The 99,274-nt window shown below is 54.2% G+C and carries 99 protein-coding genes and 1 other annotated feature; of the genes, 62 read left to right on the forward strand and 37 right to left on the reverse strand.

The annotated features are described in order from the left end of the window. A partial coding sequence (locus SBI19_RS16330; RefSeq protein ID WP_317970024.1) for an S-layer homology domain-containing protein occupies positions 1-1,714 on the forward strand: 1,714 nt, incomplete at its 5' end. A gap of 155 nt (positions 1,715-1,869) precedes the next feature. On the opposite strand, the gene ahpF is transcribed toward SBI19_RS16330, so the two are convergent. Both ahpF and ahpC read right to left on the reverse strand, forming a co-directional pair. After that, on the reverse strand, positions 1,870-3,402 hold the full coding sequence (gene ahpF / locus SBI19_RS16335) for an alkyl hydroperoxide reductase subunit F (RefSeq protein WP_317970026.1): 1,533 nt from the start codon (positions 3,400-3,402) through the stop codon (positions 1,870-1,872). A gap of 13 nt (positions 3,403-3,415) precedes the next feature. Next, entirely contained in the window at positions 3,416-3,979 is a 564-nt protein-coding gene (gene ahpC / locus SBI19_RS16340; protein ID WP_317970028.1) for an alkyl hydroperoxide reductase subunit C, read from the reverse strand. 596 nt (positions 3,980-4,575) lie between these two features. Here ahpC and SBI19_RS16345 point away from each other — a divergent pair. The 13 genes from SBI19_RS16345 (at position 4,576) to SBI19_RS16405 (ending at position 17,571) form a co-directional block, all read left to right on the forward strand. After that, the gene (locus SBI19_RS16345; RefSeq protein WP_317970030.1) at positions 4,576-6,543 is read left to right on the forward strand and encodes a GTP-binding protein; all 1,968 of its coding nucleotides are present in this window, start codon (positions 4,576-4,578) and stop codon (positions 6,541-6,543) included. A 307-nt stretch (positions 6,544-6,850) separates the two neighbouring features. After that, positions 6,851-8,311, forward strand: coding sequence for a patatin-like phospholipase family protein (locus tag SBI19_RS16350; protein ID WP_317970032.1), 1,461 nt, complete (start codon positions 6,851-6,853; stop codon positions 8,309-8,311). Between the two features lie 44 nt (positions 8,312-8,355). After that, on the forward strand, positions 8,356-9,492 hold the full coding sequence (locus SBI19_RS16355; RefSeq protein WP_317970034.1) for an SGNH/GDSL hydrolase family protein: 1,137 nt from the start codon (positions 8,356-8,358) through the stop codon (positions 9,490-9,492). A gap of 194 nt (positions 9,493-9,686) precedes the next feature. Next, positions 9,687-10,217 carry a TetR/AcrR family transcriptional regulator gene (locus SBI19_RS16360; protein ID WP_317970036.1) on the forward strand — a complete coding sequence of 177 codons (531 nt, stop codon included), beginning with the start codon at positions 9,687-9,689 and terminating at the stop codon, positions 10,215-10,217. Positions 10,218-10,330: 113 nt separating this feature from the next. Then, positions 10,331-11,281: an SDR family NAD(P)-dependent oxidoreductase gene (locus SBI19_RS16365; protein ID WP_317970038.1), complete on the forward strand. Its 951-nt coding sequence runs from the start codon at positions 10,331-10,333 to the stop codon at positions 11,279-11,281. A 98-nt stretch (positions 11,282-11,379) separates the two neighbouring features. Further along, complete coding sequence (locus SBI19_RS16370) at positions 11,380-12,048, forward strand: hypothetical protein (protein WP_317970040.1); 669 nt, start codon at positions 11,380-11,382, stop codon at positions 12,046-12,048. A gap of 173 nt (positions 12,049-12,221) precedes the next feature. After that, positions 12,222-13,796, forward strand: coding sequence for a tetratricopeptide repeat protein (locus SBI19_RS16375; RefSeq protein WP_317970042.1), 1,575 nt, complete (start codon positions 12,222-12,224; stop codon positions 13,794-13,796). 118 nt (positions 13,797-13,914) lie between these two features. Further along, positions 13,915-14,143, forward strand: a binding site (T-box leader). 62 nt (positions 14,144-14,205) lie between these two features. Further along, the gene (locus SBI19_RS16380) at positions 14,206-14,757 is read left to right on the forward strand and encodes a GNAT family N-acetyltransferase (RefSeq protein ID WP_317970044.1); all 552 of its coding nucleotides are present in this window, start codon (positions 14,206-14,208) and stop codon (positions 14,755-14,757) included. A 5-nt stretch (positions 14,758-14,762) separates the two neighbouring features. Then, entirely contained in the window at positions 14,763-15,269 is a 507-nt protein-coding gene (locus tag SBI19_RS16385) for a GNAT family N-acetyltransferase (protein WP_317970046.1), read from the forward strand. A gap of 238 nt (positions 15,270-15,507) precedes the next feature. Then, the gene (locus SBI19_RS16390) at positions 15,508-15,876 is read left to right on the forward strand and encodes a DUF4180 domain-containing protein (RefSeq protein WP_317970048.1); all 369 of its coding nucleotides are present in this window, start codon (positions 15,508-15,510) and stop codon (positions 15,874-15,876) included. An 83-nt stretch (positions 15,877-15,959) separates the two neighbouring features. Further along, on the forward strand, positions 15,960-16,859 hold the full coding sequence (locus SBI19_RS16395; protein WP_317970050.1) for an SDR family oxidoreductase: 900 nt from the start codon (positions 15,960-15,962) through the stop codon (positions 16,857-16,859). A 213-nt stretch (positions 16,860-17,072) separates the two neighbouring features. After that, positions 17,073-17,228: a hypothetical protein gene (locus SBI19_RS16400; protein WP_317970052.1), complete on the forward strand. Its 156-nt coding sequence runs from the start codon at positions 17,073-17,075 to the stop codon at positions 17,226-17,228. Between the two features lie 133 nt (positions 17,229-17,361). After that, a complete protein-coding gene (locus SBI19_RS16405; protein ID WP_317970054.1) occupies positions 17,362-17,571 on the forward strand; it encodes a hypothetical protein in 210 nt (69 codons plus the stop codon). A gap of 76 nt (positions 17,572-17,647) precedes the next feature. Here the strand turns inward: SBI19_RS16405 and SBI19_RS16410 are convergent, their stop codons facing one another. Next, positions 17,648-18,406, reverse strand: a complete 759-nt coding sequence (locus SBI19_RS16410) for an SDR family oxidoreductase (protein WP_317970056.1) — start codon at positions 18,404-18,406, stop codon at positions 17,648-17,650. Positions 18,407-18,574: 168 nt separating this feature from the next. On the opposite strand from SBI19_RS16410, the gene SBI19_RS16415 reads away from it, so the two are divergent. The 4 genes from SBI19_RS16415 to SBI19_RS29580 all read left to right on the forward strand — a co-directional run bounded on the left by SBI19_RS16415 (position 18,575) and on the right by SBI19_RS29580 (position 22,256). Beyond that, positions 18,575-19,180, forward strand: coding sequence for a TetR/AcrR family transcriptional regulator (locus SBI19_RS16415; protein WP_317970058.1), 606 nt, complete (start codon positions 18,575-18,577; stop codon positions 19,178-19,180). 192 nt (positions 19,181-19,372) lie between these two features. Next, positions 19,373-19,882, forward strand: coding sequence for a C40 family peptidase (locus SBI19_RS16420; protein WP_317970060.1), 510 nt, complete (start codon positions 19,373-19,375; stop codon positions 19,880-19,882). 426 nt (positions 19,883-20,308) lie between these two features. Beyond that, entirely contained in the window at positions 20,309-20,692 is a 384-nt protein-coding gene (locus SBI19_RS29575) for a DUF982 domain-containing protein (protein WP_483312303.1), read from the forward strand. A 391-nt stretch (positions 20,693-21,083) separates the two neighbouring features. After that, a complete protein-coding gene (locus SBI19_RS29580; protein WP_350340450.1) occupies positions 21,084-22,256 on the forward strand; it encodes an ATP-binding protein in 1,173 nt (390 codons plus the stop codon). Positions 22,257-22,311: 55 nt separating this feature from the next. On the opposite strand, the gene SBI19_RS16430 is transcribed toward SBI19_RS29580, so the two are convergent. Next, positions 22,312-23,091: a class I SAM-dependent methyltransferase gene (locus tag SBI19_RS16430; protein ID WP_317970064.1), complete on the reverse strand. Its 780-nt coding sequence runs from the start codon at positions 23,089-23,091 to the stop codon at positions 22,312-22,314. Positions 23,092-23,420: 329 nt separating this feature from the next. On the opposite strand from SBI19_RS16430, the gene fba reads away from it, so the two are divergent. Together fba and SBI19_RS16440 are read left to right on the forward strand one after the other, a co-directional pair. Next, the gene (fba, locus tag SBI19_RS16435; RefSeq protein ID WP_317970066.1) at positions 23,421-24,278 is read left to right on the forward strand and encodes a class II fructose-1,6-bisphosphate aldolase; all 858 of its coding nucleotides are present in this window, start codon (positions 23,421-23,423) and stop codon (positions 24,276-24,278) included. Between the two features lie 160 nt (positions 24,279-24,438). Beyond that, entirely contained in the window at positions 24,439-24,795 is a 357-nt protein-coding gene (locus SBI19_RS16440; RefSeq protein WP_317970068.1) for a nucleotide excision repair endonuclease, read from the forward strand. A gap of 50 nt (positions 24,796-24,845) precedes the next feature. On the opposite strand, the gene SBI19_RS16445 is transcribed toward SBI19_RS16440, so the two are convergent. From SBI19_RS16445 to SBI19_RS16455, 3 genes are all read right to left on the reverse strand, one after another. Then, positions 24,846-25,205: a DUF2752 domain-containing protein gene (locus SBI19_RS16445; protein WP_317970070.1), complete on the reverse strand. Its 360-nt coding sequence runs from the start codon at positions 25,203-25,205 to the stop codon at positions 24,846-24,848. 31 nt (positions 25,206-25,236) lie between these two features. Further along, positions 25,237-25,581 (reverse strand): DUF4234 domain-containing protein, encoded by a 345-nt coding sequence (locus SBI19_RS16450; RefSeq protein ID WP_317970072.1) that lies wholly within the window; start codon positions 25,579-25,581, stop codon positions 25,237-25,239. A gap of 210 nt (positions 25,582-25,791) precedes the next feature. Continuing rightward, positions 25,792-27,078 carry a TraB/GumN family protein gene (locus SBI19_RS16455; protein ID WP_317970074.1) on the reverse strand — a complete coding sequence of 429 codons (1,287 nt, stop codon included), beginning with the start codon at positions 27,076-27,078 and terminating at the stop codon, positions 25,792-25,794. Positions 27,079-27,330: 252 nt separating this feature from the next. Between SBI19_RS16455 and SBI19_RS16460 the strand changes: the two genes are divergently transcribed. Beyond that, positions 27,331-27,750, forward strand: a complete 420-nt coding sequence (locus SBI19_RS16460) for a universal stress protein (RefSeq protein ID WP_317970076.1) — start codon at positions 27,331-27,333, stop codon at positions 27,748-27,750. A gap of 97 nt (positions 27,751-27,847) precedes the next feature. Here the strand turns inward: SBI19_RS16460 and SBI19_RS16465 are convergent, their stop codons facing one another. The 3 genes from SBI19_RS16465 to SBI19_RS16475 form a co-directional block, all read right to left on the reverse strand. Next, on the reverse strand, positions 27,848-29,320 hold the full coding sequence (locus SBI19_RS16465) for a methyl-accepting chemotaxis protein (RefSeq protein ID WP_317970078.1): 1,473 nt from the start codon (positions 29,318-29,320) through the stop codon (positions 27,848-27,850). A 418-nt stretch (positions 29,321-29,738) separates the two neighbouring features. Then, the gene (locus tag SBI19_RS16470; protein WP_483312304.1) at positions 29,739-30,296 is read right to left on the reverse strand and encodes a hypothetical protein; all 558 of its coding nucleotides are present in this window, start codon (positions 30,294-30,296) and stop codon (positions 29,739-29,741) included. A 210-nt stretch (positions 30,297-30,506) separates the two neighbouring features. Next, positions 30,507-31,580 (reverse strand): LLM class flavin-dependent oxidoreductase, encoded by a 1,074-nt coding sequence (locus SBI19_RS16475; RefSeq protein ID WP_317970082.1) that lies wholly within the window; start codon positions 31,578-31,580, stop codon positions 30,507-30,509. 298 nt (positions 31,581-31,878) lie between these two features. Between SBI19_RS16475 and SBI19_RS16480 the strand changes: the two genes are divergently transcribed. The 4 genes from SBI19_RS16480 to SBI19_RS16495 all read left to right on the forward strand — a co-directional run bounded on the left by SBI19_RS16480 (position 31,879) and on the right by SBI19_RS16495 (position 34,539). Further along, on the forward strand, positions 31,879-32,190 hold the full coding sequence (locus SBI19_RS16480; RefSeq protein WP_317970084.1) for a hypothetical protein: 312 nt from the start codon (positions 31,879-31,881) through the stop codon (positions 32,188-32,190). A 181-nt stretch (positions 32,191-32,371) separates the two neighbouring features. After that, complete coding sequence (locus SBI19_RS16485) at positions 32,372-33,391, forward strand: SDR family oxidoreductase (protein ID WP_317970086.1); 1,020 nt, start codon at positions 32,372-32,374, stop codon at positions 33,389-33,391. Positions 33,392-33,418: 27 nt separating this feature from the next. Further along, a complete protein-coding gene (locus SBI19_RS16490; RefSeq protein ID WP_317970088.1) occupies positions 33,419-34,024 on the forward strand; it encodes a pentapeptide repeat-containing protein in 606 nt (201 codons plus the stop codon). Between the two features lie 50 nt (positions 34,025-34,074). Then, the gene (locus tag SBI19_RS16495) at positions 34,075-34,539 is read left to right on the forward strand and encodes a heme-degrading domain-containing protein (protein WP_317970090.1); all 465 of its coding nucleotides are present in this window, start codon (positions 34,075-34,077) and stop codon (positions 34,537-34,539) included. Between the two features lie 72 nt (positions 34,540-34,611). Here the strand turns inward: SBI19_RS16495 and SBI19_RS16500 are convergent, their stop codons facing one another. Next, a complete protein-coding gene (locus SBI19_RS16500; protein ID WP_317970092.1) occupies positions 34,612-35,283 on the reverse strand; it encodes a YdeI/OmpD-associated family protein in 672 nt (223 codons plus the stop codon). A gap of 122 nt (positions 35,284-35,405) precedes the next feature. Here SBI19_RS16500 and SBI19_RS16505 point away from each other — a divergent pair, with 122 nt between their 5' ends. Further along, complete coding sequence (locus SBI19_RS16505; RefSeq protein ID WP_317970094.1) at positions 35,406-35,648, forward strand: hypothetical protein; 243 nt, start codon at positions 35,406-35,408, stop codon at positions 35,646-35,648. 59 nt (positions 35,649-35,707) lie between these two features. Here SBI19_RS16505 and SBI19_RS16510 read toward each other — a convergent pair whose 3' ends face one another. Continuing rightward, a complete protein-coding gene (locus SBI19_RS16510) occupies positions 35,708-36,430 on the reverse strand; it encodes a VIT1/CCC1 transporter family protein (RefSeq protein WP_317970096.1) in 723 nt (240 codons plus the stop codon). Positions 36,431-36,455: 25 nt separating this feature from the next. Further along, a complete protein-coding gene (locus tag SBI19_RS16515) occupies positions 36,456-36,923 on the reverse strand; it encodes a DUF2231 domain-containing protein (RefSeq protein ID WP_317970098.1) in 468 nt (155 codons plus the stop codon). Between the two features lie 240 nt (positions 36,924-37,163). Here SBI19_RS16515 and SBI19_RS16520 point away from each other — a divergent pair, with 240 nt between their 5' ends. The 5 genes from SBI19_RS16520 to thiE all read left to right on the forward strand — a co-directional run bounded on the left by SBI19_RS16520 (position 37,164) and on the right by thiE (position 41,853). Beyond that, the gene (locus tag SBI19_RS16520; RefSeq protein WP_317970100.1) at positions 37,164-37,850 is read left to right on the forward strand and encodes a response regulator transcription factor; all 687 of its coding nucleotides are present in this window, start codon (positions 37,164-37,166) and stop codon (positions 37,848-37,850) included. Beyond that, the gene (locus SBI19_RS16525; RefSeq protein ID WP_317970102.1) at positions 37,840-39,117 is read left to right on the forward strand and encodes a sensor histidine kinase; all 1,278 of its coding nucleotides are present in this window, start codon (positions 37,840-37,842) and stop codon (positions 39,115-39,117) included. Before SBI19_RS16520 ends, SBI19_RS16525 begins: the two co-directional genes overlap by 11 nt. Before the next feature lie 303 nt (positions 39,118-39,420). Next, the gene (gene thiM / locus SBI19_RS16530; protein WP_317970210.1) at positions 39,421-40,227 is read left to right on the forward strand and encodes a hydroxyethylthiazole kinase; all 807 of its coding nucleotides are present in this window, start codon (positions 39,421-39,423) and stop codon (positions 40,225-40,227) included. Positions 40,228-40,354: 127 nt separating this feature from the next. Beyond that, entirely contained in the window at positions 40,355-41,176 is an 822-nt protein-coding gene (thiD, locus tag SBI19_RS16535) for a bifunctional hydroxymethylpyrimidine kinase/phosphomethylpyrimidine kinase (RefSeq protein ID WP_317970104.1), read from the forward strand. Next, positions 41,173-41,853: a thiamine phosphate synthase gene (thiE, locus tag SBI19_RS16540; protein ID WP_317970106.1), complete on the forward strand. Its 681-nt coding sequence runs from the start codon at positions 41,173-41,175 to the stop codon at positions 41,851-41,853. The genes thiD and thiE overlap by 4 nt, the downstream gene beginning before the upstream one ends. 304 nt (positions 41,854-42,157) lie before the next feature. Here the strand turns inward: thiE and thrS are convergent, their stop codons facing one another. Then, positions 42,158-44,077 (reverse strand): threonine--tRNA ligase, encoded by a 1,920-nt coding sequence (thrS, locus tag SBI19_RS16545; protein WP_317970108.1) that lies wholly within the window; start codon positions 44,075-44,077, stop codon positions 42,158-42,160. 460 nt (positions 44,078-44,537) lie between these two features. On the opposite strand from thrS, the gene SBI19_RS16550 reads away from it, so the two are divergent. The 5 genes from SBI19_RS16550 to rlmN all read left to right on the forward strand — a co-directional run bounded on the left by SBI19_RS16550 (position 44,538) and on the right by rlmN (position 48,870). Further along, positions 44,538-45,041: a GNAT family N-acetyltransferase gene (locus SBI19_RS16550; protein WP_317970110.1), complete on the forward strand. Its 504-nt coding sequence runs from the start codon at positions 44,538-44,540 to the stop codon at positions 45,039-45,041. Between the two features lie 74 nt (positions 45,042-45,115). Next, positions 45,116-45,394: a hypothetical protein gene (locus SBI19_RS16555; RefSeq protein WP_317970112.1), complete on the forward strand. Its 279-nt coding sequence runs from the start codon at positions 45,116-45,118 to the stop codon at positions 45,392-45,394. A 462-nt stretch (positions 45,395-45,856) separates the two neighbouring features. Beyond that, on the forward strand, positions 45,857-46,282 hold the full coding sequence (locus SBI19_RS16560; protein ID WP_317970114.1) for a MerR family transcriptional regulator: 426 nt from the start codon (positions 45,857-45,859) through the stop codon (positions 46,280-46,282). 120 nt (positions 46,283-46,402) lie between these two features. Then, positions 46,403-47,632 (forward strand): MFS transporter, encoded by a 1,230-nt coding sequence (locus tag SBI19_RS16565; protein WP_317970115.1) that lies wholly within the window; start codon positions 46,403-46,405, stop codon positions 47,630-47,632. A gap of 176 nt (positions 47,633-47,808) precedes the next feature. Beyond that, the gene (rlmN, locus tag SBI19_RS16570; RefSeq protein WP_317970116.1) at positions 47,809-48,870 is read left to right on the forward strand and encodes a dual-specificity RNA methyltransferase RlmN; all 1,062 of its coding nucleotides are present in this window, start codon (positions 47,809-47,811) and stop codon (positions 48,868-48,870) included. A 65-nt stretch (positions 48,871-48,935) separates the two neighbouring features. Here rlmN and SBI19_RS16575 read toward each other — a convergent pair whose 3' ends face one another. Together SBI19_RS16575 and SBI19_RS16580 are read right to left on the reverse strand one after the other, a co-directional pair. Beyond that, positions 48,936-49,787, reverse strand: coding sequence for an aldo/keto reductase (locus tag SBI19_RS16575; protein WP_317970118.1), 852 nt, complete (start codon positions 49,785-49,787; stop codon positions 48,936-48,938). A gap of 82 nt (positions 49,788-49,869) precedes the next feature. Further along, a complete protein-coding gene (locus tag SBI19_RS16580) occupies positions 49,870-51,078 on the reverse strand; it encodes an MFS transporter (protein ID WP_317970120.1) in 1,209 nt (402 codons plus the stop codon). 233 nt (positions 51,079-51,311) lie between these two features. Here SBI19_RS16580 and SBI19_RS16585 point away from each other — a divergent pair, with 233 nt between their 5' ends. Further along, positions 51,312-51,695 (forward strand): winged helix-turn-helix transcriptional regulator, encoded by a 384-nt coding sequence (locus tag SBI19_RS16585; RefSeq protein WP_317970122.1) that lies wholly within the window; start codon positions 51,312-51,314, stop codon positions 51,693-51,695. A 48-nt stretch (positions 51,696-51,743) separates the two neighbouring features. Here SBI19_RS16585 and SBI19_RS16590 read toward each other — a convergent pair whose 3' ends face one another. Then, positions 51,744-52,400: a lysoplasmalogenase gene (locus SBI19_RS16590; RefSeq protein WP_317970124.1), complete on the reverse strand. Its 657-nt coding sequence runs from the start codon at positions 52,398-52,400 to the stop codon at positions 51,744-51,746. A 161-nt stretch (positions 52,401-52,561) separates the two neighbouring features. On the opposite strand from SBI19_RS16590, the gene SBI19_RS16595 reads away from it, so the two are divergent. Beyond that, a complete protein-coding gene (locus SBI19_RS16595) occupies positions 52,562-53,929 on the forward strand; it encodes an aldehyde dehydrogenase (protein WP_317970126.1) in 1,368 nt (455 codons plus the stop codon). A gap of 53 nt (positions 53,930-53,982) precedes the next feature. On the opposite strand, the gene SBI19_RS16600 is transcribed toward SBI19_RS16595, so the two are convergent. The 7 genes from SBI19_RS16600 to SBI19_RS16630 all read right to left on the reverse strand — a co-directional run bounded on the left by SBI19_RS16600 (position 53,983) and on the right by SBI19_RS16630 (position 61,157). After that, positions 53,983-54,642 carry a hypothetical protein gene (locus SBI19_RS16600; RefSeq protein WP_317970128.1) on the reverse strand — a complete coding sequence of 220 codons (660 nt, stop codon included), beginning with the start codon at positions 54,640-54,642 and terminating at the stop codon, positions 53,983-53,985. Positions 54,643-54,961: 319 nt separating this feature from the next. Then, a complete protein-coding gene (locus SBI19_RS16605) occupies positions 54,962-55,654 on the reverse strand; it encodes a stalk domain-containing protein (RefSeq protein WP_317970130.1) in 693 nt (230 codons plus the stop codon). Between the two features lie 13 nt (positions 55,655-55,667). Then, positions 55,668-56,804: a TolB family protein gene (locus SBI19_RS16610; protein ID WP_317970131.1), complete on the reverse strand. Its 1,137-nt coding sequence runs from the start codon at positions 56,802-56,804 to the stop codon at positions 55,668-55,670. A 147-nt stretch (positions 56,805-56,951) separates the two neighbouring features. Next, positions 56,952-58,436, reverse strand: a complete 1,485-nt coding sequence (locus SBI19_RS16615; protein WP_317970212.1) for a sensor histidine kinase — start codon at positions 58,434-58,436, stop codon at positions 56,952-56,954. Between the two features lie 20 nt (positions 58,437-58,456). After that, positions 58,457-59,149: a response regulator transcription factor gene (locus tag SBI19_RS16620; protein ID WP_317970133.1), complete on the reverse strand. Its 693-nt coding sequence runs from the start codon at positions 59,147-59,149 to the stop codon at positions 58,457-58,459. A gap of 127 nt (positions 59,150-59,276) precedes the next feature. After that, positions 59,277-60,389 (reverse strand): AbrB family transcriptional regulator, encoded by a 1,113-nt coding sequence (locus SBI19_RS16625; protein WP_317970135.1) that lies wholly within the window; start codon positions 60,387-60,389, stop codon positions 59,277-59,279. 33 nt (positions 60,390-60,422) lie between these two features. Then, on the reverse strand, positions 60,423-61,157 hold the full coding sequence (locus SBI19_RS16630; RefSeq protein ID WP_317970136.1) for an MBL fold metallo-hydrolase: 735 nt from the start codon (positions 61,155-61,157) through the stop codon (positions 60,423-60,425). 521 nt (positions 61,158-61,678) lie between these two features. Here SBI19_RS16630 and SBI19_RS16635 point away from each other — a divergent pair. Beyond that, positions 61,679-62,389 (forward strand): hypothetical protein, encoded by a 711-nt coding sequence (locus tag SBI19_RS16635; RefSeq protein ID WP_317970138.1) that lies wholly within the window; start codon positions 61,679-61,681, stop codon positions 62,387-62,389. Positions 62,390-62,462: 73 nt separating this feature from the next. Beyond that, the gene (locus SBI19_RS16640; protein WP_317970140.1) at positions 62,463-63,932 is read left to right on the forward strand and encodes a polysaccharide deacetylase family protein; all 1,470 of its coding nucleotides are present in this window, start codon (positions 62,463-62,465) and stop codon (positions 63,930-63,932) included. Positions 63,933-64,152: 220 nt separating this feature from the next. Here SBI19_RS16640 and SBI19_RS16645 read toward each other — a convergent pair whose 3' ends face one another. The 3 genes from SBI19_RS16645 to SBI19_RS16655 all read right to left on the reverse strand — a co-directional run bounded on the left by SBI19_RS16645 (position 64,153) and on the right by SBI19_RS16655 (position 66,999). Next, complete coding sequence (locus SBI19_RS16645) at positions 64,153-65,217, reverse strand: collagen-like domain-containing protein (protein ID WP_317970142.1); 1,065 nt, start codon at positions 65,215-65,217, stop codon at positions 64,153-64,155. Between the two features lie 141 nt (positions 65,218-65,358). Further along, complete coding sequence (locus SBI19_RS16650; RefSeq protein ID WP_317970144.1) at positions 65,359-66,540, reverse strand: NAD(P)/FAD-dependent oxidoreductase; 1,182 nt, start codon at positions 66,538-66,540, stop codon at positions 65,359-65,361. A gap of 66 nt (positions 66,541-66,606) precedes the next feature. Continuing rightward, positions 66,607-66,999: a DUF1641 domain-containing protein gene (locus tag SBI19_RS16655; RefSeq protein WP_317970146.1), complete on the reverse strand. Its 393-nt coding sequence runs from the start codon at positions 66,997-66,999 to the stop codon at positions 66,607-66,609. A 340-nt stretch (positions 67,000-67,339) separates the two neighbouring features. Here SBI19_RS16655 and SBI19_RS16660 point away from each other — a divergent pair, with 340 nt between their 5' ends. Beyond that, complete coding sequence (locus SBI19_RS16660; protein ID WP_483312302.1) at positions 67,340-68,032, forward strand: glycosyltransferase; 693 nt, start codon at positions 67,340-67,342, stop codon at positions 68,030-68,032. A gap of 114 nt (positions 68,033-68,146) precedes the next feature. Here SBI19_RS16660 and SBI19_RS16665 read toward each other — a convergent pair whose 3' ends face one another. Beyond that, entirely contained in the window at positions 68,147-70,432 is a 2,286-nt protein-coding gene (locus tag SBI19_RS16665; protein ID WP_317970150.1) for a GDYXXLXY domain-containing protein, read from the reverse strand. Positions 70,433-70,650: 218 nt separating this feature from the next. Here SBI19_RS16665 and SBI19_RS16670 point away from each other — a divergent pair, with 218 nt between their 5' ends. The 11 genes from SBI19_RS16670 to SBI19_RS16720 all read left to right on the forward strand — a co-directional run bounded on the left by SBI19_RS16670 (position 70,651) and on the right by SBI19_RS16720 (position 81,629). Next, positions 70,651-70,959, forward strand: a complete 309-nt coding sequence (locus tag SBI19_RS16670) for an MGMT family protein (RefSeq protein ID WP_317970152.1) — start codon at positions 70,651-70,653, stop codon at positions 70,957-70,959. A 129-nt stretch (positions 70,960-71,088) separates the two neighbouring features. Beyond that, positions 71,089-73,128, forward strand: coding sequence for a molybdopterin-containing oxidoreductase family protein (locus SBI19_RS16675; protein WP_317970154.1), 2,040 nt, complete (start codon positions 71,089-71,091; stop codon positions 73,126-73,128). Positions 73,129-73,289: 161 nt separating this feature from the next. After that, a complete protein-coding gene (locus SBI19_RS16680; protein WP_317970156.1) occupies positions 73,290-73,805 on the forward strand; it encodes a hypothetical protein in 516 nt (171 codons plus the stop codon). 27 nt (positions 73,806-73,832) lie between these two features. After that, positions 73,833-74,447: a sigma-70 family RNA polymerase sigma factor gene (locus SBI19_RS16685; protein ID WP_317970158.1), complete on the forward strand. Its 615-nt coding sequence runs from the start codon at positions 73,833-73,835 to the stop codon at positions 74,445-74,447. Further along, entirely contained in the window at positions 74,434-75,435 is a 1,002-nt protein-coding gene (locus tag SBI19_RS16690; RefSeq protein ID WP_317970160.1) for a hypothetical protein, read from the forward strand. Before SBI19_RS16685 ends, SBI19_RS16690 begins: the two co-directional genes overlap by 14 nt. A gap of 14 nt (positions 75,436-75,449) precedes the next feature. Continuing rightward, positions 75,450-76,568, forward strand: coding sequence for a hypothetical protein (locus tag SBI19_RS16695; protein WP_317970162.1), 1,119 nt, complete (start codon positions 75,450-75,452; stop codon positions 76,566-76,568). Then, entirely contained in the window at positions 76,565-77,434 is an 870-nt protein-coding gene (locus SBI19_RS16700) for a hypothetical protein (protein WP_317970164.1), read from the forward strand. The genes SBI19_RS16695 and SBI19_RS16700 overlap by 4 nt, the downstream gene beginning before the upstream one ends. 119 nt (positions 77,435-77,553) lie before the next feature. Next, positions 77,554-79,302 carry a methyl-accepting chemotaxis protein gene (locus SBI19_RS16705; protein WP_317970166.1) on the forward strand — a complete coding sequence of 583 codons (1,749 nt, stop codon included), beginning with the start codon at positions 77,554-77,556 and terminating at the stop codon, positions 79,300-79,302. A gap of 79 nt (positions 79,303-79,381) precedes the next feature. After that, on the forward strand, positions 79,382-80,095 hold the full coding sequence (locus tag SBI19_RS16710; protein WP_317970168.1) for an S-layer homology domain-containing protein: 714 nt from the start codon (positions 79,382-79,384) through the stop codon (positions 80,093-80,095). Between the two features lie 128 nt (positions 80,096-80,223). Beyond that, on the forward strand, positions 80,224-80,964 hold the full coding sequence (locus SBI19_RS16715; RefSeq protein WP_317970170.1) for a DsbA family oxidoreductase: 741 nt from the start codon (positions 80,224-80,226) through the stop codon (positions 80,962-80,964). Positions 80,965-81,341: 377 nt separating this feature from the next. Continuing rightward, complete coding sequence (locus SBI19_RS16720) at positions 81,342-81,629, forward strand: alpha/beta-type small acid-soluble spore protein (RefSeq protein WP_317970172.1); 288 nt, start codon at positions 81,342-81,344, stop codon at positions 81,627-81,629. Positions 81,630-81,747: 118 nt separating this feature from the next. Here SBI19_RS16720 and SBI19_RS16725 read toward each other — a convergent pair whose 3' ends face one another. Further along, positions 81,748-82,680, reverse strand: a complete 933-nt coding sequence (locus SBI19_RS16725; protein WP_317970174.1) for an ABC transporter substrate-binding protein — start codon at positions 82,678-82,680, stop codon at positions 81,748-81,750. Between the two features lie 191 nt (positions 82,681-82,871). After that, positions 82,872-83,426, reverse strand: coding sequence for a pyridoxamine 5'-phosphate oxidase family protein (locus SBI19_RS16730; RefSeq protein WP_317970176.1), 555 nt, complete (start codon positions 83,424-83,426; stop codon positions 82,872-82,874). Positions 83,427-83,544: 118 nt separating this feature from the next. Here SBI19_RS16730 and pdxR point away from each other — a divergent pair, with 118 nt between their 5' ends. Beyond that, entirely contained in the window at positions 83,545-85,107 is a 1,563-nt protein-coding gene (gene pdxR, locus SBI19_RS16735) for a MocR-like pyridoxine biosynthesis transcription factor PdxR (RefSeq protein WP_317970178.1), read from the forward strand. Positions 85,108-85,154: 47 nt separating this feature from the next. On the opposite strand, the gene SBI19_RS16740 is transcribed toward pdxR, so the two are convergent. Further along, positions 85,155-85,589 (reverse strand): cupin domain-containing protein, encoded by a 435-nt coding sequence (locus tag SBI19_RS16740; protein ID WP_317970180.1) that lies wholly within the window; start codon positions 85,587-85,589, stop codon positions 85,155-85,157. A gap of 124 nt (positions 85,590-85,713) precedes the next feature. Further along, on the reverse strand, positions 85,714-86,100 hold the full coding sequence (locus SBI19_RS16745; protein WP_317970182.1) for a VOC family protein: 387 nt from the start codon (positions 86,098-86,100) through the stop codon (positions 85,714-85,716). An 87-nt stretch (positions 86,101-86,187) separates the two neighbouring features. Between SBI19_RS16745 and SBI19_RS16750 the strand changes: the two genes are divergently transcribed. From SBI19_RS16750 to modB, 8 genes are all read left to right on the forward strand, one after another. Further along, on the forward strand, positions 86,188-86,316 hold the full coding sequence (locus SBI19_RS16750; RefSeq protein WP_317970184.1) for a hypothetical protein: 129 nt from the start codon (positions 86,188-86,190) through the stop codon (positions 86,314-86,316). Between the two features lie 90 nt (positions 86,317-86,406). Then, positions 86,407-87,186 carry a YheC/YheD family protein gene (locus SBI19_RS16755; RefSeq protein WP_317970186.1) on the forward strand — a complete coding sequence of 260 codons (780 nt, stop codon included), beginning with the start codon at positions 86,407-86,409 and terminating at the stop codon, positions 87,184-87,186. Between the two features lie 61 nt (positions 87,187-87,247). Beyond that, positions 87,248-88,213: a hypothetical protein gene (locus tag SBI19_RS16760; RefSeq protein ID WP_317970188.1), complete on the forward strand. Its 966-nt coding sequence runs from the start codon at positions 87,248-87,250 to the stop codon at positions 88,211-88,213. 346 nt (positions 88,214-88,559) lie between these two features. Beyond that, positions 88,560-89,201, forward strand: a complete 642-nt coding sequence (locus SBI19_RS16765; RefSeq protein ID WP_317970190.1) for a TVP38/TMEM64 family protein — start codon at positions 88,560-88,562, stop codon at positions 89,199-89,201. A gap of 27 nt (positions 89,202-89,228) precedes the next feature. After that, complete coding sequence (locus SBI19_RS16770; RefSeq protein ID WP_317970192.1) at positions 89,229-89,999, forward strand: threonine/serine exporter family protein; 771 nt, start codon at positions 89,229-89,231, stop codon at positions 89,997-89,999. Between the two features lie 59 nt (positions 90,000-90,058). Next, on the forward strand, positions 90,059-90,544 hold the full coding sequence (locus tag SBI19_RS16775; RefSeq protein ID WP_317970194.1) for a threonine/serine exporter family protein: 486 nt from the start codon (positions 90,059-90,061) through the stop codon (positions 90,542-90,544). A 636-nt stretch (positions 90,545-91,180) separates the two neighbouring features. Continuing rightward, positions 91,181-91,990 carry a molybdate ABC transporter substrate-binding protein gene (gene modA, locus SBI19_RS16780; protein ID WP_317970196.1) on the forward strand — a complete coding sequence of 270 codons (810 nt, stop codon included), beginning with the start codon at positions 91,181-91,183 and terminating at the stop codon, positions 91,988-91,990. Positions 91,991-92,080: 90 nt separating this feature from the next. Then, entirely contained in the window at positions 92,081-92,746 is a 666-nt protein-coding gene (gene modB / locus SBI19_RS16785) for a molybdate ABC transporter permease subunit (protein WP_317970198.1), read from the forward strand. Between the two features lie 427 nt (positions 92,747-93,173). Here modB and SBI19_RS16790 read toward each other — a convergent pair whose 3' ends face one another. After that, a complete protein-coding gene (locus tag SBI19_RS16790) occupies positions 93,174-94,082 on the reverse strand; it encodes a lipoate--protein ligase family protein (protein WP_317970214.1) in 909 nt (302 codons plus the stop codon). A gap of 436 nt (positions 94,083-94,518) precedes the next feature. Between SBI19_RS16790 and SBI19_RS16795 the strand changes: the two genes are divergently transcribed. Continuing rightward, positions 94,519-95,943 carry an MATE family efflux transporter gene (locus SBI19_RS16795; protein WP_317970200.1) on the forward strand — a complete coding sequence of 475 codons (1,425 nt, stop codon included), beginning with the start codon at positions 94,519-94,521 and terminating at the stop codon, positions 95,941-95,943. Between the two features lie 75 nt (positions 95,944-96,018). Here SBI19_RS16795 and SBI19_RS16800 read toward each other — a convergent pair whose 3' ends face one another. From SBI19_RS16800 to SBI19_RS16815, 4 genes are all read right to left on the reverse strand, one after another. After that, a complete protein-coding gene (locus SBI19_RS16800; protein WP_317970202.1) occupies positions 96,019-96,576 on the reverse strand; it encodes a hypothetical protein in 558 nt (185 codons plus the stop codon). 237 nt (positions 96,577-96,813) lie between these two features. After that, positions 96,814-97,488 (reverse strand): Gmad2 immunoglobulin-like domain-containing protein, encoded by a 675-nt coding sequence (locus SBI19_RS16805; protein WP_317970204.1) that lies wholly within the window; start codon positions 97,486-97,488, stop codon positions 96,814-96,816. A 186-nt stretch (positions 97,489-97,674) separates the two neighbouring features. Further along, positions 97,675-98,256 carry a GNAT family N-acetyltransferase gene (locus tag SBI19_RS16810; RefSeq protein WP_317970206.1) on the reverse strand — a complete coding sequence of 194 codons (582 nt, stop codon included), beginning with the start codon at positions 98,254-98,256 and terminating at the stop codon, positions 97,675-97,677. A gap of 234 nt (positions 98,257-98,490) precedes the next feature. Further along, positions 98,491-99,274 (reverse strand): BclA C-terminal domain-containing protein (locus SBI19_RS16815; protein WP_317970208.1); only part of this gene is annotated, 784 nt, incomplete at its 5' end.

A 99,274-nucleotide genomic window follows, 5' to 3' on the forward strand; every position in this document is an offset into this window, starting at 1 on the left:
GACCCGCCCAAGCTACACAGCGGGTGACGCACTCGTAACGCTGACGGCAACGATCAAGAAGGGCTCCGTCGAAGAGACGAAGACCTTCACATTGACGGTAACGACGCTTGCACAAACCGATGCTGAAGCAGTTGCAGCAGCGAAAGATGTATTGACTGTAGGCTATGCAACTGGAGACACAGCCGCTGACGTGAGGCGGAACCTGACACTCAGCACGGCAGGCCTAGACGGAACGAGCATCACTTGGAGCTCGGATAAATCGAGTATCGTCGCAGCCAACGGAACGGTAACGCGCCCAAGCTACTCTGCGGGTGACGCACTCGTAACGCTGACGGCAACGATTACGAAAGGCTCAACAAGCGAGACGAAGACATTCGTCCTAACGGTACCAGCATTGCCGTACGTGCCTTCACCATCACAGCCTTCTGAGCCATCACAACCTGTTGAATCAACAGAAAAGGGCTTCGAGGTATGGATCAATGGCAAAGCCGAGAGCGTGGGAAAAGATGCGACAAGCGCACGTAATGACCAATCGGTTCTCACGATTACACTTGATCCAAACAAGCTGGCTGCGAAACTGCAAGCGGCAGAGCAAGGCACTGTCATTACCATTCCGGTTAACGATGCTTCCGATGTTATCGTTGGACAACTGAATGGCCAGATGATCAGTCAGATGGCGGATAAACAAGCGGTCCTGGTTCTTCAGACCGGACAGGCTTCGTATACACTGCCATCCGTAGAGATCGACATCCAAGCAATTGTTAAGCAGCTGGGTGTAACGGATCTGAATCAAATCAATGTGCAAATCGAGATTGCGAAACCTACCGCAGAAACAGCTGAGCTCGTGAAAGATGCAGCCGCTGACGGAGGCTTCGCGCTCGTGCTGAAGCCGATGCAATTTACGGTTAGAGCGCAACATGATGACCGTTCGATCGAACTATCGCAATTCAATTCGTACATCGAACGCACAATCGCAATTCCAGAAGGCGTTGATCCGAACAAGATCACAACGGCTGTCGTCGTTGAAGCAGACGGTACAACTCGTCATGTACCAACTAAGATTGTTCAACAAGGCGGCCGTTATTACGCTGTCATCAACAGCTTGACGAACAGCACGTATGCACTCATCGTGCATCCGGTTCAGTTCAAGGATGTTGAGGGGCTTGCAGCACAAGATGCAATTAATGATCTCGGATCGCGCATGATTGTCCAGGGATCGGGCAAGGGTCTATATGAGCCGCGCAAATCCATCACACGTGCCGAATTTATCGCCATTATCGTTCGTGCACTGGGGCTTGAGCAGATTAACGGCGTATCGCCATTCTCCGATGTGAAGCAATCCGCATGGTATAACGGTGCCGTTAACGCAGCGTACGCCTATCACCTGATTGACGGATTGGGCGACGGACAGTTCCATGCACAGGACGTCATCACGCGTGAGCAGGCAATGGTTATTATTGCTCGGGCAATGACACTTACGAAACTGACGGAGACAATCTCCGCACAGTCAGCGGATACAGCGCTGAAACCTTATTCGGATGCGGGGAACGTATCGATTTGGGCTGAACAGAGCATCATGCTTTGCCTGCAAGCAGGCCTTGTCAACGGCAAGAGCAGCAAGCTGTTAGCGCCTAAGGACCACATTACGAAGGCTGAGGTTGCGATCATCATCGAGCGGCTTCTGCAGCAGTCCGAACTCATTAACAAGCAGTAGCACATATCTCTTCAATGCAAAACAAAAGGCGGGATAGCGCACCAATCAGGTGCACTGTCCCGCCTTTTCCTTTATTCATCAACACGATACGCTAACACGTGAAAAAGCCGCCCGACGTCTCGGATAAACCGATCGTCAAGCGGCTGGATAATAGCTTAGTAGTTGCGGATCAGGTAATCGAATGCGCCGAGTGATGCCGTAGCGCCCGATCCCATCGAGATGATGATTTGCTTGTATGCACTGTTCGTGCAGTCGCCTGCAGCGAATACACCTGGGAGAGACGTTGCGCCTTGACGGTCAACTTCGATCTCGCCCATGCGATTGCGCTCAACGGTTTCGGCCAGCCAATCCGTATTCGGTACGAGACCGATCAGGACGAATACGCCTTGCAGCTCGATGTGCTGCTCTGCGCCAGTGTCGCGCTCAACGTAAGTAATGCCGTTTACTTTGTCCGTACCCGTAATTTCTTTCGTTTGAACGTTCTTCAGCACCGTTACGTTAGGCAGGCTGAACAAGCGCTTCTGCAATACCGAGTCGGCCTTCAGCTCAGGCATGAACTCAAGCACCGTGACGTGGCTTACGATACCAGCGAGGTCAATCGCGGCTTCGATGCCGGAGTTGCCGCCGCCGATAACGGCTACATGCTTGCCTGCAAACAGCGGACCGTCGCAGTGCGGGCAGTAGGCTACGCCTTTGTTCTTGAACTCTTGCTCGCCTGGAACGCCAACATTGCGCCAGCGTGCGCCAGTCGAGACGATAACGGTCTTACTCTTCAGTACAGCGCCGTTCTCGAGTTCAAGCTCAATCAGGTCTTTCTTCTCCAGGCGCTTCGCGCGCTGCAGATTCATAATATCGATGCCGTATTCCTTTGCATGCTCTTCCAGGCTCGCTGCAAGCTTCGGACCTTCCGTGTACTTGACACTGATGAAGTTCTCGATGCCGAGCGTATCCATGACTTGGCCGCCGAAGCGTTCAGCCACGATACCGGTACGGATGCCTTTGCGGGCTGCGTAGATCGCTGCGCTTGCGCCAGCAGGGCCGCCGCCAACGACGAGCACATCGAAAGGCTCTTTATCGGAGAGCTCTGATGCATCTGGGCCAGTGCCGAGCTTCGCAAGAATCTCTTCAAGCGACATACGGCCGCTGCCGAACGATTCGCCATTGAGGTAGACCGTCGGAACAGCAAGAATGTCCTTGCTCTCGACTTCTTCCTTGAAGGCAGCGCCATCAATCATCGTATGCGAAATGCCAGGGTTCAGGACGCTCAGTACGTTCAGCGCCTGCACGACATCCGGGCAGTTGTGGCAGCTCAGACTGATGTAGGATTCGAAACGATATTCACCCTTGATCGCCTTGATCTGATCAATAACGCTCTGATCGACCTTCGGCGCTCTGCCGCTCACTTGCAGGAGGGCGAGTACAAGAGATGTAAATTCATGTCCCAGCGGGACGCCGGCGAACGTAACACCAGTATCTTCGCCAACACGGTTGACGCTGAAGCTTGGCGTTCTCTCGAGCTGTGCCTGCTCTACGGTAATCCGGGAAGACATGCTGGCAAGTTCATTGACCAATGCCAGCATCTCTTCAGATACGCTATCCGACCCCGCATTAACCTTCAGCACGACGTCGCTTTCTAAGAGCTGCAGATATTGATTTAACTGTGCTTTGATTTCGGAGTCGAGTGCCATAGATATCCGCTCCTTAGATCTTGCCTACGAGATCGAGGCTAGGTTTCAGCGTCGCAGCGCCTTCTTGCCATTTAGCAGGGCATACTTCGCCTGGATTATTGCGAACGTATTGAGCTGCTTTGATTTTGCCGACGAGGATGCTCGCGTCACGGCCGATGCCGCCAGCGCTGATCTCAACGGATTGGATCACGCCGTCTGGGTCGATGATGAACGTACCGCGGTCAGCCAGACCGTCAGCTTCGATCAGAACGTCGAAGTTGCGGGAGATCGTGTGCGTTGGGTCGCCGATCATTGCGTACGTGATTTTGCCGATCGTTGCCGAGCTGTCATGCCAAGCTTTGTGCGTGAAGTGCGTATCCGTCGATACGGAGTAAACTTCTGTGCCGAGCGCTTGCAGCGCAGCGTATTGGTTTTGCAGGTCTTCGAGTTCCGTAGGGCATACGAACGTGAAGTCAGCTGGGTAGAAGCATACTACGCTCCATTTGCCTTTGAAGTCTGCTTCTGTCAGGTCGATGAAAGCACCGTTTTTGTAAGCTGTTGCTTTGAAAGGTTTTACCTCGGATCCGATAAGGGACATTGTTCATTACCTCCAAATATATATAGTGTTGCCTCGCATACTGTGCGGATGACCGGTAGCGTGCTGGGCGATAATTATTGTCTGTTTATAATAATTCTAATCTAGCTGTTTGTCAAGAAAACTGACGTCTTATTTCTTGGTTTGAAACGGACTTAAATCTGGCACTCGACAAAGTCCCACAGGATACTGTGTTCCAAGAATAGTCAAATCATTCATACAGACGTATGTAATCGCGCCAACTGGGCGTAGACAAGGTTCATTTTACCATAAAGATGGGTTTGACACTATGTGCAGTGGAGAACGATTCTCACTGTTCACAGAACGATAACATATAGAGGAAGTTCAAAAAGATCGCTTCAGATCACGAAGCATCTCAAGGAGTGTACTCGGATCGAATCTTGGATGAAGCCGAGACTTCCGGTTCTCACGCAGCACTATGCTCCGATCCTCATTCCACGTCGGTGCTGAAAACCGAACTTTTTGAACACGTACTTTACTTAGGAGAGAGCAGGACGAATCTGCCCGTATGAGCTATGATAAGGGGACAGGCGATAACGTTAAGTTGGCACATATAATGGGTAGTCAAGGAGAGCTGGATGAGACCGATAACGATAGGCATGTTCGCCCACGTCGATGCGGGGAAGACGACGCTGGCCGAGCAACTGCTGTACCATACGAATAGCATTAGGGAACGGGGACGAGTCGACCATAAGGACGCTTACCTCGACAGCCATGAGATCGAGCGGGCGCGGGGCATTACGGTGTTCGCCGATCAGGCGGTTATGTCCTATAAAGATACCACTTATTATCTCATCGATACGCCGGGTCACGTCGATTTCTCGCCGGAGATGGAGCGCGCCATTCGGGTGATGGATTACGCCATTCTCGTCGTCAGCGCGGTGGAAGGCGTGCAGGGGCATACGGAGACGGTGTGGCAGCTGCTGCACAAGCATCGTATCCCGACGTTCTTCTTCCTTAACAAAATAGATCGAGTTGGCGCCGACGTCGACCGTGCAATGGACGAAATTCGCATGCATCTGACGGCGGATGTGTGCAGCCTGAACGGAAACTTCACCGGTGGTGCGGTTGGAGAAGCACTGCGGGAGAGCATGGCGGAGCGGGACGAGCAGGTGTTGGATGCATTCCTCAGCGGGGCAGATGATCCGAGCTACTGGCTGCGGACGCTGCAGACAATGATCAGTGGCGGAACGATCTATCCATGTGCAAGCGGCTCGGCCCTTCAGGATGAAGGTGTTGTCGAGTTCCTAGACCAGCTTCATAGATTGACGACCGTGAACGACGATGAACAAGCCAAGTTCGGAGGACGCGTCTACAAAATCCGTTACGACCAGAGCGGCGTGCGTCACACGTATATCAAAGCGTTGAGCGGCGCGCTCAAGGTGCGCGACGAGCTGACGTATCGCATCAGCGGCAGCGAAGGCGACGAGCAGCTAATCGAGAAGGTCACTCGGCTGCTCATCGTGAACGGAACAAGGTCGCAGCCGGTTGATCAGGTGGCGGCGGGTGATCTGTTCGCAGTGATCGGGTTATCCGCTGCGGAGACTGGGCAAGGCGTAGGCGCCTGCTCGGACAAGCTTGATTATGAGCTGGTGCCAACGCTGACCTCGAAGGTGAACTTCTCGGATACGCTCAATGTGAAGGATGTGCTTCGCGCCTTCCGCATGCTGGATGCCGAGGACCCTTCCTTGAACGTTATTTGGGAGGAGACGCTGCAGGAAATTCATATCCACGTCATGGGCGTCATTCAGCTCGAAGTGCTGCAGCAGATTATGAAGGACCGGTTCCAGATGGCGGTGACGTTCGGCAGTCCTGAGATTTTATATAAAGAAACGATCGCGACCACAGTGAGAGGATACGGCCACTTCGAGCCTCTCAAGCATTATGCGGAGGTGCATCTGCTGCTCGAGCCGGGTGAACGAGGCAGCGGCATTGCATTCGAGAGCGTATGTCATCCGAATGAATTAAGCATCGGCAGCCAGAATGTCATCCGCACGCATCTATTCGAGCGCGAGCATCACGGCTTGCTGACAGGCATGGCGGTGACCGATATTAAGGTTACGCTATTGAAGGGTGCGGGGCATAACGAGCATACGCATGGCGGCGATTTCCGTGAAGCTACATTCCGTGCGCTGCGGCAGGGGTTGGAGAAGGCGGACAATGTGCTGTTGGAGCCGTATTATCTATTCAAAATCCGTGTCGAGCTCGATGATCTCGGCAAAGTGCTGTCGGACATTCAGCGGGCGAGCGGCCGCTTCTACCCGCCGCAGACGACGGCGACGCATGCAGTCGTCACAGGAAGTGTCCCTGTCGCGACCTTCATGCATTACAGCACGGAGCTTGCCGCGAATACGCATGGCAGAGGCACGATTCATCTCGCGTTCGGCGGTTATGATCGGTGTCATAACGCACAGGAAGTCATTGAACGGAAAGATTACCGGAAGGACGCGGATCCACTGTACACGTCATCCTCCATCTTTTGCGCGAAGGGGCATGGGTATATTGTGCCTTGGGATGAAGCAGAGGCGAAGATGCATCTGCTATAGCGGCTTAGGGGATGGTGGTGCAGGGCCGGCGCATACTATTATTTTTTGCGAAAAAATGTCATTTCTCGCTCGGGTTGCACAGGTATTGCATGTACGGCGTCGAACTGTAACCATCATGGAGGTGACGTTTTGATGTCGGAGCAAGACAAGAAGCCGGAATCCCCGAAGGAGCGTCCAGGCAGCCAGAGGGACACGATTGAGGAGGCATTCCCTACCTCGGTGAACGGTCAAGTAACGGATTAACGAATAGCAGGCACCCATCGAGGTGCCTTTTTGTGTTGTTAACTAGAAGGGGGAAGTGACGATTGTGATCGGGTTGGCTTTATCCGGCGGCGGGTATCGGGCATCGTTGTATCATCTTGGCGTGATGGCCCGGCTGGCCGACGAAGGACTGCTTAAGGAAGTACATGCCTTATCCACGGTATCCGGCGGATCGATCGTAGGTGCCTTTTATTACAAAATGCTGTGCGAGGAGCTTCAACGCGATCGTCTGCTCACCGATCAGGATTACCGGAACTTGATGCAGCGGGTCATCGGGGCGTTTCTCCCCGTCGTCCAAGAGGATTTGCGTGATCACGTGGTCCTATCAGGCGCGATCTCGCGAATGTTCCCGAAGCCGGTCTGTCAGCTGCTTTGGCCGATCACGAGACGGTTTCCTAAGCTTGCGCCGTACCTCAATCCTGCGACCAAGTTCGATTCTAAGCTGGCGTACGAGATGAACACTCTTATATTCGAATCCGTCGTGCTGCGCGACCTGATGGCCCCGCCCGTTCATCCTGCGAACAAGAAGCCGGAGCTGATTATGAACACGTCCATTTTGGAAAATGGGCAGCCGCTGTTCATCTCCACGGATCGGAGAAGCCCGCTGTGGCAGCTCAATGAGCAGAATCATTCGATTCGGGTTGATGAGGCGATGAATCTGGCCTTATCTACAGCGGCAGCTGCCTCTGCTTGCGTCCCTGGTTTATTCGATCCTATTCGTATTCCATTCGGAGATCGCGTGGTGCATGGAGTGGACGGAGGCGTATTGGATAACTTGGGCGGCCATGCGATTCAACTGCTCGAGCAGGATGGCATGCAGGTTCTGCTCAGTGATGCATCCAAGCCCCTTCGCATGGAGAATTATCCGGAAGTCGGCTCCGCCGAATCGTTCTTCCGCATTCAGGACCTGTTCATGAACGCCATCCGCGACCTGCGGATCGGGGGGACCGACGATATTGTAATCGACATGTGCAATGACATCCCGGGCATCGATCCGGCTGTGCGGACGTTAGCGATGAATATGAGGACGGATTTGAACGCGTTCTCAGAGGTGGAAGCCTATACGTTAATGTATGTCGGATATCATGCCTGCGGCGAGCAGATCGGCAAGCTGAAGGGGCCATCCATAAGCGAACAGGCAGCGAAGAGGATTTCAGGCGAGCAGTGGCCATTCATGGCTGTTCGCGAATATGCCGAGATGCCTTCGCAGCAATACCTGAGGCTGTTAGGACAGAAGGAGCCGAAACGCCACTGGCTGCCAGAGCTGACGATGCCGCTTATTCGGCGATATGGGTACAGCCTGTTTTATTTGACGATATTGGCATTTATCTCAGTCCGTCACGGGTTGTATGATGCGATCTGGTACGTTGTTTTATTCCCGATCATTGCCGCAACGCTCGGGGGAACGCTGCTGCTTAAACGGCAAATCGCCAAAGGGAAGCGCAAGGGAACGATGGCATCCTTGGCGAAGAAGAACAGCAGTAGGCACACCGCTGCTTCTGTTTAGAACGGGGTTTGCACGCCACTCTAGTTATTAAGGAGTTAACGAATATGGTGCAAAATCAACAGCTAGTTGTACATGAATTGTCTGCCATCCCTTATGTGAAGGTTCATGGCAGAACGACAGGGTCGCTGTCGCCGCTCGTGCTGTTCTGGACCGGAAGCGCGATTGAGCTTAATGCGGCGGGAACCGAGCTTTGGGTGGAGGTCGAAGCCCGTTATGATCAATACGAGCCGTGGATCAGCATTCTGATCAACGGCGCACCGGTGAGCCGTATGATGGTTACAGCCGGCAAGCACTGGATTTGCGTGTTCAGGGGCATGAACGGTCAAGCTGTCAAAAATGTGCGCATCGTCAAAGATGTGCAGGCAATGAGCGGCGACTTGGGCTGTTCCTTGCGCATTCATGCGGTGAAAGGCGACGGTGCTTTTCATCCGGCGGCACAAGCTTCCCATCGCATCGAATTTATCGGAGACAGCATCACCTCTGGCGAAGGCGCTATAGGCGCGAAGCAGGAAGAGGACTGGATTCCGATGTGGTTCAGCGCTGTCGACAACTATACGGCCATGACGGCAGATAGGCTGAATGCCGATTACCGGGTCATATCGCAGAGCGGCTGGGGCGTTCTGACGGGCTGGGACAACAATCCGCATAACAACATTCCGTCGTACTACGAGCAGGTGTGCGGCGTGCTTGCGGGAGCGGACAACGAAGCGCTTGGCGCGCATGAACCGAATGATTTCGCAGCTTGGCAGCCTGACGTTATTGTTGTGAATCTCGGGACGAATGACGGCGGGGCATTCCATTGGGCAGAGTGGCGGGATCCGTCGACGGGAGTCTCATATAAACAACGATTGAATGCTGACGGCAGTTATAACGCGGAAGATATCGCCGCGTTCGAAACGGCAGCCGAGCAGTTCTTAACGAAGCTCAGACGGTGCAATCGGGACGCGCATATCGCATGGGCCTACGGCATGCTGGGAACCCCGATGATGCCGGCTATTCGCCGCGCAGTGGATGCTTATGCCCTCCGCTCAGGGGACCGCAAGGTATCGATCTGCGAGCTTCCGGCTATGACAGATGAGACGACCGGGGCAAGAAGCCACCCCGGCCTCCTTGCACATCGGCAGGCGGCAGAGGTCTTAACGAAGCATATTGAGCGTTTGTTGTCTGCCAAAAAAGGCTAATTGTTGATCTATGCCATAGAAAGCATGGAGTCAAGAGAATGGGATCTCATCGACTCAGAGGAATGATATGTTCGTATTGTAAGAAGAAGATCCAATAGGAGAAGCAGGTCCACTTGCTTCTCCTATGGATTCATTGTTACACTCAACATATAATTGATTCATCACTAAGTAGACAATGACCGGAGATGGAGATTATGGCTAAGAACGATAACGTATCGGTGAACCGAAGGGCAGACATTATTTCCGCAGCGATCGAAGTGTTCGCAGAGACGGGCTATTACCGCACAACGACGGCGCAGGTGGCGCAGCGGGCAGGCATTTCGCAGCCTTATGTATTTCGGTTCTTCGCGACCAAAGAATTGCTGCTGCTGGCGGCACTGGAAGCATCATGGGAGCGAGTCGCTGCGGCGTTCCGACAAGTCGTCGCTACCGCTTCGCCAGATCGACTGGAGCAGGAGCTGATTGAAGCATACGAGGAGCTGCTTGCTGCTCATCGGCAGGAGACGCTGCTGCAGATGCAGGCCCAGACGATTCAAGAGGAGTCCATTCGCGCTGCGATGCAGGATGGCTTGCGAGAGGTGCGCGGTATTGTGCTGGAGGCGTTCCGGGCGCAAGGAATCGCGAATGCGGAAGAACGGACCCTGTTGTTCCTTGCCCGCGGCATGCTGTGCAACATTGCGATGGCGCTTGATCTGCCGGAATTAATGGACGGGAAGAGAGGCTGAACAAGGCTTCTCTTTTTTTTACATTTAGTTATTGACCAATCACTCACAACTTGATATAGTGAGTTCAACAGAAGTTAGTGATTGATCAATTACAAATCGGAGGCTGATGAAAAATGAAAAAAGCAATCGTTATTGGAGCTACTGGCGGAACAGGAGCGGCGGTGACAGAGGAGTTGGTGCGCAGAGGGGTGCCTGTCATCGCGTTTGGCCGCTCACGCAGCAAGTTGGAGCAGTTCGCCGCTCGTCTCGGCAATCCGTCTCATCTATCGCTGGCCGTCGGCGACGCGTTCCGGACAGATGATGTAGCATCCGCATCCGAAGACGCAGATGTGCTTTTCCATTGCGCGAACGTCCCGTATCACGAGATGGAGACGAAGCTGATCCCGCTTGGCGAGGCGGTTATGGAAGCGGCTGACCGACGCGGCATGCAAGTGGTCGTAATCGATGGCATTTACCCCTACGGCAGAAGACAGGCGAACTTGGTGACGGAAGAGCATCCGAAGCGGCCGCATACGCGCAAAGGCAGGACTCGTCTTCAATTCGCCGAAATGATATTCAATAAGCGCTGGCGTAACGCCCGCCCGCTCATTGCCCGCCTGCCGGACTATTACGGTCCGACAGCGAACCAAGCCTCGTACCTGGGCGGTACGCTTGAGGCGATTGCGGCAGGCAAAATGGCGATGTTTATCGGGAATATGCATGTGCCGCGAGAGTATGTTTATCTGCCTGATGCAGCGAATATGATTGTTGAGCTGTCGCTTCATGATCATGCTTACGGGCAGGAGTGGAACATTCCCGGCGGCGGCATCATTGCCGGCAACGACATCGTACGCATTGCGCGTGAAGTATCGGGCGTCAAGAAGCCGGTGCTTCCTCTAGGCAAGCGTAGTCTGGCGGCGCTTGGGTTGTTCGTTCCAGTGATGAAGGAGGTCGTCGAGATGTTGTATTTGACGACGGAACCGCTTCGTCTAAGCGGGGAGAAGTATAAGCGTTGGATTGGTCCGATTAAAGCAACAAGCTTCGAGCAAGGAATTGCCGAGACGATTCACGCGTTGAAATCGTAGTGCAGACAAGACGGTGAATGGAAGACACTATCGATAGTTGGCAGCAGGGAACGGCAGGATATCAGACATACTTCAAGCGAACACGGAGGAGCAGGCAGATGATTGAGCGGTATATCTATCGGGCGGCATGGAAGCAAGGTCAGAAGGAAGAAGGAATCGCATCACTGGCGGGGAGCAACCAAGCGTTGGAACTTGTACGGCAAGGGCGTCTCATGACGGCTGCCGCCTTCCACTGGCGCGACAACCTGTTTCTCTATTATGAATGCATCGATCGGGAAGCCGCTCCCGAGGAAGTCGCGGGTGCAGCGGTGCCCTTCTTGAGCGATTGGCCGGGCCAGCCTGAACCACGCAAGTGGATTCGCATGGTCGATGTGTTCCACTTCAACGAGCCCGCGGATAAGGAGCATTGGCTGCGGAAGTCACCTGTCGAGCAGCGTAGAGGACGCGTGGCGCATCTGAAGCCGGATATGGCAAGCAGCTATATCTACTACCATTATCAGCTGCAGGAGGAGCGTGCGTTCTTCGGCCCCAAATACGAGATCATCGGCATGCATGAGAATCTGTTATTCGGCTATCAGGAGTTTCCGAATATGGTGGAGGAGCCAACTGTACCAGGGCGCCTGAACACGAAGGGGACGCCGGTCAATTGGAGCGACTCGCGGATGGATGTTCATTTTCAGCCGTGGGATGATGATGGGTATCTGTACTTTAAGCCGATTGAGCAGATCTTCTCGCACTATATCGGCGATCTTAAGCAGAATAAATGAACCGCATGAATGCATGCCAGACAGCCGTATCTCGGTCAGCCGACGATGCGGTTGTTTTTCATGTCTTTTATCGAGTGACTTTATTGCTTTTCACCGTGAAGGTTGTTCTTATGCGGTAGCCTTTGTTACGATAGAGGTTAAGTAACTACGTTCAGAAGGCAGGATAAAGAATCATGACATCGAACAATAGCCAGCGCTATCGCTTCACGGAAGCACCATTCTGGGAGCTGCAGCGGCAGTATTATGAACAGCTGGGATTAAAGGCGTGGAACAACGATCAGGTTCCGCAATATATAACATGCAATCCGATGATCGCGAATGCTTATGCGGAGATGATCATGGGGCTGATGCAGGATCGGGCGAGTCAAGGGCATACCTCGGATACGGTTTATATCGTCGAGTTGGGGGCCGGAGCGGGCAGGCTTGCTTACCATGTCATTCATGAGCTGTGCGAGCTTATGGACTATGCCGGCAAGGACTTGCCGCCATTCCGCTATGTCATGACCGATCTGGCGATGAGCAATGTGACCGCATGGCAGCAGCATCCGAAGCTGCAGCATTACGCAGCGCAAGGGCTGCTCGACTTTGCACGATTCGATGCAGTGAATGATACGGAGTTAAATCTCTTTGTGTCCGGTTTGACCATACAATCAGGCGATCTGCAGCAGCCTGTGGTGATCATTGCGAACTATGTCTTCGACAGTATCCCGCAAGAGCTGCTCTATATCGGAGATGGCCGCACTTATGAAGCGGACGTTTTCGTCGAGTATACGGAGCAAGCAGCACGCGATACGGTATCCGGGAAGCTGAAGCCAGCGGACGAGCTGAATCAAATCAAGCTGCGTTATGAGCATCGGCGGGAGCCGGCTTACGAACGGGAGGATTACCCATACCGTGATCTGATCGCATTGTATCAGGAGGAACTGGAGGATTCGCATTTTCTGTTCCCGGTAGCGGGCCTCACTTGCTTGGAACGGATTAATGGGCTGTCGCGGTCGGGCTTCGTATTGCTGACGGCGGACAAAGGCGATCATCTGCTCGACAACTGGAAATTCGCCGAGCCGCCTATACTGACGCTGCACGGCAGCTTCTCGCTTATGGCGAACTATCATGCGTTCGTGCATGTATTCGAGCAGCGCGGGGCGCTGGCTCTGTTCCCTGAGCAGCATTATCGCAATATCAACGTCGGGTGCATCATCCACGTCGATAACGCAAAGAGCTGCTATCAGACGAAGCTGGCGTACCGCCGATTTATCGAGCGGTTCGGACCGGACGAGTTCTTCAGCTTGAAGGAATGCGTCGATCAACAAATAGACGAGTTGAAATTGCATCAAATCATGAGCTTCTGGCGTTTAGGCGGTTATGATGCGGAATTCTTCATCCAGTGCGCGAAGCGGATATCGAGTTTGCTGCCGGACGCTAATGATGAGGAAATCGAGGATCTCCATTGGGGGATCGAACGCATGTGGTCCGGATACTACATCATGGCTCAGCGATACAACCTGGCGATGGATGCGGGGCTGATCCTGTTCGAGATGGATCGGTACGAGGATGCGAAGCGCTACTTGGAGATCGCCGTCGAGGAGGAGCAGGGCGACGTCGTATCGACGGTCTTCTACTGCCTCGCCGTCTGCAGCTTCGAGCTGGAGCAGGAGGACGACGGGATCAAGTATTTGAAGGCGCTGCTTGAACTGGAGCCCGACCATGAGGAAGCGGCGGCGCTGCTGCAAGGGTTGGAGCAAGGCTAGCTTAGTTGGACGTCAGAGGGATCGCCTGCTGCGGTTGTTAGCTGCAGCGGGTGATTTTTTCTATTTACAGATTCTTACTTATTCGTTATAGTGTTGTTTATTATAGACACATACGCTGTCAAATGCGACGATGAGGACAAGTACATTCGAAGAAGCCCTTCAGAGAACTGCCGGTTGGTGCGAGGCAGCGGGAAATCGGATGGAAACATCGCCTCTGAGCTGGCCCCCGAACATGAGTAGGCGGGCACGGGATTCCGCCGTTACAAGGAAGCATCGTTGTTGGACGATGGCGAGGTGGGCGTATGACGTCAATCAGGGTGGTAACGCGGAGCAGCTCCGTCCCTTAGGGGATGGGGCTTTTTTGTCGTTGCTGGTCCCGTTCAGTAACTAGAAGAGGGGATGATGCTCGATGACAATGATGCAGACGAAGCGATTGACGCTGCGCCTGTTGGCGCCGCAGGATGCAGAAGCGATAGAGCGCTTGGCCGCGGACAAGGAGGTGGCGGATACGACACTTGGTATCCCGCACCCTTATCCGGCCGGCTCATCTGCAGGATTCATCCAGGGAATGATGGAAGCCGCGGAAAGAGGCGATAGCTATTCCTTCGCGGTGATACGCGCGGAAGATGAGAGTTTCCTCGGTATTGTCGGAATTCATCTGCAGCAGCGTCATAACACGGCGGAGTTGGCTTATTGGATCGGCCGTCCTTATTGGAACAGAGGCTATTGTACGGAGGCGGCGGCACGAGTCATGCAGTACGCTTTCGAGGAGCTCGCGCTCAATCGGGTCTATGCGGCGGCGATGACGCGCAACCCAGGCTCGTACAAAGTGATGGAGAAGCTGGGCATGAAGCATGAAGGCGTGCTTCGCAGTCATATCCGCAAGGGCGATGCGTACGAGGATGTGACCTACTACGGGATCCTTCGTTCGGAATATTACGCACGCATAGACAAGGTGTGATGATGATGGTACAGATACGTGTGTTGGAAGCAGCGGATGCTGCGAATTATCATGCACTGAGGCTGCGCGGGCTGATGACGAATCCGGAAGCGTTCGGCTCCACTTATGAGCGGGAAACGGGCTTCGCTCTAGCATTCGTAGAGGAGCGGTTAAAGCCTGCGGAAGACAAATTCACCTTGGGAGCGATCGATACGGACGGGCTGCTGGTTGGAATCGTTACGTTCGTGCGTGAGGCCAGTACGAAGATTAGACACAAGGGCAATGTGTACGGGATGTATACGGCGCCCGAGGTGCGAGGACAGGGAGTTGGCCGTGCATTGCTGCACGCTCTTATCGAGCGGGCCAGGAGCTGTAGCGGACTGGAGATCATTAACCTTACGGTCGTCACTGACAACGCACCTGCCCGCAGTTTGTACCAATCGCTCGGATTCGTCACATACGGCACAGAGCATCAGGCGATGAAATATGAGGGTCGATATTGGGATGAGGACCATATGGCGCTTAGACTCTAAGTATCGAATATCCGCACAAGAAAAACAGTCGTGCAGGAGATTGCTCTTCTGCTTCTGCACGATTGTTTCTTTGCATCGAGGAGTTTGATAGATGCTGCGGTGCAGACCGGTATTCGTCTTGAGGATGAAGAGGAATAACGGCAGCGTCCGTCCAAACTATATAAGAGGCACAGTGCCGGCGCGCTGTGCCTTTATTTTATAAACGAGCTTATAGGCTCACGGAAGGAGCGGCTGCACCATGCAGATCCAGGTTGACCAGCAAGGCAGTTCGAGCGTTGCCATTATTCGAAGCGATGAGGTTATCATCAAGGAGGTGCAGGACGCATTGGACCTGATGGCAACGGTGAGGTATGAGGTGGATTGCGACAAACTATTGCTGCACAAGTCCAATCTTGCAGAAGAGTTCTTCGAGCTGCGGACGAAGCTTGCGGGCGATATTTTGCAGAAATATGTGAACTACGGCTTCAAGCTGGCGATTGTCGGCGATTATAGCGGCTATGAGAGCAAGAGTCTAAGAGACTTTATCTACGAGTGCAACCATGGGAAACAATTCTTCTTCGTCAGCACCGAGCAGGAGGCGCTCGAAGCGCTGCACGCTGTCCAGTAAATTGCGGCCTAAGAAAGGTTCACCAAACAAGAGATGGGCGAATATCCTGCTGAAGCGAAGTTAGGCGAAGGAGGATATGAAAGGTGATTCCTTATTATCCGTATTACGGTTATGAGACGCGCTGCACCCAGCAGCCGATTACGTTCCCGCCGCAGCATCAGAATGTTCAGCCGGGCCTGGAATATATCATGAATCCGATCCCGATCTCGGATAATCCGCAGTACAAGGGGAGCGGCAAGCTTGCGGGTAAGGTGGCCATCATTACCGGGGGAGACAGCGGTATCGGCCGCGCGGTGGCGATCGGCTTCGCGAAGGAAGGCGCTTGCGTCGCCATCGTCTATCTCTATGAGCGCAAGGATGCTGAAGATACGAAGCGAATGATGGAACAGTACGGCGGCCGGTGCCTGCTTATTGAAGGCGATTTGCGCAAGCCGACATTCTCAGCGGAGGTTGTTCGCAGAACGCTGGAGGCCTACGGAAGATTGGACATTCTCGTCTTGAACCAGGGCGTTCAATTTCCTCAGACCAGCATTCTGGACATAACCGACGAACAGCTCGAGAATACGTATCGGACGAATATATACCCGATGTTCTATATGACGAAGGCGGCACTGCCGCACTTGAAGCCGGGCAGCGCCATCGTTACGACAGCATCCGTCACTGCTTATGCAGGTGCGCCGCTGCTGGTGGATTACTCTTCAACCAAAGGCGCGATCGTATCCTTCACGCGTTCGCTGTCGCTGCAGCTTGTGCGTCAGGGCATTCGGGTCAATGCGGTAGCGCCAGGTCCGATCTGGACGCCGCTGATCGTATCCAGCTATTCGGCGGAATACGTGAAGACGTTCGGCCTAGAGACGCCGATGAAGCGGGCAGGTCAGCCTTTCGAGCTGGCGCCGACGTATATTTACTTAGCTTCGGACGATTCATCCTACGTGACGGGCCAGGTGCTGCACGTTAACGGCGGTGTGATGACGGAGACTTAATAGAATCCGGACAGATCCAGCGAATAGTCGAGAGCAAACTAAGAAGACCACTCCTTTATGGAATGGTCTTCTTTTCCGTGCATAGGGCAGGGTGTCTATGTCTGAAAACCAAGCCGATAAGCTGCATCTCATTTAAGAAGACGCAGTATCATCATGTAAATAGGTCTCCTCCAGCAAGCTGACTAATCAGCAGACGGAGGGGGCTTTTTTTGTTTGAATAACAAACCCATAAACAACCAATTGAGAATAAACCTAGAAACGTTGGGGACGATAATAGCGATCTGGATAGGAGGAGTGGCGGTGAGTCTTAGCGAGCTGTATGACCAGCACATTCACCAGCCGATGAAGCAGCTGCCGGACTATAAGTAACATCATTTTCGCATCGACGGCGAGGTTTCGGCCTATTGCGCTTATCTGACAACGCGGCAATTTCGTATATGCGGGCGGAGAATTGAAGAAGGAGCAGCTCGTTCCGTTATGCGGGAAGGAAAGGAGGTGCGAGATGATTCCGTTTCTTGTGGTCATTCTGTTTGCGGCGGGACTGTTCTACTACTATTGGAAGCGGAAACGGCTCAAACGAGAGATGGCTGTTTTCGCCGTTCTGTCCCTTGCCAGCATCGCACAGCTGTACACGCTGGTGACGGACAAGCCATTCCGAATAACGGCAATCATTGCGGCGGTCATTCGAGGGGCCGCCTCGTTGGCGGGATAGTCGTTGGTCACGCACAAAAAAAAGCTGCACCGCGTTGAATCGCGGGTGCAGCTTCTTCTCATTGGACTAACAAAGATTAATAAGCCGTCCATCCCGCATCGGCAGCGATTACGGTGCCGTTGACGAAGCTGGACTCGCTCGACGCGAGGAACAAGGCGACCTTCGCGATTTCCTCCGGTTCGCCGGTACGCGGATTGATGGCCATGCCGGCCATTGCGCGCTCCGCACCGAACGGGTTCGGCTGGTTGATGGACGTCGCAATGTTCGTAGCCACGCCGCCTGGCGCAATCGCGTTGCATCGGATACCCTGCTTCGCATATTGGAAGCCGACGTTCTTCGTGAAGCCGACAACGGCGTGCTTCGAAGCCGTATATGCAGCGCCGGCGCGGGAACCATGCAGACCGCCTGCCGAAGCGATGTTGACGATAACGCCTGCTTGCTTCTCCAGGAACAATGGGAGTACTTTGCGCGTTGTACGCATCGGACCTGTCGCATTGACCGCGAATACACGATCCCACAGCTCGTCCGTAAGTTCGCCTGCAGGGACGAAGTTGTCCATGATGCCGGCGTTATTCACCAATATATCAACGGTGCCGAACTTCTCGACAGTCGCATCGATCAGCTGCTGCACGTCTTCTTCTTTCGCTACATTCGCTGCCACTGCCAGGGCAGTACCGCCTTTGGCTTCAATGCCGTCTACAACGGCTTGCGCAGCTTCAATCCGCAAGTCGGAAACAACAACTTGTGCTCCTTCAGCCGCATAAAGCTCGGCAATCGCTTTGCCCATGCCCGATGCAGCGCCCGTTACAACAGCTACTTGTCCAGAAAGTCTCATTCGGATGACCTCCAAAGGTTAGTTAGTAGACAGATGTTCAATAACCATACATCTGTTTAATTCGAGTATAATGAATAGAGAACCGAGCAAACAATCAGTAAAAAAGGCGCTTTTGTTAGTTAACGATCATTTCGACGTCATTTGTTGAATAACGAAGGATGGTTTTTTATGACCGAGTTGGGCAAAAAAGTGGACAGGCGCGTTCTGAGGAGCAAAGAAGCGCTGAAGCAGTCGCTTCTTCACTTAATGGAGCAGAAGGACTACGATGCGATTTCGATAACGGAAATCGTGGAGCAGGCGAATTATAACCGCGGCACGTTCTATACGCATTATGAGAACAAGGAAGCGCTGCTCGGCGACCTGATGGAGGATTTGATTCAAGATCTGTTGAAATCGTTCCGCGCGCCATACGAGCATCAGGACATTTTCCGAATCGACGAACTGACTGCGAATTCCGTTCAAATCTTCGAGCACATCTACGCCAATGCTGCTGTCTACACGATTCTGCTCAAGAGCAAGGTCATCCTCAGCCTGAAAGAGCGGATGTTCCAAGCCATTAAGCAGATCTCGATGGAGGAACTCGTCTACGAGAACACAGACAATGATATTAATCCCGAACTATCGGCGGTTTATGCGATTCACGCCTTGCTTGGCCTTATTTTTCACTGGATAGAGGGTGGGTTCAAGTATCCGCCCACTTATATGCAGGAGCAGCTTATTCTCATTATTAATTGGCGGCCGCGAGAGGCGAGAACGAATCGGAAGAGGCAATAAGCAATAATGAATGAAATCTAAGAAAGCTAGGACGCTTAGTAACGCTGTTTGGCTTCGAAAGCGCGCTGACAGCTGATTTTCCCTCATTTATGTATTTATTGGTAAATTAGAAAGCGCTTAGATTCCACTAGTTGGCGAAAACGGCATGTTATACTTCCACTACAGCACGAGACCAACCACAGGAGGCATATCATGACACTCAATTGGATGAAGAGGACGGTCATTGCAACGACCTGCTGCTTCGCTCTTCTGTCTGGCGCAACCCTCATCGATGGCATTAACGTCGGACAAGCTCATGCGGCTGCCGCGACGAACGCTTCGGCCAAGGCTGACAGCATTATCGCACTGGCGAAATCGCTCAAAGGCAAAGTAACGTACAAATTCGGGACGAACAACCCGAGTAAGCTTATATTCGACTGCTCCTCTTTCACGAAGTATGTATTCGGCAAGTATGGCGTAGACCTTAAGTGGGGTACCAAAAGCCAGCGCCTGCAGGGTACGTATGTATCGAAGAGCAATCTGAAGCCCGGCGATCTGATCTTCTTCGACAACGGCAAGACATCGACGATCAACCATGTCGGCATCTATATCGGCAACGGTCAATTCATTCACAATACGATTGGCTCGAACATGAACGGCATCTATATTCGCGATCTGAGCGATTATTCGAAACGTTATTCGACTGCAAGACGCGTGCTGTAATCATTAATAACGCTATAAAGCAGCCATTGGGACCCGATAATAGCGGTTTCACTGGCTCTTTTTTATTCGATTTAGCTGCTTATATATGGATTTTTACATGATTCTCGGAAATTTTCTCCGCTGTTGGAATCGGTTCGCTATAATAGAATTGTTATAACTCTATACCATTACGCTGCTCGAAGAGACTTCAACTGCTGCTCGTGAGCGGATTGGGTCTCTTCTTATCGTTCAAAGATAGACGTTGAGAATTAGGTGACCTGGCATTCATGAAGGAATTAGTTTCTATTAATCGAATACATACGTTTAATAACGTGAAAAATCGGCCTAGTAGAACGCCCAGCTGGGAGGCGTCATGATAAATTACAGGAAGTGCTATGTACATATCGGTCTTATGCTGCTAACGGCTTGTGCGGTTTGGCTGGTGGTGTGGCGCAAGGAGACATTCACCGGAACAATTATCAGCAATGCCGTCCAGCTTGCTGCCTCCATCTATGCGATGCTGATGACGTTTCGGGCATATCGGTTGTCGAACAAGCAGTCGAAGTTATGGTTGTTTTTTGGCCTGGGCATGATTGTTTACACCATTGCGCAGACGCTTTGGATGGCAAATGTACTCCTTACAGGCGAAGAACCGCTTTATCTAGGTTATCCGGAATACTTATGGCTGCTATACTACGGATTTATATTCATCGGCATTTATTATCAATATCGGGACAGGCTTCGCGGCGCGAAGATTGCGCGCGGCTTTATTGTCGAGATCTCGCTGCTAGTCGTAGTGGCAAGCACGCTGTATTGGAAACTTCAACTTGAGCGGCTGTTCATACAAGACAATCAAATACCGAATGAAGCGATCGGTTATATTCTTGCTAACTCCTCGGCGAATGCGGTCGTCATATTCCTGCTGCTCTTTCTCACCTTATCGGGCAGTTCGGGATATTCTTTGGTTGCCAATCGACTGCTGCTAATCGGATTTATGCTGCGGCTCGCCGGCAATACGATGTTTATTTACTTCCTCCCGGGGATTAACTCGTGGATCAACGATGCTTGTTGGGCGCTCGGTACCTTGGTGACTGGCTTCGCCGCGCTGCCGGAAGTGGAGCGGTGTTTTCCTGCTGCTGCAGCGAAGGCGAAAGAGGGCTCTCTCGCCTGGTTTATTCGACGATATGGGCTCATACTTATCGTGAATGCCGCACTCATCGTCATGATTTGCTACAACGGACAATTCACGATATTCAGTGTTGGTGCGATTCTCACGATTGTGCTGTTAGTCGTCCGGCTGACGATCGGTATTTATGAGTTGGAATCGGCCGGTGCAGCGCTGCTGCAGACGGATATCAATTATCGTAACTTCGTCGAGAGCTCATTGTTTGGCGTATTCATCGAGCAGAATGGCCGACTTGTATACGTTAATCAGCAAGTTGAGAGCATTTTCGGCGTCAACCCGGGCCAAATGCTTGGCAAGCCGCTTGCCAATTATATCGCGGCAGCGGATCAGGGGCGTCTGAAGGAGCAGTTCCTATCGATCTCGGATGTCAATCATACAACTCGTCTTCATGTGACGGGAATTGGTGCAAAGCAGTCAGACCTATATTTAGAGATGCAGGCATCGGGTGCCTTCTATGAAGGTCAGCCTGCGATATCGGGCACGCTGCTGGATGTGACAGAGAGCAAGCTGTCCGAGCAGCGGATGATTCAATCGGAGAAGCTGTCGGTTATCGGTCAGCTAGCGGCAGGTGTCGCGCACGAAATCCGTAATCCGCTGACTGCGCTCAAAGGGTTCACACAGCTTCTGCACAAGTCGGCCAACGGCAATCAACGCTACTACGAAATGATGTTGACGGAGCTTGAGCGGATTAACTATATCGTCGGTGAGTTTATGGTGCTATCAAGACCCGGTCAGCTAAGTCAGCTTGTCTCTTATCGGATAGGGCGCATGTTAGAGGATATCGTGCCGATTATGGAATCGCAGGCGATTCTGACCAACGTCGTGATTCAAGTCGAAGAGCAGCCGAACGTTCCCAATGTGTTATGCGAGGTAAATCAGATCAAGCAAGTGCTTGTGAATCTGATGAAGAACGCGATTGAGGCGATGCCCGCAGGCGGCACGCTGCAGGTCTGTGTTCAAGAAGATGAGGCGAAGGATGTGCTGATCGAGATTGTTGACCAAGGGGTGGGCATTCCGCAGCAGGTCATCGATCGGCTCGGCGAACCTTTCTATACAACGAAGCCATCGGGCACAGGTCTTGGACTAACGGTCTGCTTCAAAATCATTCAGGCTCACGGCGGCATACTGTCGCTCCGCAGCGAGCCTGCCAAAGGAACAGTAGCGACCATTCGACTGCCATCCGAAGGTAAGCAGTCGAGTTTGGTGTAGAACATGGAAGAGCAGCAGGCATCGTGCCTGCTGCTCTTGTGCGTAATTTGCGTACTTAGGATCGCTTGATATGGATGCTGTTCCACGATACTGGCGGATCGATAATGTCGCTGTTGCGGTCGAAGATAGGAGATTTATAATCATCCTGATTGTACTTGCCGAGAGGCTCATAACGGTCAGCGATGGACGTATCCTGTACGTTATATTGGGTAAAGTGAACGATGAGCAGTCCGCCAGGCCGCAGCAGTTGGTCCAGTTGTTCAATCTGCTCTTGGAACCGTTCGAACGGGTAGATGGGCTTCAGACTGCGAATCCCTTTGCGTGCTGTATCCAAAGGTTTGCGCTGCATGACAGCCATGCAGAATACGGCGTCGTAAGGGCCGTGCCGCTTGATTTCTTCCGGTGAGGAATAGATGAACGAAATCCGCTCGTCCACAGGGTGCGACTGGCAGATGGCGAGGCTTCGGCGATTGATCTCAGCGCCTACGATGCGGGCATTCGGGAAATACTGACGAAGTGAAAGCACTTCTTCGCCGGTTGAACAGCCGAAGGAGAGCAGTTTGAGCGGTTCTTGTGAGGGATAGCTGCTGTTCAAGTAATCGCGGCATGCGGTGAATAATATCGGGTAACGATCCATGGATGTCGTGGATGATGTTTGATGAACTTGCTGCTTGTTCAGCAGCTTCAACCGGATGATCGAACGATAGTTCGAGTCGGTCATAACCCGTTTGACGACCCTTGCTGTCCGCAAACCTTGCACCAATGGATACATTCCGAGTCTGACCAACGGATTTTTAGAGCGTTTCAACTGTTTGGCTGTCACCAAAATCGACAATCCGATCCCTCCGCCCTTGATCTTGCTACTCAATACTTACAATGTAACAAAATGTTACCATTTGCTCAATAGAGTTAGAGCGATATAGACGGATCGGGCGTTAAGATGCAGGCTTTCTGCCGCTCTTAGTGGAACGAAATGGTTTCCAAATTAGCGCCCTGCTATTGGTAGTTTTATCACTAAATTTGTGATAACATGTAGAAATATAAGTAGAACGTGAACGTGGAAAGCCGAAAGCCCCCATTCCGTTCGGGCCGATTATAGCTCAGGCTATAATTGGGTATGATTGAAAGGTTGACACCTGTAATTATTTTTAAGGAGGATTTACAATGGCATTGGTTTCGATGAAAGAAATGCTTATCAAAGCTCTGGCGGAAGGTTATGCAGTTGGTCAATTCAACATCAATAACCTCGAGTGGACGCAAGCAATCCTGGCGGCGGCTCAAGAAGAGAAATCGCCGGTTATTCTGGGCGTATCCGAAGGCGCAGCTCGTTACATGGGCGGCTTCAAGGTTGTTACGGCAATCGTTAAATCGCTGATCGAAGAAGGCAACATCACGGTTCCGGTTGCAATCCACCTCGACCACGGTTCGAGCGTTGACAAATGTAAACAGGCAATCGACGCGGGCTTCACGTCCGTAATGATCGACGCTTCGCATGATCCAATCGAAGAAAACATCCGCATCACGTCCGAGGTTGTTGAGTACGCTCACGCACGCGGCGTATCGGTAGAAGCTGAAGTCGGTACGGTTGGCGGCCAAGAAGACGACGTAGTAGCTGAAGGCGTTATCTACGCTGACATCAATGAGTGCAAAGCGATCGTTGAACAAACGGGCATCGACTGCCTCGCGCCAGCGCTTGGTTCCGTGCACGGTCCTTACAAAGGCGAGCCTAAACTGGGCTTCGCTGAGATGGAAGAGATCTGCAAAACGATCAGCCTGCCACTCGTATTGCACGGCGGCACGGGCATCCCTACGGAGCACATCCAAAAGGCGATCGCACGCGGTACGGCTAAAATCAACGTTAACACGGAAAACCAAATCGCATTCACGAAAGTTGCTCGCGAAATCCTCACGAACGACGCTGAAGTTTACGATCCACGTAAATTCCTGGCACCAGGCCGTGAAGCGATCAAAACGACGGTTATCGGTAAAATCCGCGAGTTCGGTTCGTCGAACAAAGCGTAATCCATATACAATGGACAAGGGTTGGACCTCCTGCAAGCTTGCAGCGGTCCAACCCTTTTTGGCGCGTATAGGGATGCTCAGTCCTGCGGACAATGGTGTTATGCCGGGATATATGATAGTGTGGTTGTAGATGTGGTTAACGATGAGGGAGTGAACGAACGTGATTACGATCACGATGCCAGCAATGGATGTCTCGATTGAGAAGCAGAGCAATCCGCAAATGAGCAACATTTATGGATTTACCGATTTTCATCTCATTAACCGAGAGAAGGGCGGCATCTTCCTGTTCTATAACGATCGGCAGGAGCTGCTGTTCGTCGGGAAGGCGCGCAAGCTGCGGCCGAGAATCAAGAAGCATTTTGAAGATACGGTATCGCCGATGAAGAATCACCGCGATGAGGTAGCGACGATCGAGGTCTATCTCGTTGAGGATGCGGTTGAGCGTGAAATTTATGAAACCTATATCATCAACAAATACCGGGCGAAGTACAACGTCGAGAAGGTATTATATAAGTAAAATAACGATCAAACCAAAAGCGCTGCAGATGATCTGCAGCGCTTTTGTGTTTAATCGATGATTGTTGGGGCTAAGAAGTCACCGATCGGAATATTGCGAACGATGCCGAACGCAATCGTGAGGGTTAGCATGACCGCCATTACGGCTCGTCCTGCCCGGCGAAGCTGCAGTCTCATGAACAGCCAGTAGACCGCATACATCGGAGCAAGTGCGAAGACAAGCGGATTGTATCGGAATGCTTGAGCCAGTTGGCCGTGCAGCAAGCTGAGCGTCGTCCGCGTAATGCCGCAGCCAGGGCAGTATAGACCCGTTACAAGGTGGAATACACAAGGAATGCCGATACCTGTAAGCGGAAGCCATATCAGCAAGTACAGCAGACCGGCACCGGCGATTAGTGAACCGCGTAACATTAATCGACGCCCTGCCGGATCAACTAAGGAGTTACGCCAAGCGGTTAACATCCGATTGCACAATTGCATAAGTCACAATGCCGAGCCCAAAGAAATTCAGTACGAGGTACAAGATCGAGTTGTCGGATGTCATCATGCCGCGTTGACGTTGTGCTTCGGCTACCTGCTTGCCGACTCGATAAGCCCATACATAGGACCAGATCCCGCAAGTGACAAGCGTAAGCAGGAAGTGCTTGCCGCCCGTAAAGTTATGATCTCCGCTTAATTTGCCTACATCATTCGTCAACACGATGAACCAGTAGATACCGTAGATGCCGCAAGTAACTAACGTAAGAATAATGGATACTGCGATATTGCGTTGTGTTACATGAACCATTGGACACCATCCTGAAAGTTTAGTATGTTAGGCCGCCTATTATAAGATAATAGATCCTATTATTTCTATATCGACTTTGCGCTGCTAGTTCTTTAGATCTATTTGGTTGACGTGATGGCATGCAGCAAAAAGCCTCCAGAAGCCACCGCGCTGTTTGAGTGCGGCGGCTTCTGGAGGCCTCTTCGTGCTGTAAGGAGAAACCGGACAAAACTATTGCTTCTCGACCTTATATCCGTCTTTCGTCAGCAGCGTGACGATACCGTCATCGCCGATCAAATGCAAGCTGCCGACTGCGACGAAATACGTTTTGTGCTCGTCGCTGTTCAGGAAGCCCTCAATCTTGTTCGTCATTCCTTTATTGCGATCGGCGATGAACGCTTGGTAGTATTCTTGATCTTCGCTTTGTTGTGCTTGCGTGAGCGCAAACAGCGTAGTCTCGTCTCCAGTCTTCCACATGTTGATAAGCGTGTCGATTGCGTTCTGGTCTTCACCCGAACTAGGATCGTTATAAGCTTTGATCGTATCGACTAATTGGCTCTCTTGCAGCTCTGCCGAGAGATTATCGAATAGGCCATATTGTTGTTCGACCGTTTCCAGCTGAACAATCGGTTTATTCGATTTCAGAGCTTGCTGCATCAAGTATTGGTCAATGCCGAGCTCGGCCTGATAACCGGCATCGCTGAACATGAATGAAGGGATCGTTAGGGAAACTACCCACGGCTCATATTGATCCAATGCGTTCTCGGGAGCCCCTAGGCTCTTAAGAATAGCAGTAACTCCTTTATAGGTGTCGGCCGATACATGATCTTTCAGCGTAGTGCCGTCTTTGTAAGTACCTAAGTCATTGAGGATTGCGCCGATTTGCTCCTGTGTGTACTGCGTCAAATCAACCTCGACGCCAAGGTAGTCGGCGGACTTGAAAGCAGCTTCAAGCTCCGGGCGCAGCGGATATGTCGCTTTATCCGCCACGTGAATAGTGCCGAGCAGATAGACCGTGTTGCCGTTCTTCTCGACTTTCCACATGAATCCCTTGCTCTGTGCAGCTGTTTGCTCGACAGGGGAAGTCAGCGTGATCGTATGCGTCGATTGCGTCCAGCTTACATTGTAGCCGGTCGATTGGCCGACGAAACGAAGCGGCACGAAAGTGACGTTGCGGACGATGCGAGGGGCTGTCGCGAGCGTAACCTTAGCGCCATTGACAGTCGCCGTTGTGCTGCCGATTTGGAGACTGAAGGTCAGGTCGTCTTTGGCACCGGATACGGTCTTCGTTTTATTGTCCCATTTCAGTTGAATATCCAATACATTGAAGAGGGAACGCATAGGGACGAATGTCGTACCGCTATCGATGAAAGGCTGCTCAGAGCCTTCGCTTAGCGTGACGGGGCTGCCGTCCAACAGGACTTTAGTGGAAGGCTGTTCGGCGTAGCTGGTCGCCGAGAAGATGGATAACATGACGAATAGTGCGAGCAATAGGGAACTTAACTTCTTCAATTTCATGCAGACGTAATCTCCTTATTGGTTGGATTGTCCGGGGATGACCGGATTATGTAGTATTCGACGTCTGGGTACATATTCCTTTTACTGGAAAGTGGAATCAGGTCCTTCTAACCATATTGTTCAAGATATGTACATAAATTTACTTCTGAGTACGATGAGACTTTCTTAATTATTTAACGCTTACGTTAACGTTAAATATGCTTTATAATAAAGATGCACGGACTAATGGATAAACAAGGAGGCGTATACCAAATGTACAACCACATTGTCGTCCCGATCGACGGATCGCCGCAGTCGTTTAAAGCACTGGATCACGCAATCGAACTTGCCCAAACACTGTCGTCCGATATCCGATTAACCGTCATTCACGTCGATGCTTCCGTGTCCTTGAATGAGCCGGTATTCGGCACTGAGCTGGATGCTGTTGAAGCAGAGGACAAGCAGGTCCTCGATGCGGCTGTCAGCAGACTGAAGGCATCTGGCGTATCGTTTCAAGCTATTCATCAGACAGGAGATCCAGCAGCGACTATTTGTCAGACGGCGATCGATAATCTAGCCGATCTGATCGTAATGGGGAGCCGCGGCCTTGGTCTGATCAAAGAAATATGGCTAGGAAGCGTCAGTCATTCGGTAGCGCAGCATGCGACATGCCCTGTCCTATTAATCAAATAGAGCTGTTCGTCACCTATATAAGAGCATACAGCAAAGCCCTCATCGTTTGGATGAGGGCTTTGTCGTTGTTGTTATATTGAGTCTAGCAGGAAAGTCTCTATTTTCGTTCGGTCATTTTGCTCAGGTCGCTCGTCAGCTTGTCCAGCTGCATGAAGCTCTCGACGACCTCGAGAATGCGGCTGTCCTGCGTGGTCATGCTTGCAGACATTTCTTCGATGGAGGCCATATTCTCTTCGGTAATGCTTGCGATCGTGACGATTTGATCCGTGATCCGCGTGTACTGCTCATGCAGCTCGCTTGCAGAGCGATCGACTTGTGACGATTGCTGCTCCAAGTGGATGGAATCCTGGTTGAGTGAGCGCATAACGTCGACCACCTTCTGTACAGCCGAGCTGCCGCTTGCAACCGACTGTTGGCCTTGGAGAACTTGTTCGGCGGCTTGAAGCGTCTTCGAACGGATGCTCTCGAGAATCTGCTCGATCTCTTCGGTCGACTGCTGCGACGTCTCTGCCAGCTTGCGTATTTCGTGGGATACGACGCCGAACCCTCTGCCGTGCTCGCCTGCACGTGCGGCTTCAATGGCAGCATTGAGTGCAAGCAGATTCGTCTGGGTCGAAATGTGCTTAATCGTTGCGACGATATCGCTAATTCGCGTATTTTGCTCTCCGAGTTCGTTCATCAGCTGCGCTGCATTATCAATGGTTTCGTGCACTTGTTTCATTTGCGTATCGAGCGACTCTGCTTCTTCACTGCCGACCTTCGTCAACTGTGCTGAGCTTACGGACAGCTCGGTCATCTCGGTTGACCGGTCTGCGAGAGATGTAACGGATTGCTCGATGTAACGAATCGACTCGCTAATATCGTTAATGCTGGATGTCTGTGTTTCAATGCTGGATGTAATCTCGGTGAACGCGGTCGTTACTTCTTTGGAAATCGTACCCGTGGAGGTGATGTTCATCTTCAGGTTGGAACTGAATTCATTGAGCGCCGCCACTGAAGCGGACACTTGGCCGACAAGCTCAAGCGAATGGTTCTTCTCCTGAATGGCTTCTTCACGCTGCGCGAATACTTCGTTCTGCAGCCGTTCACTGAATCGGGTAGATGCGTAGAGCGGAATAGCGATCATAAAGAAGTACATGAACATGGTTACGATGTCATTCTCGCCGAACACATCGACCTTATATCTGTCATCAAGGAATAGGTAGGTAGTAAGCCCCGCACCCATCAGGGTAGAGTAGGCAATCGCACGCGAGCTGCTGTACAAAGTCATAATGCCCAGATTAACATACACGAGGAAATAGGTTGTAATAATAGGCCCTGTTGTAATTAATAGCAGCGTTAGAACGGTAACGATCGTCGAGATAATGTACATGATGTAAGTTGTCCACCAACGCTTGATATGAAGGACGGTCGTCAATCCGCAAGTAATCGTGCCGACAATCGCCAGCATCTGAATCGAGTCCATCCCCGCACCCGTCAGTATATCGACGGCGACCCCGAGGAGCAGCATCCCCCATATAATATAGACGAGCAGTTTGTTGCGGCGGTGCAGCGTTTCTAGAAATCCCACAATTCATCCTCCTTTGCTAGACTTATTAGTTGATAATTAGATCAATAATACCACAATACGGCAATATTCGACATATTTATAGTAATATTTTGCTATTGTTAACGAGAGGTGGAAAGCTAGTAATCCGGAATATGGAATGGCGGAAGTTTATCGTAGAAAGCCTTGGGACTAAAGAAGCGTGCGGATTCTATTGGACCCCGTTGACGTCTTACTAGCGCTAACGAATGGTGTTGTTCTTTATTTGTTATCGGCGGCAGCAGTCTGACCCGTTATATGGAAAATAAGAGTTTCGCAGATTCGTTGCTAGGTAAGGCTAAAAGCTGAAGCAAGAGGAAGAGGCATCCCATCAGCGGGATGCCTCTTCCTTCTATTAAGGATGCTTCGCGGTTGTCTGCTATCTGCATTCCCGCATAGCGGATTACTTCCCGTACCATCCCTGCGTGTGTTTGTGCCAAGGCTTCCACACGCGATGGCCCTTACCATGCTTATTGATCGCCTTGCCGCCGCCGCCGACAGCCTGCTGCTGACGTGTGCCTGCGCTCTCGATAGCGGAGTTGGTGCCGCTCGTGCTGTATTTGCCTGCACCGCTGGCTACTTGTGTAGCCGAGGCGTTCGCCGCATGTTTCGGCAGTTTGACGACTTGATCGTTGAGGACAATAATGACTTCCTTGCGATGAGCGTGATGGCGATGTTTGCCATGATGCCCACGCCCATGACCATGACCGTGATATAAATGGGCATGTTTGTTAGGCAGCCAGACATTCTTCGCTGTTCCGCCTGCGCCAACGCTTTGCTGCTGCTGCGTATGCGGCGACTTGATCGCTGCGTTGCTGCCGGCAGCGCTGCTTCGTCCTGCTCCGCTTGCAAGCTGCGTCGTATTCGGCGCATTCGTGAACTGATGGTTGACGACGAATACGAGTCTATCAATGCCGTGAAGCGGCGTCCGAGTAATGATCCGCTTGCCGCGTTTTTCCACTATAACCGTTAGACGATCCCCTCGTTTGGACACAGTGACCCTCCTCAATTGGACTTGATTAAGTATATGTCCTCTACTAGCAACGGCAAGGGATGAATGTCTGCTGGCAACTATCTCTACGACAAGTGTTGACTCTGGAGCGGCTCCAACGAGATCTAATAATATTAAAAGAGCCATCCTCGCATACCCGCGCGGATGGCTCTTCATTTATTAGCTGTTCGACTCTAGGCGTGCGAGCTCCTTATGGACGATCGGCGCGACCTTCGTGCCGAGCAGCTCGATCGCGCGAAGCACTTCGCGGTGCGGCATCGTGCCGACGTTCACGTGCAGGAAGAAGCGCGTCAAGCCAAGGTTCTTGCGCAGCAGAACGATTTTCTCAGCGACAAACTCAGGATCGCCGACGTAGAGCGCGCCGCGCAGGCTGCGCGAGGCGTCGTAAGTGGCGCGGTCATATGGCCGGCCCCAGCCGCGCTCGCTGCCGATTTTGGTCATCTGCGCTGCGGTTGGCGCGTAGAACGATTCCACCGCTTGCTCCATCGTATCAGCGATGAAACCATGGGAGTGAGTTGCAATCTGCAGCTTAGACGGATCGTGTCCAGCTTGCAGAGCAGCACGCTTGTACAGGTCGACCAGCGGCGCGAAGCTTTCCGGCATGCCGCCGATTATCGCGAACGCGACCGGCAGACCAAGCATGCCAGCGCGAATGGCGGACTCGGGGTTGCCGCCCGTCGCGATCCACACCGGCAGCGGCTCCTGCACCGCGCGCGGATAGACGCCAAGGTTCTGAATCGCTGGGCGATGGCCGCCGCGCCATGTCACCTTCTCCGACTTGCGGATCTCGAGCAGCAGCTCCAGCTTCTCGTCGAACAGCTCGTTATAGTCGTCGAGACTGTAGCCGAACAGCGGGAACGATTCGACGAACGAGCCGCGGCCAGCCATAATTTCGGCACGGCCGTTCGAGATGCCGTCCAATGTCGCGAATTGTTGGTATACGCGGACAGGGTCATCGGAGGACAACACCGTTACAGCGCTCGACAGCCGGATGTTCTTTGTCATGCCAGCAGCTGCAGCGAGTACAATTGCTGGCGCGCTGCCCGCATAGTCTGGGCGGTGATGTTCGCCGATGCCATAGACATCGAGTCCGACTTGATCTGCAAGTACAATCTCCTCAACCGCATTGCGCAGCCGCTCTGCGTGATTGACTGCCTCGCCTGTTACCGTATTAGGCGTCGCCTCCAGAAACGTACTAATTCCTATCTCCATTTTCTTTGCCGTATCGACCATTCGCTATCGCCTCCAAATGTAAGTATGACTAGTGTACTAAATTTTTATTAACTATAAAAGGGTAAGTGCGTTTTCTTGCCATATAAGAATGGATAAGTTTTCGAGTTTCTCGAAAATACCAACTTTCATGACAATAAAAACTTCCTCGTGCTTGCGAAGCGGCTTTGCTCCACAAAGCTGTAGGTCGAACCCCATTGAATTACTTCGATCAATGTTTTCTTACGTTTTATTTCATGGCAGGTCCATGGGGAATCATGTCAGCTTTCGACACATATTGTGTAGCAAGGTGGTGATAACAATGACACAGACACTAGTGGATTGGATCACATACTGCCTGCTGGGCATCTTCGGCCTAATGATCATCGACTTCATAATCGCGTTCACAATATCCTTCTGGGCGGGAACGTTCGAAACGACATTCCTCCCTTACTTGAAGGACATCGTATTCTACGTACTTCCGCTCAACTTTATCCTCTCGATGGTATCCATCGATCCGACGGAGTGGACGCTCGTCGTGCTCTATTTCATAGGGGCACTGTCCGTCATGATCAAGTATGTGCGGGATATTATAGGGAAATTCCGTCCGGCGTCCGGTGAGGACGACAATTGACAACGAGTAACGTCCGCAGCAGTAAGCATGCAAGCCCGCTGCATCCGCCTCTCGGATGCGAGCGGGCTTGTGTCATTTTTCGATCAAACAAACTTCACAGCTGTTCGGCAGGCTTTCGGCTTGCGCTGACGAATGTAATAAAGGTCAATATCTGAATCATGACACTTGCGGAGGTGCACGAATGAGAGCGCTTTTTATTGGAGGAACAGGCATCATCAGCTCGGCCATCACGCGTCAATTGGCAGCACAAGGCTGTGAACTGTATTTGCTGAACCGAGGGAACAACAACGCGAAGCTGCCGGAAGGCGTGCGTGTGATTCAAGCGGATATTAACGATGAGGCGCAGGTAGCGAAGCTGATCGAGGACCTGGAATTCGACGTTGTCGCGGATTTCATCGCCTTCGTGCCGGCGCAGCTGGAGCGGGATTATCGGCTGTTCAAGGGCAAGACGAAGCAGTTCATGTTCATTAGCTCGGCATCGGCGTATCAGACTCCATTGTCCGATTACCGGATTACGGAAGGTACGCTGTTGGCCAATCCATATTGGGAATATTCCCGTAACAAAATCGCCTGCGAGGAGTACCTCGTCAAGCAGTATCGCGAGGAAGGCTTCCCGATTACAATCGTTCGTCCAAGCCATACTTATGACGAGCGTTATATCCCATTGGGCGTGCATGGCAGCAAGGGCGCATGGCAGGTCGCGAAGCGGATGCTGGAGGGCAAGCCGGTCATTATTCACGGGGATGGAACATCGCTGTGGACGATGACGCATAATACGGATTTTGCGCGAGGGTTTATTGGTCTCATGGGCAACATTCATGCGATCGGCGAAGCGGTACAGATTACATCGGACGAGTCCCTCACGTGGAATCAGATCTACGAAACGATCGCCAGCGCTCTCGGCGTGAAGCTGAATGCCGTGCATGTGGCGACCGATTTCCTCGCTGCTTGCAGCAAGGAAGATTATCGCGGCGGCCTGCTCGGCGACAAATCCAACACGGTTGTGTTCGATAACGCGAAGCTGAAGAGGCTCGTTCCAGATTTCGTTGCGACGACTCGTTTCGACCAAGGGGTTCGATCAACGATCCAGCACATTCTGGCGCATCCAGAGCTTCAGGTAGAGGACCCTGAGTTCGATGCATGGTGTGATCGAGTCATCGGCGCCCTGGAAGCAGCGCAGAAGGCCGTGCTCGAGCAGTAAGCGTAACAGGAAGGTTGTGCAGGAAGAATGAACGTATTTACCGATGAGCACTATGAGTTGGTTGATTTCGGCGACCGCGACTTGAAGGAGGCGCAGTTCATCCGCTGTACGTTCGAGCGCTGCTCATTCGCAAGCGGATCGCTGGAGGAAATCGAGACGAGCGGCTGCCGGTTCAACAGCTGTGATTTCCGTGGCGCGGCGTTGAACGCATCGCTTCACACGGAGACAGCGTTCTTGAACTGTCAGTTCGGCGAGGCGAATCTGTTCGTCGCCAAGTTCGACCGCTGCAAGCTGACCGGCTCTGACTTCGTGAAGGCGCAGCTGGACGGGATTACCATTGTGCAGGGCGACTGGTCCTATGTGAACCTGCGTCACGCGAGGCTGACGAAGCAGGATCTGCGAGGTGTTGCCTTCTTCGAGGCTGATCTAGCGGGCGCCAATCTTGAGAAGGCGGATCTGCGCAAGGCGGATTTGTCGCGGGCGAACCTTGGACAAGCGAAGCTGTCGGGCGCAGATCTGCGCGGGGCTGAAGTCGACGGCGTCAACTGGCTGAACGTCGAAGTGAAGGGCGTTCGGATGGACAACGCACAAGCGGTTGCCTTCCTGCGCTGCTATGGCGCCAAGGTTGAATAAACCAACAGACTATTTTGAACGACCTCTTGATAGAGAAAGGGATTACGACAATGAGTGAATTGCTGAATACGCTGCTTGCTCAAGAGGAAGAGCTGCAGTTGAACGCTTGGACGAACGAGGATGCTTTCCGACTGGGCTGCTTCATCGTTGAAGTTGCGAAGGAGAGGGGCGTCGGCATCTCCGTCCACATCGAGAACGACGAGCACCCATTGTTCACGCATTATATGGCGGGTACGAACAAGGGCAACACCTACTGGATGAACGCGAAGCGTAATGTCGTGAATCGCTTCGGCCACAGCTCGCTCTACGTGGGCGAGACTTACCGCTCGAAGGGCCAGTCGTTCCACGAAGGATCGGGTCTGCCGGAATCGGATTACCAGGGCGAAGGCGGCTCCTTCCCGATCGTCGTTCGCGGTCAAGGAAAGGTCGGCACGGTTACGGTGTCCGGTCTGCCAGGCGAAGAGGACCATGCGGTTGCCGTAGAAGGTGTCCGCAGGCTGCTCGCTAGCAAGTAAACATACGAAAGCCCGCGATTGCTTGCCTGGCAGGCAACGCGGGCTTTTTTACATATGGCTACTTATATCCGATTACTGCTTCCCTCTGCGATACAGATCCACGCTCTTGAAGCCCTCGCCCAGGATGACCTTCATTTCCTCGCGCCGTTTCTCCCGCGTCTCCTTCTGCACGGCGCTGTACACATAACGCGCCCAGTCTCTGCGGTACCCCGGTGTGAGCGACTGGTAGAATGCGAGCGCATCAGGCGAGTGCTGCAGATCCTGCTCCACGTTCGGAATGAATGCGACATAGTCGCCAGAGCTTTGACTTGGTTTAGTCGAGGCGGCGGTCTTACGCGGTTCGAGCTTGAAGCCGACGACCGTGAATACATCGTTCAGTCCTACCATGCGTGCAAATTTCAAGTCGCTAGTCCCGATATAACCGTCTTCTTCGCTCGCGCCGAGCCCTTCGAACAGGTCATCACGATGGATGTAGGTTGGATAGACCTTGTTGCCTTTCTTCGGATAGGCTGCGAACAAGTAACCGCCTCGGCTGAGCGCTTCACTGCCGATGACGTCATGCACGAGTGATTGAAGTGCCCCCATATCGAGCGTGAACGCAAAAATCATCTCATAGCCGCCGCCAGCAAGCGCGATATCGTAATTCTCCAGCCCTTCCAGCAGGTTCTCGCCCTCTGGCATGCCAAGGACGGCTGTCTTGTTATATTTGTGTAAATTGAGTTTGTCTACGATCGTCTTAGACATCGTGAGGCCTCCCATCGATCGAATCGCACATTGCTTTCACTATATCATAACTACTGGGAAGTCGTTGCTGTTGTCCATCATAGGGAGAGAAAGGATGTTGCTCATGCGTCAGGACCAAATGTATGCGATTGGCCAAGCGGCAGAGATCTGCGAATCGAACGATGGGCAGAGGCATGCTTCGAATGGCCGGGTTGTTCATGCCTGCGGCCAAAGAGACGATCGAGATGCTGTATCGGTTCGAGCGCGATTTTGTTCTGGACACCCGCAAGTTCAGCGAGCGGTTCGGCATGCAGGCGACGCCTATCGAGCAGGCGATTGACGCGACGGTAGGCTGGTATAAGGACCAGAAAGCGGCGAGGCGCTGATGAATGGGCTTGACGGGTCGGTTCGCACGATAGAAGGGCCGGGCCTGCTAAGCCCGGTTTCATGAGATCCATTTGGATATGATGAACGCGAAGCCCGCGGCCAGCCCGCCGACAAGCATCGTCTGCCAAGCGCTCTTGAATGGCTTCAGGCCGGTGAAACGGCCCTTGACGTAACCGAACACGAACAGCGCTAGCAGTGTGACGATCGTCGACACGAGCAGCGCGGCAGCGGACTCAGCGATCCAAATATATGGCGATAGCGGGATAATTCCGCCTACGATGTAGGAGAGCCCGATCGTCAGCGAGCTGTTGCGAGCTCGCTTCGGTTCAGGTTGTTCCAATCCAAGCTCGTGCTTCATCATAAAATCGACCCAGTGGTCGGGATTATCGGCTAGCGCTTGAACGGCATCGGCGACGACCGGCTCTGGCAGTCCCCAGCCTCGGAAAACTTCGGCTACTTCTTCCCTTTCTTTATCTGGGAAAGCCTCGATCTCATAGCGCTCCCGCGCCAGCTCGGACGCGTAGTGCTCGTGCTCCGTCCGAGCTGCCAAATACCCACCCAGCCCCATGGCAATCGAGCCTGCCGCAATCTCGGCAAAGCCCGCTACGACGACGAGATTTGTATTGGAGAGCGTGCCGGACAGGCCGGCTGCAAGCGCGAACGGCACCGTCAGCCCATCGGCCATGCCGATGACGATATCTTTGACGAGCTCGGAAGCCGTAAAATGCGCTTCGTGATGCTCGTTGCCAGTAGGGGCTGAATTGCTTTGGAATAATGCCATGCGATCACATTCCTTAATTGTTTTCTTATTGCTCCGATTTAGAAGGGTTGACGTCCTGTCCGTTGACTTTGACGCCTACGCCGTCGGAGTACACCATTTTGCCGCCATAGTAGCCTGTACCAAGGACGAGACCGAGCGATGCGATAGATATAACCAGATACAGCGCAAGCGTTGCCTTGGCAATCTGTTTGTTCCGGTAATGCATGAAGAGCCTGAAAGCGGTCAGCGCCGTGACGACCCAAGCCGTTGCGTCGGCTAACATGGAGTGAATGTCCAAGAATGTCGTATTGCCGTAAGCATCCTCCTCCGGACCGGTCGAGACCGCCAGCCAGGCGCTGACCGCCGCAATCAGCCACAGCCACAGCCCTTGCTTAGGCGGCAGGCTGCGATGCATAATCGCATACACAAGGTCATAGCCGACGGCAATCGCGATGAGGGCGATCGGGAAGTGGACGAGGATAGGATGCAGATGGCTCGTAATTTCGGTTAACATGGAACGAGAGACCTCCTTGGCGTTATTATGCGTCAATTCAATCAGGAAAAATGCGACTACACTACCGTTGAATGGCAAATGCATCATTGCGTGCTTCTCGTGCCAAGGTTAGCCCGGCGTGCATGCGATCAGATGCCAAGATGCAGGATAAGTTGCGCTCGATTTCTCGTGAATGCTCGACGACCTAACGATAGCAGAGGATTATTGAAATTATCTTAAAAGAACGAAAGGCGGAAACAAATGCGGGTGCTAGTGGTAGAAGACGATCCGGAGCTGCTTCGTATCATACGGGATGTATTCGAGGACGAGGCTTTCCTGACGGACGGGGAGGAGACGGGCGACGACGGCCTTTATGCAGCGGAGCAGATGATTCATGATCTGATCGTTCTGGACGTTATGCTGCCCGGCATGAGCGGCATCGAAATTGTAAAACGGCTTCGAGAGCGGTCCATTGGGGTCCCGATTATTTTGTTAACGGCAAAGGACAGTGTGGAGGATCTGGTGAATGGCCTGAATGCGGGAGCGGATGACTACGTTACCAAGCCTTTCGCTGTCGCCGAGCTGCTCGCAAGGGCTCGCGCGGTGCTGCGGAGACGAGGAGCGCTCGGGGCAGAGGGCGAGGTGAGCTGCGGCGTGGTCCGGCTTGTTCCTTCCGAACGCGACGGCTACGCGGGCGGCCAGCCGCTGCGGTTGACGGCAAAGGAGTATGAGCTGCTGGAATTTCTGCTATGCAACCAGGAGCGGATCTTGACCCGCGATCAAATTTTCGACCGTATCTGGGGCTTTGAATCAGATGCCGCGACAACAGCGGTGGACGTGTATGTGCACCATTTGCGCAAGAAGCTGGAAGCACACGATGCCGACGGGCTCATTCGGACGGTACGCGGCATCGGCTATATGGTCAAAGGAGAAAACCATGTTCCATGACACGCGAAGACGGCTTGCTGTCTTGAACACAGTCGTGCTGCTGTTTATTGTTGCGGTGCTGGGGGCAGTGCTGTATTTTCATATGCAATACCGGCTTTATCACGACATGGACGAAATTCTGCACTTGTCCGAGAATCGAATTCAGTCGGTGCATCGGCTGGACGAGCTGCTTCGATCGGACATGCGGGAGCTGCAGCAGGATGAGCGCACGACGTACCTGTTCTGGAACGCGAAGGGGGAGTTGATTGGCCAATTGCCGGAAGGCGCGTTCAGTCCCCCGCTTATAAAGCAATTTCAGCCGGGGTCAGAGGGAAAGCGGACGGAGAAGCTGTACACAATTCAAACCAAGGCCGGGCATTTCCGGCTCCTTCAATTGAATTGCGGGATCGACAGCGGTAGCCCGCCGTGCATGGCATCGGACCCGATCGGCATGATCAGCATCGTCCGAAGCTTGAGTGATGTAGAGGGCATGCTGCATACGCAGCTGCTGGACATCGCCGCCGGTACAGTGATCGGTGCCATCGTGTCGATTGTGGCAGGCTATTGGCTGGCGGGCCGGGCATTGGTGCCGATCCGGCGCTCCTGGGACAAGCAGCAGCGGTTCGTTGCGGACGCCTCGCACGAGCTTCGAAGTCCGACGGCCGTCATCCATGCGCAGACCGAGCTGCTGCTGAGACATCCGAACCGTTCTGTCGAGCAGGAGAGCGAACACATTTCGGTCATATTGCGGGAGAGTCGGCGTATGGGCAAGCTTATCGACGATTTACTGACGCTTGCGCGTACGGATTCCAATCAATTGCAGCTGCAAACCGCTGAGTTTGCGCTTGACGGCCTGCTTCGGGAAGTGGTCGAGCACTTTCGGTTTTTTGGGGAAACGCGTGGTATCGATATTGGACTGGACATGCAAGAGCCGATGTCGTTCATGGGAGCCGAGGGCCGAATTCGTCAACTGCTCGTCATTGTGCTCGACAATGCGCTCAAGTTTACGCATGATGGCGGGCGAATCGCAGTATCCTGCAGCGGCGACCCGCATATGGTCGTCCTCCGCGTCGAAGATAATGGCTGCGGCATCTCCGAAGAAGATCTGCCTCACGTCTTCGAGCGTTTCTATCGGGGGGACAAATCTCGTTCGCGTACCGCAGCGGGCACGGGGCTTGGTCTCTCGATTGCGGAATGGATCGTGCAGGCGCATGGCGGCCGGATTCGCATTCAGTCGATTGCAGGCGAAGGGACTGCGGTCGAGATAATGCTGCCGAGGGGTCGTTGAAGGGGAGGGGAAATGCAAGGTAACGATCCGATGATGACGGGGAGTAAGAATTGCGCCATTGTAATTTTGTCGATTCTGTAATACACTGATCGCAATTGAATAGTAGCGGGAGCTTGTGGAAGCAGGCTGAGAGTACGGCTAATCCGTCGTAGACCGAATGAACCTGTTGGATAATGCCAGCGTAGGGAAGCGTTCTTTAAGTTATGGGTATGATCGATGACGCGCATGCGCTGTGCTTGCTCCTGCAGGCAGAGCGTTTTTTTATATTCATAAATAAACTTCACACAGAGAGGTAGATTAATGATGAACATTCAAGATGTCAAAGAATTGCTAGGCAAAGTAAGAGCGGCGAATCCGCTCGTAACAAGCATGACGAATGTGGTAGTTACGAACTTCACAGCGAACGGCCTTCTGGCGCTCGGCGCTTCGCCGCTGATGGCGTATGCGAAGGAAGAAGTGGCGGATATCGCCCGCATCTCCGGCGCGCTCGTGCTGAACATCGGTACGCTAAATGAAACGGACGTGGCGGCGATGAAGATCGCAGGCGCTTCTGCGAACCAGCATGGCGTGCCTCTCGTATTCGACCCGGTAGGCGCAGGCGCGACTGCATACCGTACGCGCGTATCGCAGGAATTCATGAGTGAGTTGAATGTACAGATTCTTCGCGGCAACGCAGCGGAAGTCGCTAACGTAGTCGGTCAAGCGTGGCAGATCAAAGGCGTCGATGCCGGCGCAGGCGACGGCAATATTGTAGAGCTGGCGCAGACGGCCGCTCGCCAATTGAACACGGTAGCGGTTGTTACAGGTCCGGAAGATGTTGTATCCGATGGTACGGACACGTATGTAGCACGCAATGGCGATGTGATCCTGACTCGCGTAACGGGCACGGGCTGCCTCCTGACGTCGGTGATCGGCGCATTCGCAGCCGTTGAACCGAATCCGGCACGTGCAGCCGCGGCTGCATTGGTTGTGTATGGCGTTGCAGCAGAAATCGCAGCGAGCAAGACGAAGGAGCAGGGACCAGGCAGCTTCCAGATCGAATTCCTGAACCAGCTGGCGCTTGTATCGGAAGCTGACATCGAGCGTTTGGGCCGGATCGAGAAGCTGTAAGCTGAGCGGAAACGCATATAGGCCGTAAGAGTTACGAGGTACTTCGGTTATGCGGCAAACAGACTAGAGGGCTATTGCGGCTTTCTGAAGATAGATGGATAACAGCACGACAGGAGAGTGAACAGCGATGACAGTTGCAAGAGCATTAACGGTAGCGGGCTCGGACAGCGGCGGCGGAGCGGGCATTCAGGCCGACCTGAAGACGTTCCAAGAGCTGGACGTATTCGGCATGACGGCGCTGACCGCGGTGACGGCGCAGAATACGCTGGGCGTACACGGCATCTATCCGTTGACGGTCGAAGCGGTACAGAAGCAGATGGATGCAATCGGCGAAGATATCGGGACGGATGCGGTGAAGACCGGCATGTTGTTCAACAGCGATATAATTCGAGGCGTCGCAGAGAAGCTGGTGCAGTACAAGTGGGACAAGGTCGTTGTTGACCCGGTTATGATTGCCAAAGGCGGCTCGGTCCTCCTGCTCGAGGAGGCGGTCCGCGCACTCCGCGAAGTGCTCATGCCGCTCGCGCTCGTCATCACGCCGAATGTGCCGGAAGCTGAGCTGATCGCCGGCAAGCCGATTCGCGGCTTGGAAGACCGGAAGGAAGCGGCTCGCATTCTCGCCGATCTTGGCGCGAAGAACGTCGTCATGAAAGGCGGCCATGACGATTCGAACCCGAACGAAGTCATCGATCTGCTCTATGATGGACGCGACTTCTATGAATTCAGCAGCCCGCGCCAAGAGACGCGTCACACGCACGGCACAGGCTGCACGTTCGCCGCTGCAATGACGGCGGAGCTGGCGAAAGGCCGCACCGTCGTGCAGGCCGTTGAAGTGGCGAAGCAGTTCATTCAAGCGGCAATCGAAGACACGATTCAGCTTGGACAAGGTCACGGCCCTACGAACCATTGGGCTTATCGGAGACGTCAGGCTGCAGGAGTGGGACGATGAGCCCGCAGGCAAGCTGGCGGCAGCCTGAAGAGCTGAGCCGGCTGCTCCAAGTGTATCTCATTATGGGCAGCAACAACTGCATCCGAGATCCGGAACAGGTGCTGACAGATGCGATTGCTGGCGGCATTACGATGTTCCAGTATCGGGAGAAGGGTACAGGCGCGCTGACTGGCGACGAGCGGTTTACGCTCGCGTCGCGGCTTCGGGAGCTGTGCCGCGTCAGCGGCGTGCCGTTCATCGTGAATGACGACATCGATCTGGCGTTGGCTCTTGATGCAGATGGCGTCCATGTCGGCCAAGAGGATGAGCTAGCGACAGAAGTAAGACGCCGCATCGGGGACGACCGAATTCTTGGCGTGTCGGCCTATAATCTGGCCGAAGCGGAAGCCGCTGTTCGCTGCGGCGCCGATTACCTTGGCGTCGGACCGCTGTATTCGACGCAGACCAAGGAAGATGCCAAGTCGGCATCCGGTCTAGCGGTATTGAGCGGGCTGCGCGAGAGCGGCGTAACGGTGCCGATCGTCGGGATCGGCGGCATCCACGCTGGCAACGCCGGCGATGTCGTGCGCGCAGGGGCGGACGGCGTGTCCGTCATCACCGCGATTACGCATGCGGACAATGAGCGGGCGGGTACGGAAGCGCTGCGGGACGCAGTTTCGGCGGCACAGGTCCGCTAGAGAGATAAGCGCGAACGCCAGCTGCTTGTGAGGAGTTGCTGCTAGGTACGGAATGAATAAGGGCTGTACGCCACCAAGTCGATTGTTTCGACTTATTGCGTACAGCCCTTTTTGTCAGTGAGGCGGTGGATGTGGCGCAAAGATGCAGAACATGCATCTTTTGTACTCGATGATTCATCACGGGCGTCGTTGACAATAGCTGCTCGGTTCGGGTTAATGTTAACGCGAGCCGTTGTCTGCACCCCGTGCGAAGTGTGACAATGCTTGACGGCTATAAGCCTCAGCTGCTGTGTTCCTCATCGAATTACTCATGTGCTTTCCGCTGAATCTCTTCCCGCACACGTTCAGCGAACAGGGCAATGTCCATGCTGCCGAGATCGCCTTCGCCGCGTCGGCGCACCGCGACCGTGCCGCTTGCTTGTTCCTTCTCGCCCAGCACGAGCATATAAGGGATTTTGGCTAGCTGTGCGGCACGGATTTTGTACCCGAGCTTCTCGCTGCTCTCGTCGACTTCTACCCGAATGCCCTGCTCGATCAGCTGTTTCCTGACCTCATAGGCATAGTCGACATAATGGTCGGAGACCGGCAGCAGCTTCACCTGCACAGGAGCGAGCCATACCGGGAACAGTCCGGCGAAGTGCTCCGTCAGTATCCCGATGAATCGGTCGATCGAGCCATACACGGCGCGATGAATGACGACGGGACGATGCTTGCCGTTATCCTCGCCAATGTAGGACAGCTCGAATTTATCCGGCATCTGGAAGTCGAGCTGGATCGTCGCGCATTGCCAGCTCCGCTTCAAGGCGTCACGGATATGGAAGTCGATCTTCGGCCCATAGAACGCGCCGTCGCCTTCGTTAATTCGATACTGAACGCCGCGGTTGTTGAGCACGTTGCTCAGCGCCGCCTCGGCCTGATCCCACAGCTCCTGCGAGCCCATCGAGTCTTCAGGGCGCGTCGACAGCTCCATTGCGTAGGAGAAGCCGAACACGCTGTAGATCTGGTCGATCAGCGCGATGACGCGGTCGATCTCGGCTTCGATCTGATCTGAGCGGACGAAGATATGCGCATCATCCTGGCAAAATGTCCGTACGCGCATCATTCCGTTCAGCGCACCGGAAAACTCATGGCGGTGCACCTGCCCGAATTCAGAGATGCGAATCGGCAGCTCGCGGTAGGAGTGCCGGGCATTTTTATAAATAAGCATGTGGCCTGGACAGTTCATCGGCTTGAGCGCGAATCGGCTGTCGTCCACATCCGTGAAATACATATTGTCTTTGTAGTGATCCCAGTGTCCGGATTGCTCCCATAGACGCTGGTTCATCATGAGCGGCGTACGCACTTCGTCGTACTGCTGCCGGCTTTGCACTTCGCGCAGGAAGCTTTCCAGCTCATTGCGGATGACCATGCCATGGCGAAGATAGAACGGCATGCCCGGCGCTTCCTCGGAGAACATGAACAGCTCCAGCTCCTTGCCGAGCTTGCGATGATCACGTTTCTTCGCTTCCTCCAGCAGCATCAGATGCTCGTCAAGCTGCGCCTGCTTCGGGAAAGCCGTGCCATAGATCCGTTGCAGCACCTTGTTGTTGGAGTCGCCGCGCCAGTATGCGCCTGCAATGCTTTGCAGCTTGAACGCCCGAATCCGACCTGTCGACGGTAGATGCGGCCCGCGGCACAGATCAACGAATTCGCCCTGCTCATAGAGCGAGATGACGGCATCCGCTGGAAGCGCGTCGATCAGCTCAAGCTTCAAGTGATCGTGCTGCTGCTCGAAGATCTGTCTAGCCTCATCCCGGCTTGCTTCGCGCCTGCGAATGACGAGGTTGGCGGCTGCGATTGCGGCCATCTCTTTCTCGATCTTCGCGAGATCTTCAGGCGTCAACTGATGCTCCATGTCGACGTCGTAGTAGAAGCCGTCCTCGATCACAGGACCGATGCCGAGCTTCACTGTGCTCCGGCCGTACAGCCTAGTTAATGCTTGGGCCATCAGATGCGCTGTGCTGTGACGGTAAATCTCAAGCCCTTCCTTGCTGTCTTGCGTAACGATCTCTACGGAGCAGTCGGATTGAATCGGTGTGTATAGATCCACCAGCTTTCCGTCGAGTTTTCCTGCGATGGCCTTGTCCCTCAGGCTTGGGGATATTGCCGCAGCCACCTCTTCGATTGTTGTACCTGCCTGAATCTCTCTTGCTGCGCCGTTTGGCAAAATGACTTGAATCGCCATTTTGTTCACCCTCCTGATTGTTTAGAATCAAGTTAGGCGAAATGCGTGCAAACACAAAAAAAGCACGCATCCCGCAAAGGGACGAGTGCTTGTAAACTCGTGGTTCCACCCTACATTTGACCTCTGATCCTACGGCTGCAGAACAGGGTCCTCATTGGCATCCGGTAACGGGGACGAGACGGTGATGAATACTTCCGCTAGCCGCAGCGGGTTCCACATCACGGCTACAAAGGGGTAACTTCATCGACATCGCTGAAGGAGCTCGCAGCGGGTGCTCCTCTCTCTGGGCAGGATGGATCGTTGAAATCATGTCTTTGATAATCGCCTTGGGATATAAAGCTTGGGACTGATTATAGCGCTGGATGAATTGCGGTGTCAACATTGGAAATCAAAAGAAATTATTTTAAAATATTGGAATCGGGGCGGTTAGAGCTCCACATGGAAGAGAGGCTATGTACGTATGGAGATTCGCCGCATTACCGAAGACGAAGTGCCGCAAGTATACGCACTAATGGTGGATGTAGTGTCGCGACTGCCGTCGAAAGAGCTATTCGCAATGGGCGACGAGGCTTACCTCTATGCGCATGTGGAGGAGTTGGGCGAGATCTATGGCGCCTATGAGGGAGATAAGCTTGTCGCCTACACGGTGCTGTCTTTTCCGGGGCAGCGCGATTGGAATCTCGGCAGTGAATTCGGCGTGCCTGCAGATGAGCTGGACAAGGTTGCTGTGCTCGAGGGGACGATCGTTCACGAATCCGTACGTGGACGCGGGCTCCAGCGAACGTTCACCCAATTGCGGGAGAAGCGGGCGAGAGAGCGTGGATCGCTCTATCTGTACGGCACGGTTCATCCGGACAATACGCCAAGCAGGCGGAATCTGGAGGAAGCGGGCTTGACCATACGGTTTACGCGCCCGATGTACGGGGGCAATATGCGACACTGCTACGCCAAGCGGCTTGAATAGACGGCACCTTGTAAACATGCTATGATTTCAAGAGCAGCAATCTGGGGCGCAAACAATTGCGGAGGGACGCATATATGGTGAAACGTAACAACAATCGCGGTACGGGAGTGGACAAGCTGGACCACCGTGTAACCGTGCTTTTGAAGGAATGGGCGGGGCTTAGCGGCTTCTACGGCTATAAGGAATTCGGGCTGGAGGAAGTGCTTGCACTGCTCAATACAGCAGGTTGGAAAACAGACGTGGACGCGTCGGATCCAGCGGCACGCGTCGTCGTTCAGTTCAAGGACGGATCGGTCGTTCGCCGCAGCAAATTCACGCTCGACGAGAAGGGCCGCGCGCTCAAAGTATACTAGAAACGAATAGAGGCATCCCGATGAAGCTTGGCGAATCGGGGTGTTTTTTCGTTGTGGAGAGTAAGTCATACTCGGTAGCCTGCAGCGTCAGGGGTGACAGGGGCACGTCCGAGACGGCTGCAGGCTTGAGTATGCTCATGCCATGGGATGGTCAGTCCCAGACACCATGCGGTAATACGGCGCATTACGTTGTGGTGGGCCAGCGACAGCGCTCAATGGCCCACATGTTCATCATCGGAGAGCAGGCTGAAAAACCGCTTAATACCAGCTTAGCCGCCACTGAAAGTTGTACGTGCAGCAGCAAATTGAACGAATGATGCGATTGAACGAGCGTATGAACGCGCAAGAGCGAGGAACAATACAAATAGTTAAAATCACGTCCAAAAGTTAACGTTGACGTAAACGTTGGTTTAGGATTACTATAATTCATGTCGTTAGGTACGGCAGTGGAGGTCTTAAAGGATGGAAACTTACAAAATTGATGAAGTATCCAAAGTAACTGGACTAACGAAGCGCACGATCCGTTATTACGAGGAGCTTGGTCTGCTCATGTCCACGCAGCGGACGGAGGGCGGCATGCGGCTGTATTCGCAGGAGCATATCGAACGGCTGAAGCAAATCGTGAGCGCACGCGACGTGCTCGGATTTTCGCTGCAAGAGATTCTCGATTTCGTTCAGCTTCGAGAGACGTTCGAAGGTCACCGAACCTCGATCCAGAACACGGAGGATGCCGAGCAGAAGCGTCATCACCTGCAGGAGGTTGAGCGCGGTCTCGCGCAGCAGCTGCAGATGATCGATCAGAAGATGGAGACGATGGCGCAGTTCAGACGAGAGAGGGAGCAGCTTCATCAACGAATTAAGGAAGCCATCCAGAACACTCTAACTTAAAGAGGTTGTTCAAAAAGGTTGCTTTTGATCACGAAGTATTACAAGAAGCGTATCGGCATCAGGTGCTGAAAACCGACCTTTTTGAACACGCATTTAAAGAAAAAAGGAGCCTGAGCAACAATGCAGCAATCCAAAGATTCACTTGCACCCAAATCAAGCATGTTCAGTCAGCCGATGGCGGTGTGGGCCGTTATTTTTGCCTGCATCATCGCATTCATGGGCCTCGGTCTCGTTGACCCGATCCTCCCGTCGATCGCGAAGAACTTCAACGCATCGGACTCTGACGTGACGCTGCTCTTCACGAGCTATAATGCCGTCATGGCCATTGCGATGCTCATTACCGGCGCGATTTCGTCGCGTATCGGCATTAAAGGAACGCTCATTCTTGGCGTAATCTTCATCGCGATTTTCTCCGCACTCGGCGGCTGGTCGAACAGCGTAACAAGCCTTGTTCTGCTTCGCGGCGGTTGGGGCCTGGGTAACGCTATGTTCGTTGCAACGGCGCTGACGGCGGTTGTATCGATGTCCAAGACGGGCGTTGCCAAGTCGATTATTCTCTTCGAGGTTGCCGTAGGTCTCGGCATCTCGGTTGGCCCGCTGCTCGGCGGCGAGCTTGGCTCGATCTCGTGGCGCGGACCATTCTTCGGCGTAGCATGCCTCATGGTCATCGCATTCATTCTGCTGATGACGCTGATGCCATCTCGCAAGAACAACGCTGCAGCGGCACCGAAACGCAAAACGTCGCTGCTCGATCCGTTCCGCGCTTTGAAGAACCGCGCGCTTCGTACGTTCGGTATCGCAGCATTCCTGTACAACTTCGGTTTCTTCACTTTGCTCGTATATGCGGCACTTGTACTCGGTCATATCCATCATTTCGACGAGCATCAGCTCGGTTATGTATTCCTCGGCTGGGGTCTCCTGCTGGCGTTCACGTCGGTATTTGTAGCGCCTAAGCTGCAGAAGTGGCAGGGTACGGTTCCTGCGATGTGCGTGCAGCTGTTCCTGTTCGCACTGACATTGTTCGTTATTGCGAACTGGACTTACAACAAAGAGGTTGTTGTGTGGATGGTCGTTCTGTCCGGCGCATTCCTCGGGAACAACAACACGCTCATTACGACGGGCGTCATGAACGCATCGACGATCGAGCGTTCGACGGCTTCGGCAGCGTACAGCTTCTTACGCTTCATCGGCGGCGCTATCGCGCCTTACCTTGCCGGTAAGCTGTCCGAGTGGTACAACCCGCACATGCCATTCACAGTTGGCGGTGTCTGCGTACTGTTGTCGGTTATCTTCCTGTGGTTGAACCGCAAGCATCTGGCGCATGTCGATGCAGTGGAAGGCCATCATTAATCATTAAGCGGAATGAACAGCAGGTCGCCTCTATCTTCGGATAGGGGCGATTTTTGTATAGGTGCGGCCGGGTTGGGACGCGGTGCGGTGCAGGCCTTGTTTTATCCGATAAGTTCTGGGACAATACGATTATAAGAATATTGGAATGAATGGATGTAAAGTGAGGGCAACAACCAATGAGTAAACCATCCGTATACGGATTTACGCAGGAGCAGCTGATCGAATGGCTGCAGCCGCATGGACATAAGAAGTTTCGCGCACAGCAAGTATGGGATTGGCTGTATCGCAAGCGTGTTACCACGTTCGCCGAGATGACAGACGTGAACCCTGCCTGCATCGCGCTCTTGGAAGAGCATTATGCGATCAGCACGCTGGAGGAGCATACGAAGCAGGTGTCGGCGGACGGCACGGTGAAGTTCCTGTTCCGATTGTCCGACGGCAACCTGATCGAGACGGTGCTTATGCGGCACAAATTCGGTCTGTCGGTATGCGTGACGACGCAGGTCGGCTGCAACATCGGTTGCAGCTTCTGCGCGAGCGGGCTGCTGGCGAAGAGCCGGGACCTGACGAGCGGCGAGATTACCGAGCAGATCATGAAGGTACAGCTATATCTGGACGCAGCAGGTCAAGGCGAGCGCGTCAGCCACATCGTCGTGATGGGCATCGGCGAGCCGTTCGATAATTACAAGCATATGTCCGACTTCATCAACACGGTGAAGGATCACAAGGGTCTCGCGATCGGACCGCGCCATATTACGGTGTCGACGAGCGGTCTGGCGGGCAAAATCCGCGAGTTTGCCGATTCCGACCTGAACACGAATCTGGCCGTTTCGCTTCATGCGCCGAATGATGAGCTGCGCACGCGCATCATGAAGATCAACAAAGCGATTCCGATCGCGAAGCTGATGGATGCGATCGACTATTACTTGGAGAAGACCAATCGCCGCATTACGCTTGAGTATATTCTGCTCAAGGATGTGAACGATAAGGTCGAGCACGCGCTTGAGCTGGCGGAACTCGTCGGCGATCGCCGCGATCTTGTGAACGTCAACCTTATCCCATACAACCCGGTCGATGAGCACAGCCAATATCAGCGCAGCACGCCGGAAGCGATCGACGCCTTCTACGATGTGATGAAGAAGCAGAATGTAAGCTGCAGCGTACGTCTGGAGCATGGCGCGGACATTGACGCGGCATGCGGACAGCTGCGCAGCAAGCAGATTCGCAAGGAAGCGTAAGTGACTGTTCGATCAAATAAAGCCTTCAAGCTCACGGAGCTTGAAGGCTTTTTGGCATAATCAGATTAGAAATTGAAATTGTCCGGGTCCGGACCTACCCGCTCATCGCGGTTCAGGCTATTCAGCAGCGCCATGTCCTCATCGGACAGCGCGAAGTCGAAGACCGAGCCGTTCTCGGCGATCCGATGCGGCTTCACCGACTTCGGAATCGTCACAACGCCGTTCTGCAGATCCCAGCGGATGATGATTTGGGAGACCGACTTGCCGTATTTGTCGGCCAGCCGAGCAATTGTAGGCTCATTCAGCAGTTGTCCCTGTTTCAGCGGCGACCATGCTTCCAGTTGAATGCCGTTTGCCTTGCAGAATTCATGCAGCGGCTGCTGAGACAGATGCGGATGGTATTCGACTTGGTCGACCATCGGCACAACCTCTGCCCCTGCCATCACGTCCTCCAGATGATGCACGTGGAAGTTGCTGACGCCGATCGCCTTGACTCGGCCTTGCTTATACAGCGTCTCAAGTGCGCGCCATGCTTCTTTGTACTTGCCTGCTTTGGGCCAGTGGATGAGATAGAGGTCGAGATACTCGAGTCCGAGCTTCGTCATCGTCACATCGAATGCAGCGAGTGTCTCTTCGTAGCCAAGATCAGCGTTCCATACTTTCGAGGTGACGAACAGCTCGGAGCGGTCGATGCCCGTCTCCTGAATCGCCTCGCGAATCGCTTGGCCTACGCCTTGCTCGTTGCCGTATACAGCCGCTGTGTCGATGCTGCGATAGCCGAATTTGATGGCGGATTTGACCGCTTCGATGAGCGTGTCGCCTTCTTCAACTTGGAATACGCCGAGGCCAAGCCAAGGCATCTTAACGCCGTTGCGAAGTGTTGTTGTGGATTGCAGATGTTGAGCTGTTGTAGTCATTGAATTCGTCCTCCAGTAGATGTGGTTTGTTGTGTAGTGAACTTGTAATTGAGCTTGTAATTGAGCGCTTGAAATGGAACGGTTATGCAACAGAGCGGTCAGACTTAGGGTTAGTGTCTCTTTCTTCCAGCCTGCGCATCCATGCGGTCAGCAGCACGGCGCCGAATACCATAATGGCCCCAACCCAAGCCGTATGGACGAGACCTAGCTGCTCGGCGACGATGCCGCCGGTGTAGGCGCCGATCGCGATGCCGGCGTTGAATGCCGCAATATTGACGGCTGATGCAAAATCTTTGGCCTGCGGCGCGAACCGCTCAGCCAATATGACGACGTACACTTGCAGCCCCGGCACGTTCATGAACGCGAGCAGGCCGAGCAAGAATACAGTCACGAGCGCAGCGTCTTGGTACGGCGCGGTGAAGGTGAATACTAACAGCACGACAGCTTGAAGGGCGAACATATACAGCAGGGCGTGAGCCGGCTTGCGATTGGCTGCTTTGCCGCCGATGACGTTGCCGATTGCAATCGCGATGCCGTACAGCAGCAGAATGACAGCCGTTGTCCCTTCCTTGAAGCCGGATACGCTTGTGAGAAGCGGGGACAAATAAGTGAAGACAACGAATGTGCCGCCATAACCGAGCGCTGTCGTTGCGAAGGCTAGCAGCAGTCTGCCGTGTGCGACGAGCTTGAATTGTTCGCCGAGCTTAGCGGCTTGGCCGCGCGGCAGATTCGACGGGATGAGCGCGAGATGCGCGAGCATCGATACGATGCCGATTACGACGATCGCGGCGAATGCGTATCGCCAGCCGAGCTGCTGCCCGAGGAAGGTGCCGATCGGCACGCCCGTTACCGTCGCAATCGTCAGGCCCGAGAACATAAGCGCAATCGCGCTTGCTCGTTTGCTCTCCGGTACGAGATCGGCAGCGATCGTCGACCCGATCGACATGAAGACGCCATGGGCGAACGCCGAGATGACGCGGGCGGCAAGCAGCACGCCGATGCTGGTTGCCGAAGCTGCAAGACCATTGCCGATAATGAACGTCAGCATGATGGCGATGAGCAGCCTTTTGCGCGGGATGCGAGCTGTCAGTGAAGTCAGAACAGGCGCGCCGATCGTGACGCCCAGCGCATACAACGTTACGGTAAGGCCGGAAGTGGCCACCGATATATGCAAGTCATCGGAGATAAGCGGCAGCAGACCGACGCTGATGAACTCCGTTGTACCAATTGCGAAGGCGCTCAAGGCAAGCATCAGAAGCGCCAGATTAGCTTGTTTGGGTTGAAGATGCATAATGAATCGTCCTTTACTTGTACGTATTGCAAAGCCATTTGTTTCCCTAAGGGAAGCGGATTGTCGCCTAGTGGTGCTGACCGGCCGGTAAGTGCTATTATGGGGGTAGTGGGATCAAATAAACAGTACGTACTTTCAAGTGCTATAGGTACTAGAAAGTAATATAGGCACTTTTAAGTGCCTATAAGATAACTTTTTGAACACGCGCTATAAGGGAGAGGAAGTGAGCAGCAATGACAACAACTACGACAACGACGGGGAAGAAATACAACATCTCGGTCGAGGCAACGCTGGAGGTAATCGGCGGCAAGTGGAAGTGCGTTATTCTTTGTCATCTGACGCACGGCAAGAAGCGGACGAGCGACCTGAAGCGGCTGATGCCTGGCATCACGCAGAAAATGCTCACCCAGCAGCTGCGCGAGCTGGAGCAGGACGGCATAGTGGATCGGATCGTCTACAACCAAATTCCGCCGAAGGTGGAGTACCAATTAAGCGAATACGGGCAGACGCTTGGTTCGATTCTGACGGCGCTCTGCAATTGGGGCGAGCAGCACATCATTCGCGAGTACGGCGACAAGTTTGCGGTACTCGAAGATAATGTGCTCAATCGCGATTAAAACAAATAGCCGCCGACCCTGCGCGGGACGGCGGCTGCTGAATGATGGTTAGCGTTGTTCGCTGGACATGACTACGACATTGCGTGCGATACAGAACTGCGCTGCGTAGTAGGTCGTCATGATGAGTATGCCGGCATTCGTGATGTCGGATACGAATAGGTTCCACGACAGAATGGAGTCCGAGGCAAGGAACAGCAGACTGCCGATCGTCGCCCAGAAGCGGCCGGTCATGATCGCGGACCATGCCATCAACGCGATGACGGCAATGTAGGCGATGACGGGGATGATGAGCCCCGTATCATTGTCTTCGCGGAGCGCCTGCACGAGCTGCGTTCCCATGTAAGCGGCGTAGATAGCGATCGGAATAATTGACGCGAACCGCCAAGCGGAGAAGCGCCATTCGCTGAAGAATCCGGTCATGTAGCAGAGATGACCGATCAGGAAGGCGGACAGACCAACGACGAACCAGTCGAGCAGGCCGTCGCCGAACATACAGAAGATGAGGCCGATGAACGTCGCCCATTGTAAGCGCTTGCTTTTATGCGGAATATGCAAGTACGTATAGGTGATGATGAGCAGCATCGGAATGATTTTGAACAAAAGCTTCACAGCATGTGGATCGGCCGGGATGATGAAGATGTACAGCATGCTCATGACAAGGATGAGCCAAGGGAGTAATGCGTGGAATCGTGTGCGTTGCGCCACGGAGATTCGCTCCTTCATTGGAATTGGATTGAAAGTATTGTAACATGAAACGCAACAAACGCGGGTGATTAGTCTTTTACATTCGTGATCAACAGCGGAGTTTTGAACGTTTTTGAACGCTTCTAGTTGAGGTTAGATATTTAGAGAGGACGGCAGTCGGCATGGACATTCCTATGATAATCGGACGGCAGCGCGCATTCTTCAAGGAAGAGAAGACACGGCCGCTTAGCGAGCGGCTGAAGCGGCTTCGGGCGCTGCAGGATGCGGTCAAGAAGCATGAGCCGGCGCTGCTTGCGGCGGTGCAGAAGGATTTGCACAAATCGGAGTTCGAGGCGTTCACGACGGAGATCGGCCTTGTGTATAAGGAAATCAGCCATGCGCTGAAACGGCTGAGGAGCTGGGTCAAGCCGAAGCGCGTCCGTACGCCGCTCACTCACTGGGGGAGCAAGAGCTACATCGTGCCGGAGCCGTATGGCGTCACGCTTATCATTGCGCCCTGGAACTATCCGCTGCAGCTGGCGCTTGTGCCGCTGGTCGGTGCGGTTGCGGCGGGTAATACGGTCGTGCTCAAGCCTTCGGAGCTGGCTCCGCATGTGTCGCGCGCAATCGCTGATGTGATCGCGGATGCGTTCGAGCAGGAGTGGGTATCGGTTGTCGAAGGCGGCGTAGAGACGAGTACTGCTCTTCTGGCGGAGAAGACGGACTACATTCTGTTCACGGGGAGTACGCACGTCGGCCGTATCGTGATGACAGCAGCAGCGAAACATCTTACGCCCGTCACCTTGGAGCTTGGCGGCAAGAGCCCTTGCATCGTCAGCGGGGATGCCGATCTGAAGCTGGCGGCGAAGCGGATTGCCTTCGGCAAATTCACGAATGCAGGGCAGACGTGCGTAGCGCCCGACTATGTGTATGTGCAGCGCGAGGTGAAGGATGCGTTCCTTGGCCACCTGGCTGCGGCGGTGAAAGAGCTGTACGGAGAAGAGCCGCTGCGCAACCCGAGCTATACGCATCTGATCAGCGATCGGCATTATGCAAGGCTGGCTGCATTTCTTAATGATGGGCGAGTTATAATCGGCGGGCAGACGGATGCAAGTGAGCGAGCGATTGCGCCGACTGTGCTGGACGGCGTCGATTGGTCGTCGCCGGTGATGCAGGACGAGATCTTCGGCCCCGTGCTGCCGGTGCTTGCCTATGACCGAATCGAGGAAGTGTACGAAGCGGTGCTCGCGCGGCCGAAGCCGCTGGCGCTCTATCTGTTCAGCAGCAGCCGCGAGCTCCAGCAGCGCGTTATCGAACGACTGTCGTTCGGCGGCGGATGCATCAACGATACGCTCATGCATTTTGCCTCGTCCTACTTGCCGGTTGGCGGTGTAGGGGAGAGCGGAATCGGCAGCTATCATGGAGAAAGCACATTCTTCACCTTCTCGCATCAGAAGAGCGTCCTGCGCCAAGCGACGTGGCTTGATATTCCGCTGCGTTACCCGACGTCCAAGGCGGGGCTTAAGATCATTCGGCGGTTGATGAAATAGCAGCAAAAGGCTGAGCAGATCGGTTATCTGCCCAGCCTTCGGTGTATAGCGGCTTAGAAATAAGTCTTCCGGTTCGGTTCAGCGGCTCTCAGCTCACGGTAACGGATAAACGCATAACGCTGCAGTCCCGCTGTTTGTGAGATGGCCAACTCGCCGAGCTCGTCCGCTTTCGCGAAGTCGCCGCGGCGGAAAGCCTCCTCAGCTTCAAGCGCATATTTCAGCCCTTGATGATCCACCATCCGCTTCGATTGTTCGAAGCCGGACTGATCGTCCTGCAGCAGCCGTACCAAAGCGCGCGCCACATACTTGACGTCATTGTTGTCCTGCTGGTTTATATGCTGCTCGGCTTCCTGCCAGCGCTCGCTTGCCAGTGCAAGATTGGCGCCTAGTACAGCACGGAGCTTGTCGTTCTTAATATTGCCCATTCTAGCTGCGGCTGATTCCATGTTACCGTCGATCAAGTCGCATACCGCCGCGTAGTAAGGGACGGTCCGGCTCAGTTTTCTCACGCACTTGTCCACTGCGATGTCGTTGCGCGAGTAACGGAGCACATAATTCATACGAATAATCGAAGTGCCATAGATGACGACTGCTGCACATGCCACTAGGATGAACACCGTCGACGTGCTGACGTCGGTATCGCTCATGCCGAGCCATACGCCGATGATGACGCCTATAACGATCGCCAACGCTAATCGTTGCAATACTCTCATTGAAGTATAACCCCCTCTTGGATCAAATAGAGCACAACTAACTATACACGACTGAAAGGGTCGGATAAACAGGGTGTAAAATATTAACAAAGATTACTATTTTCCATTTCTCATCACTAGTGCGCTCGTCAGACGCGATTATGACGTGGAATCGATGCATTCGGAAACGTGAAACAAGGGGCCATCCTTAGGTCATCTGCATCATAGATGACTTTCAAGGACAGCCCCTTCACTATGCGCCTTGCCGCTGCACTTTATCGTGCTGTGAATACGACGCGGAACATGATAAGCAAACGGTTAGTGAAACGTGCAGCTATGATTATTTGAGCTTAGCGACGCCGACCGCGATCTTCTCGAGCTGCGCCTTGGATACCATGGCGTCCGGGGAACTGATCGTAACGAAGCGGTCGTCAAGCGGGAAGGTTAACATCGCAACATCGCTAGGCGTATACCATTTGGCCTTGACGCCATTCGATAGGGTCGCATCCTTGCTTTCGTAGTCGTACGAATAATCGCGAGGGGATACGTTGACCATCATGTGGGAGAAAACAAGATTCACGCCGTCGCCCGTGCCGACCGCCTTCTGGTACGCGTCGCCTTTGTTCATCAGCGTAGGAGCGTACGCGGTCTCGAATCCGTCGAAGCCGGCGAACGCTGCTTTGATTGCCTTGACCTGCGCCGCTGTATAAGCCACGTCGACCACGGGAGTTGTCGTACCCGTGCCGATGCGGATCTGCTGCGTCGCCGCGTCGTAGACGATCGGTACGTTGAGCGCGTCGCTTACCGCCCGTACGGGAAGATAGGTCGTGTCGTTATACGTGATCGGGGTCAACTTGTTGCCGTTCCCGTCCTTCGCGATGAAGTGGCTGCCGTTCACTTGAATGTCGAGACTGCCGTTCAGGTAGGCGGTGATCTTCTGCAGGTTGGTTCCGGCATACACGCCGCCCGCGCCTGCTACCGTCATCCCAAGCACCATTACGCCAAGTACAGATTTCTTCATCATGATTTTCATATGAGTCACTCCTTTAGGATTTAAAGTCGATAATTTGCGTCACCGGCAGCCCGTTCTCTCCGCCAACCGTCACGCCGAGCCGGGTGCCGGAAGGATTCCAACTGAGGGGATACTGCGGGAAGTAAGAAGGTCCGACGGGCGATACTTTGCCCGTGGCCGAGTCGTAAATGTACACGCCGTTCATGCCGCTCTTATCCTCGGCATAGACCGAGAAAGCTAGCATGGAGCCGTCCGGGGACCAAGCCGCGTCGTTAATCAGATCGCCCTTGCCGATCAGGTAGCCTTGCGCGCTGCCCGCGCTGTTGTACATCGTTAACTTGGTACCCGATACGCCTTCGGCGTAGGCGGCTGTGACCGCTATTTGGGTGCCGGTAGGGGATAACCGAAACGCTCCGGCTCCTTTGACAAGAGTCGTCGGAGCGGCGTCTCCCAGCGCGAAAGTCTTCAACGCTTGCTTGCCGTCCACGTAGTAGATTCGGCCATGGCCGGCTTCGAATTGCTCGAACGTCTCCACGTCGGAGTCATTGAGCGCAATCAATTCGCTCCGGCCATCCGCCTGAATGGCGTAGAGCTCGCCGCGGCCGTTCATGGAGCCCGCCGCCAAGATATAGGTGTCATCATCCAGCCAGCTGCCTTTCTCGAGGTAATTGTCGACCTTCACCGCGATGCTTTCCTGCGTGGATAGGTTCCGAACGTAGTTCGAAGCGGTGTATTTGTCGTGCCATTCCTGAACGAAGACGAGCTTGCCGTCGGGGGAGACCGTCTCCCGTACCGTCGCTCCAGGGGCGGACGGCTCTTGAAGGGGCAGCAACTGCCCTTGCGAGTCGGTGAGCAGGTCGACGTTCGTCTCGAAGTATTCGAACTTCGCTTCTTCCGTCTGCGTTGCGGCCTTCGTCATCTTCGTCAAGACGACGCTTACCTTGTCATCGTCCAACCACTTCGCAATCGCAGCGTCTTCCAGCCGATGAATGCGCGACACCGCGATATCCTCGTTCGGCTTGCGTTCGCTATCCTTGACGACGGTTAGCGTCCGACCTTCGTCAGGCGACAGGATCGACCCGCTGTCCGACGTGCTGCAACCGGCAAGCCCAGCTGTTACAGCAACTAAGATTCCGAGCGTCGCGATTCTCCATGCTCCGTCTTGCCCCATTGTCCGTACCCCCTGATCGAGCTGCAGGGATCATCGACTCGTCTCTTCTTTTGTTGTCTTGAGCGTCATCGGCGCCCCTGCTGACTCTAAATATAAAGGCCGGATATCTCCATTAGATATCCGGCTTGTATCGAACTTGTAAACATTTCAGCTCGCCGTTGTATCCGTGGCAGCGAAGAGCCTCAGCTCCAGGATGAAGCGCGAGCCTTCCGGCCCGGACTCGGCGAGATGAACCGACCCGCCTTGCTTCTCGGCGAGGCTTCGGACGAGCGGCAAGCCCAGTCCTGTGCCTCCCGTCTCGCGGGAACGGTCGTCGCTGACCGTATAGAACGGATCAAAGATACGCTCGCGTTCGCTTGGAGGAATCCCGATCCCGGTGTCGGCGATCTCGATCAACATGCGTTCGCTACCGTCGGCGCTTAACTTGACGACGGCGTTCGTAATTCGAATCGCTCCGCCTTCCTTGTTGTATTTCACCGCATTATCGAGCAGATTGAGCAGCATATGGCCAAGATTGTCCGGATCCGCCCATACATTTCCTTCTTCTAGTCTAGCCTCGATGCGGATATTTCTTGCGTCTGCTTTTACTTGAATGCGGCCGATCGCCTCTCTTAGCGCGGGAACGATCGGCAGCGAACGGCCCGCAGCCTGGAAGTCGTACACGTCCATCGAGGACAGCTTCAACGCCTTCTCCACGAGTCTGTACAGGCGTTGAGCTTCCTGGCGGATCTCCGTAGACGCCTTGTCCAACAGCTCCGGATCGTCGCTGTACATGCCGAGAAGGTCGGAATAGGCGAGAATGGCGGTAAGCGGGGTCTTCAGCTCGTGGCTGATGTTGCCGATGAACTGCTTCTGCTGCCGCTCCAGCTCTTCGAGCCGGGCGATTGCCTCGATCAGCTTCCGCTTCTCTTCCGTTAGCTCGCGTACCGACGAAGCGATGTTCTCGCTCATTTCGAAGATGCCTCTCGACAGATGCCCGAGCTCATCCTTGCGGATGACTGACGGAGCGGCAAGGTATCGGCCTTGCCCAATCTGGCTCGCGTCCTCGTTCAGCTTGGCGATGATGCCCACCTGGCGCCTCACGTACAGGAACCCGATCAGGAAGCCTGCCGCTAGAACGGCCCCGCCGGTCAGGAGGAACAGATTGCGAATGCGGTCGTAGAAGTCCCTCTGCTCCGCGAGAGAGCCGTGGAACTGGACCGTCCCCAGCCGCTCGTTCGCGTTATATAGCGGCGCAAGATAGAGAACGACGTCGCCTTCGGTAATATAAGCGGACTGCCCCTTCGCAGTGAAAGCCAGCGCATCCCGGACGTCGGCTTGCGGCTGGATCGGCAGCGACGTTCCGGCGAAGCTGCCGTCCGTCTTGTAGAGCGTGACGGCCATGCCGCTTACTTCGCCGATATCGACTGCGAGCTTCTGGCCGCTGTCGTCCATGAACGCGTCAGGCGCTGCGCGTTCGCCTGTCAGGAAGGCCTCGCGCACCCGCAGGTTCGCGAGATCTGCCTGGTGCTCGAACATTCGCTCCAGGCGGTTCCTCTGATCTTCGCGAATGCCCGCCAGCACAAGCGAGCTGAGCAGCGTCAGCACGAAAGCGAGCAGCAGAGCCAGCAGCAGGGAGATGCGCCACTTCATGCCGAAGAAAGGAGCTCGCTTCACGGCGTCTTCACCATTTTATAACCGACTCCATAAACAGTCTGGATCAAGCCGTGCGCGGCGCCCAGCTTTTTGCGCAGCCTCTGGACATGAATGTCGACGGTACGCGTTCCTCCCGCGAAGTCCATGTCCCAGACGAGCTCAAGCAGGTCCTCGCGGGTATAGACTCTCTCCGGATTGCGCGCGAGCAGTACGAGCAGCTCGAACTCCTTCGGGGTACAATCAAGGGCGTGGTCTCCGACCCGAGCGGAGTGGGCCGAAGGATCGATGACGAGCGCGCGGATCGTCAGAATCTCTCGCTCTGAATCGGCAGCCTTCGGCGGCATAGCGGGAGTCCGGCGTCGCGCGAGCGCCTTCACCCGGGCGATCAGCTCTCTCATGTCGAAGGGCTTAGTCATATAATCGTCGGCGCCCAGCTCCAGGCCGATCACTTTGTCCACGATGTCGTTCTTCACCGTAAGAAGCAAGATGGCCGGCCGATCCGTCCCGTCAAGGCGGCGGCATACTTCATATCCGTTCAACTTAGGCATCATGACGTCGAGAACAAGAACGTCGGGGCGGAACGAAAGCACCTTCTCGAGCGCCTCCTGGCCATCCGAGGCTGTCTCTACCTCGTAGCCTTCTCTCTTGAGCGCATACGCGATCGCTCCCGAGATGCTGGTCTCGTCATCAACCGCCAACACTTTGATCATCTTCGTCAACCTCCTCTTCTCTATAATGTGCCCGAATTCGTTCCCTGCAGATAAAGAGGCAGCCCCTAAGTCCACTTAGACCTGGGGGCTGCATGCTTTTTTGTTCTAATGGACAAAATTAACGGGCTCATACGCCTTGCTGCTGCACCTTGCGGCGCTTCATTACGCGGAACAGCATGCGCAAGAGCGGTGGAATGGCGAAGTAGATGAACCACGTTCGGAAGATCTGATAACCGGTCACGATCGATATATCCGCATTCACTTCATGCGCGATAATGCCCATCTGGTCCATGCCGCCTGGCGCGAGACTTAAGAAAGCGGTCGTGCTCGAGACGGCATGCAGCTTCGTAAGCAAGTAGCTGAAGCCGATCGTGCTGGCAATGAGCAGCGTACTGCTCGTGACAGCGAGCAAGGCGACGCGCCCCTTGTTCTGCAGCTTCTCCGGCTTGAGCAGCAGCCCGACATAAGTCCCGATCATGACCTGCGCGGCACTAAGCAGCCATGCGGGCAGAGCGGGGCCTTCGACTCCGAGCAAGTGAATGATCGCCGTAATGATCATTGGTCCGAGCATATAGGCGGACGGGAAGTGGATTCGATTCGCGAGCAGCGCTGCAGCAACCGAAACAGCGGCGTACAGCGCAACGACTCCCCAGCCTGTGCTGGCGACGGTCGCTGCATGTTCAACAACAGCGCTCACCGTATCTGCCGCAGCGCCGTTACTGCTGTCCCCGCCGAACATCGGACTGAACACCAGCACGGGTACGCAGAAAATAATCATAAGCAGTCGTACGACCTGAAGGAACGCAACGACCGTCAGGTCGATGCCTTTGGTGTCTTCCGCAAGCACGACCATCTGCGTAAGTCCGCCTGGAATGCTGCCCATTAAGACGGTTGGGAAAGGAAGGCCGGAGAGCCTTGTGATGATCCAGGCAAGCAGACAGCACAATAGGATCAGAATGAACGTCATCAGCGCCATGGTCGGCAGCTGATGGCCGATCTGGCGAAGTGTTGTCATCGTGAAGGTCAGGCCAATGGAATAGCCAATTAGAATGAGCGCGGTATCGCGAATCCAACTCGGCCACGACGGCCGAACGGCTTTCACCGCCCTAGATCCGATCAGGGTGAAGGTCATCGGCCCAAGCAGCCACGGAAGCGGGACGTGCAGCAGATTGAACAGCAGCCCGCCGACCAGTGAGAGAAGTACCGTATATAGAAGTCTTACAACAGGATGCGAAGTCACAGATGGATTACTCATATCTTTCAAGCAGCACGCTTATGCTTCCGAGGATGCGATCTCGGCGATACGCTGCTGCACCTCCTTGCCGCTGACAAGGCCGCCATGGTAGCAGATGACGTTGTCGATCTCGAATGCCGCCAATTTGCCCAGCGAGCGCAGTGCCTTTGGATAGTCCGGGGTGAAAGGCGGGTTCGGGCCATTCAGCACACCTTCTGCCGCAATCATCGCATCGCCAGCGATAAGCGTTTTGCTAGGCGAGTGATACAGACTAATATGACCTGGCGTGTGGCCAGGTGTATGGATAACCGTCAGTCCACCGCCGAACGACAGCGTTTCATTGTCCGATAATACGTTCGTTACATTCTCATGCTCGCCTGAGAAAACGTTCAAGAACGCTTGGCGCACCGGCTCGGGCATCGATTCCAACAGCGAAGCACGGCGTTCAGCACTTACCTTGATCAAAGGGGCAGTCGCGTTGATCGGTGCGCGGTCATCCTCATGTGCATAGACGGAGATTTCTCTTCCGCCTGGTGAATCCAGCCATTGCGGCAGCCCGCCGATATGATCGATATCTTGATGGGTCAGGATAATGCCTTGAAGCTTGCCCGCATCGAGCCCTGCTTCAGCAATCAACGCTTCAATCGCGCTTCGGCTGCCAGGAAGTCCTGTATCAATGATCCAGTAACCGTCCGCATCATAAACAACGGTTGGGTGGATCTGCATGTGACCCAGCTTTAATTCGAGCATCTCAATGCCTTGTGCAATTCGCATTCATTCTGCCTCCGCCAGCATGGCCAGCTTCGGCACACCTCCTCGTGGTTGGATTCATTTGGAATAAAATTGCAAACACCTAATGTTTTCACTATAGAACTATACCTAATCGAGTGTCAAATGAGGACATTCTCACTTGCAGCCATGAAGCAATCGCCCGCGTACATCGTCCGAAGACGTCGTACGCGGGCGATTGTCTCAGCGAAATTTATGCCTTATTTACGATCGGCTCGGGAAAACTCAGCAGCATGCGGAGACGTTGGCGGCGGCTGGCGAACAGCAGGGGCGTTCGATCGCTTAATCACTCTCGACACACGAAGACGGCCGGGCCCATATGAAGCCCGGCCGTCTTCGTGTGTTAACGACTCTATTAACATCGCGTTTAGGGCATTAGTAGCAATCAATTTAGGCATAAAGTCACGTCTTGCTCATACTCAATTCCTCTATAATAGGAATATAATCATTTCGACAGATTGTGCGAAATTCTTACATAATTATACTGAAAAGGTGAGGAGCAGGACATGATTTCTCCTTTTTTTAAAAAGAAAGATTCACCCGTTAAGCAACCTGAAGCGCAAGTGGCCGTGCCGGAATTAGAAGAGGAGAGCGTGATCTTATCCGAGGAAGAGATCGCCCATTTTGCAGCTGGGAAAGAGGAGGCTTCGCCGGTTGTGACATCGTTCAACAAGACGAATATGGACAAGCGGTCGCTCGATCTAGTCTTCGCCGTTGAGCAGGTCATTCAAGCCAGACAGCAGGCCGAGCGGAGCATACACGAACTGCAGGATCGTCTGACGCATTCGAGCGGTCATGTGGATCGCTTGAACCGTGAAGTGAAAGCGCTCAACCAAGTGATCAGCGATCGGGAGAAAAATGTTCTCGAGCTTGAACGCAAGCTGACGGACAAGAACTTGAAGGTCGATCAGGCGATGGAAGATTACCGGGAGCTGCAAAGCACGCTGAACGGGGAGATCGAAGAGCTGAAGAACGCGATCGAGCTGGAGCAGCAGAAGTATGGCAGCCTGCTTCAGAAGCATAATGAAGCGCTCGCCGATAAGGTGAAGGCGATCAATGAGTACGAAGATAAGCTGAACCGACTTGAAGTCGAGAATACCCATCTGAAGCAGAAGTACGAGGCAATGCGCGAAGAGAAGACATATCTGGCGAATATGATCAGCGATTTCACAAGCCGTATGTCCGCGCCGCTCGGACAAGGGAAGAGCAATAGCTAAAATAATCGAATAGTAACGGTTCCTTGTCACAGAGATGAAGGCGGAGAGATGACAAGGGGAGGACGAGGGCTCTATGACACATGATACGATTCCGATGGTTGAGCTGTTATCGCTCAAGCAGTCGTCTAACCGTTACCAGATGGAGATCGCGATTACCCGCAGCGGCGGGGAAGCACACATCGCTTGGTTTGAGATGGACGATTTTACATATGGTCAGTTGTCTCTACTGCAAATGGAAGGGCATCGAATGCGGTTGTCGTTGTATGCCAAATGGGACCCCTATAAGCGGCATCATTACAGCACGATCGTACGAATGAAAGGCTCCTTCCAAGAGACGCTGTATTTTATTTGTTCAACCTCATATGCAAACAGGCTAAAGGAGCTGCGCGAGCAGCTGACATCAGGACAAGTCATCAGAGCCCTAGAACCGCAACAAGAGCAAGCAGAAACAACGGTAGATGCAATAGACATAACAATTGGAGCAGACGCTGCGAAACAGCGAGTGCGAACGAATAGGCTGCAGCGGCTCATCCCGCTGAGAAGCCGCGCGCTGCTCTGGAAAGCCTCATTAATAAGCTTGGTGCTGCTGCTTGCGATGATGTTCCGTATGCAGGAGCTCGTGTTTATCGACAGAGTCGATGCGATCGACGAGCATTCGCCGCAGTCGACGCGAGCCAGCCATCCGTCGATGGTCGTCGAGGCTGCTGTCAGCGACAGCGCGCTGGCATCACATGCAGTAGGATCGGCTAACAAAGTGCAGATCGAGCCGTTAGTGATGCCAGCGTCGCCTAAGTCGACGACTGCAGATGCTGGGGAGACCGAGACGAAGACGTCGGACGCGCAAGCGGAGCCGAAGCAGCCGGCCAAGGAACAGACCCCTGCGGGAGAGAAGAAGCCCGTGAAGGCGGAAGAGTCGACGACGCAGACGAAGGATACAGCAAGCAAGTCCATCGTACAGCTCCAACAATTGAAGTCGGACGGATATACCTACAGCTTGGCCAAAGGGTATGTGGCATTGACCTTCGACGACGGTCCATCGGCATACACGAAGCAGATCGTCGATATTTTGAAGGATAACGAGGTAGCCGGCACTTTCCTCTTCATCGGGAAGAATGCGAGTCATAACCGCGATGCTGTCCGCTATGCGGCCGAACAGGGCATGTCGGTCGGCAATCATTCTTGGGATCACAGCAAGCTGACGAAGCTAGGCGATAAAGCAAAGCTGGCGAACATTACGCAGACGAATGATGAGCTGACCGGCGATGGGGCCAAGCAGGTAACGCTGTTCCGGCCGCCTTACGGCCTCATTAACAGCGCGCTCGCTGCGCAAGTGAAGAAGCAGAAGATGAAAGTGCTCATGTGGAACCGCGACCCGGAGGATTGGAATGCGGATACGCGTGATGAAATTTTAGATTATTTCGAGAAGGTTAATCCTTCCGGCGGCATCTACGTGCTGCACGAGAAGAAGCATACGGTTGAGGCGCTTCCTGCCATTATCGAATACTTGAAGAAGAAACAGCTGAAATTCGTTATCTTCGAATAAAATCATTCCGTAACGATCCGCTGCCCACTAGGGTGGCGGATTTTGCTTTGTAAGCGAACCCGGCGAATCATTTGGGATATGCATAATCATCTCGTTGTAGACGAGCCGGTTCCTTGTCATAGGTTCGTATGGGCAAGCGGGAGGGATCGTTGATGAAAAACAGCCGACAGATTGGGATCTGTCGGCTGCACTTACAATTGATAATCTATCGTTTGATAGGTTAGTTCATCTGCATGATCGCAATTCCAAACGCACTAAAGCCTGATATTGGTTCCACAGTAAATTCAAGCGAACCGCCGCTAGCGCTCCAACCTCTGATGTCTCCACCGGCGGTGATGAATGGAGCGAAGAGGCCGCTGCCTAGTAAGCCGGAGTCGAAAGTTATTTTGATGTATCCGTTCCCTTGTAGCACTGCCGTAAAGCCGCTGCCGGCGAGGATAGTACCGGTATTGCTAACGACGCCAGTGAATGTCTTCACGCCGTCGCCTTTAACGCCCTGAATGCCTTGTAGCCCTTGAGGACCTTGCGGGCCAGTAGCGCCTACTGGTCCAGTAGCACCAATTGGCCCAGCAGGACCGATGTCGCCCTGATCCCCTTTTTCACCTTGAAGACCCTGAGCGCCAGTGTCACCTTTTGGACCTTGGGCACCCGTCGCGCCTGTCGCACCGACTGGACCGGCAGGTCCTGCGTCGCCTTTAACGCCTTGAAGCCCTTGGGCGCCAGTGTCGCCTTTCGCACCTTGGGCACCTGTCGCACCGGCAGGACCTGCAGGTCCTTTGTCGCCTTGAATGCCTTGCGGACCTTGAGCGCCAGTGTCGCCTTTTGGACCTTGGGCACCTGTCGCGCCTGTCGCACCGACTGGACCAGCAGGTCCTGTGTCGCCTTGAACGCCCTGCAGGCCTTGGGCGCCAGTGTCGCCTTTCGCACCTTGGGCACCTGTCGCGCCAGTGTCACCCTTCGTGCCTTGAGCGCCTGTCGCTCCTGTAGCACCCGTGCTTCCCGTCAGACCGGTGTCGCCTTTATCTCCCTTGTCGCCTTTCGGACCGATCACGTTCCACGAAATCAGCGTCTCTGCTTTCGTGCAGGTCGGTTTTTTCCCTTTCGTTAGCGGAGCCGTGTTTGGCAGCAGCAGACGCATCGTTCCATCCTGCTTGACGCATGCCTCCAGCACTTGCATCTCTTTAGTGGTGGACGTTTTCGTAGTTGCTGCGTACACACCAACACCCGAAATACATAAGAACATAATAACCATAATCGCAATAAACAGCTTTCGATTAATATACATGGACAATGGCACCCGCCTACAAAGTAATAAGTTACGAAACGAATCATAAATGAACGGTAAATAATCGTCAATATGGAGGCAGGGTGCATGTGAAATAAAAAACGCCAGCGAGCAAAATGCTCACTGGCGTCCTAATTATAATTAGTGTGCGAGTGCGAACAGGCCGTTAATGTGCGACAGGTAACGGATGTTGGAAGCTTCCTTCATCAGCGAAGCAGGCAGACCTTTGAGCTGCGTGTTGTTGCCACCGATGGAGCCGACGCCGTCCTTGCGGCCCAGGCTTGCAAGCGTACCGGAGAATACAGGATTGAATTTCTCCATAGCGCCGCCGCGGATTGCTGCAGCCAGGTTCAAGCCGACGAGCTCACCCATTTGCCATGCCAGCTGAGCTGTTGGCGGGTAAGGACGTTCGCTGCCCTCTGGGAATACAACCGCGCAGTCGCCTGCGAGGAATACGTTCGCGTGCGAAGTCGATTGCAGCGTAGGCGTAACCGTGGAACGACCGCGGTCTTCTGCAAGTCCGCAGCTGCCAACGATCGGGTTGCCTTTAACGCCGCCCGTCCAGATGATCGTGTTGGACTCGATTTTGCTTCCGTCCTTAAGCGATACCGTATCTTTGGAAGCCTCCGTAATCGCGACGCCCGTCAGGAACTTGATGCCGCGCTTCGTCAGGCTCTCAACCGAACGCTCGATCAGCGGTTTAGGCAGCATCGGGAGAATGCTTGGGCCTGCTTCTACGCAGTAGATGCTGATGTCGCTGAAGTTGATGCCCTTGCTGCGGCAGATCTCCGGCAGTTTATCAGCGAATTCGCCAACGAGCTCTACGCCCGTCAAGCCGCCGCCGCCGACAACGATCGTAGCGTCTTTCTTGTCGCCCGATTTCTTGTAAGCGTCAAGACGCGCTTCAACGTGAGCGCGGATTTTGTTCGCGTCAGCAGCCGATTTCAGCACGAGGCTGTTCTCTTCGAGGCCAGGGATGCCGAAGTAGTTCGTTTCGCTGCCAAGTGCAACAACGAGGTAATCATACTTCAATGTGGAACCGCCATCGAGAACGACTTGGTTCTCGTTAGGGTTAATGTTCTTAACGGAATCAACGAGAACGTTGATGCCTTTGCTGCCCAGCAGTTTATTCAGCGGAAGCGCTACGGCGCCTTCTTTGATCGTGCCGCCAGCCAGACGGTGAAGCTCGGTAATAATTTGGTGAGTAGAGAAACGGTTTACAAGCGTAATGGTTGCTTCTGCAGCAGACAATTCCTTGCGCGCGGACAGCGCTGCAAGGACGCCGCCGTAACCGCCGCCCAGAATCAAAATTTGTTTCGACATGTCCATCCTCCATTCGTACTCAACGACTATCGTTGGTTGTGGATCTTCAATCGCGTGCTGCGATGCTTATTTCCGTTCAGCCAGTACGTTCAAGAAAGCTTGCGCGAAGCGAAGCGTCTTTTGAACTTCTGGATCTTTGAGCATTTTGAGCATACCGAACAGACCGACTGTCGTCGTATCCGCTTGCGCGCGCTCGTTCGCTTCCATAGCTGCTGCAGCGATGCCTTTTGCTTTCTCCGTGACAGGCGTTACGAATTCGCCGATACCGTGCGCGAAGTCGTTGATGAGCACCTTATCCGTAGCGATGTTGTACGCGAAGTCATAAGCCTTCGTGAGCGTCGTCACCATCTCGGCCAGCTTCGGCAGATTGTCCACCAATACAGTCAAGGATTGCTGGATTTCTGGATTCGTCAATTGTTCAAGCACGTCTAACGGTTTGGATTCAACAGATTGCGACATGAGAACGTCCTCCTTTACGTTGAAATAGGTTAGGTTTAGTCTTCTCGATTGTGCCAATCACTAACGCGTATAATTGTTGAATAGTTTGCAACATTTTTCACAAAAGAAATCGCAGCATAGGCGTTGTTCTCGGTGAGTGGCAAAATGCTTTAGCGACGATGACCTAATCGGTTTGTTTACCTATGTTATATAGTTTACACCTTTTTGTTTCGAAATTAAAAAGTTTTTTTCAAAATGAAAGGTAATTTTAATGCAAACGGTAACATTATGCATAAGTGTTACATTTAGGACCAAACTATGACGGGCCATTCCGAGCGCAACAAACATACGTATTAGGGAGATGACCGTCATGAAACCATTGATGATGTTTACGGCGGCAGCGCTATTGGCTGCTTCGATCTCGCCGTCGATTGCGGGTGCCGCAGCAAGAGCGGAGGGAATGAAGTTAAGCGTTCAATACGCGCCAAGCTCCGACATACGGCAGCAGACGCTGACGAATTCTGCGGTTAACTTCTCCAAAGAGATGCGCAGGTTGTGGATTGAGCATATCAGCTGGACAGGGCTTTATATCGTTAGTGCACTCGCTGGATTGGAAGACCAGCAGCAAGTGCTCGCTCGATTGCTTCGCAATCAGCAGGATATCGGCAACGCGATCAAACCGTATTACGGAGATGCCGCCGGCAACCAGCTTGCCACTTTGCTTCAGGAGCATATTATGCTCGCGGGCAAAGTACTTGATGCAGCGAAGGCTGGGAATTCGTCAGATCTGAACAAGTATAATGCGGATTGGCATCGGAATGCAGATGAAATTGCACGGTTCCTGGCAGCAGCGAACCCGAATTTGAATGCCAAGTGGCTGCAGGACATGCTATATACGCATCTGAAGCTCATCACGGATCAGGTCGCTGCACGTCTGAAGAAAGACTGGCAGGCGAATATTCATGCAATCGATCAGAACGAGGCGCATATGCTTCATTTTGCCGATGTACTGTCAGAAGGCATTGTTAAGCAGTTTCCAAAACAATTTCAATAGTCGCCTGTAGTTGGTCAATCCGCAGGCACCTCACACAGCCTCTGTCCCGCATCCTTTGGGATGGAGGCTGTTTGCCTTGTCGGTGAAGTTTCGGTTTGTTCATGATCCGGTTTGCTATTGATCGGACAGTCGCTCCAACATTGCATTGCCTGAGCTGCTGACGCGTACATAGGCGAAGCGCGCTTCTTGTTGCACCTCTGCCCCCGTTCCCTCTGGGACGAAATACGTTTCGATGCCGTAATGGACCGTCCCCCAACCGTTCCAACGGCCGTTAATGATTACTTCATTAGGGCCGAGTGCTTCTTCTTTCTTATACAAGCGGTTGAACTGGTACACGCCATTAGCATCGGGTTTAAGCACTACTTTCACTTTACGAGTATTACCATCCTGACGCTCTATCTGAGCGAATTGGGCTGGCGTTGAAATCGTATAAGAAACGGTGACATAGTCGCCTTGCAGCATCGAACGAGGGTCGATTGGCGCGATCGCCAGCTTGATCGGCGTTCCTGTACGCAGCAGATGTTCGCTTGAAATGGCTTGATAGCTCAAGAAGCCAAGTTGAAGGGCGATTGCGATAATAAGCAGCAGCGATCGTGTACCCCAATAGGATGTCGTATCGATAGAAGCTTGCATCGCGGACTTCGCGTTTAATCGCCGCGCATACCAGTAGGTCAATGCCAGCATGATGATGCCCAGCAGTCCAAGCGTCACCGACTTGTGCAGCAGCGACCAGAGCAGATCATAATATTTGAAGCTGACGAAGACGAACCAGAATATCGCGCAGATAACCGCTTCGACTTCTCGATGCTTTCGGATGAGCCAGAACAGCCACAGTGTAACAGCTGCCATGTTCACGATGTTGAACAAGGCGTACGAATGAGGGAATATGTCATCAAAGAATGTCAGGCAGAGCAGATAGAACAGCGTGAAGAAGAAACTGGCCGCTTGGATCGGCGGCAACCATGACATTGAAGGCTCGGCATCACGCTGCATCCACATGTAAACAATTAGATTGATTGCGAGCAGGATCAATATCAAGCCGGCCATCGACCAGTCCTGCGGATCGAATAGTTGGTATAACGTAATATAGGTGTGCAAATTTAGCATCGCATACAAGCTGTAACGCGGGATTGGCCGCTTAAGCAGCGCCAGACCGGCGGCTGATAGGATAAGGAACGATCCATCTGTCAGGAAGGAGCCGATGAAAGCAATCGCGATCGTGCCCGTGACGAAGCCGACAGTCAGAAGCGTATAGCGGACGGTGGCTTCGGCGCGCGAATAAACGAGCATCGGCACAATGAGCAGCAGACCAATCGTATATAGGGTGTACCATGGATCGGAGTTATCCGTCAGCATCAGCACAAGGCCGAATATAGAGGCGCTCCCAATGATTGCAGCAAGGCTCGTTATCGCAGTGGATACGATAACGGCAGTCAGGTGACCGCGCTGCCGATGAACGTTCTTACTTGGCGGCAGGAGCGGCTGCGTCTCCTGTGCACTTGGCGTCGAGGCTGCTTGCGAGTGGTCGTCTGCCTCATGCGGAATGTCCAGCTTGTTCACTCGACGGAAGAATAAAATATTGCCGGCGAGCAGCGCCGCGACGAACAACAAGCCATAGAAGAAGAAAGCGACCGAAGCGAATTCGACAAGCAGTTCGATGAACTTGAGCACAGCGAAGGCTGAAGCTAGGAGCGCGCTGAGCGTCAGATAGATTTTGTCTAGTTGAATGCGCATGTAATAGTAGATCGAAGCAGCAATGGCAGCGATCGATACGATGTTCATTAAGATGCCGTAATCGTTGAATACGAGTGAATTGGACATCCAGATCAAGGACAGTTGGCCTACCAGGAAGCTCAGCAGACGGATCGGGGCTGATTGGAGCCGCTTCTTCTCCGTCAGCAGGAGCAGCGCATGGTTGAGCAATGCGAACAGCGACCAGATGAACAACATCTTGCCTTCGCTGTATTGGATCGATAGATCGGTCGGATAGAAGTACATCCATATGGTGATATGGCTCAAAATATAGGCGAGTACATATAACGGACGATAGTGCGTAATTAGGCTAAGCAGAAGAGCAGCAATCGTCCAGATTAGGAACAATCCGTAGCTGTCTGCATGTGAATTGTAGATCTGGCCTAACAGCGCGACCGATGCACCGAAGGCAACGCATCCGCCCAGCAGCAATACAGCGGACAGGAACAGATGATGACTGCGCATCGCTTGGATACGGGAGAAACCATAAGAAGCACCATATAGGACAACCACAAGCGCTCCGGCCAGCACCGTGCGGCTGATGCGCTCCATGCCGCCCCAGTTGGCAGCGAAGAAGTAGATGATGGCGGCGAGAATCGTCGAGACGCCAAGTATGAAACCAGTCCTCACTGTGCCGAGTCGAAGCATTGCTTCACATTCCTTCCTGGTAGATGTCGCACTAATATTGGTCTAGCCTCATTATAATGATCGAATTACCGCTCTCCTAGTACCAGATTTGGATAGTACCGGTGATTTGGCGGACGACAGATCGGCAGACAGCAGCTGCGGATAGGTGGACAGACAGAGCGATACAGCCTGTGCTACGATAGAGTTAACGTTAGGATGGGAAGCGAGGACGAGGGATCATGGAGCCTTTCACGCTGCGGGCGGTTGCGATAATCAAAGGGATTCCCGAGGGGCAAGTAATGACCTACGGTCAAATTGCGGGGCTGGCAGGCAGTCCGAGAGGGGCGAGACAGGTCGTTCGGATCTTGCATGCGATGAGTGCCAGTCAGGGTCTGCCTTGGCACCGCGTCGTTAATGCGCGTGGAGAAATCGCGATCAAGGATTTCGAAGGGAAGGATACGCAAGCTTTTCTGCTTCGGCAGGAGGGCGTCCATATCGGTCTGGAAGGTCGCATTGACCTGGAAGAGTATCGGTATTGGCCGGAGTAATGCATGGGGCTAGACAGTAAGTGTGGATGGGGAAGCTGTGGGATTTTGGATCATTGCCGCGTTTCATGCCCTATGAGATGATAGTTGGACTAGCGGTATAACTGTTGGAATAAGGAGGCTTATGACGGCATGAATGCTTATATCAATCAGCGGGACGGGATCGTGCCGGCAGTCTGCTCTTTGGATTGCCCTGATCAATGCGGCCTGCTTCTTCATAAGAAAGACGGCGTTATCGTGAAGGTGGAGGGCGACCCGAACCATCCGGTGACGCAGGGCAGCATTTGCAACAAGGTGCGCAATATGGGCGAGCGGCTGTATGATGCGAACCGGCTGCGCCATCCGATGAAGCGGGTTGGCGCCAAGGGTGAAGGCAAGTTTGAACGCATCAGCTGGGAAGAAGCGATCGAGACGATCACTTCCAAGTGGAAGGCGCTCGTTGCGGAGCATGGACCGGAGAGCATTCTGCCTTACAGCTTCTATGGCAACATGGGACGGTTGAACGTGGAAGGCATGGACCGGCGGTTTTTCAATCGGTTAGGGTCAAGCCGGCTCGATCAGACGATCTGCTCGGTAGCGGGCGGCGTCGGTTATTCGTATACGATGGGCGGCAGCTATGGAACGGACCCGGAGGAAACGGTGCATACGAAGCTGTTCCTCATGTGGGGCATTAACGCGGTCAGCACGAATATGCATCAGGTCGTACTGGCGGAGAAAGCGCGCAAGAATGGCGCGAAGATCGTCGTGATCGACGTTCACCAGAATCAGACGGGCCGATGGGCGGATTGGTTCATTCCGATTCTGCCCGGTACGGACAGCGCGCTGGCCCTTGGTTTGATGCATGTGCTGTTCGCAGAAGGGCTGACGGATGAACAGTTCCTCTCCGAGTATACGATCGGGCATGAGGAGCTGCGCGAGCATGTCCGTGCCTACGATCCGGCAACGGTATCCGCGATAACGGGCGTGCCGGAGGGCGACATTGTGAAGCTGGCGCGGATGTACGGGACGACTTCGCCATCGCTGGTCCGCATCGGCAACGGCTTGCAGCATCACGATAACGGCGGCATGAACATTCGGACCATCGTCTGCCTGCCTGCGCTGACAGGACAATGGTTGGTGCCAGGAGGCGGCGCGATGAAGGGCAACAGCGGCTTCTTGAAATTCAACACGACTGCGCTTCAGCGTCCCGATGTGCGGAAGAACCCGGATGCGCGTCTCATTAATATGAATCAGATCGGCAGCGCTCTGCTGGAGCTGGACCCGCCGATCAGGTCGATGTTCGTCTACAGCTGCAACCCGGCGCTCGTGGCACCGGAAGGCAATAAAGTGAGAGCTGGACTTGAGCGGGAGGATTTGTTCCTCGTCGTGCACGATCTGTTCCTGACGGAGACGGCGAAGTATGCGGATATCGTCCTGCCGTCTACTTCTTCCTATGAGAACACGGACTTGTACACGTCATACTGGCATCATTATGCGCATTTGCAGCAACCGGTCATCGAGCCGTTCTTCGAGAGCAAGTCGAATGTGGACATCTTCCGACTGCTTGCGGAAGGGATGGGCTATGAAGACGAGATGTTCAAGGATACGGAAGCGGAGATGATTGCGCAGGCGCTTGATTTTCCGGCGAATCCGTATTTGTCGAGCATTGATTACGAGAAGCTGGAGCGGCACCAGTTCGTGAAGGCGGCCGTAACGTCGGACTTTATTCGGAATTTACCTACGCCTAGCGGGAAAATCGAGCTGTATTCAGCGGCGATGGAGGCGGACGGCTATCCGCCGCTGCCAACCTATGTGCCGCTCGTGCATGACGGCGACTATCCATACTTGTTCATACCGGCGCCGAATCACAACTTCTTGAACACGACGTTCTCGAACAATGCGAAGCATGTACGGATGGAGAAGCTGCCGAAGCTGTTCATGCATACGGCTGATGCGGAAGCCTCGGGCATTGCGGACGGCGACAACGTGCGAATCTGGAATGACCGCGGCGAATGCGAGTTGACCGTTTCCGTCGGGGAGACGGTGCTGCGCGGCGTTGTGGTCAGCCAAGGGCTGTGGGCGGACCAGCCGGGCTCGAAGCACAACGTCAACGCGTTGACGCCGGACCGTCCAGCCGACATGGGCGGCGGCGCAACCTTCTTCTCGGGCCGCGTGAACGTGGCGCGAGCTTAATAGCTTGTGGAGTAAGGCCGAGCAGACGATAATGTCTGCTCGGTTTTTTGGTATGCGTCAGCACGAACAATTTTTTTATCCTCCGACCGAACTTTTTCCCAGTATCCGACCAATAAACCTTGAAATCACCATTAACTATAAGAGATAGGGAGAGTTCGGAGATGAGTAGACAGCAACAACGGTACAGACTGTTCTTGGCGCTGCTGGTCGGCATGACGCTCATGTTGGCTGCTTGCGGCAAGGAAAAGTCGACTACACCGCTGGATTACAAAGATAAAGTCGAGGGAATCGATCTTAGTCAGGAAAACCCGCAGTGGGCGGAATGGGGCAAATCGGAGGCGGAAATTAAGAAGGACCGAGGCGAGCCTAACCGACGAATGAAGCAGGCAGGTGACAATGTCGTGCTGGAGTATGCGGATTATCAATATTCGCTCATACGGGACAGCGTTGAGGTTTATGTCCTCATGCCAGGGCAGGAAACGGCTAAAGGCATCAAGGCCGGGGGACCCGCCAGCGAAATTGCCAACGCGTATGGAAAGGATTTCTATAAACGGACGCAGAACAACATGGATATCATCGGTTATATCGACAAGAAGCTGGAACGAGCGCTTGAATTCGTTATTCAGAATGGTCAAATCTCAACGATTATCGTATCGCGGTTCTCTTTATTCAAATAAGAGATAAACCGTTAACCGGAGGTAGGCGTGATCCACGAAATGGAGTTGCAGCCTTGGCTTGAACGGATGATGGAAGGCGATACCGAAGCATTTCGCGAGGTCTATGCACGCATTCACCCGCATGTGTATCGCACCGTATCGTTCATGGCAGGTCATAAAGATGATGTCAGCGACATTGTGAACGAAGTGTACATCGCCCTGTTCCAAGCGCTGCCGAGCTATAAACCCGAGCAGCCTTTTCGCCCATGGCTTAATGGCATTATTGCACGTCAGACCAGCAATTGGAGGCGGAGGTTATGGCGGCGAATGAGGCTGGCCGACCGCAGCCGCACATTATCCAAAGTTGAACCGCCGCACGTTCAGCCTGGAGACGGGCTGCTCAAAGCGGAGAGCAGCAGCGAGCTGCTGCAGCATGTCGGGCGATTATCCATGAAGCTGCGGCAAATTGTTGTGCTTCGTTATTATCAAGACCATACGTACGAGGAAATGGCCGACGTGCTGGACATTCCGGTTGGAACAGTCAAATCGCGTCACAATGCAGCACTTGTCAAGCTGCGACGGCTCATGGAGCAGAACGATGCGACTCCTGCAGCGGCGGCATCCAACATCGGAGAGGGGGCGGGTCATCGTGTCCATTCCTGAGCGGTTAAAGCAGGCGTACGAGCAGCAGGCCGAATCGATGAATCCGCAGCTGGAGCCGGATTCCAAGCTGCTGGCTCAGTTTGCGCATCATTCTGCGCGACAACAACGGCGTACAATCGTACAATCACGGCGGCACACTTGGACGCGTCCGCTCTTCATGAAGATCGCCATCGGACTTACCGTACTGGCGCTTGTATCCGGCTTCGCCGACTATATGTGGATTCGAATCGGGGACGATCGGGTCAATATCCAATACAGCGAGGGCATTGATCGCGCATTGGATGCCTCGATGCTGAGTGAGCTGCATTCGGAGCTGGAGCAGGTGCGCGGTCAGCTTGCCGCTGGAGAAGCGGCACTCGTCTATTCCCCGAACATTGGCAAGCTGATACCAGAGATGAGCGAGATGCCGTATATCACGGTGTCCAATCCGATCATGATCCAAGGGCATGATGCATGGAAGAACGTCCTGGAGCAGGAGGTGGGCACAGGTTACAAACTACCTCCCGAGCAATCCCCGGATACTAGGCTTACGTTCGCCGGCGGCAAGCGGGAAGGGGTTTACGGTCCCGACTTGACGAGCAGCGACATGACAATGCTGCAGGAGATGAAGAAGCAGGCCAGCGGAACGAGTCGACTGGCATGGCGTATTCGTCCGGCGAAGCAGGAGTCCGATCCGCTGATTCGCTCCTATACCGCGTTCTACACCGATGGGCATGGCAATCGGATTGATGTAAGCCTCCAGCTCGCGATGGAACAAGTCGAGATGCGGCTTATTGCCAGCGGAGCGGAACAGTCGGTTGAGGTGAACGGAGGCAAAGGCGTGTACCTGCGCTCGGAGCCGTTTATTCTGAGCGAAACGAACCAATATCAGACGATTCAATGGTTGGAGACGCATGATGATGTTACAATAATTTACAATGTAGGCAGTGCATCCGCAGCGGTGACCAAGGAGCAACTGCTCGCCATTGCGGCAAGTATGAGCGAATAAGGGGGAGATCGGAATTGGCATCCTCACAGACGAATTCGACGTTCAGACAGGTGCAGGAACAGCTGCACACCAAGGCCTATCAGTCAGGTACGTCATTCAAGCTCGCAGTCGGGTATCATTATTTGACCATTCTGTTCGGCACATGGCTCATTTGCGGTGTTTTTATCGACGGATATGCGCATAACCATGGGGTTGTCGAGACGTTCTTCACACCCTGGCATGCGATTCTGTACTCAGGGTTTCTTGTATGCGCGCTCTGGATGAGCTATCTTGTCTACCGAACGAAGCGGATAACGGGTTTGTCCTGGCGGCTCTCCATTCCGAGCGGTTATGGACTTGGCCTCGTTGGAGCGGCTGTATTCCTGACGGGCGGGCTATGCGATATGGCGTGGCATATTATCTACGGCATTGAGGAGGATGTCGCAGCGCTTCTCAGTCCGTCTCACCTCATGCTGCTCATCGGCGCACTAATGATTCTGTCGAGCCCCTTCCGTTCGGCATGGAATGAGCAACAAGACGCGCCGGGCTGGCGGACGTTCGCGCCCCCATTGCTGTCCGTTGCGCTGACGCTTTCCGCCGTTAGCTTCTTCCTTATGTATGCATGGATGTTCCGTTACAATCTGGCGTCGCAGCCGGTAACAGACTGGTATTTAACCAAATTCTACTCCGGCCATATTCAACAGATGAATGAGATGCGCGGCCTGTCCTACCTGCTGTTGAACACGATGCAATACATGATCCCGCTGCTGCTCCTGATCCGCAGATGGCGTCTGCCGCTGGGCACCGTCACCGTGCTGTTCACATTCGTTACCGTGCTCATGAACGCGCTCGACGGATTCGAGAATGCGGTATCGATCGCGTTCGCTTTCGCTGCAGGACTAGTTGGCGATCTGGCTTACCGCTGGCTGAAGCCGAATGAAACGAACAGACTGTGGGCGATGCGCGTCTTTGCTCTTCTCGTGCCTGCCGTGCTGTGGACGTTATATTTCTGCTGGCTGAAGGCAACGGACGGCATTGGCTGGGAGATTGAAGTATGGACAGGCGCAATCGTCAGCGCTGCGCTTGCCTCGCTGGCGCTTAGTCTGCTCGCATTTCCTCCCCGCCAGCCTGAGAGCAGGCAGGAAGGCGCATGAAGCACCTGAAATTGCGCAAATTGCTGCTATCCGCGGTTATGCTGCCAGTCATTCTGCTTAGCAGCGGCTGCTCAACTTCGATGAGCAACGTCGATATTGAACCGCCCACAAGCGGCATCCTTCATTATCTTCAGCAGAGCAGCATGGCGAACGTATCGGATAACGCCTATCAGGTGCAAGTCGCAGCCATCGACGGGACGGATCGGCTTCTCGATGGCAGCAATGCATTATCTCTCCGTGTGCTTGATCCATCGGGACAGCCCGTCTCGAAGTTCACCGAGGACATGACGAAGCTGATGCACCTCATCATCGTTAATCGTGACCTGTCGATATTCCAGCATCTGCACCCGGAATACAGGGGGGATGGCAGCTTCGAGACAACGGCGGATTTTCCCGCTGGCGGGGAGTACTTGCTTATTGAGGAGTTTGTGCCCGACGACCAGCCAATTACGGTAACGAAGCAGTGGGTGAGCGTAACGGGCAAGGAATCGGCGGAGAAGCGGCTTCAACCAGGTCAAGGGATGGTTCAGACATTGGGTGGTATAACCGCCAGCGTATCCATCATGCCCGATCTGGGCTCGCTCCGTGCAGGACAGATGGTCATGATCGAATACCATCTGGCTGACGCGAAGACAGGCGAGCCGCTTCAACTGGAACCGTATCTTGGAACAGCAGGTCATTCTGTCATTTTGAACGAGGAAGCCGATCAGTACGTTCATGTACACGCGGTGACCGAGATGAGCAACGGCTCGAACGTCATGTTCCACACGGCGTTTCCTGCTGCCGGCAAATATCGCATTTGGGGACAATTTCAGTACAACGGGGAAGTTCTCACGCTACCTTTCGATGTTGAAGTGCAGCCTTAATAGGCTGCACTTTCTTGTTTTAAGCAAGCGTTAATTCCATATTCAGGATAGGTTCAACTTTCCAATGTAAGCTTGTCCCATTGAGATGAGACATTCCGACATCCAGGGGGACGAGCGAGATGAACAAACGGAGAGGCTTTAGAACCGTAAGAGCCAAAATGACGCTGGTATTCGCAGCGATGATATTAATGCTGATAGGCGTAATCGGCGTTAGCGTGGGACAGATGAACATTATGCAGCGCACAACGGTAGAAATTACGGATAAATGGATGCTCAGAAGCGTTATGGCTTCGCAGCTTAGTTATTGGACGGAGCATGCGGCAGCAACGGATTTGAAGCTGCTTGCAGATTCGGACGCATCCGTCATTAGCGAGTATGATGCGGAATCGGAGAAAGCTTTTCAGCAGGCGACAGACAATCTAGCGCGCTATCGCGAGACGCTCGATTCGGCCGCTGATACCGAGCTGACCCAAGCAGCGGATCAAGTGGAGAAGGCTTGGACGAATTACAAGTCGCTGCATGAGCAGTTCGTTACCTTAGCATCGACAATCAGCTTGAAGCAAGGCTCGGAAGGGCATGAGGCGGAGGTTGAAGCGCTGCTTCAGCAAGCGAATACCGCAATGGCTCAAGTAACGGAGCAGACCGATAAGCTGCTTCAGGCAGGCATTGAAGGTGCGTTGGCCAAGTCAGCTGAAGCCGGCACGGCTACCAAGCATGCATCGGATTTGCTGCTCGCCAGCGGCATTATCGCATGCTTGATCGGCATTGCGCTGCTCATCATCATTACGCGCAACCTGTCTGGCCCTGTTAGAGCTGTATCGGAAGCGCTTCGGCAGGTGGCGCAGGGGGATTTGACACAGCAGGCGCTGAAGGTTCGCAATCAGGATGAGATCGGCGAGCTGGTTGTATCGCTCAACGTCATGACCGAGCGGATGCGGACGCTGCTCAGCGGCATGCAGCAGGCTTCCGGTGTTGTATCTTCAGCCTCGGAGCAGCTGCAGGCTGGTTCGAGAGAGGCTTCACAGCGGGCGGAATTGGTTGCAGCAACGATTCAACAGGTAGCGAGCGGCGCGAGCGACCAACTGATACGTGCGGACGAGACGGAGCGGGCAATGGATGAGGTGGCCAGAGGCGTGCAATTGATCGCAGCCACTTCGTCTGAAGTATCGGAAGCTGCAGGTGGTGCGGCGCGCGAAGCCCAGGTTGGCGGCGAGTCGATCAAGCAGGCGGTGGAAAGCGTAGGCCGCGTTCATCATACATTGGGCCAAGCAAGCGAGCATGTCGATCAGCTCGCGCAGCGCTCCTACGATATTGTGGAGATGGCTGCTCTCATTCGCGAGCTGTCCAGTCAGACGAACCTGCTTGCGCTGAACGCAGCAATTGAAGCGGCAAGAGCGGGCGAACATGGCCGAGGCTTCGCGGTCGTTGCCGGCGAAGTGCGCAAGCTTGCCGAGAAGTCGACGCAGACAGCCGAGCATATTGCGCTTCTCGTTGAGCAGGTGAAAGTCGATACCGAGCATTCGGTGAAGTGGATGAACAGCGGATTGCTGGAAGCGGGCGCAGGTATGGATGCGTTCCGCAGCGCGGGTGAAGCGTTCCGCAGCATTATTGCAAGCGCAGAGGATGTCGCGGACAAAATTCAAGGCGTCGCAGCCGCTGCCGAGCAAATGGCTGCAAGCTCCGAGCAGGTAACGTCGGCGGCGGCTGCGGTCAATGAGATCGCGGTCAGCTCGGCGCAAGGCGCGAGCCGTGTAGCGGCTGCGAGCGAGGAGCAGTTGGCGGCGATGGAGGAGACGACTGCATCAGCAGAGGAGCTGAGCAGTGTTGCGCTTCGGCTGCGTCAAATGGCACAATCGTATAAAGTGTGACGTTAGTGGCAACATTTGTCGCGTGTGATTCGTCTGTGGTGTTGTAAGCTTACGAATGACATGGACGAAGGAGAAATGAATGATGAAGAAGAAAATGATTAGCGCGGTTTTGGCGATGGCTCTGATGGTTCCATTCGCAGGTCAAGCACTGGCTTCCGCTCCATTCACCGATATTAGCAGCCATGCTGCGAAGACGCAGATCGAATCGCTCCAATCGCAAGGCATTATTAACGGCGTGACGGCGTCTGAATTCCGTCCAGCGGATTCGCTGACAGCAGCGCAAGGCGTTACGCTCATCGCTCGCAGCATGAATCTGAGCTTGGCTGCGATTAGTTTCATCGAGGCACCGACGGCGTCCGGTTGGTTCAAGAACGTCAGCGACGATGCTTGGTACGCGAACGATTTCATTAACGCGAAAGCGAACGGTCTCGATCTCGCTGAAGATATCGATCCGAAGGCGCCGATGACGCGCGAGCAATTCGTGCACCTGCTGGTGCAAGGACTCGAGAAGACCGGCAACTATCCGCTGATCAAAATGTACATCAACATTACCGACGAAGCCGACATTACGACGGAGTACCAAGGTACGATCCAACGCGCATTGCTGTATAAGCTCGCTGAGCTCGACCAAGACGGCAATTTCGATCCGCAAGCGGTCGTAACGCGTGCAGATGCGGCTGTACTGGTGTACAATGCAGTTAAGTTCGTAGAAGCGCATCAAGAGCCGGTTATTGAAGAGCCAGTTGCCGAAGAACCAGCCGATGACAGCGCAGCTGCGGTTGAAATTAAATAAGCAGGCACCGTACGAGTGCTGTCATCGCGCGGCGCGGGGAGCGGAATCATCTAACGGTTTCGCTTCAGGCGCAGCGCGGCATAACTCCTCGTATCGGACAGCCTTAGATACGAAGGAGTGAGACGGTAATGCAAATCGAAGTATGGTCGGATTTCGCGTGCCCTTTCTGCTATGTCGGCAAACGTCGGCTGGAGGCGGCACTAGAGAAGTTCGAACACAAGAATCATATCGATATTCACTATCGCAGCTTCGAGCTGGATCCAAGCGCGAAGAAGGATTATGGACATGATGTGCATGACATGCTGGCGACGAAGTACGGCATGTCGCGTGAGCAGGCGGTTCAAATGAATGAGAATCTGGGTCAGCAGGCTGCATCGGTTGGCCTCCAGTTCAACTTCGATACGCTCGTGCTCACCAATACGTTCGACGCACACCGTCTGTCCCACTTCGCTGCGCATCATAACAAGCGCAACGAGATGACAGAGGTGCTGCTCCGCGCTTACTTTACCGATTCGAAGCATCTGGGCGACCGCGATACGCTGCTCGATCTGGCAGCGGAAGTAGGGCTTGACCGCGAGGAAGCGGCGGAAGCGCTCGATTCCGGACGGTTCACCGAAGCGGTGCGCGATGAGGAGTCTGAAGCGAACGATCTCGGCATTCGCGGCGTGCCGTTCTACGTCATCAATCGCAAATACGCGATTTCCGGCGCGCAGTCGCCAGAGACGTTCCTGCAAGCGTTGAATCAGGCTTGGGAAGACGCTAACCCAGCGAAACTCGTGAACGCAGTCAGCGGTGACGCTGGCGTATGCACGGACGATGGCTGCGCGATCGATACGGCTGATGTGAACGCAGACGCGAAGACGAAGTAGTTATAGGCAAGTCGGTAGAGGAGCCGCCCTGGCATCATTGGGGCGGCTCTTTGTTTTGTTTGTCAGCTCAAAGAGGTGCTCAAACCTGCAAATTAGTTATCCTTTGAGCTCGGCGTTGACTCATCCGAGGCAAGCTTGCATTTGATGCAGGTATTTACATGTGAAATCGGCGAAACCGGGTTCAGCGCCTGATAAGCATGCAGGAAATGCAGGTTTATTGCTCGATTGACTCCCGGACGCTCGAAAAGCATGTATCAACTGCAGGTTTGGTTGACCGAGTGTGCGTTCGACTACCGCCAGCCTTCACACATGAAATCGCCGCCGCTTGGACAAGGTAGCAAGGAGAGCGATTTTACAGCGATGAGGAGGTATGCAGGATGGGAAGAAGAAATCGCAATCGACTGCTCGTGCCCGGGGCGCGGCAGGGAATGGATGCATTCAAGGCGGATGTGATGCGGCAGGAAGGTTACGCGGTCGATCCGAACAGGCCGGATGACGTGAAGTTCGAAGTGGCGCAGTCGCTTGGCGTGCCGCTGCAGCATGGCGACAACGGTAATCTGACGACCGAGGATGCCGGCCGCGTCGGCGGCAAAATCGGCGGTTCGATGGTGCGCGAGATGATTCGACTGGCGCAGCAACGTTTATCGGACGAGTCGAATAAGTGAGACAAGGCTGCATAGGTGAGGGTCGGGCGGCGGCTATGCCGTCCCGCGCCGAATGCCATGCTAAACGCAAAAGCAGCATCGCCGTTATCGGACGATGCTGCTTTTTTTAATACCAATATTATTTCACCATGTACTTGAGGACGTCATCCATGATCTGCAGACCTGCGATGTTGCCGCTGTACAGCCAGCTGCTCGATGCAGGCAGTTCGTGTACATTCCCGGCTTTCACCGCTTTGAGGTTCTTCCAGATCGCGTCGTTCTTCACCGCTTCCGATCCTGCCGCGTCGCTGTTCACGAGGAAGATGTGATCGGCGTCCAACTCGGCGAGCTTCTCGAGCGAGATTTTGTTCCAGTTCGCTTTCTGATCGGCAGGGAGGTCCGCTACAACGTTAGGGATCTTAACGCCCAGCTCGTTGTACAGAATGCTGCCGCTTGCCTTCGTCTCGTCGACGATGTAGAACGTGTTCGCAACGAACCACAGCGCCGCTGCGGATTGACCTGGCGCGGATGCTTCCAGCTTCGCTTTCACGTCTGTGGCCTTCGCGTCGTAGGCTTCGAGCGCTTTCGTCACATCATCCGACTTGTTCAGCAGTTCGCCGATCTTCGTCAGCGCTGCACGCCAGTCGTTCGTAACGGCGTCGCCGAGTACGTACGTTGGAGCGATCTTCGCATATTGATCGTACAGACCGTTCTGAACGGACGACTCCGAACCGATGATGATCAGGTCTGGCGAGAAGCTGATCACTTGCTCAACCGGCAGATCGTAGCCGATCGTCGGTACGCCTTCGAGGCCGCTCGCTTGCAAGTAATCTTGAATGCCGTTCGCGACCGACCACTGTGCAACTGGCTTTACGCCGAGCGTAGCAAGATGGTCTTCGAGGTAGGAAGCGAGCACCTTCTGCGGGTTCGCGGGGATCGTCACTTCGTGGCCCATCGCGTCCGTTACGACCTTTCCTTCCTCTTTCTTATCGCTGCTGCCGCAAGCCGACAAGAACATGGCCAGAATCATGATGCTCATGAGCACAATACCGAGTTTGCTTTGCTTCGTCATTGAGTAGTTCCCCCTGATGTCCATTTAGTCCTATATTCGCGTCAATCGCGTTCGGATATACCGTTATCGGTCAAATCACTATGCATCATCATAAATGAGAATGAATCTCAATGTCAAGGTGATAAGCTGTCAAAACGGACAGGAATCAGAGGGTTGGTGCAACTTACCACATAACAGACTTACTCATGCGTTTACTTCGCCTTGTGACCTTGCAGCGTCATGCCAGGGCGGAACAACAGCTCCTCTTGAACTGCATTCGATTTGGCCGATATCGATTCTACCGTCAGCTTGTAGATGACCGTGCGGCTTCCGAGCGAAGAACGATACTTGTCGAGGTGCGACGCGGCCAGCGGCTGATTGTAGAAGCCTGGCATGTACTTATCGATCATCGCCTGCATGACAGCTGTCGATTCCTCGAGCGTATCAACAGTCGATAGGCGGCCGAATAGCATAACGCTCATGTAGGCAGTATCGATATGGGCAGGAACAGGGGAAGTCAACGTGCCGTACGACTGGCTCACCGTGAAACAGCCCTGTCCATTCCGGCGCATATAGTCCGCTTTCCGACCTTCGGATGCTCCGTGAAAATAAACAGCTTTCTCATGCCATACAAAATTAAGCGGAACAACGTACGGGCTATCGTCTGCGGACAAGCCTAGAAATCCGGTCTCCGCACGCTCCAGAAATTGTTGAATGGCCGTCTCGTCCTTACACTCGCGCAGCTTCAGACGCATCGAAGAATACATAGCGGGCAGCCCCTTTCGAATTGGAAATATGTTAAAATCCATAATAGATAACGATTGACCATATGGAAATGGACAGAATTCGATAATCTTATAGGGTCAGATGAGGGGCTGCATAAGGATGGAATTGACGCCAATGCTGGACCGGGCAAGCGACGAGCCGCTGTACATGCAGCTGTATCGACATATCCGGAGCCGAATGGAGAACGGGACGATTGAGGTTGGCGAGCGGCTGCCGTCGATTCGGGCGCTTAGTTTGCATCTGCATATTAGCAAAATAACGGTGGAGGCCGCGTATCAGCAGCTGATTGCGGAAGGCTACGTGGAAAGCCGGGCGCGCAGCGGGCTGCGCGCGCTGTCGGTGGAACGAGCTCCGCAGGCCGATGTGCAACCTGGCGGAGCAGCTGGAGCAGCTGGAGCTGCTGGGAATGCGGAGGCGCCGGAAGCAAGGCCGGCCGTGGCTGCTAAGCATCGGACGCAGCCGTCGTCCGATGTCTTGGTGCGCCCGAACGCAGCAATCGCAGACGGTGCGGCTTCCGCCGATCCAGCAGCGTCGTTGTCAGCGCAGGCGGCTGGCGTACCGCGCTGCATCGACTTCGATTTTCAATACGGCGATATCGAGGTGGAGCGATTCCCGATCAAGGCTTGGCGTACCGCGATGCAGAACGCGCTCGATTATGATCTGCATGAGGTGTTCGGGTACGGTAATCCGCAAGGCGATGAAGGGCTGCGGGCAGAGATCGCCCGCTATCTGGCGCAGTCAAGGGGCGTACATTGTACGCCGGAGCAGATTGTGATGACGGCGGGAACGCAGCAGGCGCTGTCGCTGCTCTGCCGTCTGCTGCCGCTTGCGGGACGTACGGTTGCGATGGAGGAGCCGGGCTATCACGGCGTGCGGACGGTGCTTATCGATCATGGATGCAAGCTGCTCCCCATTCCAGTAGAAGCGGATGGTATTTCGGTGTCGGTACTGGCGTCGCATGACACAGACATTTCCGCCGTCTACGTGACGCCATCGCATCAATTCCCGCTGGGCGGCGTGCTGACCGTTCATAACCGCCAACAGCTGCTCCAATGGGCGTCGGAATGCGGCGCTTATATTCTCGAGGACGATTACGACAGCGAGTTCCGCTACCAGGGTCAGCCGATTCCGGCGCTGCAGGCGCTTGATCGGGAAGGACGCGTCATCTATCTCGGCACGCTGTCCAAGTCGTTCCTTCCGGGCATACGGATGAGTTACGTCGTCCTGCCGGAGGCGTTTGCCGGACCGACCATGCGCGAGAGGCTTGCCCGTTATAGCTCGCCGGTATCGCCGCTGCTGCAGCGGGCAGTGCGGCATTTTATGCAGGAGGGTCATATGGAACGGCATGTTCGGCGCATGCGCAGGCTGTATCAGGCGAAGCATCGGCAGCTCATTCATTCGTTACAGGCGCATATGGGGGATCGTGTAACCATTATCGGGCAGAAGGCGGGGCTGCATCTGCTGCTCGACGTCCACGAAAGACGCCGCAACGAGTTGATCGCGCTTGCCGAGGCGGCAGGCATTCGCGTCTATTCGCCCGCAGACCAATGGGGGGATCGATCGGCTTGTCCGGAGTCGCTCCTTATGCTCGGATTCGGCGGTCTGCAGGAGCGCACGATCGATGAAGCGGTCAGGCGGCTCGCTTCGTGTTGGTTTGGCTAATGAGCAAGAGGGCGGACGCACGTGTGATCGTGGCGTTCGCCCTCTTTTTACAACCTATCTAGCAACTCGGACCCATACTGACGGAATAGCTCCTGCATGGATTCGCGATCGCGCCGCTCCGCACGGTGAATGGCTTCAATGAGCGGATGAATCTGCCCTTGCATAATAATAAGATAGCGGGTCGTCTCGGAGGAGGGGTTCCAGAACGTATGCGGCGTCCCATGTGGGACGATGACGGCTTCGCCTGGTCCAGCCGTAACGACCTCGTCCCCGACTCGAACGCTGAGCTGCCCATGCAGCACATACCATGCTTCGTCATCGTGATGATGCAGGTGCAGCGGTGCCATCCACATCGGCACTTCACCAGGTGGCGTTCCTGGCGCTTCCCACTCCGCCATTGCAAGCTGCGCGCCGCTTGGGAACAGCAGTCCGCCGGCTGCCAGCGAGGCGAGATAATGGGATTGACCCGGTATTTGCGTCATGCGATACACCTCACTTGGTACGTTGAGATTCGTAAAATATCGTAGGTTCGTTCAGTCGTATTCCACCTAACACCGCCGTATATTTACCAATACGGCCTTCGGGTATGCAGCAAACGGCTGCAGGCTAGCCTTGGCGAATCTCACTCGTAAGTGCATGCAAGTTGCCTTCCGGATCGTAGAAGAACGCCATCCAAGTCTGAACTCCGTTCATCTCTGCGACTTTATGCGGTTTTCCACGGAGCTCGGCACCTCTTGCCCCCAGTTTACTCCAAGCGGCCTCAATGTCCGGCACATAGAAATAAACGGTGGAGCTGGGATGATTGAATTCGGGAGACTCTGGTACGCTGAGGAGCAGCTGCATGCCGCCGCATAGGACGATTGCCATATTGGACTGCTTGAACAGTAGGGGAAGCTCTAATGTTTCATTATAAAATGTAACCGCTTTCTCGATATCCTGCACAGGGATGGAGACTTGATAGATGCGTTCGATTTGCAATGATGTTTCGATCATGGGCAACCTTCCTTTGCGATGAAATGTTGTTATAACTGGATTCTATATTCGACATCTGGGATGTTTTCCCTTGTGAGGAGGAGTTTCATGGCGGGAAGAAAAAGGCGCAGGCGGATTCAAATGGCCGGTCTTGCGTCAGCGCTCCTCGTTGCTGCAATTGCGGCGGGCTGTACGAAGTCTGAGGAGACGGAGTCTAATCCTGAGCCTGAGCAATGACCGTGTCTTATGCGGAATATGCTTCTGGCCGGCGAGATTCGCACAAGCTGACAGGCAGGGAGGTGCATAAGGTAGGACGGGGTGAGCAGAATGTACACCAAACGTTACAAAAGTGCTGCTATCTGGGGCAAACTGCGCGTATGCCGCTATTTGACGGGGAATGAGACGCTGCGAGCGGCCGTGCCGCACAGTATGCTGCTGACGCCGGCTAATCTAGCCGCGATGACGGAGGCGCATGATGCAATCTATGTGAAGCCTGATATCGGGTCGATGGGCATCGGCATACATAAGCTCGTTCGCACGGCGAACGGGTTTGTGCTGTATTCCACGCAGTGGCGCCGGCAGATCAAACGCGAAGCGAAGGACGCAAGAGAAGCCTACCGCCTGCTGCGCGGACATAGCAAGGGACGCATGCTGATTCAGGAAGCGGTCTTGATCGACCATGTCGACGATCAACCGTACGATATTCGCGCCATGGTGCAGCGGCGGCCTGGCGGCCCGTGGACGTGCACCGGGTTCATGGCGAAGATCGGCGGCAGCGGGAGCATCGTGACGAACTATTATCAAGGCGGACAGATCTGGACGCTGGAGCGGCTGCTGCGCGAGAAGGGCTATGATGCGGAGAAGAGCCGAATGCTGACGGAGCAGCTGACGACGAAGGCGCTGGAGACGGCACAATGGCTCAGCGGCAAAAAGCAGGGCATGCGCGAAATGGGCATCGATTTTGCTTTTGACCGGGACGGTAGGCTGTGGGTGCTCGAAGTGAACTCGAACCATCCGCAATTTCATCCGCTTAGGAAGTTGGATCCGGCTGCTTATCAGCGGATGATGTCATACGCGCGTGCTTATGGCAGGCATGACGCGCAATAGACAACCGATTGGCATGCTGTGCTACAATAGGGCTATTCTAACGGAATAGGTGCGGGTAGCCATGAATGAAATGAACATTAGCAGCGTTCTCGCGGCGGACGGATCCATTCGCGAGGACGCGATCGTGCGGCGAGACCTGCTCGGCAGAGAGGACAGCGGCGTCGTTGTGGAGCGGCTCGTGCTCCAAGAGCAAGGAATGAGCGTCGTCCGCAAGACGACGCCGAACGCAGCGTTGGCAGCTCGTGAAGCGGGGCTGTATGCGGAAGTGCTTCCGCTGCTGCCTTCGGTTTATCCTCGCCTGCTCGCCAGTGTGATTGCGGAAGACGGAAGCGTGTCGTCGCTCATCTATGAGGATGTCTGTGCGATCGATCATCGATATGACGAGCAGCTTGCAGTAGAATTAATTGGCCATATGGCACGCTGGCATGCGATCAAAGCGACGGGGCTGAAGCTTGACGGCGAGCGGGGGCCAAGGCCTGACTATGAGGAACTTGCGGCGGAGCTCATTATGGCGCTGGGTTGGAGCTGGCGGCCTGATGAGGATGAACGGTTGTTCGGAGTGGAAGCAGGGCTGGTGAAGCGCGTCTATGATCAAGCGAAGCAGCAGCCGCCGGTCATTAAGTATGTGCTGTCGCACGGCGATCTGCATGCGGGCAGCTATGGCCGATCTGCGGCAGGGACGCTCGTCGTAACGAACTGGGCGCATCTCCACCGCAACAGCCCGTATTGGGACCTTTATCATCTGCTCGATATGCCCTCGTCGACTGTTCCTCATCTGATTGAGGATGCTGCATGGGATCGACTGCTTACGGCATATTGGCAGCAGGCAGGAGAAGGGATTGTACCGGCTGAACAGGCTGCGTTCATGCGCGAATATAGTCTATTCTCCGCAGTGTTCTCGTTCTGGCAGCTGCAGGAGATCGAGCGGAAGCTTGCTGCTAGCGAAGATGAGGAGCATCGTGTGCGGCTGATGAAGGAACGGGAACTGGCGGCATCGGCGTTCCGACGCTGCGCGGAGCTGGTGTAGCTGGGTTTAAGCTTTACATAACAATGCGTGCTCAAAAAAGTGCGGGTGGTTTTTTGCACCTGACGCGTATAACCATCTTGCGATACTTCGTGATGAGAAAACCTCTATCGAGGCCTTTCGAAGATGAGCGACCTACAGCTTTGAGGAGCAAAGCAGCTTCGTAAGCATGAGGTAGGTTTTATCGCCAATAAGAATCTGTTCTTTCGAGACGCTCGAAAACTTATTGATTCTTATGTGGTCAAAAGCGGATTTTTTGAACAACCTTTTAATAGGTAAATTAGCAGGTTAAGCTAGGCTCGTACATATAGATGATGGATGGCTGATCGGGAAAGTAGGTTGCGATAACATGTCGATGACGGATTGGATTGCTTATTGGACGGAAGAGAAACATTTGCTTGACCTGCTTGAGCAGTATCGGTCGCTAGGGCCGCTGCCAGGCGTGGCGCTGACGTTTATGAAATCATTCGTGCCGCCGCTGCCGACGCTTGTCATCGTCGGGGTGAATGCAGCGGTATACGGCTTGTGGCTTGGATTCCTCTACTCATGGCTCGGCCTTGTGGCCGGCTGCCTTGTCACCTTCCTGATCGTTCGGCGGATTGCGGATCACCCGTTTCTGCAGCGATACGCGCAGAGGAGGAAGGTGCAGAACGGATTGCGTTGGGTGCGGCGCAATGCGTTTAGCTACGTGTTCATCCTTAGCATTTTTCCCGTGGGACCGTTCGTTGTCGTCAACGTAGCGGCCGCGCTTGCTCGGATGCGATTTCGATCGTTCCTGATTGCTGTCGCAGCGGGCAAGGGCATTATGGTGTTTGCGGTGTCGCTCGTCGGACATGACGTTGCCCGCTATTATCGGAATCCGGAGCTGCTGATCTATATTGCGCTGTTGATTGCGTTGTCGCTGGTCATTATGAAACGAGTAGAGGCTCGTTATATGCGGAGCGCGGAGGAGAACGTTGTAGAGATACAAGGCGAGGCAGAGGCGAAGTAAAAAATGTACAGGCTGGGAGGTGCGGCGATGAGTGGAGACGATCGACATTCGTGGGAACATGTGACCGAGGTCTGCCTGCTGGCAGGCAAAATCATGATGCAAAACGGCGGCGAGACGTACCGTGTCGAAGATACGATGATGCGAATCGCCGCCGCCTACGGCAAAGAGAATTCGCACAGCTACGTGACGCCGACCGGCATCCTGTTCGCGATTGACGGCGGGGCGCCGGGGACGCGGCTCATTCGAATTAATGAGCGTTCGACTGATCTGCGCAAGGTGACACTCGTCAACGACGTGTCCCGGCGGATCAGCCGCGGCGAGCTGACGCCGCCCGAGGCATGCGCGCTGCTGAAGGACATTGACAGCAAGCCGCCGGTGTACCGTCCGCTGCTGCAGATAGCGGCGGCTACGTTATCCAGCGGCTGCTTCCTGTTGATGTTCCAAGGCACCGCCGCCGACATTGTGCCTTCCGCCATTGCCGGAGGGGCAGGCTTCACGGCGCTCTTGCTGTTCCATCGCTTCGTGCCGGCGAAGCTGTTCGCCGAGCTGACGGCGGCGGTTGTGGTCGGCGCGCTAGCTTGTTTGTTCGTAAGCCTAGGAATAGGGCATGAGCTTGACCGAATCATCATCGGGGCGGTCATGCCGCTCGTTCCCGGCTTGCTTCTGACGAATGCGGTGCGAGACCTTATGGCAGGTCATCTCGTTTCGGGGTTGTCCAAAGGGGCGGAGGCGTTCTTAACGGCGTTCGCGATCGGGACGGGCATTGCGTTCGTGTTGTCGATGTACTTCGGAGCCTGAACGTATTTGATTGGCTGCAGTTGGATGCTGGCGAGCAATGAAGAGGAGGAGGGCTAGGCATGACGATGATGACTTACGCGGAAGAAGCGCTGCCGCTGATTGGACAAGCCGTCGCAAGCTTTATCGCGGCCGCGGCGTTCGGCGTGTTGTTCCAAGTGCCGAAGCAGACGCTGCTGCCATGCGGCGTAACGGGCATGGTTGGCTGGGTCGCTTACGTCCTGCTGGATCGCTGGCTGGATGCCGTCCCGTCGACGCTCATTGCGGCGCTGGTCGTCACGGTCGCGGCGCAGCTGTTCGCCCGCACGTACCGGATCCCGGTCATCGTCTTCAGCGTCGCCGGCATCATACCGCTCGTCCCGGGCGGCGTCGCGTATGACGCGATGCGCAGCGTCGTCGAGAACCGGTACGACGAGTCGCTGCCATTGGCTGCGAAGGCGTTCATGATGTCCGGGGCGATCGCCATCGGCCTCGTCCTCTCGGAGGTTGTGAATCGGCTGCTGCTGCCATCGAAGCCGCATGCAGACCAATCGCAGCCGGAGCAATAAAAACAAGCCCTCAGCACAGCCCTTATAAAGGGCTGATGCTGGGGGCTTTGTTGTAAGTTGTTTTTTTACGAACGCACGAACGCCTCTCGCACATTTTTTGGCTCGTTCGACTCCTTTCCTGCATAGCCGGATATGTCATATCTTCGGCGCACCTCCTGCTTGCCATTTAGGATGACTCGGATGCCAAGGCTTACTTTTCCTGTTTCTATTGTTGGGCTAACGAACCACAGAGGCTCTATTTCGTTCATTAACCAACGAGTGACCTCTAACGAACCATATCGACTCTATTCGATGCCGACAGGTCATTCGCTGCTCTCAATATTGGGAATAGAGATGGAGGGGTTCGTTACCGAAGAAAGTTACCCGGAAATGGCCGTATAGCGCTATCCTGGTTCGTTAGCTGCTGAATGAATAGGAATAGTGCATGGAGGCGGGTCACTCTGCTGTTAAAAAGCTGCAGGCTAAGGTTTTAACTTATACGGATGAAGCGTGTGGCGTGCATGAACGGTTTAGACATTTTGTAGAAAATAGAAGGGGATCACTCTGTTTAGATATAACTAGATATATCTAAATATAACTAGTTTATGCTAAAATCGGCTTTGAGCACATATAGAGATACGTTTGGAGGAGAGAGGCATGTTCAAACCGAAGAAACGTTTTGTAATCGGATTTGCATTGCTGCTTGCTCTCACATTAATCATCACATGGGTGGTTTCATCGCGATTCGCAACAGACCGGCAGGCCGGGGCAGCTATTGGAAAGACGGAGTTAATCATCTCCGCAGCTGCGAGCTTGAAGGATAGTCTCGATGAGATTGAGAAGCTGTATGAGCATGATCATAAAGACATTAATCTGACGTTCAACTATGGATCTTCCGGCACGCTTCAGAAGCAGATTGAGCAGGGAGCCCCGGCGGATGTGTTCTTTTCAGCGGGTCAGAAGCAGATGGATGCGCTTGTGAAAGCGAAGCTGATCAGCGATCACAAGACGCTGCTGAAGAATGAGCTCGTGATGGTTGTGCCGTCGGACGCGGAGCTTACGTTCAATACCGTGAAACAGCTGACGAATAAATCGATCAAGAAAATCGCGATTGGCCAGCCAGAATCAGTGCCGGCCGGACAGTATGCGAAAGAAACATTAACCTCGCTTCAAATGTGGGATACGCTCGAGGATAAATTCGTTTATGCCAAGGACGTCCGTCAGGTGCTGACGTATGTGGAGACGGGCAACGTAGATGCAGGCTTCGTGTACCGAACAGATGCGCTTACGTCCAAACAATTGCGGATTGCCCTCCCTATCGCATCAGATCTGCATACGGCCATTGTGTATCCGGCAGGCGTGGTGAAGGAAACGAAGCACGCCGCTGAAGCGAAGGAATTCTATTCGTACCTGCAGTCGGATAAGGCGGACGCAATCTTCGTGAAGTACGGTTTTAAGCTTGGCTAATGAAATGGACTCAACGTGGTAGACATAGAGGCTAATCAGCACCGAGCTTCGTGATCATGGGCCGGCCTTAGATGGGGGAGGTGGAGTGGCGTGGAATGGTCAACCTTCTTCGAGCCGATCGGGCTCTCGATTCAAATATCGCTAGTTGCCAGCGTAATTATATTCGTCTGTGCGCTGGCGGCGGCTCGGTGGATGGCAAGGGCTCGTTTCTTCGGTCGGAGCATCCTAGAGACGATTCTGCTGCTGCCGCTCGTGCTGCCCCCTACCGTTGTAGGGCTGGTGCTGCTTGTCCTGCTCGGACGCCGCAGCTGGATCGGCCAAGCGTATGAGGCGATCTCGGGCGGCCCGATTCTGTTCACATGGGGGGCCGCCGCGATTGCGGCAGTCGTCGTGGCATTCCCGCTTGCCTATCTCCAGATGAAGACAGGCTTCGAGGGTGTCGACCGGGATTTAGAGGATTCCGCTCGGGCGAACGGCGCGAATGAGTGGCAGGTATTTCGTTATATCACAATGCCGCTCGCGAGCCGCTCGCTGACATCCGCTTACTTGCTCGCTTTTTGCCGCGGACTCGGCGAGTTTGGTGCAACGCTCATGGTTGCGGGCAACCTTCCCGGCCGGACGCAGACGATTCCGACGGCGATCTACGCAGCCTCCGACGGTGGAAGCATGAAGATGGCGTGGGCATGGTCAGGCTCGATGATTCTGATGTCATTCATCATGCTGCTGCTGTCCAACCGGATCTCGAAAGATACATGAACATGAACAAGAGGCCGTTCCCAGAAGCAGATTCGTCTGCCATTGGGAACGGCCTTGGTTATCTTATAAAGGGAATGGTCGTAGATGTACCCGTCATGCTATTGCATTTCGTGCAATGGATTCATCTCAATTAGGTTGCCGGCAGGTGTTCCGTTGTAATTTGAACAATTGAAGAGCCTTCTAGTAGAGCCAATAAGGGAGTTTGGCGGTGAATAGGCTGATTTTTGTTGTATAAAATGCAGCGGCAGTACCCCGATGTAGGATGTTCGCCGGGTGCTGTTGTACGAAGTACAATGGGGTCACTCGTCTTCCGCTGAGCGAAAAATGAGAAGGTCTATTACTGTTTGCGATCAGCCCGAATCGCATCGCATCGCATCGCATCGCATCGCATCATAACGCATCCTGTAACCCGGCTTGTTTCAGCCAGCTACCGCGTATACCGCGCGTGCAGCGAGGCGATCATCTCCTCGAGCTGATCCGCTGGAGGCAGCTTGAGACGCGCGGCGGAGTCGGCTACCGCATCCGGCTGCTGGCACGCACGGATGACTGCCTTCACGCGCTCGGCGAACGTGATCGCCGCATCCGGTCCGATCGTCGTCAGCTCCTCTAGACTCGCGGTGCTCTCCGGTACGACGATCGGATGCGAGGACGCGGCGCTGGGAGCTCCAGCACTGCCATCCGCATTTCCGCCGCCGCCGCTCGCGGTGCTGGTCTCTCCAACGGCATTTCCAGTCGCGGCCGCACCGCTGCCAACGCCGCCGCTCCCCGCTGCAACGTCATAGAACGCGCGGACCAGCGCCGCGCGCTCGCTGCCGGAGCCTTCGGCGACGACGAACGCCTGCACGATGAGCGCCTTCGCTTGGCGGCGCTGCGCGATGCCGCAGAACTTGCGCCCATCGATGCTCAGATCGTAGTCGCCCGGACAGTATGCGCCGGCGATTTCGCCTTTGTCCACTCGGCAGCCGGTGAACGACAAGGCAAGCGAGATGAGCTCGTACATCCGCTCGAAATCATGATTGAACCGCATCCCCGCCGCGTTCCCGATCGGTACGATCAGCGAGACGTTGACCACGCCTGGGTCGAGCGGCACCGCCGCGCCGCCGGAGTTGCGAACGGCGGTATGATAGCGCAGCGCCTCCAGCTGCCGGCGCGCCGTCTCTACATGCGGCAGCCGGTTGTCGCGCTGCCCTAGAATGAAGGCGCTCGGATGGCGCCACAGGTGAATGATCGGCGGGCCGCCTTCGCCAGCCTGCCGGCACAGCAGCTCATCGAGCGCGAACGAGTGGAGGGGATCCGTATCCGGCTCTCCCTCGCTCATGCGGTCCAAGATGAGCATGCCGCTATAATCGTCGGCGAACGCCGATATCGCCGCCCCGCCGACAGCCTCCCTCGATTCCGCAGCCTCATCTATCCATGTATCGCGGTCATTCCGCGTTAGCGGCTGCTGAGCTTCTTTTTGTCCCCATGCATCCATACCGTTTCCGCCATCCCTTCCATCGTCCGTTCCTTCGTTTGCTGCTTCTATAGTAAATCATATTGGGACGTGAAAGAAGCACCTTCGGATCCGCTTTGCCAATGTGTGCGTTTACATTAAAAACCAACCGTTCTTTTCGCCAAAACTACATAAAAAATCCACTCGGAATAACGATGCAATCGGCAAAAGCCTGTGTTACGATAGCGTCTATGACTTAAGATACACCGTTATAGAAGTAGTTCAAAATTCCGCTTCTGATCAGTAGTTCACGAACGAATAGATAGGAGATACAAACACCATGAGTAGCGCTCAAACGGCAGGGAAGGTCAAGGACAGATCGCGGGAAAACAATCTGTTCCTGCTGACTTGGCCGATATTTCTAGAAATTTTCCTCTTCATGTTGATGGGTGTCGCCGATACGTTCATGCTAAGCGCATTGTCGGACCGAGCGGTATCCGGTGTCGGAGCTTCCAACCAATATTTGACCATCGCGTTACTGATTCTGGAGGTCATTGGCAACGGTGCATCGATCGTTGTCGCACAGTACCTCGGAGCGCGTAATTACGATGGAGCGTCGCGCATCTCTGCTGTTTCCATTACGCTCAACCTCTCGGTCGGGCTAGTCATCAGCGGCTTCTTCCTCATCTTCAGCGGCGCGATGATGCGCGGAATGAACCTGCATGGCGAGACGTTAACGTTCGCCACCGATTATCTGGGCATCGTAGGCGGGTTTATCTTCCTTCAGGCGATTGTGAATTCCATTGCTGCAATCGTGCGGGTGCACGGTTTCACGAAGGAGGCGATGTTCGTATCGCTCGGTATGAACGTCGTCCATATTATCGGCAACTACATGCTTATTTTCGGCAAAATGGGCGCTCCTGAGCTCGGTGTTCAAGGTGCTGCCATCTCGTCGGTCATTAGCCGGGGACTGGCGGTTATCGTCTTGTTCTGGCTGCTCTACCGCGTCATGCGGTCGCGCATTCAATTTCGTTATTACTGGAATTTGTCCAAGGAATACATCGGCAAAATTTTGCGGATCGGCATTCCTTCCGCACTCGAGCAAGTCATGTATCACGCTTGCCAGCTGGTGTTTCTGTTCTACGCCACCTACTTGGGGGATCAGGCCTTATCGGCAAGGCAGTATGCGCAAAATATTTCGATGTTCATCTTCCTATTCGCCTTCGCCGTCGGCATCGGAACCTCGATTCTGGTCGGCCGGCTGGTCGGCGCGAACAAGAAGGATCAGGCGTACACGCGCGTATGGTTGAGCGTTCGTTCGGCATCGATCGTGTCGCTCTGCGTCATCGCGCTCGTAATGATTTTCCGTCATCCGCTGATCAGTATGTTCACCACCGATAACGAGATTATTCGGATCGGCGCACATATTCTGCTGTACAGCATCGTGCTGGAGACAGGGCGGACGATCAATATTATATTGGTCAACTCGCTCCGCGCGGCCGGTGATGCGAAGTATCCGCTCTGGATCGGCATGGTGACGATGGTCGGCATCAGCGTGCCGCTCGGCTACCTGTTCGTGTTCAAGCTAGACATGGGTCTGCCGGGCATCTGGCTTGCCATTGCGTCGGACGAATGGCTGCGCGCGATCATCATGTCGTTCCGCTGGAAGTCCCGCCGCTGGGAGAAATATGCGCTTGTGAAGCACAGTCCTGATTCGAAGACTGGCGGTGCAGCGAAAGGCGCATCGGTTGAGGTTACGGTATAAAATGCAAAAAGACTATCCGCTCAGAAATTTGGCGGATAGTCTTTTTTGAGCCATTCAAGTCCACATGATGGCCGCTTACGGATTAACTGCGATGATACCGTATCGCTGCGGCGAATCGGCGGTGGCGCCGAACCAGATTTGTCCGGCACCGGCCATGACGCCCTGCCAATTGACGAACAGCTTGGCGATCGCTTGGTCTTTCATCGTCTGAGCGACCGATGGTGTGATGATCTTGTCGTAATTGGCGACGAACTGCTTCGCATCAGCGATTTGCTCCGAGGTGCCGTCCGCGTAGTTAACGCGAACAGGATACAGTCCATAGCTCGAGACGAGCGTCTGATCGCCGGCGGCAATCGCTTGCTGCACGCTCGTGAACATCTGCTCGAACGCTTTGGGATCATTGATCCCAGCGGTCTCATAAGGGTTGCTCTTATCGACCGCTGCTGGTGTGGCGGCTGGCGAAGCAGTCGACTGCTGCGAGCCTGTTGTTGTATTTGAATCCGACCTGGCGGACGAACTTCCAGAGTCATCGGCGCTGCCGCAGCCTGTAATCAGGCATAAAGCGAGCAGGATCGCCGCTGTAACCGAGCCGTATAAGAAACGGCGGGAAGTCCGAGGACGAGGGATACGCATGAGGAGTCACCCTTTCTTCGATTCCATTTACACTTTCAGACGAGCGCAGGGCGGCAAGGGTTGCATACAAGGCTCTTCTAAGTGTTGGAAACTGAAGTTAGTGTGATCCTTTGGTCACTGTGTTAGTCGTTAGTTTCAGTCGTTCATTCAGGAGCGCGACGAAATCAAAGAGGCCCGCCGCGTCAGCGGGGAGCCCTGTTACAAAGTCAATATTTCAATCGGCCAGATCAAATAGCGTTAAGCCCCCTCCGCAACAGGCTTCACGATGCCATCCTTGAACTGGACTCGAATTTCGAGCTGATGAATGGGACTGCCGTCCTTGGCGCTGTTCTCATAGATAATGAGGATGCCGTAAGGGCTGGTGGGATCCTTGAAGGTGACCTCGAACTCGAATTTGCCCCATTCAGGCGCGCCTTGGTCGGCCATGACATGGCCTTCGGCAAGTACATTGTGTCCATCCTCGAACGAATAGCTGAATGCCGCTTCGAACACACGCGCCTCGCCAGTAACTTTGAACGTTGTTCCGACGACCGCATCATCCGCAGGGGCAAAGATGCGGAACGCTTCATTTTCTGCAACAACGACTGGTTCTTTACTGCCTCCGCTGTTATGATCCACGGGTTTAGTCGGTGGGTTAGCCGGCTCCGTTGGCGACTTCGTCGGCGTTGGAGCTGGCGTGCCGCCGTTGCCGTTGCCAGGATCCGTATCGGTTCCCGTATCCGCGCCATTATCATCGGGACTGGCCGTTAAAGGCTTGTCGGGTGTCGTCACAGGCGGGTTTTCGGTGCTGGGTGCAGCGGTATTGTTGTTAGGATCGGAACAGCTTGCTGCTAATCCGACGGTGAACGCGAGCAAGAGAGCAAGTGCCGTACGAAGCAGCCACCAGGACGACGAATGATATTTTTTGGCCATTGTTCATCTACCTCCAATACAGGGGTCTAGCTTGTTGTTAGCTTTTGCAGCTATACATGAAGGGACGATAGAAGGGTTGTCCTTGTTGCGATTGCGAGTAAAAATGAGCAGCAGCCTGTTTGCAGCGGTCTATTGCATGAAATAGAAGGCCGCATTATGATACGGGTTCTCTTAGCTGATTCGTATTCACGACAAGTTCGTCAACGGCTTAATCATGTGATGGAACAGGCTGTTGTTGATCGTAATGGTTTTGTCCGCTTCATAGCCGATCGAACGGTATAGGCGTTCCGCTCCTTCGTTGCCATACTCGACGTTAAGCGCAATGCGTCCATACCCAAGTGCGGCTCCGGCTTTCTCGGCGGCAGCCAGCAGCGCCTTCGCGATACCTCTTCCTCGGTATTCAGAGAAGACAGCGATCGAATCGATGTAATATTCATCCTCGTCTGCTTCCTTATCGATCGGGGGATTCGGGTTGCCTGTCCGCTTACGCAGACGCGCTGCAATCGGTGCATCAAGCCTGTCCGCCTCGCTCCCGTGGTAGCATAAGATAATGCCCGCTGCGTTTCCCTCAACTTCGGCTACGAGAATCTGCTTGCTGCTGAAGCGGTTCCCTTCTTGAAGGAATAGTTCTGACAATGCTTGCAGAGCATCCTCCTCTGTAGTCTCTCCAGTCAACTGAAAAGCGATGTCGTGAATGGCTTCATAGATGAGTCTTGCGGCCTTGTCTGCGTCTGCAGGTGCGGCAGCGCGAATGTTCAACTTGTCCATGTGTTAGCTCCTCTGTTCGTTATCTAGATGTTGTCCCGTTATGTTCTACAATATGATGATTCTCCCAAGAAGTGACTGTGCGCATAGCGACAAGAGGGATAATCGTATAGATGGTTCTATTATCTAATACCCAACATGGCAGCGATGGGAAGCAGGAAGAGGGGATCGAAGTTTCGTAAAAAGAGAATAGACGCCGGCAGCGATCGCTGTTGGCGTCTATTCTCAACGTGTAAGTTAGGTCAGTCGAATGATCGTCACTGCAGCACCGGCGCTGTTGCTGAGCAGCGTTGCCGCACCAAGCAGTCCGAATAGCTGAAGGGAGACGGTCGATCCTGCCGCAAGCGTCACGATGACGTCGTTATTGTAGGTCGATGCGCTAAGGACAGGGTCTACAGTGGAGGCAAGGTTGGGTGCGCCGTTGATGAGAAGACGTGTTGCGAGCAGCAGCGCCGCGGTGAAATTGGCCTGGTAGGTGATGTAGTACCGGCCGGCTTGTGCGATCGTGAACGTATCGTTGGCGGCATTGATCGTAATGCCTGTTCCGATATTTTGTGCGCTCGGCAGCGGCACGAGGGTACCGGCAATAACGACCGCGATAACGCCTCCAGTCGTATTCGCGGCAAAAGCGGAGAAGGCAGTCACATTGTCGCCTGTTGCCCCGGTGGCGCCAGTCGCGCCAGTCCCCGTGGCGCCCGTAGCGCCGGTTTCACCTGTAACACCAGTCGCTCCCGTGGAACCTGTAGCCCCAGTAGCGCCAGTGGCCCCCGTGGCGCCCGTAACGCCGGTTTCACCCGTAGCGCCAGTCGCTCCCGTGGAACCTGTAGCCCCAGTAGCGCCAGTGGCACCCGTTGCCCCGGCCCCCGTGGCACCAGTCGCGCCGGTTTCACCCGTAGCGCCAGTCGCTCCCGTGGAACCCGTGGCCCCAGTAGCCCCAGTAGCGCCGGTTTCACCTGTAGCACCAGTCGCTCCCGTGGAACCCGTGGCCCCAGTAGCCCCAGTAGCGCCCGTGGCCCCAGCC

Source organism: Paenibacillus sp. CCS19 (assembly GCF_033239625.1).
In the GTDB taxonomy this organism is placed as follows: domain Bacteria; phylum Bacillota; class Bacilli; order Paenibacillales; family Paenibacillaceae; genus Paenibacillus_T.

Coding starts and splice junctions, on each gene's coding strand:
- ahpF (WP_317970026.1), bottom strand. CDS start 3,402: ATGGCACTCGACTCCGAAATCAAAGCACAGTTAAATCAATATCTGCAG.
- ahpC (WP_317970028.1), bottom strand. CDS start 3,979: ATGTCCCTTATCGGATCCGAGGTAAAACCTTTCAAAGCAACAGCTTAC.
- SBI19_RS16345 (WP_317970030.1), top strand. CDS start 4,576: ATGAGACCGATAACGATAGGCATGTTCGCCCACGTCGATGCGGGGAAG.
- SBI19_RS16355 (WP_317970034.1), top strand. CDS start 8,356: ATGGTGCAAAATCAACAGCTAGTTGTACATGAATTGTCTGCCATCCCT.
- SBI19_RS16360 (WP_317970036.1), top strand. CDS start 9,687: ATGGCTAAGAACGATAACGTATCGGTGAACCGAAGGGCAGACATTATT.
- SBI19_RS16365 (WP_317970038.1), top strand. CDS start 10,331: ATGAAAAAAGCAATCGTTATTGGAGCTACTGGCGGAACAGGAGCGGCG.
- SBI19_RS16370 (WP_317970040.1), top strand. CDS start 11,380: ATGATTGAGCGGTATATCTATCGGGCGGCATGGAAGCAAGGTCAGAAG.
- SBI19_RS16375 (WP_317970042.1), top strand. CDS start 12,222: ATGACATCGAACAATAGCCAGCGCTATCGCTTCACGGAAGCACCATTC.
- SBI19_RS16380 (WP_317970044.1), top strand. CDS start 14,206: ATGACAATGATGCAGACGAAGCGATTGACGCTGCGCCTGTTGGCGCCG.
- SBI19_RS16385 (WP_317970046.1), top strand. CDS start 14,763: ATGGTACAGATACGTGTGTTGGAAGCAGCGGATGCTGCGAATTATCAT.
- SBI19_RS16390 (WP_317970048.1), top strand. CDS start 15,508: ATGCAGATCCAGGTTGACCAGCAAGGCAGTTCGAGCGTTGCCATTATT.
- SBI19_RS16405 (WP_317970054.1), top strand. CDS start 17,362: ATGATTCCGTTTCTTGTGGTCATTCTGTTTGCGGCGGGACTGTTCTAC.
- SBI19_RS16410 (WP_317970056.1), bottom strand. CDS start 18,406: ATGAGACTTTCTGGACAAGTAGCTGTTGTAACGGGCGCTGCATCGGGC.
- SBI19_RS16415 (WP_317970058.1), top strand. CDS start 18,575: ATGACCGAGTTGGGCAAAAAAGTGGACAGGCGCGTTCTGAGGAGCAAA.
- SBI19_RS16420 (WP_317970060.1), top strand. CDS start 19,373: ATGACACTCAATTGGATGAAGAGGACGGTCATTGCAACGACCTGCTGC.
- SBI19_RS29580 (WP_350340450.1), top strand. CDS start 21,084: ATGATTTGCTACAACGGACAATTCACGATATTCAGTGTTGGTGCGATT.
- fba (WP_317970066.1), top strand. CDS start 23,421: ATGGCATTGGTTTCGATGAAAGAAATGCTTATCAAAGCTCTGGCGGAA.
- SBI19_RS16445 (WP_317970070.1), bottom strand. CDS start 25,205: ATGTTACGCGGTTCACTAATCGCCGGTGCCGGTCTGCTGTACTTGCTG.
- SBI19_RS16450 (WP_317970072.1), bottom strand. CDS start 25,581: ATGGTTCATGTAACACAACGCAATATCGCAGTATCCATTATTCTTACG.
- SBI19_RS16455 (WP_317970074.1), bottom strand. CDS start 27,078: ATGAAATTGAAGAAGTTAAGTTCCCTATTGCTCGCACTATTCGTCATG.
- SBI19_RS16460 (WP_317970076.1), top strand. CDS start 27,331: ATGTACAACCACATTGTCGTCCCGATCGACGGATCGCCGCAGTCGTTT.
- SBI19_RS16475 (WP_317970082.1), bottom strand. CDS start 31,580: ATGGTCGATACGGCAAAGAAAATGGAGATAGGAATTAGTACGTTTCTG.
- SBI19_RS16480 (WP_317970084.1), top strand. CDS start 31,879: ATGACACAGACACTAGTGGATTGGATCACATACTGCCTGCTGGGCATC.
- SBI19_RS16485 (WP_317970086.1), top strand. CDS start 32,372: ATGAGAGCGCTTTTTATTGGAGGAACAGGCATCATCAGCTCGGCCATC.
- SBI19_RS16490 (WP_317970088.1), top strand. CDS start 33,419: ATGAACGTATTTACCGATGAGCACTATGAGTTGGTTGATTTCGGCGAC.
- SBI19_RS16495 (WP_317970090.1), top strand. CDS start 34,075: ATGAGTGAATTGCTGAATACGCTGCTTGCTCAAGAGGAAGAGCTGCAG.
- SBI19_RS16500 (WP_317970092.1), bottom strand. CDS start 35,283: ATGTCTAAGACGATCGTAGACAAACTCAATTTACACAAATATAACAAG.
- SBI19_RS16505 (WP_317970094.1), top strand. CDS start 35,406: ATGCGATTGGCCAAGCGGCAGAGATCTGCGAATCGAACGATGGGCAGA.
- SBI19_RS16510 (WP_317970096.1), bottom strand. CDS start 36,430: ATGGCATTATTCCAAAGCAATTCAGCCCCTACTGGCAACGAGCATCAC.
- SBI19_RS16515 (WP_317970098.1), bottom strand. CDS start 36,923: ATGTTAACCGAAATTACGAGCCATCTGCATCCTATCCTCGTCCACTTC.
- SBI19_RS16520 (WP_317970100.1), top strand. CDS start 37,164: ATGCGGGTGCTAGTGGTAGAAGACGATCCGGAGCTGCTTCGTATCATA.
- SBI19_RS16525 (WP_317970102.1), top strand. CDS start 37,840: ATGTTCCATGACACGCGAAGACGGCTTGCTGTCTTGAACACAGTCGTG.
- thiM (WP_317970210.1), top strand. CDS start 39,421: ATGAACATTCAAGATGTCAAAGAATTGCTAGGCAAAGTAAGAGCGGCG.
- thiD (WP_317970104.1), top strand. CDS start 40,355: ATGACAGTTGCAAGAGCATTAACGGTAGCGGGCTCGGACAGCGGCGGC.
- thiE (WP_317970106.1), top strand. CDS start 41,173: ATGAGCCCGCAGGCAAGCTGGCGGCAGCCTGAAGAGCTGAGCCGGCTG.
- thrS (WP_317970108.1), bottom strand. CDS start 44,077: ATGGCGATTCAAGTCATTTTGCCAAACGGCGCAGCAAGAGAGATTCAG.
- SBI19_RS16550 (WP_317970110.1), top strand. CDS start 44,538: ATGGAGATTCGCCGCATTACCGAAGACGAAGTGCCGCAAGTATACGCA.
- SBI19_RS16555 (WP_317970112.1), top strand. CDS start 45,116: ATGGTGAAACGTAACAACAATCGCGGTACGGGAGTGGACAAGCTGGAC.
- SBI19_RS16560 (WP_317970114.1), top strand. CDS start 45,857: ATGGAAACTTACAAAATTGATGAAGTATCCAAAGTAACTGGACTAACG.
- SBI19_RS16565 (WP_317970115.1), top strand. CDS start 46,403: ATGCAGCAATCCAAAGATTCACTTGCACCCAAATCAAGCATGTTCAGT.
- rlmN (WP_317970116.1), top strand. CDS start 47,809: ATGAGTAAACCATCCGTATACGGATTTACGCAGGAGCAGCTGATCGAA.
- SBI19_RS16575 (WP_317970118.1), bottom strand. CDS start 49,787: ATGACTACAACAGCTCAACATCTGCAATCCACAACAACACTTCGCAAC.
- SBI19_RS16580 (WP_317970120.1), bottom strand. CDS start 51,078: ATGCATCTTCAACCCAAACAAGCTAATCTGGCGCTTCTGATGCTTGCC.
- SBI19_RS16585 (WP_317970122.1), top strand. CDS start 51,312: ATGACAACAACTACGACAACGACGGGGAAGAAATACAACATCTCGGTC.
- SBI19_RS16595 (WP_317970126.1), top strand. CDS start 52,562: ATGGACATTCCTATGATAATCGGACGGCAGCGCGCATTCTTCAAGGAA.
- SBI19_RS16600 (WP_317970128.1), bottom strand. CDS start 54,642: ATGAGAGTATTGCAACGATTAGCGTTGGCGATCGTTATAGGCGTCATC.
- SBI19_RS16605 (WP_317970130.1), bottom strand. CDS start 55,654: ATGAAAATCATGATGAAGAAATCTGTACTTGGCGTAATGGTGCTTGGG.
- SBI19_RS16610 (WP_317970131.1), bottom strand. CDS start 56,804: ATGGGGCAAGACGGAGCATGGAGAATCGCGACGCTCGGAATCTTAGTT.
- SBI19_RS16615 (WP_317970212.1), bottom strand. CDS start 58,436: ATGAAGTGGCGCATCTCCCTGCTGCTGGCTCTGCTGCTCGCTTTCGTG.
- SBI19_RS16620 (WP_317970133.1), bottom strand. CDS start 59,149: ATGATCAAAGTGTTGGCGGTTGATGACGAGACCAGCATCTCGGGAGCG.
- SBI19_RS16630 (WP_317970136.1), bottom strand. CDS start 61,157: ATGCGAATTGCACAAGGCATTGAGATGCTCGAATTAAAGCTGGGTCAC.
- SBI19_RS16635 (WP_317970138.1), top strand. CDS start 61,679: ATGATTTCTCCTTTTTTTAAAAAGAAAGATTCACCCGTTAAGCAACCT.
- SBI19_RS16640 (WP_317970140.1), top strand. CDS start 62,463: ATGACACATGATACGATTCCGATGGTTGAGCTGTTATCGCTCAAGCAG.
- SBI19_RS16645 (WP_317970142.1), bottom strand. CDS start 65,217: ATGTATATTAATCGAAAGCTGTTTATTGCGATTATGGTTATTATGTTC.
- SBI19_RS16650 (WP_317970144.1), bottom strand. CDS start 66,540: ATGTCGAAACAAATTTTGATTCTGGGCGGCGGTTACGGCGGCGTCCTT.
- SBI19_RS16655 (WP_317970146.1), bottom strand. CDS start 66,999: ATGTCGCAATCTGTTGAATCCAAACCGTTAGACGTGCTTGAACAATTG.
- SBI19_RS16660 (WP_483312302.1), top strand. CDS start 67,340: ATGACCGTCATGAAACCATTGATGATGTTTACGGCGGCAGCGCTATTG.
- SBI19_RS16665 (WP_317970150.1), bottom strand. CDS start 70,432: ATGCTTCGACTCGGCACAGTGAGGACTGGTTTCATACTTGGCGTCTCG.
- SBI19_RS16670 (WP_317970152.1), top strand. CDS start 70,651: ATGGAGCCTTTCACGCTGCGGGCGGTTGCGATAATCAAAGGGATTCCC.
- SBI19_RS16675 (WP_317970154.1), top strand. CDS start 71,089: ATGAATGCTTATATCAATCAGCGGGACGGGATCGTGCCGGCAGTCTGC.
- SBI19_RS16680 (WP_317970156.1), top strand. CDS start 73,290: ATGAGTAGACAGCAACAACGGTACAGACTGTTCTTGGCGCTGCTGGTC.
- SBI19_RS16700 (WP_317970164.1), top strand. CDS start 76,565: ATGAAGCACCTGAAATTGCGCAAATTGCTGCTATCCGCGGTTATGCTG.
- SBI19_RS16705 (WP_317970166.1), top strand. CDS start 77,554: ATGAACAAACGGAGAGGCTTTAGAACCGTAAGAGCCAAAATGACGCTG.
- SBI19_RS16710 (WP_317970168.1), top strand. CDS start 79,382: ATGATGAAGAAGAAAATGATTAGCGCGGTTTTGGCGATGGCTCTGATG.
- SBI19_RS16715 (WP_317970170.1), top strand. CDS start 80,224: ATGCAAATCGAAGTATGGTCGGATTTCGCGTGCCCTTTCTGCTATGTC.
- SBI19_RS16720 (WP_317970172.1), top strand. CDS start 81,342: ATGGGAAGAAGAAATCGCAATCGACTGCTCGTGCCCGGGGCGCGGCAG.
- SBI19_RS16725 (WP_317970174.1), bottom strand. CDS start 82,680: ATGACGAAGCAAAGCAAACTCGGTATTGTGCTCATGAGCATCATGATT.
- SBI19_RS16730 (WP_317970176.1), bottom strand. CDS start 83,426: ATGTATTCTTCGATGCGTCTGAAGCTGCGCGAGTGTAAGGACGAGACG.
- pdxR (WP_317970178.1), top strand. CDS start 83,545: ATGGAATTGACGCCAATGCTGGACCGGGCAAGCGACGAGCCGCTGTAC.
- SBI19_RS16740 (WP_317970180.1), bottom strand. CDS start 85,589: ATGACGCAAATACCGGGTCAATCCCATTATCTCGCCTCGCTGGCAGCC.
- SBI19_RS16745 (WP_317970182.1), bottom strand. CDS start 86,100: ATGATCGAAACATCATTGCAAATCGAACGCATCTATCAAGTCTCCATC.
- SBI19_RS16750 (WP_317970184.1), top strand. CDS start 86,188: ATGGCGGGAAGAAAAAGGCGCAGGCGGATTCAAATGGCCGGTCTTGCG.
- SBI19_RS16755 (WP_317970186.1), top strand. CDS start 86,407: ATGTACACCAAACGTTACAAAAGTGCTGCTATCTGGGGCAAACTGCGC.
- SBI19_RS16760 (WP_317970188.1), top strand. CDS start 87,248: ATGAATGAAATGAACATTAGCAGCGTTCTCGCGGCGGACGGATCCATT.
- SBI19_RS16765 (WP_317970190.1), top strand. CDS start 88,560: ATGTCGATGACGGATTGGATTGCTTATTGGACGGAAGAGAAACATTTG.
- SBI19_RS16770 (WP_317970192.1), top strand. CDS start 89,229: ATGAGTGGAGACGATCGACATTCGTGGGAACATGTGACCGAGGTCTGC.
- SBI19_RS16775 (WP_317970194.1), top strand. CDS start 90,059: ATGACGATGATGACTTACGCGGAAGAAGCGCTGCCGCTGATTGGACAA.
- modA (WP_317970196.1), top strand. CDS start 91,181: ATGTTCAAACCGAAGAAACGTTTTGTAATCGGATTTGCATTGCTGCTT.
- SBI19_RS16790 (WP_317970214.1), bottom strand. CDS start 94,082: ATGCTCATCTTGGACCGCATGAGCGAGGGAGAGCCGGATACGGATCCC.
- SBI19_RS16795 (WP_317970200.1), top strand. CDS start 94,519: ATGAGTAGCGCTCAAACGGCAGGGAAGGTCAAGGACAGATCGCGGGAA.
- SBI19_RS16800 (WP_317970202.1), bottom strand. CDS start 96,576: ATGCGTATCCCTCGTCCTCGGACTTCCCGCCGTTTCTTATACGGCTCG.
- SBI19_RS16805 (WP_317970204.1), bottom strand. CDS start 97,488: ATGGCCAAAAAATATCATTCGTCGTCCTGGTGGCTGCTTCGTACGGCA.
- SBI19_RS16810 (WP_317970206.1), bottom strand. CDS start 98,256: ATGGACAAGTTGAACATTCGCGCTGCCGCACCTGCAGACGCAGACAAG.